Annotated in this window: 113 protein-coding genes, 1 other RNA gene, 2 riboswitches and 1 other annotated feature (1 of these 117 only partly in view); of the genes, 90 read left to right on the top strand and 24 right to left on the bottom strand. The window is 56.0% G+C overall.

All coding sequences use genetic code 11. The features are described 5' to 3' along the window. From sigG to ACTHO6_RS08420, 13 genes are all read left to right on the top strand, one after another. Positions 1-248: the 3' end of an RNA polymerase sporulation sigma factor SigG gene (sigG, locus tag ACTHO6_RS08480; protein ID WP_055746724.1), read on the top strand. The gene continues 532 nt to the left of window position 1, outside the view; 248 of the gene's 780 nt are visible here — the last part of the coding sequence; the start codon falls outside the window, past its left edge; its stop codon occupies positions 246-248. 244 nt (positions 249-492) lie between these two features. Then, complete coding sequence (locus tag ACTHO6_RS08475; protein WP_440241109.1) at positions 493-777, top strand: YlmC/YmxH family sporulation protein; 285 nt, start codon at positions 493-495, stop codon at positions 775-777. A gap of 75 nt (positions 778-852) precedes the next feature. After that, on the top strand, positions 853-1689 hold the full coding sequence (pgeF, locus tag ACTHO6_RS08470) for a peptidoglycan editing factor PgeF (protein ID WP_440241108.1): 837 nt from the start codon (positions 853-855) through the stop codon (positions 1687-1689). 6 nt (positions 1690-1695) lie between these two features. Then, positions 1696-2397 carry a YggS family pyridoxal phosphate-dependent enzyme gene (locus tag ACTHO6_RS08465; RefSeq protein ID WP_440241107.1) on the top strand — a complete coding sequence of 234 codons (702 nt, stop codon included), beginning with the start codon at positions 1696-1698 and terminating at the stop codon, positions 2395-2397. Positions 2398-2445: 48 nt separating this feature from the next. Beyond that, complete coding sequence (locus ACTHO6_RS08460; RefSeq protein WP_440241106.1) at positions 2446-2871, top strand: cell division protein SepF; 426 nt, start codon at positions 2446-2448, stop codon at positions 2869-2871. Positions 2872-2897: 26 nt separating this feature from the next. Further along, positions 2898-3161 carry a YggT family protein gene (locus ACTHO6_RS08455; protein WP_440241105.1) on the top strand — a complete coding sequence of 88 codons (264 nt, stop codon included), beginning with the start codon at positions 2898-2900 and terminating at the stop codon, positions 3159-3161. Between the two features lie 16 nt (positions 3162-3177). Beyond that, entirely contained in the window at positions 3178-3951 is a 774-nt protein-coding gene (locus ACTHO6_RS08450) for an RNA-binding protein (protein ID WP_440241104.1), read from the top strand. Between the two features lie 100 nt (positions 3952-4051). Next, positions 4052-4537 (top strand): DivIVA domain-containing protein, encoded by a 486-nt coding sequence (locus tag ACTHO6_RS08445; protein ID WP_440241103.1) that lies wholly within the window; start codon positions 4052-4054, stop codon positions 4535-4537. 67 nt (positions 4538-4604) lie between these two features. Beyond that, positions 4605-4870: a binding site (T-box leader), on the top strand. A gap of 49 nt (positions 4871-4919) precedes the next feature. Next, entirely contained in the window at positions 4920-7703 is a 2784-nt protein-coding gene (gene ileS, locus ACTHO6_RS08440; RefSeq protein WP_440241102.1) for an isoleucine--tRNA ligase, read from the top strand. Between the two features lie 205 nt (positions 7704-7908). Then, positions 7909-8967 (top strand): YncE family protein, encoded by a 1059-nt coding sequence (locus tag ACTHO6_RS08435; protein ID WP_440241101.1) that lies wholly within the window; start codon positions 7909-7911, stop codon positions 8965-8967. 144 nt (positions 8968-9111) lie between these two features. Continuing rightward, a complete protein-coding gene (locus ACTHO6_RS08430; RefSeq protein ID WP_440241100.1) occupies positions 9112-9873 on the top strand; it encodes a TraR/DksA C4-type zinc finger protein in 762 nt (253 codons plus the stop codon). Then, positions 9860-10999 (top strand): mandelate racemase/muconate lactonizing enzyme family protein, encoded by a 1140-nt coding sequence (locus ACTHO6_RS08425; RefSeq protein WP_440241099.1) that lies wholly within the window; start codon positions 9860-9862, stop codon positions 10997-10999. Before ACTHO6_RS08430 ends, ACTHO6_RS08425 begins: the two co-directional genes overlap by 14 nt. 15 nt (positions 11000-11014) lie before the next feature. Beyond that, entirely contained in the window at positions 11015-12403 is a 1389-nt protein-coding gene (locus tag ACTHO6_RS08420; protein WP_440241098.1) for an MFS transporter, read from the top strand. 78 nt (positions 12404-12481) lie between these two features. Here ACTHO6_RS08420 and ACTHO6_RS08415 read toward each other — a convergent pair whose 3' ends face one another. Then, positions 12482-12973, bottom strand: a complete 492-nt coding sequence (locus ACTHO6_RS08415) for an NUDIX domain-containing protein (protein ID WP_440241097.1) — start codon at positions 12971-12973, stop codon at positions 12482-12484. A 15-nt stretch (positions 12974-12988) separates the two neighbouring features. Then, positions 12989-13918, bottom strand: coding sequence for an NAD(P)/FAD-dependent oxidoreductase (locus tag ACTHO6_RS08410; protein WP_440241096.1), 930 nt, complete (start codon positions 13916-13918; stop codon positions 12989-12991). A 227-nt stretch (positions 13919-14145) separates the two neighbouring features. Between ACTHO6_RS08410 and ACTHO6_RS08405 the strand changes: the two genes are divergently transcribed. Then, the gene (locus ACTHO6_RS08405; RefSeq protein ID WP_440241095.1) at positions 14146-15507 is read left to right on the top strand and encodes an LCP family glycopolymer transferase; all 1362 of its coding nucleotides are present in this window, start codon (positions 14146-14148) and stop codon (positions 15505-15507) included. Positions 15508-15595: 88 nt separating this feature from the next. After that, positions 15596-16192, top strand: a complete 597-nt coding sequence (locus ACTHO6_RS08400) for an Hsp20/alpha crystallin family protein (protein WP_440241094.1) — start codon at positions 15596-15598, stop codon at positions 16190-16192. A gap of 116 nt (positions 16193-16308) precedes the next feature. Here ACTHO6_RS08400 and ACTHO6_RS08395 read toward each other — a convergent pair whose 3' ends face one another. The 6 genes from ACTHO6_RS08395 to ACTHO6_RS08370 form a co-directional block, all read right to left on the bottom strand. Beyond that, the gene (locus tag ACTHO6_RS08395) at positions 16309-16524 is read right to left on the bottom strand and encodes a spore germination protein (RefSeq protein WP_440241093.1); all 216 of its coding nucleotides are present in this window, start codon (positions 16522-16524) and stop codon (positions 16309-16311) included. A gap of 2 nt (positions 16525-16526) precedes the next feature. Then, a complete protein-coding gene (locus ACTHO6_RS08390) occupies positions 16527-16919 on the bottom strand; it encodes a spore germination protein GerPE (RefSeq protein WP_440241092.1) in 393 nt (130 codons plus the stop codon). Positions 16920-16932: 13 nt separating this feature from the next. Continuing rightward, positions 16933-17118, bottom strand: a complete 186-nt coding sequence (locus ACTHO6_RS08385) for a spore gernimation protein (protein ID WP_440241091.1) — start codon at positions 17116-17118, stop codon at positions 16933-16935. Further along, on the bottom strand, positions 17093-17653 hold the full coding sequence (locus ACTHO6_RS08380; protein WP_440241090.1) for a spore germination protein GerPC: 561 nt from the start codon (positions 17651-17653) through the stop codon (positions 17093-17095). Before ACTHO6_RS08380 ends, ACTHO6_RS08385 begins: the two co-directional genes overlap by 26 nt. A 115-nt stretch (positions 17654-17768) precedes the next feature. Continuing rightward, on the bottom strand, positions 17769-17993 hold the full coding sequence (locus tag ACTHO6_RS08375) for a spore germination protein GerPB (protein ID WP_440241089.1): 225 nt from the start codon (positions 17991-17993) through the stop codon (positions 17769-17771). Beyond that, positions 17990-18214, bottom strand: a complete 225-nt coding sequence (locus ACTHO6_RS08370) for a spore germination protein (protein WP_440241088.1) — start codon at positions 18212-18214, stop codon at positions 17990-17992. The genes ACTHO6_RS08375 and ACTHO6_RS08370 overlap by 4 nt, the downstream gene beginning before the upstream one ends. 197 nt (positions 18215-18411) lie before the next feature. Here ACTHO6_RS08370 and ACTHO6_RS08365 point away from each other — a divergent pair, with 197 nt between their 5' ends. After that, on the top strand, positions 18412-18609 hold the full coding sequence (locus tag ACTHO6_RS08365) for a hypothetical protein (RefSeq protein ID WP_440241087.1): 198 nt from the start codon (positions 18412-18414) through the stop codon (positions 18607-18609). A 9-nt stretch (positions 18610-18618) separates the two neighbouring features. Here ACTHO6_RS08365 and shc read toward each other — a convergent pair whose 3' ends face one another. Next, complete coding sequence (gene shc, locus ACTHO6_RS08360; protein ID WP_440241086.1) at positions 18619-20520, bottom strand: squalene--hopene cyclase; 1902 nt, start codon at positions 20518-20520, stop codon at positions 18619-18621. A 105-nt stretch (positions 20521-20625) separates the two neighbouring features. Between shc and ACTHO6_RS08355 the strand changes: the two genes are divergently transcribed. The 24 genes from ACTHO6_RS08355 to pyrE all read left to right on the top strand — a co-directional run bounded on the left by ACTHO6_RS08355 (position 20626) and on the right by pyrE (position 51144). Continuing rightward, the gene (locus tag ACTHO6_RS08355; RefSeq protein WP_440241085.1) at positions 20626-21768 is read left to right on the top strand and encodes a DUF2515 domain-containing protein; all 1143 of its coding nucleotides are present in this window, start codon (positions 20626-20628) and stop codon (positions 21766-21768) included. A 94-nt stretch (positions 21769-21862) separates the two neighbouring features. Further along, positions 21863-24043, top strand: coding sequence for a DNA topoisomerase III (locus tag ACTHO6_RS08350; RefSeq protein ID WP_440241084.1), 2181 nt, complete (start codon positions 21863-21865; stop codon positions 24041-24043). Positions 24044-24159: 116 nt separating this feature from the next. Continuing rightward, on the top strand, positions 24160-24825 hold the full coding sequence (locus ACTHO6_RS08345) for a PspA/IM30 family protein (RefSeq protein WP_440241083.1): 666 nt from the start codon (positions 24160-24162) through the stop codon (positions 24823-24825). A 120-nt stretch (positions 24826-24945) separates the two neighbouring features. Then, entirely contained in the window at positions 24946-25350 is a 405-nt protein-coding gene (locus ACTHO6_RS08340) for a DUF350 domain-containing protein (RefSeq protein ID WP_440241082.1), read from the top strand. A 27-nt stretch (positions 25351-25377) separates the two neighbouring features. Beyond that, on the top strand, positions 25378-25884 hold the full coding sequence (locus ACTHO6_RS08335) for a DUF4178 domain-containing protein (protein WP_440241081.1): 507 nt from the start codon (positions 25378-25380) through the stop codon (positions 25882-25884). Between the two features lie 12 nt (positions 25885-25896). Beyond that, positions 25897-26676, top strand: coding sequence for a DUF4247 domain-containing protein (locus ACTHO6_RS08330; protein ID WP_440241080.1), 780 nt, complete (start codon positions 25897-25899; stop codon positions 26674-26676). Between the two features lie 415 nt (positions 26677-27091). Continuing rightward, positions 27092-27736, top strand: a complete 645-nt coding sequence (locus ACTHO6_RS08325) for a DUF4912 domain-containing protein (protein WP_440241079.1) — start codon at positions 27092-27094, stop codon at positions 27734-27736. 14 nt (positions 27737-27750) lie between these two features. Beyond that, positions 27751-30603: a 1,4-alpha-glucan branching protein domain-containing protein gene (locus tag ACTHO6_RS08320; RefSeq protein WP_440241078.1), complete on the top strand. Its 2853-nt coding sequence runs from the start codon at positions 27751-27753 to the stop codon at positions 30601-30603. 48 nt (positions 30604-30651) lie between these two features. Next, the gene (locus ACTHO6_RS08315; RefSeq protein ID WP_440241077.1) at positions 30652-33027 is read left to right on the top strand and encodes a sugar phosphate nucleotidyltransferase; all 2376 of its coding nucleotides are present in this window, start codon (positions 30652-30654) and stop codon (positions 33025-33027) included. Between the two features lie 49 nt (positions 33028-33076). Further along, entirely contained in the window at positions 33077-35038 is a 1962-nt protein-coding gene (locus ACTHO6_RS08310; protein ID WP_440241076.1) for a glycoside hydrolase family 15 protein, read from the top strand. A 17-nt stretch (positions 35039-35055) separates the two neighbouring features. Further along, positions 35056-36480 carry a phosphoglucomutase/phosphomannomutase family protein gene (locus tag ACTHO6_RS08305; RefSeq protein WP_440241075.1) on the top strand — a complete coding sequence of 475 codons (1425 nt, stop codon included), beginning with the start codon at positions 35056-35058 and terminating at the stop codon, positions 36478-36480. A gap of 155 nt (positions 36481-36635) precedes the next feature. Next, positions 36636-37304 carry a serine/threonine protein kinase gene (locus ACTHO6_RS08300; RefSeq protein WP_440241074.1) on the top strand — a complete coding sequence of 223 codons (669 nt, stop codon included), beginning with the start codon at positions 36636-36638 and terminating at the stop codon, positions 37302-37304. A gap of 47 nt (positions 37305-37351) precedes the next feature. Continuing rightward, the gene (gene lspA, locus ACTHO6_RS08295; RefSeq protein WP_440241073.1) at positions 37352-37804 is read left to right on the top strand and encodes a signal peptidase II; all 453 of its coding nucleotides are present in this window, start codon (positions 37352-37354) and stop codon (positions 37802-37804) included. 58 nt (positions 37805-37862) lie between these two features. After that, a complete protein-coding gene (locus ACTHO6_RS08290; RefSeq protein WP_440241072.1) occupies positions 37863-38792 on the top strand; it encodes an RluA family pseudouridine synthase in 930 nt (309 codons plus the stop codon). Positions 38793-38810: 18 nt separating this feature from the next. Next, positions 38811-39212, top strand: coding sequence for a VOC family protein (locus tag ACTHO6_RS08285; RefSeq protein ID WP_440241071.1), 402 nt, complete (start codon positions 38811-38813; stop codon positions 39210-39212). Positions 39213-39317: 105 nt separating this feature from the next. Beyond that, the gene (locus ACTHO6_RS08280; RefSeq protein ID WP_440241070.1) at positions 39318-40661 is read left to right on the top strand and encodes a hypothetical protein; all 1344 of its coding nucleotides are present in this window, start codon (positions 39318-39320) and stop codon (positions 40659-40661) included. 214 nt (positions 40662-40875) lie between these two features. Continuing rightward, entirely contained in the window at positions 40876-41412 is a 537-nt protein-coding gene (gene pyrR, locus ACTHO6_RS08275; protein WP_440241231.1) for a bifunctional pyr operon transcriptional regulator/uracil phosphoribosyltransferase PyrR, read from the top strand. A 178-nt stretch (positions 41413-41590) separates the two neighbouring features. Next, positions 41591-42925: a solute carrier family 23 protein gene (locus ACTHO6_RS08270; RefSeq protein WP_440241069.1), complete on the top strand. Its 1335-nt coding sequence runs from the start codon at positions 41591-41593 to the stop codon at positions 42923-42925. A gap of 174 nt (positions 42926-43099) precedes the next feature. Continuing rightward, positions 43100-44041 (top strand): aspartate carbamoyltransferase catalytic subunit, encoded by a 942-nt coding sequence (locus ACTHO6_RS08265; RefSeq protein ID WP_440241068.1) that lies wholly within the window; start codon positions 43100-43102, stop codon positions 44039-44041. Further along, the gene (locus tag ACTHO6_RS08260; protein ID WP_440241067.1) at positions 44008-45288 is read left to right on the top strand and encodes a dihydroorotase; all 1281 of its coding nucleotides are present in this window, start codon (positions 44008-44010) and stop codon (positions 45286-45288) included. The genes ACTHO6_RS08265 and ACTHO6_RS08260 overlap by 34 nt, the downstream gene beginning before the upstream one ends. 65 nt (positions 45289-45353) lie before the next feature. After that, positions 45354-46451, top strand: coding sequence for a carbamoyl phosphate synthase small subunit (locus tag ACTHO6_RS08255; RefSeq protein ID WP_440241066.1), 1098 nt, complete (start codon positions 45354-45356; stop codon positions 46449-46451). Beyond that, positions 46435-49650, top strand: a complete 3216-nt coding sequence (gene carB / locus ACTHO6_RS08250; RefSeq protein WP_440241065.1) for a carbamoyl-phosphate synthase large subunit — start codon at positions 46435-46437, stop codon at positions 49648-49650. The genes ACTHO6_RS08255 and carB overlap by 17 nt, the downstream gene beginning before the upstream one ends. Positions 49651-49700: 50 nt before the next feature. After that, on the top strand, positions 49701-50492 hold the full coding sequence (pyrF, locus tag ACTHO6_RS08245; RefSeq protein ID WP_440241064.1) for an orotidine-5'-phosphate decarboxylase: 792 nt from the start codon (positions 49701-49703) through the stop codon (positions 50490-50492). Next, positions 50470-51144 (top strand): orotate phosphoribosyltransferase, encoded by a 675-nt coding sequence (gene pyrE, locus ACTHO6_RS08240; RefSeq protein ID WP_440241063.1) that lies wholly within the window; start codon positions 50470-50472, stop codon positions 51142-51144. Before pyrF ends, pyrE begins: the two co-directional genes overlap by 23 nt. A gap of 34 nt (positions 51145-51178) precedes the next feature. On the opposite strand, the gene ACTHO6_RS08235 is transcribed toward pyrE, so the two are convergent. Then, positions 51179-51367 (bottom strand): hypothetical protein, encoded by a 189-nt coding sequence (locus tag ACTHO6_RS08235; RefSeq protein WP_440241062.1) that lies wholly within the window; start codon positions 51365-51367, stop codon positions 51179-51181. A 129-nt stretch (positions 51368-51496) separates the two neighbouring features. Between ACTHO6_RS08235 and ACTHO6_RS08230 the strand changes: the two genes are divergently transcribed. From ACTHO6_RS08230 to kynB, 3 genes are all read left to right on the top strand, one after another. Beyond that, complete coding sequence (locus ACTHO6_RS08230) at positions 51497-52258, top strand: peptidoglycan-binding domain-containing protein (protein ID WP_440241061.1); 762 nt, start codon at positions 51497-51499, stop codon at positions 52256-52258. A 290-nt stretch (positions 52259-52548) separates the two neighbouring features. After that, positions 52549-53736 carry an AAA family ATPase gene (locus ACTHO6_RS08225; RefSeq protein WP_440241060.1) on the top strand — a complete coding sequence of 396 codons (1188 nt, stop codon included), beginning with the start codon at positions 52549-52551 and terminating at the stop codon, positions 53734-53736. Positions 53737-53872: 136 nt separating this feature from the next. Then, positions 53873-54490 carry an arylformamidase gene (gene kynB / locus ACTHO6_RS08220; protein WP_440241059.1) on the top strand — a complete coding sequence of 206 codons (618 nt, stop codon included), beginning with the start codon at positions 53873-53875 and terminating at the stop codon, positions 54488-54490. A 79-nt stretch (positions 54491-54569) separates the two neighbouring features. Here the strand turns inward: kynB and ACTHO6_RS08215 are convergent, their stop codons facing one another. Continuing rightward, positions 54570-55772, bottom strand: a complete 1203-nt coding sequence (locus ACTHO6_RS08215; RefSeq protein ID WP_440241058.1) for a saccharopine dehydrogenase family protein — start codon at positions 55770-55772, stop codon at positions 54570-54572. Positions 55773-56141: 369 nt separating this feature from the next. On the opposite strand from ACTHO6_RS08215, the gene zwf reads away from it, so the two are divergent. From zwf to ACTHO6_RS08195, 4 genes are all read left to right on the top strand, one after another. After that, on the top strand, positions 56142-57641 hold the full coding sequence (gene zwf / locus ACTHO6_RS08210) for a glucose-6-phosphate dehydrogenase (RefSeq protein ID WP_440241057.1): 1500 nt from the start codon (positions 56142-56144) through the stop codon (positions 57639-57641). 169 nt (positions 57642-57810) lie between these two features. Beyond that, the gene (locus tag ACTHO6_RS08205; protein WP_440241056.1) at positions 57811-58863 is read left to right on the top strand and encodes a Gfo/Idh/MocA family protein; all 1053 of its coding nucleotides are present in this window, start codon (positions 57811-57813) and stop codon (positions 58861-58863) included. Next, positions 58850-59473 (top strand): cyclase family protein, encoded by a 624-nt coding sequence (locus ACTHO6_RS08200; protein WP_440241055.1) that lies wholly within the window; start codon positions 58850-58852, stop codon positions 59471-59473. The genes ACTHO6_RS08205 and ACTHO6_RS08200 overlap by 14 nt, the downstream gene beginning before the upstream one ends. Before the next feature lie 98 nt (positions 59474-59571). Further along, a riboswitch (SAM riboswitch) is annotated at positions 59572-59678 on the top strand. A gap of 263 nt (positions 59679-59941) precedes the next feature. Beyond that, positions 59942-60049, top strand: a riboswitch (SAM riboswitch). A 79-nt stretch (positions 60050-60128) separates the two neighbouring features. After that, entirely contained in the window at positions 60129-61391 is a 1263-nt protein-coding gene (locus ACTHO6_RS08195; RefSeq protein ID WP_440241054.1) for a homoserine dehydrogenase, read from the top strand. A gap of 32 nt (positions 61392-61423) precedes the next feature. Here the strand turns inward: ACTHO6_RS08195 and ACTHO6_RS08190 are convergent, their stop codons facing one another. Continuing rightward, complete coding sequence (locus ACTHO6_RS08190) at positions 61424-62566, bottom strand: CapA family protein (protein ID WP_440241053.1); 1143 nt, start codon at positions 62564-62566, stop codon at positions 61424-61426. Positions 62567-62644: 78 nt separating this feature from the next. On the opposite strand from ACTHO6_RS08190, the gene ACTHO6_RS08185 reads away from it, so the two are divergent. The 3 genes from ACTHO6_RS08185 (at position 62645) to ACTHO6_RS08175 (ending at position 64577) form a co-directional block, all read left to right on the top strand. Beyond that, entirely contained in the window at positions 62645-63451 is an 807-nt protein-coding gene (locus ACTHO6_RS08185; protein ID WP_440241052.1) for a VOC family protein, read from the top strand. A gap of 42 nt (positions 63452-63493) precedes the next feature. Further along, a complete protein-coding gene (locus ACTHO6_RS08180; RefSeq protein WP_440241051.1) occupies positions 63494-63901 on the top strand; it encodes an NUDIX hydrolase in 408 nt (135 codons plus the stop codon). Positions 63902-64061: 160 nt separating this feature from the next. Beyond that, positions 64062-64577, top strand: coding sequence for an alpha/beta hydrolase (locus tag ACTHO6_RS08175; RefSeq protein WP_440241050.1), 516 nt, complete (start codon positions 64062-64064; stop codon positions 64575-64577). A 150-nt stretch (positions 64578-64727) separates the two neighbouring features. Here the strand turns inward: ACTHO6_RS08175 and ACTHO6_RS08170 are convergent, their stop codons facing one another. Continuing rightward, positions 64728-65210, bottom strand: coding sequence for a CcdC family protein (locus ACTHO6_RS08170; RefSeq protein WP_440241049.1), 483 nt, complete (start codon positions 65208-65210; stop codon positions 64728-64730). 108 nt (positions 65211-65318) lie between these two features. After that, entirely contained in the window at positions 65319-66515 is a 1197-nt protein-coding gene (locus tag ACTHO6_RS08165) for an MFS transporter (RefSeq protein WP_440241048.1), read from the bottom strand. A 199-nt stretch (positions 66516-66714) separates the two neighbouring features. On the opposite strand from ACTHO6_RS08165, the gene ACTHO6_RS08160 reads away from it, so the two are divergent. Both ACTHO6_RS08160 and ACTHO6_RS08155 read left to right on the top strand, forming a co-directional pair. Continuing rightward, the gene (locus ACTHO6_RS08160) at positions 66715-67395 is read left to right on the top strand and encodes a CPBP family intramembrane glutamic endopeptidase (RefSeq protein WP_440241047.1); all 681 of its coding nucleotides are present in this window, start codon (positions 66715-66717) and stop codon (positions 67393-67395) included. Positions 67396-67423: 28 nt separating this feature from the next. Then, positions 67424-67966, top strand: coding sequence for an RNA 2'-phosphotransferase (locus ACTHO6_RS08155; RefSeq protein ID WP_440241046.1), 543 nt, complete (start codon positions 67424-67426; stop codon positions 67964-67966). A gap of 5 nt (positions 67967-67971) precedes the next feature. Here the strand turns inward: ACTHO6_RS08155 and ACTHO6_RS08150 are convergent, their stop codons facing one another. Continuing rightward, positions 67972-68520, bottom strand: coding sequence for a DUF309 domain-containing protein (locus ACTHO6_RS08150; protein ID WP_440241045.1), 549 nt, complete (start codon positions 68518-68520; stop codon positions 67972-67974). Positions 68521-68689: 169 nt separating this feature from the next. Here ACTHO6_RS08150 and ACTHO6_RS08145 point away from each other — a divergent pair, with 169 nt between their 5' ends. Beyond that, positions 68690-68938, top strand: coding sequence for a hypothetical protein (locus ACTHO6_RS08145; protein WP_440241044.1), 249 nt, complete (start codon positions 68690-68692; stop codon positions 68936-68938). Positions 68939-68992: 54 nt separating this feature from the next. Here ACTHO6_RS08145 and ACTHO6_RS08140 read toward each other — a convergent pair whose 3' ends face one another. Continuing rightward, entirely contained in the window at positions 68993-69163 is a 171-nt protein-coding gene (locus ACTHO6_RS08140) for a YjzC family protein (protein WP_005829753.1), read from the bottom strand. Between the two features lie 137 nt (positions 69164-69300). Between ACTHO6_RS08140 and ACTHO6_RS08135 the strand changes: the two genes are divergently transcribed. The 4 genes from ACTHO6_RS08135 (at position 69301) to ssrS (ending at position 72397) form a co-directional block, all read left to right on the top strand. Continuing rightward, positions 69301-70245: a GntR family transcriptional regulator gene (locus ACTHO6_RS08135; RefSeq protein WP_440241043.1), complete on the top strand. Its 945-nt coding sequence runs from the start codon at positions 69301-69303 to the stop codon at positions 70243-70245. A 536-nt stretch (positions 70246-70781) separates the two neighbouring features. After that, the gene (locus ACTHO6_RS08130) at positions 70782-71132 is read left to right on the top strand and encodes a DUF4870 domain-containing protein (RefSeq protein WP_440241042.1); all 351 of its coding nucleotides are present in this window, start codon (positions 70782-70784) and stop codon (positions 71130-71132) included. A gap of 160 nt (positions 71133-71292) precedes the next feature. After that, positions 71293-72066, top strand: a complete 774-nt coding sequence (locus ACTHO6_RS08125; RefSeq protein ID WP_440241041.1) for an enoyl-CoA hydratase/isomerase family protein — start codon at positions 71293-71295, stop codon at positions 72064-72066. Positions 72067-72203: 137 nt separating this feature from the next. Next, positions 72204-72397, top strand: a non-coding RNA gene (gene ssrS / locus ACTHO6_RS08120) — 6S RNA. A 117-nt stretch (positions 72398-72514) separates the two neighbouring features. On the opposite strand, the gene ACTHO6_RS08115 is transcribed toward ssrS, so the two are convergent. Both ACTHO6_RS08115 and ACTHO6_RS08110 read right to left on the bottom strand, forming a co-directional pair. After that, the gene (locus ACTHO6_RS08115; protein WP_440241040.1) at positions 72515-72982 is read right to left on the bottom strand and encodes a hypothetical protein; all 468 of its coding nucleotides are present in this window, start codon (positions 72980-72982) and stop codon (positions 72515-72517) included. A gap of 278 nt (positions 72983-73260) precedes the next feature. Further along, on the bottom strand, positions 73261-75006 hold the full coding sequence (locus ACTHO6_RS08110; RefSeq protein ID WP_440241039.1) for an Rqc2 family fibronectin-binding protein: 1746 nt from the start codon (positions 75004-75006) through the stop codon (positions 73261-73263). 177 nt (positions 75007-75183) lie between these two features. Between ACTHO6_RS08110 and ACTHO6_RS08105 the strand changes: the two genes are divergently transcribed. From ACTHO6_RS08105 to rpe, 14 genes are all read left to right on the top strand, one after another. Continuing rightward, on the top strand, positions 75184-76068 hold the full coding sequence (locus tag ACTHO6_RS08105; protein ID WP_440241038.1) for a YicC/YloC family endoribonuclease: 885 nt from the start codon (positions 75184-75186) through the stop codon (positions 76066-76068). 24 nt (positions 76069-76092) lie between these two features. Then, positions 76093-76353: an extracellular matrix/biofilm regulator RemA gene (gene remA, locus ACTHO6_RS08100; RefSeq protein ID WP_005831055.1), complete on the top strand. Its 261-nt coding sequence runs from the start codon at positions 76093-76095 to the stop codon at positions 76351-76353. Between the two features lie 16 nt (positions 76354-76369). Further along, on the top strand, positions 76370-76990 hold the full coding sequence (gene gmk, locus ACTHO6_RS08095) for a guanylate kinase (RefSeq protein WP_440241037.1): 621 nt from the start codon (positions 76370-76372) through the stop codon (positions 76988-76990). Positions 76991-76994: 4 nt separating this feature from the next. Further along, positions 76995-77201: a DNA-directed RNA polymerase subunit omega gene (gene rpoZ / locus ACTHO6_RS08090; protein ID WP_440241036.1), complete on the top strand. Its 207-nt coding sequence runs from the start codon at positions 76995-76997 to the stop codon at positions 77199-77201. An 88-nt stretch (positions 77202-77289) separates the two neighbouring features. After that, a complete protein-coding gene (gene coaBC / locus ACTHO6_RS08085; RefSeq protein ID WP_440241035.1) occupies positions 77290-78552 on the top strand; it encodes a bifunctional phosphopantothenoylcysteine decarboxylase/phosphopantothenate--cysteine ligase CoaBC in 1263 nt (420 codons plus the stop codon). Continuing rightward, positions 78549-80984, top strand: a complete 2436-nt coding sequence (gene priA, locus ACTHO6_RS08080) for a primosomal protein N' (protein WP_440241034.1) — start codon at positions 78549-78551, stop codon at positions 80982-80984. Before coaBC ends, priA begins: the two co-directional genes overlap by 4 nt. A gap of 16 nt (positions 80985-81000) precedes the next feature. Next, positions 81001-81477 carry a peptide deformylase gene (gene def, locus ACTHO6_RS08075; protein WP_440241033.1) on the top strand — a complete coding sequence of 159 codons (477 nt, stop codon included), beginning with the start codon at positions 81001-81003 and terminating at the stop codon, positions 81475-81477. 5 nt (positions 81478-81482) lie between these two features. Further along, complete coding sequence (gene fmt / locus ACTHO6_RS08070) at positions 81483-82433, top strand: methionyl-tRNA formyltransferase (RefSeq protein WP_440241032.1); 951 nt, start codon at positions 81483-81485, stop codon at positions 82431-82433. A 3-nt stretch (positions 82434-82436) separates the two neighbouring features. Beyond that, positions 82437-83783, top strand: coding sequence for a 16S rRNA (cytosine(967)-C(5))-methyltransferase RsmB (gene rsmB / locus ACTHO6_RS08065; RefSeq protein ID WP_440241031.1), 1347 nt, complete (start codon positions 82437-82439; stop codon positions 83781-83783). Between the two features lie 197 nt (positions 83784-83980). After that, positions 83981-85051, top strand: a complete 1071-nt coding sequence (rlmN, locus tag ACTHO6_RS08060; protein ID WP_440241030.1) for a 23S rRNA (adenine(2503)-C(2))-methyltransferase RlmN — start codon at positions 83981-83983, stop codon at positions 85049-85051. Between the two features lie 4 nt (positions 85052-85055). Then, positions 85056-85811, top strand: a complete 756-nt coding sequence (locus ACTHO6_RS08055) for a Stp1/IreP family PP2C-type Ser/Thr phosphatase (RefSeq protein ID WP_440241029.1) — start codon at positions 85056-85058, stop codon at positions 85809-85811. 5 nt (positions 85812-85816) lie between these two features. Beyond that, positions 85817-87799: a Stk1 family PASTA domain-containing Ser/Thr kinase gene (gene pknB, locus ACTHO6_RS08050; protein ID WP_440241028.1), complete on the top strand. Its 1983-nt coding sequence runs from the start codon at positions 85817-85819 to the stop codon at positions 87797-87799. Between the two features lie 18 nt (positions 87800-87817). Then, entirely contained in the window at positions 87818-88708 is an 891-nt protein-coding gene (gene rsgA, locus ACTHO6_RS08045) for a ribosome small subunit-dependent GTPase A (protein WP_440241027.1), read from the top strand. After that, entirely contained in the window at positions 88702-89349 is a 648-nt protein-coding gene (rpe, locus tag ACTHO6_RS08040; protein WP_440241026.1) for a ribulose-phosphate 3-epimerase, read from the top strand. The genes rsgA and rpe overlap by 7 nt, the downstream gene beginning before the upstream one ends. Before the next feature lie 81 nt (positions 89350-89430). Here the strand turns inward: rpe and ACTHO6_RS08035 are convergent, their stop codons facing one another. After that, the gene (locus tag ACTHO6_RS08035) at positions 89431-89877 is read right to left on the bottom strand and encodes an RDD family protein (protein ID WP_440241025.1); all 447 of its coding nucleotides are present in this window, start codon (positions 89875-89877) and stop codon (positions 89431-89433) included. Positions 89878-90269: 392 nt separating this feature from the next. Between ACTHO6_RS08035 and ACTHO6_RS08030 the strand changes: the two genes are divergently transcribed. From ACTHO6_RS08030 to spoVM, 6 genes are all read left to right on the top strand, one after another. Beyond that, complete coding sequence (locus ACTHO6_RS08030; protein ID WP_440241024.1) at positions 90270-91091, top strand: transporter substrate-binding domain-containing protein; 822 nt, start codon at positions 90270-90272, stop codon at positions 91089-91091. A 56-nt stretch (positions 91092-91147) separates the two neighbouring features. Then, entirely contained in the window at positions 91148-91807 is a 660-nt protein-coding gene (locus ACTHO6_RS08025; protein WP_440241023.1) for an amino acid ABC transporter permease, read from the top strand. Next, on the top strand, positions 91800-92522 hold the full coding sequence (locus ACTHO6_RS08020) for an amino acid ABC transporter ATP-binding protein (protein ID WP_440241022.1): 723 nt from the start codon (positions 91800-91802) through the stop codon (positions 92520-92522). The genes ACTHO6_RS08025 and ACTHO6_RS08020 overlap by 8 nt, the downstream gene beginning before the upstream one ends. A 143-nt stretch (positions 92523-92665) precedes the next feature. Next, on the top strand, positions 92666-93226 hold the full coding sequence (gene thiT / locus ACTHO6_RS08015) for an energy-coupled thiamine transporter ThiT (RefSeq protein WP_440241021.1): 561 nt from the start codon (positions 92666-92668) through the stop codon (positions 93224-93226). Positions 93227-93433: 207 nt separating this feature from the next. Further along, positions 93434-93610, top strand: a complete 177-nt coding sequence (locus tag ACTHO6_RS08010) for a hypothetical protein (RefSeq protein WP_440241020.1) — start codon at positions 93434-93436, stop codon at positions 93608-93610. A 20-nt stretch (positions 93611-93630) separates the two neighbouring features. Continuing rightward, complete coding sequence (gene spoVM, locus ACTHO6_RS08005) at positions 93631-93714, top strand: stage V sporulation protein SpoVM (protein ID WP_005831022.1); 84 nt, start codon at positions 93631-93633, stop codon at positions 93712-93714. Between the two features lie 95 nt (positions 93715-93809). Here spoVM and rpmB read toward each other — a convergent pair whose 3' ends face one another. Continuing rightward, entirely contained in the window at positions 93810-93998 is a 189-nt protein-coding gene (gene rpmB, locus ACTHO6_RS08000; protein ID WP_005831020.1) for a 50S ribosomal protein L28, read from the bottom strand. Positions 93999-94245: 247 nt separating this feature from the next. Here rpmB and ACTHO6_RS07995 point away from each other — a divergent pair, with 247 nt between their 5' ends. From ACTHO6_RS07995 to recG, 6 genes are all read left to right on the top strand, one after another. Then, entirely contained in the window at positions 94246-94611 is a 366-nt protein-coding gene (locus ACTHO6_RS07995; RefSeq protein WP_440241019.1) for an Asp23/Gls24 family envelope stress response protein, read from the top strand. A 13-nt stretch (positions 94612-94624) separates the two neighbouring features. Continuing rightward, on the top strand, positions 94625-96331 hold the full coding sequence (locus ACTHO6_RS07990; RefSeq protein WP_440241018.1) for a DAK2 domain-containing protein: 1707 nt from the start codon (positions 94625-94627) through the stop codon (positions 96329-96331). Positions 96332-96352: 21 nt separating this feature from the next. After that, entirely contained in the window at positions 96353-97207 is an 855-nt protein-coding gene (locus ACTHO6_RS07985) for a DegV family protein (protein WP_440241017.1), read from the top strand. Positions 97208-97551: 344 nt separating this feature from the next. Next, complete coding sequence (gene sdaAB / locus ACTHO6_RS07980) at positions 97552-98214, top strand: L-serine ammonia-lyase, iron-sulfur-dependent subunit beta (RefSeq protein WP_440241016.1); 663 nt, start codon at positions 97552-97554, stop codon at positions 98212-98214. A 56-nt stretch (positions 98215-98270) separates the two neighbouring features. After that, a complete protein-coding gene (sdaAA, locus tag ACTHO6_RS07975; protein ID WP_440241015.1) occupies positions 98271-99155 on the top strand; it encodes an L-serine ammonia-lyase, iron-sulfur-dependent, subunit alpha in 885 nt (294 codons plus the stop codon). Further along, positions 99156-101210, top strand: coding sequence for an ATP-dependent DNA helicase RecG (gene recG / locus ACTHO6_RS07970; protein WP_440241014.1), 2055 nt, complete (start codon positions 99156-99158; stop codon positions 101208-101210). It begins immediately after the preceding gene. Between the two features lie 942 nt (positions 101211-102152). Here the strand turns inward: recG and ACTHO6_RS07965 are convergent. Beyond that, positions 102153-102320, bottom strand: a complete 168-nt coding sequence (locus ACTHO6_RS07965) for an aspartyl-phosphate phosphatase Spo0E family protein (RefSeq protein ID WP_440241013.1) — start codon at positions 102318-102320, stop codon at positions 102153-102155. 380 nt (positions 102321-102700) lie between these two features. After that, on the bottom strand, positions 102701-104050 hold the full coding sequence (locus tag ACTHO6_RS07960; RefSeq protein ID WP_440241012.1) for a helix-turn-helix domain-containing protein: 1350 nt from the start codon (positions 104048-104050) through the stop codon (positions 102701-102703). A 939-nt stretch (positions 104051-104989) separates the two neighbouring features. Here ACTHO6_RS07960 and ACTHO6_RS07955 point away from each other — a divergent pair. The 5 genes from ACTHO6_RS07955 (at position 104990) to ACTHO6_RS07935 (ending at position 108554) form a co-directional block, all read left to right on the top strand. Then, positions 104990-105859 carry an AraC family transcriptional regulator gene (locus ACTHO6_RS07955; protein ID WP_440241011.1) on the top strand — a complete coding sequence of 290 codons (870 nt, stop codon included), beginning with the start codon at positions 104990-104992 and terminating at the stop codon, positions 105857-105859. A gap of 180 nt (positions 105860-106039) precedes the next feature. Then, positions 106040-107284, top strand: a complete 1245-nt coding sequence (locus ACTHO6_RS07950; RefSeq protein WP_440241230.1) for a DNA polymerase IV — start codon at positions 106040-106042, stop codon at positions 107282-107284. Then, positions 107281-107661, top strand: a complete 381-nt coding sequence (locus ACTHO6_RS07945) for a hypothetical protein (RefSeq protein WP_440241010.1) — start codon at positions 107281-107283, stop codon at positions 107659-107661. Before ACTHO6_RS07950 ends, ACTHO6_RS07945 begins: the two co-directional genes overlap by 4 nt. Beyond that, entirely contained in the window at positions 107658-108008 is a 351-nt protein-coding gene (locus ACTHO6_RS07940) for a YolD-like family protein (protein WP_440241009.1), read from the top strand. Before ACTHO6_RS07945 ends, ACTHO6_RS07940 begins: the two co-directional genes overlap by 4 nt. A 264-nt stretch (positions 108009-108272) precedes the next feature. Next, a complete protein-coding gene (locus tag ACTHO6_RS07935) occupies positions 108273-108554 on the top strand; it encodes a hypothetical protein (protein ID WP_440241008.1) in 282 nt (93 codons plus the stop codon). A 173-nt stretch (positions 108555-108727) separates the two neighbouring features. Here ACTHO6_RS07935 and ACTHO6_RS07930 read toward each other — a convergent pair whose 3' ends face one another. Continuing rightward, positions 108728-110035: an MFS transporter gene (locus ACTHO6_RS07930; protein WP_440241007.1), complete on the bottom strand. Its 1308-nt coding sequence runs from the start codon at positions 110033-110035 to the stop codon at positions 108728-108730. Positions 110036-110270: 235 nt separating this feature from the next. Between ACTHO6_RS07930 and ACTHO6_RS07925 the strand changes: the two genes are divergently transcribed. Beyond that, complete coding sequence (locus ACTHO6_RS07925; RefSeq protein WP_440241006.1) at positions 110271-111866, top strand: amidohydrolase; 1596 nt, start codon at positions 110271-110273, stop codon at positions 111864-111866. Positions 111867-111946: 80 nt separating this feature from the next. Here ACTHO6_RS07925 and ACTHO6_RS07920 read toward each other — a convergent pair whose 3' ends face one another. After that, positions 111947-112834: a DMT family transporter gene (locus ACTHO6_RS07920; protein ID WP_440241005.1), complete on the bottom strand. Its 888-nt coding sequence runs from the start codon at positions 112832-112834 to the stop codon at positions 111947-111949. Positions 112835-112986: 152 nt separating this feature from the next. On the opposite strand from ACTHO6_RS07920, the gene ACTHO6_RS07915 reads away from it, so the two are divergent. Next, entirely contained in the window at positions 112987-113862 is an 876-nt protein-coding gene (locus ACTHO6_RS07915) for a LysR family transcriptional regulator (RefSeq protein ID WP_440241004.1), read from the top strand. The last annotated feature ends 519 nt before the right edge of the window (positions 113863-114381 follow it).

Here is a 114381-nt window from a genome sequence, read left to right as displayed (position 1 = left end):
GAGATCCCATCTACGTCATGGATCAAATCAGCGATGAAAAGAACAAGGATGTTACATGGGTCGAAGAAATCGCCCTCCGCGAAGGGATGCAACGTCTGGGGGATCGGGAAAAAATGATTTTATCCATGCGCTTTTACGAGGGAAAAACCCAGATGGAAGTAGCAGAGGAAATCGGAATTTCGCAGGCACAAGTTTCCCGGCTGGAGAAGGCAGCCATCGCCCATATGCAAAAGCACGTTCAATCGTAAGGAGAAACGACATAGGTCCCGACGGTCTTGTACCGTTGGGTTTTTTTATCGAGAGAAGAGTGGACAGGCGCCTTACCCCGGATGCGTGCCATACAGGCGGCAGCGAGGGTGGGACAAGCGTTCGTTTTTTTAAGGCGTGCGGGCGTTCGCGCCAAAGCGCTGCCTTCGTTTTTTCAGGCGGAAGAGGACATATTCACCCGCTGATTCATATACTGAAAGTAACGGAGAAAAGTGGGTGAGGAGAATGGTAAAAATCTCTGACTTCCAGACCAAAGAAGTGGTGAACATCCTGGATGGGAAACGGCTGGGGACGATCTCCGATTTGGAGATCGATCTGCGCCATGGCCGCGTGGAAGCGATTGTCGTGCCGGGGCCAGGCAAGTTCCTTGGATTTTTTTCCTCCGGGAATGATTATGTCATTCCGTGGCGCAATATCGTGAAGATCGGAAAAGATGTGGTGCTGGTCCGGATGGAGGAAGCACTCAAGGTAGAAGCCAGAATGTCTGGCGGCGATGAATACAGAGAGTAGAGGGAGAAAGGCGTCCGTCAGCCTTTCTTTTCTTTTCGGCTATGGTATGATAAGCCATATGAGGAAGGTGACAGGATGAGAGAACCGTTTGTTTGGGAAGAGGAAGCATCCATCATGACGCTGACGGACTGGGAAGCGCATTTCCCCGGTCTGGTAGCGGGGTTTACCGTTCGCCTTGGCGGGGAAAGCGAAGAACCGTACGGCTCGTTTAATCTGGGACTGCATGTGGGGGACGATCCAGAGCATGTGGTCGCGAACCGCAAAAAGCTGGCCGAGCAGGTCGGGATGCCGTTTGAAGCATGGACGTGTGCTGACCAGGTTCACGGCAACCGCGTCTGCCAGGTGACGGCGAAAGGAGCGGGCAAAGACAGCCTCGAAGATGTCATTGCTGGCACAGACGGTCTGTTTACACGGGAAAAAGGAGTCTTGCTGACTTCATTTTACGCCGATTGCGTTCCGCTTTATTTTCTCGACCCGGCATCGGAGGCGATCGGGCTTGCACACGCCGGCTGGAAAGGAACGGTCGGGCGTATTGCCGAGGAAATGGTGAAGGCGCTGCAAACGCATTATCAGGCGCAGCCGGGGGACATCCGCGTGGCGATCGGACCATCCATCGGTGGCTGCTGCTACGAGGTGGATGAGCGAATCATGGCGCAGGTGCGGACAAGTACGCCAAACTGGGAACCAGCCGTCTCTCCCTCCGCAGCGGGTACATACATGCTCGATCTGCGGCGGCTGAACAGGGAGATTTTGCTGGAAGCGGGCATTTCCCGGGCAAATATGCTGGTGACGGACTGGTGTACAAGCTGCCGGACAGACTTGTTTTTCTCGCATCGCAAAGAGGCCGGGCCGGGCAAAATGACAGGGCGAATGGCTTCGTATATCGGCTGGAAGGAAACAGAAGGGAGATAATGCATCGTGGGAATCAAGGAGCAAGCATGGTTGAAAGAGAGACTGGCAGCGATCGAGGCGCGCATCCAGGCGGCCTGCCAGAGAGCGAATCGTCGGCGCGAGGACGTGAAAATCATCGCCGTGACCAAATACGTCGACGAACAGACCATCGGCGATCTGCTGGATATCGGGATCGAGCATATCGGGGAAAACCGGGTACAGGATGCCTTGCCCAAATACGAACGGCACAAAGACAGAGGCACCTGGCACTTTATCGGGCATTTGCAGACGAACAAAGTGAAAGAAGTGGTCGGACGCTTCCCGTACATCCATTCGCTGGACCGCCTCTCGCTCGCGCAGGAGCTGAACCGCCGAGCCGAGGCAATCGATCAGGTCGTCAACTGCTTTTTGCAGGTCAATATTTCCGGGGAAGAGACAAAATTTGGGCTTAGTCCCAATGATGTATTGGCTTTTTTGCGCGAAACCAGTAATATGAAACATATAAAGATCGTCGGATTAATGACGATGGCGCCTGCTGTCGAAGATCAGGAGGAGGCGCGACAAGTCTTTCGCGGTCTCTACGAGTGGAAGGCGCGGATTAATGAAGGCGCGTTTCCGCATGCTCACATCGAAGAATTGTCCATGGGCATGTCCAATGATTTTGAAGTGGCGATTGAAGAGGGAGCTACATATATTCGTCTCGGTTCTGTTTTGGTCAAGCCGGAATAGGGAAAAGAATCGACAGACTCTGGTTACGAGCGGGAGAGGAGGCAGCGTATGGGTGTTATGAACAAATTGATGGGGTTTCTGGGGCTGGATAACGAGGAATACATCGAAGAAACCACAGTGGAAGAGGAACGCGACGAGTACGATCCGACAAACAAGAAGCAGCAGTCTGTCAGCCGGGCCAGTAACGTAGTGCCGTTCCAGGCGCGGGAAAAGGAGGGAATCCGGTTGATTCTCTGTGAACCCCGTCACTATAGCGATGCGCAGGACATTGCCGACAACCTTCGTCATCGCAGGCCCGTAGTCGTCAATCTGCATCGGGTGGAAAAGGATCAAGCCAAACGAATTATCGACTTTTTGAGTGGAACGGTCTATGCGTTGAATGGAGATATCCAAAAGGTCGGCGATACGATTTTCGTGTGCACGCCAGACCATGTAGACATTCAGGGGACGATCTCCAGCGTTATGGAAGAGTAACGGATTAAGATAAAAAGGGTGAGCTAATGGCGTACTTGTTTACCATTTTAAATTTTGCGTTTACCGTGTATCAGTACATGATTATTGCCTACATCCTGATGTCCTGGGTGCCGCAGATGCGGGCAACGGGCATCGGACAGTTGCTGGAGAGGCTCGTAGAGCCGTATCTGGCGCCGTTTCGCCGGGTAATTCCCACGCTCGGATTCATTGATATTTCGCCGATCGTCGCTTTGATTGCCCTCCGTTTTGCCCAGTACGGCCTGTTTAGCATCCTGGAAAAACTGATGTAGGACGCGTGGAGTAACGATGAGCGTATTCGATCATTTTGCCAAAGAAGAACGTCCTTTTGCGGAACGGGCGCTGGAAATGCTGACGCTGGTAGAGCGTAAGCAGGCCATGCGCCTTACTGATTTTGTGGATCCACGGCAGTGGCAAATCATGAAAAGCCTTACCTCGCAAGTGCGCGATGTGAACATTTCCGCCAGTGGAGGCTATGAAGGCGCCGAGCGGGTGCGCGTCCTCATTCACCCGGATTACCTGGAAGTGGAGCCGGAGGACTTCCGTCTTGCCCTTTTGGCGATTCGGGCGGACCAGCGCTTCCACACCCTGGAACATCGCGATGTCATGGGGGCGCTCCTGCACGCCGGAATCAAACGGGAAAAGTTCGGCGACATGCTGACGGACGTCGGGATGTGCTATGCGATTGTGGCCGAGGAAGTCGCGGATTTCGTTTGTACGCAGGTGACACAGATTCACCGGACTCCGGTGCAGTTTGAACGAATGGCGTGGGAGGCCTTTACCCCGCCTGCCGTCCGCTTTGCCGAAAAGACGATTACCGTGCCGTCGCCGCGCATGGATGCCGTGATCGGGGAAGTACACCATCTGTCCCGGGCCAAGGCGCTGATCCCCATTCGGGCGGGGAAAGTCAAGGTCAATTGGAAGGTCACGGAGGACCCGTCCACCCAACTACAGCAAGGCGACATGGTGTCGATTGCCGGATACGGGCGGTTTAAAATTTTGGAAATAGCAGGACCTACGCGCAGCGGCAGATTGCGCATGATTGTCGGACTGGTTACATAAGATGAATCGAGAACGCAAAAAAATGTAAAATAAGGCAGGAAACCATGCTGATCCTGTCGAAACCATACGTACGAATTATGGGGAAAAGTGGGGGGTTCATGTGCCATTAACGCCATTGGATATACACAATAAAGAATTCAGCACAGGCTTTCGCGGCTACAACATTGACGAAGTGAACGAATTTCTCGATCAGGTCATCAAAGACTTCGAGCTGCTGATTAAAGAGAAAAAGGAAATGGAAGAACGGATTGCCATTCTCAATGAGCGTGTGGACCATTACAAGAGCCTGGAAGAAAACTTGAGCAAATCCATTCTCGTCGCCCAGGAAACAGCCGAAGACGTCAAGTCCAATGCCCGCAAGGAAGCGCAACTGATCTTGAAGGAAGCGGAGAAAAACGCGGATCGGATCGTCAATGAAGCGCTGGCCAAATCTCGGAAAATTGCCATTGAAATCGAAGAATTGAAAAAACGCGCGTCCGTCTACCGCATGCGTTTCCGCACGCTTTTGGAAGCACAACTGGAGATGCTGGAGCAGGGAGCTTGGGACGATATCGAGCAGGCGGATTCTGCGGTAGCTGTTGAATAAAACGTTGACGTTGTGCCGATGATGGTACTATAATGAATGATAACTTTGTCGAAAAATCAACCGATATCAGGACACGATGATCGGGAAGAGTACGCGGAAACTGCACTGCCAAAGAGAGTTGGGACCAGGTGAAAGCCCGACCAGTGCCGCCGCCGAAAATCACCCGGGAGTGCAACATCCGAAAGCTTGGTCGCACGTTGCTGCGCCCAGGCAAGTAAGTGAGCGCGTCATTCCCGTTACGAATGAACGAGTGGAACAAAATCCCGCAGCATGTTTTGCCGACGGGTTTGTTCAAACAGGGTGGTACCACGGGAGCCTTCTCTCGTCCCTTTTTCAGGGGATGGGAGAAGGCTTTTATTTATTTTTAGGAGTGAAGCAGGCTATGGACTATAGCAAAACCTTATCGCTACCCAAAACCGATTTCCCGATGCGCGGCAATTTGCCGACACGCGAACCGCAAATCCAGGAGAAATGGGAAGAGCTGAACATTTATCAGCAAGTGCTTGCGCGCACAGAAGGACGTCCTGCTTTTGTATTGCATGACGGTCCTCCTTACGCCAACGGCGACATCCATATCGGGCACGCGCTGAACAAAATCCTCAAGGACTTCATCGTGCGTTACAAGTCCATGGCAGGCTTCTACGCGCCGTACATCCCGGGCTGGGATACGCACGGCTTGCCGATTGAGCAGGCGATCGTCAACGCCCAAGGACTGGATCGCCGCAGCATCGAGGTCAACGACTTCCGCAAACGCTGCGAGGAGTACGCCTGGTCCTACATCGACAAGCAGCGCGATCAGTTCAAGCGACTGGGCGTTCGCGGCGACTGGGAAAATCCGTATGTGACGCTGTTGCCTGAGTATGAAGCCAACCAAATTCGCGTATTCGGCGAGATGGCGAAAAAAGGCTACATCTATAAAGGACTTCGCTGTGTCTACTGGTCTCCGTCTTCCGAGACCGCATTGGCTGATGCGGAAATCGAATACAAAGACAAGCGTTCTCCTTCCATCTACGTCAGCTTCCAGGTCGCAGACGGCAAAGGCAAGCTGGACACCGAAACAGGCGTCGTCATCTGGACGACTACGCCGTGGACGATCCCGGCGAACCTGGCGATCTCGCTCCACCCTGAGCTGGAGTACAGCGTCGTTAAAGCCGATGGACGCAAATTCCTGCTCGCCAGCGGGCTGATCGAAGCAGCCAGCAAGGAAATCGGCTGGGAAGGCGTAGAGATTCTCGCCAGCTTCAAAGGACAGGAGCTGGAGGGCGTAGTGACCAAACATCCGATCTACGACCGTCCATCGCCGCTGATTTTGGGCGAGCACGTGACACTGGATGCCGGTACGGGCTGCGTGCATACCGCTCCTGGACACGGGGAAGATGACTTTGCTGTGGGACAAAAATACAACCTCGGGGTGCTGTGCCCGGTTGACCACGAAGGAAAAATGACCAGTGAAGCTCCCGGTTTTGAAGGTTTGTTCTACGAGGATGCCAACAAAGCAGTTACCGAGAAGCTGCAAGAAAACGGAGCGCTCTTGAAGCTCAGTTTCTTCACGCACTCCTACCCGCACGACTGGCGGACGAAAAAGCCGGTGATCTACCGAGCGACCGAGCAATGGTTCGCTTCCATCGACGGCTTCCGCGAGCAGATGCTCGAAGCGATCAAAAACGTCAAATGGATTCCGCATTGGGGCGAAACCCGTCTGGCGAACATGATCGCCGACCGCGGCGACTGGTGCATTTCCCGTCAGCGCGTCTGGGGCGTTCCGATCCCGATTTTTTATTGCAAATCGTGCAACGAGCCGATCATCAACGACACGACGATCGACCATATCGCGGAGCTGTTCCGCAAAGAAGGCTCTTCTGTCTGGTTTGCCCGCGAAGCAAACGAGCTGGTTCCAGAGGGACTTGCTTGCAAGTGCGGTTGCAAAGACTTCCGTAAAGAAACAGATATCATGGACGTCTGGTTCGACTCCGGCTCTTCCCACCAGGCCGTTCTGCGCGAGCGCGGCATTGCTTGGCCGGCTGACTTGTACCTGGAAGGCTCCGACCAATATCGCGGCTGGTTCAACTCATCGCTGTCCACAGGCGTTGCCGTCTACGGCACAGCGCCGTACAAGGCGGTACTGAGCCACGGCTTCGCGCTCGACGGAGAAGGCCGCAAAATGTCCAAGTCGCTCGGCAACGTCGTTGTGCCGCAGCAAGTGATCGACAAGCTGGGCGCCGACATCCTGCGCCTGTGGGTAGCTTCTGTCGACTACCAGGCAGATGTGCGCATTTCCGATGCGATTCTGAATCAGATCGCGGAGGTGTATCGCAAAATCCGCAACACCTTCCGCTTCCTGCTGGGCAACCTCGATGGATTTGACCCGGCAAAAGACCGCGTCGCGTATGAGCAGCTGGGCGAGCTGGACCGTTATGTCTTGGCAAAAGCAGCGAAGGTCGTCAAGCGCTCCCGCAAAGCGTATGACGAATACCAGTTCCATACCGTTTTCCATGCGGTGCACAACTTCTGCGTGATCGACCTGTCTGCTTTTTACCTGGACATTTGCAAAGACCGTCTGTACGTAGAAGCGCCTGACAGCGTAAAACGCCGCGCAGCGCAAACGGTCATGTACGATTGCCTGCTCAGCCTGGTGAAGCTGGTAGCGCCGATTCTGCCGCATACCGCCGACGAGGTATGGTCCTTCATCCCAGGTGTGACCGAACCGAGCGTGCAGCTGACCGACATGCCGGAAGGCGACGAGCAGCACCTGAGCTTCGCTGCCGAAGCGGAAAGCAAATGGGACGCGTTCCTCGCTGTCCGCGACGAAGTGCTCAAAGCGATGGAAGAAGCGCGCCGCAACAAAGTGTTCGGCAACTCTGTCGACGCGAAGCTGGCGCTCTATCCGCAAACAGAGGAAGCAGCCCAAGCGTTGGCGGCCATGGACGATCTGGCCGACCTGTTCATCGTCGCTCACGTCGATCTGCACACTCTCGGCGAAGCCGTTCCGACCGAAGCGGTACAGCTCGAAGGCATTGCAGTCGTCGTTTCCGCGGCGGACGGCCAAAAATGCGAACGCTGCCGCGTCGTGAAGCAGGACGTAGGCGCCCGCGAAGCGCATCCGTCGATCTGCGTACGCTGCGCCGATATCGTGGAGCAGCATTATGCGCATGTAACGGAATCGTAATCACCGAGTTTTTTTCGACCTGTCATCCCGAAGAGGGTGGCAGGTTTTTTTACAGATAAGAATGGATAAGATTCTTATCCAGTATAAGTGCAACTAAGGCTGCGCCAATAGCTTGGCGCAGCCAAGTTTTCTAATCCATCCTGCGCAGTAAGAGATGCTATAATGGGATGGGCTGATACATAGGGATGATTCGGGGGTTTTTCGAATGAGAAAATACCTGTTGCTGGTTCTCGTACTCCTCCTGGGGGGAACGGCTTGTCAGCATGAACAGGAAGTCCCTTTGAAAAAAGAAACACCGCATGTGGCCGTTATCAAACAGACGGGGAAAGCCAATGTGGTCATCTTGAATAAAGACTACAAGGTCGTAGGGGAAAAGAAAATCGGCGAATTTCTCATTGATGGGCAGGTGGATGGGCAGACCTTGTATGCGATTGATCCTGGAATTGAGCCAGCGTTGAAAAACTTGTATGCCATAAACGTCCATGATCTCTCGTATCAAACGCTACCCTTGCCCTACATTCCCCAGAAAATATTTATTCATGATCGGGTGGCCTATATCGCTTCCTCTTCGGTCCAACCATCTGGCTTTCCGCTTATGCTTGTCGATTTGGAGTCTTTCTCGCTCATTGACACGTTTACGGTTCCCGGCGCTGCCCGTCCCTTCCTCCCCGAAGCGAATGGAGTCACGTTGTATGTCAATGCGGGAGGACCGCACAATTATGGTCCGTATGCCAAAAAAGTTCGCGTGGGGAAAGGGACAGCCGGAAAATACGAAATACTGGAAACAAAAGACATGTCGCAAGAGCTTCCGCCTACCGATGTCATTTCGGATCCGGAAAAAAATATCGCGGTCTACGCGGGATTCGCCAAAGGGCCAAAGCCGAGATGGGTAAAGCAGCCGGAAGCCTATACCAGTAAAATGAAAGTGCTGGACAAAAAGAATGATTCCGTTTTACAGGAAATCGATCTGGACGAGTCGTTCCCGCAGCAGATTGTGCGCAAGGGCGACCTGGCTTTTATCAATCATTATACGGATTTGGATATGACCGGGGAGATGATTTCCGTCTACGACTTGCAAACAATGAAGCTGATCACCAAAATTCGCTCGGAAACCCCGTCTTCCATTGCCTTGGATGGCTCCCATCTGCTTGTCGCGAATGTTGTACCGGGAACGGTGAGCGTGATTGATACGCAGGAGCTAAAGCAAATCCAGCAAGTGGACGTTGGCGAGTGGCCGACAAAAGTGCTGGTTATTCCCGAATGAAACGGCCCTTCCCTAACAGGGCTGTTTTTTGCTGCGCGGTTTTTCGTTGCCCAAGCAAGGCCCAGGAAGCAACGACGAACGGTTATTTCCCGCCTGCAAAGCCATACTACCAGGTGAGGAAATCAAACAAAGGCGGTGGCTGACGTGGACCCGAACATACTGGCCAGCTTCAGGGAGAAGCTGCTTGCGCAGAAAAAAGAACTGGAAGACCGCGTACAGGATCATTACGGCATGCGCGAGCCGATGACGACCTCCTTGCAGGAATTTTCCATGTACGATAACCATCCGGCCGACATCGGCAGCGAGCTGTTTGAACGGGAAAAAGACCTCGCCCTCGACAGCCTCGACCGCGAGACGTTAAAAGAAATCGAACAGGCGCTGACTCGCATGGACGAAGGGACGTACGGGCTGTGCACCGTCTGCGGCGAGCCGATTCCTGTCGAGCGACTGGAAGCCTTGCCCCAGGCGCAGACGTGCAAGGAACACGCGCCTGCGCCCCATGTGAACGAATCCCGGCCGATCGAGGAAGCGTTTTTGCAGCCGCCGTTTGGCCGCACATCGCTCGACGAAAAAGAAGGGCAAAACGGCTTTGACGGGGAAGACGCCTGGCAAATCGTCGAGTCGTGGGGAACATCCAGCACGCCGTTTTCCTTCCAGGACAGCGACAAAGCCGACTACGGCGAAATGTACATCGAAAGCGATGAGCCGGAAGGGTATGTCGAAGCTGTCGAAGAAATCGGCTATACGGATATCGACGGGTACCACGGTTCCGACAGCGTGCACTTCATGCGCAGCGAAACCTACGAAGACTACATGCACAAAGGCGAAGGAAAAGGCAACTTCCTCTCCTACGACGAGTTTGCCGCGCTACACGAACAACGCGAGGGGCGCGATGACGTCAAATGACCGCAGTCTGCTGATCGAACGCATCGAAACGTATCCGTTGCTGCACCGCCTGACGCAAGCCTACGGGGACGCCAACGGGTACAAGCGCTACCGCAGCACGTATCTCATCCGCATCATCACGCAAGCCGGGATCGACGGCTGGGGAGAAATCGTCGACTGGCTGCCCACTCTGGATCGCGGGTTTCGCGAGCGAATCGTTCCTTTTTTGCTGGGCAGGGACGCTTCCGCCCGAAACGAGCTTGCCGCGATCATCAGCAAGTGGCATCAGCGCTCGGCAGCGGGCGTCAGCATGGCGTTGACCGAGATCGTGGCCAAGGCGGCAGGGATGTCGGTCTGCCAGCTATGGGGCGGTGCGCTCCGCCGGACCATTCCCGTCTACGCGTCGTTTCAATCGTATGCCGAGCGCGAGGACTGGATCACGCACGCGCTCAACCAGGTCGCAGCGGCGATCGCCGTGGGATTTTCCCAGCTCAAGGTAAAAATCGGCGGCCGATCCGTTCAGGAAGATCAGACGCACATCGCCCAGCTGATGGACATGCTTTCGCCGGACGTACAGGTAGCGCTCGATGCCAATCAAAGCTACGATCTGGCAACCGCCAGACAGTGGACGCGCCTGATCGAGCGCTATTCGAACTGGATGTGGCTGGAAGAGCCGATGCCGATGGAGCGCACGGACGAGTACGTCAAGCTGCGTGCCGCATTGCCGATCCCGCTTGCGGGCGGGGAGAATCTGGTCCGCTGTGCGCAATTTTTGCCGCTGTTCAAAGCGGGGGCGCTCGATATCGCGCAACCGGACTTGCTGCATACAGAAGGAATCGAGAGCTATCGGACGAATCTGCAAGTGGCTCGCGAATACGGCTATCGCGTATCGCCGCATTCGTTTGATGGCGGGCTGGCCCGTCTGTACACGCTGTTCGCGCAAGCATGCTTGCCTGCCTGGAGCAAAATGGACAGCGAACCGATCGAGCCGGTCGAGTGGGATGTCATGGAAAATCCGTTTACGCACCTTTTTCCGTTATGCCCGGTCCATGGTGAAGTGACGATCCCGTCTGGAGTGGGGATCGGCGTGGAGCCGGATTGGGAGATTATCAACGCCACGCGCTGGGATGGCAGCGCATATGCGTGAGATGAGGAGTTTCGTATGGCGCAAAATGCGAAAAACCTGATTGGGCTGACAGGGATTCCGTTGGTCATGGTGCTTGGCAACTCGATGCTCATTCCCGTCCTGCCCACGATGAAAAACAAGATGGAGCTGACGTCGCTGCAAACGAGCCTGCTGATTACGGCGTTTTCCGTTGCCGCCGGACTCGTGATTCCGCTGGCGGGCTATTTGTCCGACCGTTTTGGCCGCAAAATCGTCATCCTGATCTCGCTTGCCCTCTACGGAACGGGTGGGCTGTTGGCCGGGCTTGCGGCACTCTGGCTCGATCAGCCGTATATGCTCATCATGGGCGGGCGCGTCCTCCAGGGGATTGGCGCAGCCGGAACAGCGCCGATTGCGATGGCTCTGGTCGGCGATCTGTTTGAGGGAGCGTCCGAGAGCAAGGCGCTTGGCTTGATGGAGACGTCGAACGGCATGGGCAAGGTACTCAGCCCCATTTTCGGGGCGCTGCTCGCGCTCATTTCCTGGTACATGGTCTTTCTCGCTTTTCCGATCATTTGCGGCGTCGTCCTGGTCTTGTTCCTGTTTTTGACCAAGGAAAAGAAGCAGGAGCGAAAGCCGCTTCCGGTCAAGCAGTATTTGCACAGAATCGCACAGGTGTTCAAGCAGCACGGCAAATGGCTCATCCCCGCGTTTTTTATCGGCAGCATCTGCCTGTTCACGCTGTTTGGCGTCCTGTTCTACTTGTCGGACCTGCTGGAGGAAACCTACAAGATCGACGGCGTCATCAAAGGCGGATTTTTGGCGATTCCGCTGCTCGTCATGAGCATCGCTGCCTATGTGACGGGGCTGGTTATCAAAAAGAAGCTCGGCCTGATGCGCCTGTTTGTGATCGTCGGGATGTTTCTGCTCGCGGCGTCGTACATTCTCGCCAGCTTTGTAAAAGGGGCCTATGCGCTGATCGGCATTCTCATCATTGGCAGCATCGGTACAGGCATGATTTTGCCTTGCCTGAACTCGATGATTGTCGGAGCGGTGCAAAAAGCGGAGCGGGGCATGATTACCTCTTTGTACAGCGGCGTCCGGTTTATCGGGGTGGCTGTCGGGCCGCCGATCTTCACCTGGTTGCTCGGCATTTCGCGGACGGTTATGTTTTTCTCCATTGCCGGCTTGTCGCTTGTCTTCGCTATTTTGGCGATTTTCTTCCTGAAGCCGAAGCAGGCCGAACAAGGCGGACAGAGCCGGGAGCAGGATGCAGCCAAAGAGAGCGAAACGAAGGTGTGGCGGCAAGTATCGGAGGTGCTCGGGATCGAGCCGGAGACGGAAGAGGAAAAACGGCGGGCGCAGGCGATGGAGAAATACGGCTTCGATGTCAACGACCTGTTTGCACGGATTCTGTCGGGGAAAAAGGAAAAGGAAAAAAACTAAACCGAAAAACAGGCAGCCCTGCCGCAGCTCCTCATCAGGAAGGGGGAAGGGACATGCCTGTTTGTTTGCGTCAGCCGGTCATCGGCTGGAACGGACGGGCGGAGCGGCAAACGGATGCAAAAGCGCTCGTTCCAGCGTCAGCGGGTAGACATCGTCGCGCAAAATCCGGCTGAACTGCCCATCGCCCTTGATATCGCGGGGAATGGTGTCGAAGAGGACGGTTTGCGTCACGTCAGGTCCGGAAGGCGTCTTGGCGTACGTGAGCACTTTTGCAATGTAGATGTCTTTTCGCTGTCCCCCGGCAAGCGTGTACTGGCCGATTCGCTCGATGCCTTCCAGCACCGCACCCGTCTCTTCGTACACTTCCCGGACGGCCGCCGCCAGACTGCTCTCGCCAGGCTCGATTTTTCCTCCGGGCAGCTCCACGCCCCGGCTGCGGTGGCGGGTAAACAGCAGCTTTCCTTGATAAAAGGGCAGAATGAGCACGTGGCCTGCCGGATGAAGGCGATATTCTTCAGGGTCGAAGGTCAGCTGCACAGGCAAACCGAAGTCATCTGAAAAAGCGTACAAGAACAGCCCTCCTTTCTACGGGCAGAACGGGGTAGAAGCCCGATTTTGCATGGATATATGCTTGACGGCTTTCATCGCCTGCCCGACAGCCAAAGACAGGCTGGCATAGGCGGCTCCGTTGGTGGCGTCACCCGTGACGTAGATCCACGAATCGTCGGCGCGCTGGAATTCATCCGTTTTCACATATCCGTCTCCGAACGTGGCAAGGCCGTCCAGCCCGGCACAGTTGCCATGGACGCCGATGCGCGGCAATATCCAGTCGACGGTAAGCGTTTGCGGGTTTTCAGGGCGCCGCGAAGCCAGCGTCAACAGCAACCGTTCTCCCGCGTGCCGGTAACCTTGTACCTCCGTCTCCCACAGAACGGACAAATTGGGCAGGGCCTTGATTTGTTGCAGCCAGTCGGGGCGACCGCGCAGATGGTTGCCGCGGATCAGCAAGTAGACATGGCGCGCATGCCTGGTGAGATTGACCGCGCTTTCCAGCGCGCGATCTCCTCCGCCGATGACCGCAAGCACTTGACCTGCTACCGATGTGGCTTCCGCTGTCGTGGAAAAACCGGGAGGCAGGACGCGCTTGCACCCGTCGAGGGCGGGAATTTCATTGGGGGTAACGCCGGTGGCGATGAGCAGATAGTCGACGCGATAGGTCGCCTTGGAGGTCGTCACGATATGCGCATCCCGGTCGACGGCCAACAGCTCTTCTTCCAGCCGGACATTCAGTTTTTGGATCGCAGGATGCTGGTACAATTCATCCAGGAGCAACGCGCCCCGGGGATAGACCCGCGGAGGAAAATCCCAGATTTCATTGTGAATCTGGTGCAATTGTCCCCCCAGCCGATCCGACTTTTCCACCAGTAAGCAAGACAACCCCAATCGTTGGCACCAAATAGCGGCAGACAAACCCGCGATGCCGCCGCCTGCGATCAGCACCTGTACGTGTTCCACTCTCCAGTCCCCCGATCTTTTCTGTTTCCGATTTCCCAATAGTTTTAGACTACCTGTTTCGTTTCCGGAGTGCAAGGACTCACTGTCAAAACGACAAAACCGGTGCATGGTCCTGACCGTCACCTACAAATCGACAGCAAAATATGGTAAAATGGGACATGCTTTTCCAGAATGATAGAAAAATTGAAACGGAAATATTGGCACCATGGGAAAAGGAGTGAACCTACGTGCAGGCCAAGAAGGAAAAACAAGGGGCCTCTGTGAAGACGCCGCGGAAACAAAAAAAACGCGGACAGCGATCCAAGCGGATGTATCTGCTTCTGGCTATCTGCCTGTTCCTCTGTTTGCTTGCGGTCGGGGCAGGGTATGCCTTGAACCAGGTGGACAAAACATTGGGGGACGTGACAGAAGACCCGTACAAGCTTCCCGATCAGCCTGTCGTGGAGCAGCCGTATGAGGAACAAAAATCCATTTCCTTTGTCATTGTCGGATTGGACACGCGCGCCAACATCGGGATGCTGAACACCGATGTGCTGGTCGTCGCTGTCGCTAACCCTGTCACGAAAAAGGTAACGATGGTGTCGCTGCCCCGTGACACGCGGGTCCAGATACCAGGCTATCCAGGCTATCACAAAATCAACGAAGTTTTTGCGCTGGGAGAAGGACAAAAGAAGCTGGCGGAAAGCAAAGGACAGCCTGTCACGGAAAATGGCATGACGATGCTGAAAAAGACGCTGGAGCACATGCTCGGTGTCTCGGTCGATCACTACATCCAGCTCGACTTTGAAGGCTTTACCGCTGTGGTCGACAAGCTCGGCGGGGTCCAGGTAGACGTGGACCGCGACCTGGTGTACGAATTGCCCAGGCAGGGCGTCTACCGCAGCTTGAAGAAAGGCAGGCAAGTATTGAACGGCGAGCAGGCGCTTGGCTTCGTCAGACACCGGATCGACAGGCGCGGCAGCGCCTACAACTCCAGCGACTTCGACCGCAACCGCCGCCAGCAGCAGGTCATTCGCGCTGTCGCGGACAAAATGGTTTCGATAGACGGAATTACCCGTTTGACGGAGGTGATGGCGACCGTCGGCAAGCATATCAAAACCGATCTGTCCAAAGACCAGATCAAAGGGCTGGCCATGGACTTCGGCAGCCTCTCTTCCGACCATATCATCTCGTTGGAAAACGGCGCGATCTGGAGCTCTCCGTACTCGCTGTGGCCGAAGGAGAACATGCAGGCGGTCCGCAGCACGCTGCAGAAGGAGCTGGGAGTGGCGGAAGTCAGCGACAAGCTCAGCAATGCGGCGATAGCGGAGGTAGCCAAGGCAGAGATGAAAACAGAGGTCAGACCGTCACTCCCGAAGCCGTCGAGCTCTACGCAAGCCGGAGCGGAAAAACCCCAGACCCGGCCCGAGAAGCCGGCAGCTTCGGCCCCGAAGCCGAAGCCCGAGACGCCGGCGCAGCCAGCGCCAACGCCTGTCCCGCATGGAGGCGCAGGACAAGACGGCGAGACGTATCCGAGCGACCAGCCGCCTCCCGATATCCTCGCACCGCCTGCGTCTGTGACAGAGGGCGCGGACAGTGGGCAAACGTAACGATTTTTGTGCACCCTTCCCACAGCCGGGCACATATACTGCCAGAGAGCAAAAGCGCTGCCTGCTTTCGGGAAGGGAGACGATGTTCTTGAAAAATTGGCAGGAGACGATGCAGCAGCTGCAAAAAGCATCGCAAAGCTTGGCAAAATTAAACCTGGACAAAGACCATCCATGGGGAGCCTTGCGCCAGATGAATCAGATCATGGATGTGAACTTTTGGGAAAACATTGCGGCGCTCAGCAAGAAAGCTCCCGATCAGTCGGCGGCCTCTGCCGCGAAAATCGTGCCGACCGTCGGAAAGAAAGGGAAGAAGGCAAAGGATAGGCCGCTGCGCGTGGTGCAGGTCGAAGAGTCAGAAGAGTTTCCGCTGACGGACGTGTTCTTGTCGGAGCAGTCCGTGATCGTATGCTGCGAGTTGCCGGGCTTTGTGCGCGACAGCCTGGAGATTGCGCTTGTCGAACAAAAAGTGCTGGAAATCAAAGGGGAGATCAAGCAGCCGGATGACAAAGGCTCATGCGTGAAGGCGGAGAGAAGCTACGGCCCTTTTTACCGGAAAATCGAGCTGCCTGCCCCGGTGATCGCCAAAGGGATGAGAGCACAGTACCAGGATGGCTTGCTGGACATTTGTTTGCAGCGTGATGCCGATTACCGCGAACGAAAAACAACGTTCAAGGCGAAGCTGTAGAGGAGGAACTTTTCGCCCCTCCTCTTTTTCTGTTTTTGCATCGGGCAGGGGCGAAGAGAAAGCATGTCCGCGTCCAGACAGAGACAGTGCTAATGGAAGCCATTAACACCGTCCGTTCATATATTTCCGACCAGCGGCTGATCCACGAGGTTCGGATCAAACGTATTTGTGGCATTGGCGCCGTTGATCGTGTTCACGACGTTGCCCGTATTGCTGCCGCCCGAGCCGGAAAAGGTCTTGGAGGCGGATTTGGGCGAAATGTTCAAGGTGTCCCCGAAGTTTACGGTTCCCGAGTTGCTGTTGATATTGACAGCTCCCACTACGGAAGGCACGGCTAGCTCCTCCTTTCTCGTTTGGGCTCGTCGCGAAGCAGGTGCCGGATGTTTTTCACGCGCGTTTCCAGGGTCAGATGGTCGGTTGAGCCGATATGGATCAGCGAAGAGGCCGCCGCAAACGGAACATGGACCGTCCTAACGTGAATATGGGAACAGTCGTGAAACGTATCGAGACACATCGGCTCGACCGGACAAGGAGGAGAGAGCGGCACAGAAAACATCGCGTAATCTTCAAATTCAAATTCGTGCGCATAAAAGATGGCTTTTTCCCGTTGTACAGCCAATACGTTGGCCTGGGCGTTGATTTCCTTCGAGTCCCCGATCTGCAAGACGGAGGAATCGTCGATGGAGAGGCTGTTCAGCTTTTTGACATGGCTCGTTCTTCGATGCATCCAGGGAACCTCCTCAAGGTGGAGTGAGTGCCGTATCAACCGGGATCGCTCCGAGAATCATGGACTCGGGTGGCGTTTCGTAGAACGAGAGCAGCGTGACCGTCGTCATGTCGCCGATAAACAGGGAGGCCGAAGACGACAGGGCTTCGATTGAGACGCTGCGCACGCATAGGTCACCGTTTATCACTTGGTAGATCATGTCCGGTTTCGTTCACCTCGCGCGGGAGATTTTTGATAAAGCTTTCACACGTTTTTTCGATATCGCGCTTGACCTTCTGCACGGTTTTCTCCACCCAGGCGTCGAGCTGCTCAGGCTCCCACTCATCGGTCTGTAGCTGATTGACATAGTGACGGATGCGCTGGTCGATCTGCTTTTTGATATCTCCCAAAATGAAGTCCCGGTAATCGTCGTTCAGCGGATAACCGCACTCTTCCTCGATTCGTTCCAGCACCTGGTAGGCGTCAGATGTCAAGTAACGGTAAATTTCTTTTTGCACGCGGTCAAACAAAGGCGCGGTTTGTTTCTCCCCGTTCGGCACATCCATGCTTTGGTTAATGGAAAAATCGCCGATGCCGGAATCGTTGCTCTTCGGGTTGAGACCGATGTTGAGCGTTCCTTCCAGCCGTTCGACTTTCAGCAGATCGAATTTGTATTCGTTTTTGATGACGGAAGGAACCTGCTTTTCCTTCAAGTCCTGGACGTCCTGTTGCAGTTCTTCTATCATTTGCTTCATTTTCTCCAATTTTTTGTTCTGCGCTTGTATATAGTCATGTAACTGTTGCAAATACTGCCTCATTTCGGGACCCATGTACATGACGATCATCCTTCTTCATCAAACGTAAAGCCGGTTAGCGCGAAGGCGCAACCAAGGGCACAAGCGGAATGAACTCCTCGGACGAAGTCTCGGGCAGTGGCCCCGCAGGGGGAGCCGGCTCCGTGAACCCGCCTGTGTTGTACATCTGCGATAACGGTTTAATCATACCTGCGCTGCCAATTTGGCAAACCGACGAGTTGGTGATGCCATCAATTTTCAAACTGTGGATGACAATGTTTTGATGAACGAAAAAGTTCATGAAACATCCCGTCCCTTTGCCGCCGAGTCGCTTGTGTCCTCCACAAAAATCGGCAGTTCGTTGCCCGCTGTCTCATTTATATAGACAACGCTGCGGGGAATTTTGAACGAAAGATTGGTGCCTGAGTTGAACGATCCGCCGCCGGCAAACGTTTTGGTATAGCTGACAGGCGAGATTCTGCGGACGTCTCCGACATTGAAGACGCCGCTTATGCTGTTCACGTTGATGACTCCAACAATGGCTGGCAGCTTCGACACATCCTCTCGGGAGACTCCTTTTTGTATTGTATGTGTGACGGCACTGGGTGTTCATACCTGTTTTTCGTGCGGATGCGGTCCGCACCGGGCCACGTGGGCATACGATACAGCAGCGACAGGCAGGAGAGTTTGGCGAGGATAGAAAAAGGAGAGGAAGCGCGATGAACATGAAGGTCACCAACAAAAAAATCGCCGTGGGCGAAATCAAGATGGGGGGCGTGCAGCAGTCGTCGCTCGTGCTGATCGGGGATGCGGATGTCATCAGCTGTTCGTCGGTTTTTGACACGGCGGACGACTCGCTCATTTTCAGCAAAGAAGTTCCGATCCGGCCGACCACACCGACGAGACGAGGCGACTGAGCGCCTCGTCTAGCTAGTGGACACGTATTTGTTCCGGTAGTGGCTCAGGGCGAGCAACGGCCAAATCCAGCGGTAGCTGTGATAGGCAAAATAAGTGCCGCCGGGGCGTCCGCCGCCTGTCGGATAAGCGGTGGTCCAGTCTGTTGCCTGGCTTTGTCTGGATAAATAGTCGATGCCTCGCTCCATGGCCGGAGTCGGCCGGGGATGTACGGCGATCAGGGCATCGAGCGCCCAGGCGGTTTGCGATGGCGTGCTGGCTCCGAGGGGGACGTACGTTTTTTTCTCGTCGCTGTGGCACGATTCGCCCCAGCCGCCGTCGGCATTTTGCTGCCGCGTCAGCCAGTCGACCGCTTTCTGGACCGCCGGGTGAGCAGGAGAGACACCGACGGCCATCAGTCCGGTGAGCGCCGCCCACGTCCCGTACAAATAGGCGATTCCCCATCTGCCGTACCAGGAGCCGTCCGCTTCCTGGCGGGCGAGCAGCCAGCGAACCGCTTTTTGCACAGGAGCGTCGCTCTCTTTGTACCCGGCGTAGCGCCCGAGAAACTCCAATGTTCTCCCGGTCAAATCAGCCGAGGACGGATCGGTGCTGACGGTATCTGCGCCTTCGATCGGCAGGCTGGAAATGAGTGGGGAATCCGTATTTTTTTCAAAGGCAGGCCAGCCGCCATCGTCGTTTTGCATGGACAACAGCCAATCCAGTCCGCGCTTCCAGGCGGCAGCGGTTGTTTTGTCCAGGCGGGACTGGCTGCGCAGAGCGCGCAGGGCCGCTGTCGTGTCGTCGATGTCCGGATTCATCGTATTGTGGTCGGAAAAGCCCCAACCGCCAGGAATTCCTGCCGGATTGCGAATTTTCCAGTCTCCGTACGTATGCTGCTGTTTTTGCAGCAAATAGCGGTTCGCCCGCTGGATGGCAGGGTGGCTTGCGGGCAGGCCGCTTTGCTGCAAGGCATGCGACAGTAGCGCCGTGTCCCAGACGGCAGAGGTCGCCAGCTGCACATGCGCGCCTTCCGCCGTTTGGCAAACAGACTCGCGCAGCCCTGACATCGCTCTTGCAATCAGCGGATCCCGCACAGAGTAGCCGCGGGCAAGCAGGGCAAAGATCATGAAGAACGTCGAGGTCGAGTAGTTGTACAGCGTCCCGTCTGCCTCCACACGCGCCAGGATGAACTGCTCCAATCGGCGCAAGGACAGTTCGTGCAACAGGCCGGGCAAAAACGGCAAGCGCAGCACGTACTCGTGGATGGAGGCCAAAAAGTGCTGGCCGCCCTGCGTGAAGCGCTCCAGCAATCGATGGGGATAGAGGCCGGGGGCGAGGGAAGGGTTCACATACAGATCGGACAGATCGGGTGTATCCGCCGTCACGTGGGCGTATTTGCGGTCGGCGACAATCATCATCGGGGCCAGATGCACACGGGCGTACCCGACAAAATCGTAAAAGCTGATCGGAGAACTTGGGGGCAAGAGTGCTATTTCCACAGGGACAAGAAAATGAGCGGGCCACTGGTACTGTCCTGTCAGCGCGGCGGCAAACTTCGTCAGCAGGTTGGCCTCGCTCAGGCCGCCTTTGGCGCGAATGAACGCGCGGGCGCGAGCCATTCGCGGCTCCTTTTTTTCATAGCGGCGCGAAAGCAACAGCGCATAGTAGCAATCGACAGTCGTCGAGAGATTTCCCTCGGCCTCGTCCGGGTACAGCTTCCAGGCGCCATTTTCTTGCTGAAGGGCGGCGATCCGCGCCGTCAGCCCGTCCATGAGCCGCTCATCATCCATCCCGAGCGTCCGCAAGAGGATCATCATGTGGGCGTCTGTCGTCGGAGAGCTTTCCAGACAGAAGCGCCAGGAGCCGTCCTGCTTTTGGCTGTGCAGGACAACGGACTGAATCCGGCTGATTTCCTGGTGTACGTCGCGCAACGAAAACACCTCGATTTCGCAAACTTGATTGGGCTGCGCCAAGCCTTTGGCCAGTCTTAGCTGCCCGTATACAAAAAATGCGTTTGCCAGGCAGGAGGGAACGGTATGGGATGGTCATGGCCTGCGAATCCGGCTTTATGGCCGCTCGCACGCGAGCTTGTGAAAGCGACGGAAACGAGACAGGCGGCCAAGTCGCCCCTCCCCCACGAGCGGGAGACCGTCGCAGAAATCAGGCACAAAACAGAAGCGAGCAACGGCGACAACGTAGACCGGACGAGCGCCTATTTGACGTTTTTTCGCAAGCATCCGGAGGTTCACTGGGCACTTTTGGCGCACCTCGTCTCGCGCAACGCCGGCTGGAGCATGACCGATCTGCGCGGGGAGCTATTGCCGCGGCTGCTTCCGGCAAACGTGCAGCAGGACTATTTTTCGTTTTTGGAGCGGGGCAACTGGCTGATTTTTCACGATGCATACCCTCAATTATTACTGTATGAGGAAAGCGTGAAGCGACAGACCACTCTTTTTCACCTGCTTCCCGAACTGCACGTCTCCGTGTTCATGCAGGCCGTCTGGAACCATTTCTGGAAAACGGGCGACAGCAAGCTGCTTACGGTCGGCCTGATTATGAACGAACAGCATTATTTGGAGACGCACATGATGAGCGACGAAACCTACCAGACGACGGTGGTCAAGACGCTGCCGTTTGCCTTGCAGGAGGTGCTGCGGCTCAATCTGATCCTGTTTCCGTACAGGGCAGAGGGGCAGGAGGACGGAGCGTTGCGGCTTGCAGGCGCACCTGTTTTTCACTTTGCCTCCTTGGCAGAGCGCATCGAGCTGGGCAAAAGATTGTACAGCCTGTTGTTCACTTCCCTCCGGCTCAGGGAAGGCGCCATACAGTGGGCCAGCGACAAGCCGCACACCGGTTCGCGAAAAGATTTTTGGCCGCACCTGTTCCATGATTTGCGCGAGACGGCGCCAGGCAAGGCCCACCAGAAAAAGCTAGGCGGCTGCCAGCTGTTACCTGGCGCCAATCGGCTGTACTCCCCTGCGCTGCGGCACGTCTGGAAGCAAGTTCGGCACGAGGCGCCCAAGGCGGCGGACTGGTACCCCGCGACCAAAGGCGTCATGCGCCAGCTGCTCTTGTCTCGGGAGCAACCCGCTTCTTTCTGCGCTGAGGAGGCGTACTGCCAGGCGCTGGAAAAAATCGAGCGGGCCGTGCTGGCAAAAGGGAAGCTGTTCGGTTCGTAAGAGGCCGCGACGCTTTTCTGTCTATTTTTTCAGCTTCGCCTGCCGGATGTAGTAGAATAGAAGGAGAGATTACACATGTAGGAGAAGAGCAGGCATGAAAGTCGTCATAGCAGAGAAACCGGACCAGGCCATGAAGCTTGCCAGTCCGTTTCCCCATAAAAAACAGCAAGGCTTTATCGAAGTGCACCCCAACCGGATTTTTCCCAAGGGGGCTTTTTTTACCTGGGCGGTCGGACACATCTGTGAGCTGGTGCCGCCAGAGGCGTATAACCCGGCGTGGAAAAAGTGGTCGCTCTCCACACTGCCGCTCATCCCCGAGTCGTTTCACTACCAGGTGATGAAGTCCAAAGCAAAGCAGTTTGGCATCATCAAACAATTGCTGAAACGCACAGACGTTACGGAAATCATCCATGCAGGCGACGCGGGCCGGGAAGGAGAGCTGATCGTCCGCACCATCGTCGAAATGTGCAAAGTGAAGAAGCCGATGAAGCGGCTGTGGATTTCTTCGCTGACGGAGCGCGCCGTGACCGCAGGGTTTTCCGCGTTGCTCGACGAGACAGAGACGCGCAATCTGTACCACGAGGCGTACAGCCGCTCTTGCGCGGACTGGCTGGTCGGAATGAACGCTTCGCGCGTGTACACGCTCCTGCTGAAGCAAAAAGGGATCAACGACGTGTTTTCCGCAGGTCGGGTGCAGACGCCGACGCTCGCGCTGGTCGTCAAGCGGGAAAAGGAAATCGCCGCGTTCAAGCCCGAGCCGTTCTGGGAGGTCAAGGCGACCTTTGCGATCGGCAAGAAGCGCTACGAAGGCGTCTGGCACAAGGACGACGGAGAATCGCGCATTCTCGACCCGCAGCTCGCGGAGCGAATCGCCGCGTTTTGCCGGGACAAGCCGGCAGAAGTGAGCGAAGTGGAGACGGAGCGCAAAGAATTTTTGCCGCCGTACTTGTTCAACCTCTCCTCGCTGCAAGCGACCGCGAACAAAATGTTCAAGTACTCGCCGCAGAAGACGCTGGAAATCGCGCAAAAGCTGTACGTGAAAGGAATTTTGTCGTACCCGCGCTCCGACTCGTCGTTTGTGACGCAAGAAGAGGCGAAGACGTTTCCCGACATTTTGGCGAAGCTGTCCAGGCAGCCGGAGTACCAGTCGCACTTTCCCCTGTCCAAAGCGTCCATCGCCCAGGACAAGCGGTATGTGAACCAGAAAAAGGTGACCGATCACTATGCGATCATTCCTACCGAGCAGGTACCAACCGTCGCGAGGTTAAGTGGCGAGGAGCGGAACATATACGACCTGGTTGCGAGACGTCTCATCGCCGCGCACCAGGAAAGCGCGCTGTTCGATTACACGACGGTGAAGACGCTCGTCGATGGCCGCGCCGTGTTCATCAGCAAAGGAAAGGTGCAAATTCGCGCAGGCTGGCGCGAGGTTTTGTTCGACGAGGAAAAAGAAGATAAGGAAGCGGTGCTGCCGCCGCTCGCCAAAGGCGAGACGGGGAAGGTACACAAGGTAGAGGCCAAGGAGAGCAAGACCCAGCCCCCCAAGCGCTACACGGAGGGCCAGTTGATTACGTTGATGAAGACAGCGGGCAAGCACCTCGACAACCAGGAGCTGGAGCAGGTGTTGATGAAAACGGAAGGGTTGGGCACGGAAGCGACCCGGGCGGGAATCATCAACATGCTCAAGGAGCGCAAATACATCGAGGTGCGCAAAAACCAGGTATTCGCGACGCAAAAAGGCATGCTGCTCATCGAGGTAATCGGCGACAAAATTCTCGCCTCCCCGGAAATGACGGCGAGATGGGAGCAGCGCCTTCAGGAAATCGGACAAGGGGAGGCTTCCCCGCAAGCTTTTATGGAACAGGTGCGCAAGCTCTCGCACAAGATCGTCGAGGATGCCGTCCAGCAGTCGCGCGAGTGGAAGCTGGACGGATACGACGTCGAAGCGCTGCCCAAGTCGAAGCAGACGACGAAGTTCTCGCTCGGCTCCAAAGTGGCGGTGTGCCGGGCATGCGGCGGGGATCTCGTGGACAAGGGCGATTTTTACGGATGCGCCAACTATAAAAAATCGCAGTGCGCCGTGACCGTGTCGAAGACGATCCTGGGGAAAAAGATCACGCCCGCTGCCGTCAAAAAACTGATGGAGACGGGCAAGACGAATCTCATCAAAGGCTTTGTCAAAGGAAAAGAACGCTTCGACGCCTACTTGCACTGGGAGGAAGCAGAGAAAAAGGCCAAAATCAGCCTGCCGCCGCTCAAGGAAAAAAGCTCCTGAGGCAGAAAAAGGCCATTTGATTTTGAAACTTGCTTGCGTAAGGAACGTAGATACAGGTATACAGAGTGCGGAAAAGCTGGGCGAATGACCCAGATCGTACTGAAGGAGGAATGAACATGTCCATTTTCAAACGGCTTCGCGATTTGACCATGTCCAACCTGTATGCCTTGATCGAAAAAGCGGAAGATCCGATCAAAATGACGGATCAATACTTGCGCGATATGCAAGAAGACCTGAGCGAAGCAGAAAAAGCGGTCGCTGCCCAAATCGCCCTGGAGAAAAAATTCAAGCTGCTGTATGAAGAGCAGGAAGCGCTGGTGAAAAAGCGCGATGAGCAGGCACACGTAGCTGCGCAAGCGAAAAATATCGACCTGGCCCGCCGCGCACTGGAAGAGAAGAAAGCGGCTGAACAAAAAAGGGCTGAATACAAGGAAGCGTACGAGAAAAACAAGCTGGCGGCGGACGGACTGCGCGACAAGCTGACGGAGATGAAGAAACAGATTACCGAGCTGAAAAACAAGCGCGAGACGCTCGTTGCCCGCGTGAATGCGGCCAAAGCCCAGAAGACGATCAACCAGACGATGGCCGGATTCGACAGCAACTCGGCGATGGCGGGCCTAAAGCGCATGGAAGAAAAAGCGCTGCAAATGGAGGCGGAGGCCGAGGCAAGCGGGGAGCTGTACAAACAGCAAAGCTCGCTTGACGACGAGATCGCCAAGCTCTCCAAAGACCAGGAGGTCGAAGACGAGCTGGCCGCACTGTTGAAAAAATACGAGGGGTAAACCGCTAGGGCGGTGCCCCTTTTTCTTTGCGGGATCAATTGGACCCCATACAGGCTTCGCCGCCCCAAACGGTTGGCGAAGTCGAGCTTTCTCATCTTTTTTGACTACGGAGGGATCGATGTGGAGTTGCGGCAAATACTGGCCATGCTGGTCTGGACAGGAGCTGGCGGCATTCTCTTGTTCTTGTTGATGTGGATTGACACGCTGTTCACCAAATACAAGGACATCGCGGAAATCAAAAAAGGCAACGTGGCTGTCACCACACGTTTTGTCATGAAGCTGTTTGCCCAAGGATACATTTTGTCGCAGTCGATTTTGAATGCAAACGATCTGTGGATCGCGCTGTTGGTATCTGTGGTCTCCTTTATCATCTTGCTGTTGCTGGAGAAAATCGCCGAGCTGTTGTTGAAGACCTTTACCGGACTTGACCTGGAGCGCGGAACGCAGCAAGGCATGGTAGGACACGCCATGGTGGCGGGATCGCTGCACGTGGTCGGCGCCCTTATTCTGGGCGCATTGGTCTAGGGAAGGCTTAGGAAGGAGTAGGACCAGATGAGTTTGTTCAAACGCATGCAAAACTTGTTTGCCAGGCATGAGCCGCCTGCGCCGGAAAAGAGCATCCTGACTGTCGGCCCCGGCGATGTGGTGGAAGTCTCGCTTGTCACCTACCAGGTAACGGGAAAGTCGACCTATATGAGCCGCAACGCGACGATGCTGACTTTGCAGGATGGAACGACCATCCGCTATTTTTACATGGAAGAACGCGAAAAAACGATTTTTCAGTTGTACAGCCTGATCGACGGCCGCCTGGATTCCGTCGACGAAGTGCCGACCACGATTGAAATGGACGGTGTGACGTACCATCTGGAGGAGCAGTACAACGGCAGAATCCAGGTGGTTGGCAAAGCGCCGTTCCAGACGTCCGGCGAACAGTACACGTGGCAGTTCCAATCCGATGGACGCGAGCTGTTGCGGATCGAATGGCAGGACGGACGGTTCATGCTGTATGAGGGAGAGGCGGTATTGCCGGCGGATGTGCAGGTACTTCGCGGAACGTAAGGAGAGATGAGTATGCCGAATGGTTGGATGAAAACGATCAAGCTCCTGCTGATCCCGGCGGTGTTCCTGCTTCTGCTGGCTGGCTGCGGCAGTCCCGCGATCGGCGAAAGCTACCCGCTGGAATCCGTCTCCACCAAGGACAAAGGGCAGACGTCGCGCATTTATCGCGCCGAAAACAAGACGGTGCCCGAGGTAGCGAAGGAGCTTGCGGACCAGAAGCAGCCGGACGAGATTTCCAAAGAAGATGCCGAGCACATGTTCCTGATCTACCCTGACGAGCTGTACCATTTGCAGCAGGATCAGGCGAAGCCGTCCGATACGCTGATTGAGGTCGATACGAAGGAGTACGTCCGGGAAAACTACGATTCGTCCTTTTTGCAGGGCTACATCCTGGCCAGCGTCCTCGATGACCTGTTCGATGGACAGAAAAAAAGTTCGAAGGGCAGCTATCGCGGCTATGCGAGCAAGGACGTTTACAAGCCGGCAGGCAGCTACCACGTGCCGTCCGAGGCGGAGAAAAAGGCTGCGCCGCCGATCACGAAGGAAGGCACAGGCAGCATCTTCAAGCGCAGTGACAGCAAAAAGAAGGGCAGCGGTACGGTCGGCCAGGACGGCAACCTGTTCCAAAAGCAGGACACGTCGTCTAGCGGAAGCACAGGCAAAATCATTCGCTCGTCCGACAGCAGCCCGTCTGTTTCTTCCCAAAAGTCGTCCGTGTTTTCCAAGCCCAAAAGCAAGTCGCCCCCGCGCACGAAGGCAGGGAGTGCGGGCAGAATTACGAAACGCAGATAAGCGCAAGACCAACCCGCTGACAAGGCGGGTTTTTTTGCGTGCCTGAACAAGCGGTGGCCCTGCCTTTTAAAAAAATTCGCTTGTTCCAATGATGTTTGGCGATCAATTTTTCATAAAGTAATGCATGGAAGTTCTTGGGTCTTTATAAGATGGAAAGGTCAGGAAAAAACCGGGGAAAGAAAGCGAGGAAAGCGAGGCAGCATTCGACTTGTGAAAACGATTTCCCGGACCGCTTTCTCGACTTTTGTTTGGCAATGACGAAAACATGGTCGTTTATCGACAAAAGAAGAAGGGATGCGCGTCCAACATTCGACAGTCTTTGTTCGCAGCTTTCGCTATGATGACATTGTGAATAGACAAAGACGACACGCAAGCGGATCGTGGAGGGAAACTTGGCGGAAAGGAGCGCATCACGATGCTGGAAAAAATTCTCGAATTACGTGCACAATCCAAATCCATCGCACAAATTGCCAAAGAATGCGGGTTAACCATAGGCCAGGTAAAATATCGTCTGCAAAAAGACAGAGCGAAGGTGGAGAGTGTGTCGGCGGAGAATCGACAGACGCCTTCGCGGCCATCCCGCCGAAATGAGGATTGGCAGCTGCCGGCCTTTTACGGACGAGATATCGTCAAGGTGATGGCGCAAAGTCCGACCGTACTGTTCGTCTACTGGGAAATCACCTGGCCCCGAATGAGGATGGTGGCATCGTATTTACGAGCCGATTTTCGCCATATTCAAAAGGGCCTGCGTCTGTACGACGTGACGGAACGCCTGTTTGACGGGCAGAATGCCCATTCCGTCCGGGATATCCTGGTAGGCGAGGAAGCGCACTCCTGGTACGTGTACGATGTATTGCCAGGGCGAACGTATATCATGGACTTCGGATTATTTGAGCATGGTCGTTTTTGTCCGATTTTGCGCTCGGACGTGGTCGTGACTCCTCGAAATACAAAAGCTGTCTGGGGAGAGCCGTTGGTGGAGCCTGCATCTGATCCTTCAACACCTGCCTGGTTTGAGAACTTTTCCTCGTATTCCCTCTATTCCAAAACATCCAAATAAGTGAGGTGTCCACTGTGCACAACGGTTATCTCTCCCTCGTGCTGCATGCCCACATGCCTTACGTACGGCACGGGGACCGGGACGATCGCCTCGAAGAGCGCTGGATGTACGAGGCCATGCTGGAATGCTACATCCCGCTGCTCATGGTATTCGACAAGCTTCTCTCGGACAAGATCGCTTTTCGCATGACCCTTGCCCTGTCTCCTACCTTGCTGTCCATGCTGGACGACGAGCTTATCGTGTCGCGGTTTCGCACTCATCTCGCCAAAACGGTGGAGCTGGCAGGCAAAGAAGTAAAGCGCGCGGCGAACAACCCGCCTGAACAGCGCATCGCCAAAATGTATCTGGAACGGTTTCGTGCGATCGCGTCGTTTTGCAGCAAGCTGGATTACCGGCTGGTCGAAGGCTTCAAGCGCGTGGCGGACAGCGGTTGCCTGGAGTTGATTACCTGCGCGGCGACACATGCGTTTCTGCCTTTTGTGGAAACCGAGGAAGCGATTCTGGCGCAGCTTCGGGTCGGGATCGACACGCACGAACGAATCCTCGGCAGGCGCCCGCGCGGAATCTGGCTTCCCGAGTGCGGCTATACGCCAGGGCTGGATCGGCTGCTGAAAGAGGTAGGGCTGCACTACTTTTTCGTCGACTCCCACACGATCGAGCACGCCACACCGCAACCGAGAAGAGGCGTACTCGCTCCGCTCGCCACTCCGCATGACGTAGCGGCGTTTGCCCGAGATCAAATCGCTTCCAGTCAGGTGTGGAGTTCTGTCGACGGCTATCCGGGCGATTACGACTACCGGGAATATTATCGGGATATCGGATTCGACAGGGAGATGAGCTATATCGAGCCGTACATTCATCCGGCCGGCATCCGCGTCCACACCGGATTGAAGTACCACCGGATTACAGGACCTCACGGGGAAAAGCAGCTGTACGAGCCGGACTGGGCACGGGAAAAGGCCGCCTTGCATGCAGGCCACTTCCTGTATCACCGGGAGCGCCAGGTCGAAGAAGCGGCAGCCTGGATGGACCGCAAGCCATTGGTCGTCGCCACGTACGACGCCGAGCTGTTCGGGCATTGGTGGTACGAGGGTCCGCAGTTTCTGGACTATTTGCTGCGCAAGACCGCGTGCGACTCCCAGACGGTCAAGCTGATTACCCCGTCCGAGTACCTCGCGGAGTACCCCGAGCAAGATCGCGGATTTTTGCCGATGTCGACCTGGGGGCGCAACGGCTACGGGGAAGTGTGGCTGAACGAAAAAAACGGGTGGGTGTATCGGCATCTGCACCAGGCAGAGCGCGACTTGATTGAGGCGGTGACCGCATTTTACGAGAACAAGGGACAGGATCCGGAGCGCGACGAGCTGGCCAGCCGCGCCTTGCGACAAGCGGCCAGAGAGCTGATGCTGGCGCAAAGCAGCGACTGGGCGTTCATTCTGGATGGGCAAACGGTCGTCGAATATGCGGTGCGCCGCACGCATGACCATCTGGTCGGCATGCGCGAGTTGCTCGCCATGCTTCGCGAAAACCGGTTGGATAGAGAGAAAATCGCACAGATGGAAACGGCTTTCCCGATCTTTCCCCACATGGATGAGACGTACTATTTGCCCAAACAAGCGCATAAAGTGAACGTATCGCGTCAGTTGGTAGCGGCAAGCAAAGGGCCGGAGCCAGCGGGAGTCGTTCTGATGCTGGCCTGGGAATTTCCGCCGCATGTGGTAGGCGGACTCGGCCGCGCCGTCTACGATCTCGCCCGGCATCTGGTGCGTCAGGGCCTCGCGGTGCATGTGCTGACCCGGGCCTCGGATGGGAGCGTGGCGGAGGAAGTCATGGATGGTGTCCACGTACACCGTTTGCCCACGTACATTCCCGCCGAACAAGAAGATTTTCTGTCATGGGTGTTCCAGCTTAATCTCGCCATGGCAGATGCCGCCGAACGGTTGTGGAAAAGCGGCGTGCGTCCCGATATCATTCACGCCCATGATTGGCTGGTCGGCTGGGCGGCCATGGAAATCAGGGAACGCTACGCGCTTCCGCTCATCAGTACGATTCACGCCCTGGAGCACGGACGGCACCAAGGGATTCACACGCCGTTTCAGCAGCGGATTCACGAGAGCGAGAGAACGCTGGCCCACACCTCGGATCGGGTGATTGTGTGCAGTCACTATATGGCAGAAGAAGTGCGGCGGCTGTTCGGCATTTCCGAGTCGAAGCTGCGCGTCATATACAACGGTGTCGATCTCTCGCCGCCGCCCGCATTCGACAAAGCCAAGCTGCGGGAAGAGTTGTCGATTGGCGATGGCCCCATTCTCTTTTTTGTCGGCCGTCTGGTGCAGGAAAAAGGAGTCCACCTTCTGCTCGAAGCAATGGCGAGACTGCGCTATGAGTTTGGTCATGCCACATTGCTCATTGCGGGCAAAGGACCGATGCAAGGAGAGTGGCAACGGCGTGCAGAGGAGATGGGCATTGCGGATCGCGTGAGGTTCCTCGGCTTTGTCGACGACACACGGCGAGACCAGTTGTTCGTCCTAGCAGATCTGGCCGTTTTCCCCAGTCTGTATGAGCCGTTTGGCATCGTGGCGCTGGAAGCGATGGCGTTGGGCGTGCCGATTGTGGCGGCAGACACGGGCGGGCTTCGCGAAATCGTCCGGCACGGAGAAAACGGGGCGACGATGTACGCGGGCAATCCGGATTCGCTCACCGATCAGCTCCGCTGGCTTTTGCAGGACCCGGAAAAACGGCGTCAGCTGGCGCAGACAGCCCGAAATGACGTATTGCATCAGTACAACTGGACGGCTTTGGCGACCCAGACCATGGAGGAGTACCGATCGCTTGGCGTACACCGCCTGACGTTATCGGAGAAATAAGCACAAACCCGCATGCTCGCAACGATGATGAAGGAGGAAGGAAAAAAGATGAAGGCAGTTATTATGGCTGGTGGTAAAGGTACACGTCTACGTCCGTTAACGTCCCATACTCCAAAACCAATGGTGCCCCTCTTGAACCGGCCGTGCATGGAGTACACGATCGATTTGCTGAAAAAGCACGGAATTACAGAGATTGCAGTCACGCTCCAGTACCTGCCTGATGTCATCCGCGATACGTTTGGCGATGGTTCGCGCTATGGTGTTTCCCTCGTGTACTTTGAAGAGACAACGCCACTCGGAACAGCGGGAAGCGTGAAAAACTGCGCCGATTTTCTCGACGAACGCTTTCTCGTCATCAGCGGCGATACGCTCACCGATATGGATTTGTCGGCGGCGATTCGCTTTCACGAACAAAACGACGCCTTGGCGACGCTGATTCTTACCCGTGTGGAGACGCCGCTGGAGTTTGGCGTCGTCATGACGGATGAGCGCGGTCGAATTACCCGTTTCCTGGAAAAGCCAAGCTGGGCGGAAGTGTTCAGCGATACGGTCAACACCGGGATGTACGTCTGCGAGCCGGAAGTGCTGTCGTATATCGAGGAAGATAAAGAAGTCGATTTCAGCAAAGACATTTTTCCGTACTTTTTACAACAGCAAAAACCGCTCTACGGCTACGAAGCGAGCGGGTACTGGTCGGATATCGGCTCTCTGGAGGTATATCGGCAGGCACAATTTGATCTGTTGGACGGTCGGGTCAATCTGGAGATTAAAGCCCAGGAAATCGCACCGCGCATTTTCCTGGAAAATCACGTCCGTGTCGATTCTTCCGTGCGCCTGGAAGGGCCGGTTTATATCAGCAAAAACGTACACTTGCAGGCGGGAGTGGCAGTCGGTCCGTATACGGTGCTGGGAGACAACACCGTCGTCTCCTCGGGAAGCAAGCTTGCACGAGCGATTTTCTGGGAGAACAATCTGATCGGGAAAAAGACAGAAATCACCGGAACCACGCTCTGCCGCAATGTCCGCATTGCCGATTGCGTGCAAACGGGAGACGGCGCGGTCATCGGCGACAATTGCCTGATCGGCGCGAAGTCGGTCGTGAAGGCGGGCGTCAAGATTTGGCCGGACAAGGAAGTGGGGGAAAGTGCGATGGTGACGACTTCTCTCATCTACGGCGCGAAGCAAACGAAAAATTTGTTCGGCCATAGCGGCATCAAGGGCTTGGGCAATGTAGACATTACGCCGGAGTTCGTGACCCGACTCGCTGCTGCGTACGCCTATCTGCAAAAGCCTGGCAGCAAAATTGCGCTCTCTGCGTGCTCGCACCCGTTTGCCCAGTTGCTCAAGCACAGCATCATGACGAGCTTGTGCTCCTCGGGAATTGATACGGTGGATCTCGGCGTCGGCAATTCTCCACTCATCCGGTACGGCGTCCGCTCGCTTGCGTGCGTCGGCGGCATCCACGTGTTCATGAATGAAAACGGAGATGAAAAAGAGGTGGTTCTCCAGTTCATCGACCAGGCAGGGCTGCCGATCTCCCGCGATATGGAGCGAAAAATCGAAAATGCCTACTGGCAGGAGACGTACGTGCGCAATCTGCACCATTTGGGCGAGTTGCACGTCGAACACCAGGTCCAGGAGGCGTACTTGCTGGCTTTGGCCGAACACCTGGATGTGCCCGCGATCCAGCGCCAGCGTTTTCACCTTCTGATCGACAGCGAGACGCGGTTTTTCCCGACTTTTCTCGCTCCGCTGTTTCACGATCTGGGCGTGACCGTCACGTATGGATCGATTCAGGAAGGCATCAGCAAAAAGAAAGCCGACCTCGGCATTCGCCTGGATAAAAACGGAGAAGCGTTCGCCTTGTTCACAGAGGAAGGCGCGAAGCTTTCGACGGAGCAACTGCTCGCCTTGCAGCTTTTGGCATGCAGCGGCCGCCACAAAAAAATCGGGTTGCCTGTCAGCGCGCCAGCCGAGTTGGAACACCTCGCCCAGCTTTTGCAAATCGAGGTGGTGCGGACGAAGGTAGCGCCGCGCGCGATGATGGAGGTAGCGGCTGACGAGCGTTTCCACCCGATGTTCGATGCGGTGTACAGCCTGATGAGCATTCTGTCCTACTTGGCGCAGGAGGAAAAGCCGCTCAGCGTGCTGTTGGAGCTTCTGCCTGCGTGCCACATGGAGCGCAAAACGGTCTTTTGCCCATGGGGAGCGAAAGGCAAAGTGATGCGCAAGGTGCTGGAGGAAAACAAAGGCAAGCTGCTTGAACTCGTGGACGGAATCAAGGTGTACGATACGAACGGCTGGGTGCTGATTTTGCCTGACTCGGAAGATTCGCACGTCAAAGTCATTTCGCAGGGAGCGACGGCAGAAACAGCGGCAACGCTTGCTTCCTCCTACGCCAGACGGATTGCGGAGTATCAATGAGAGAGAAGCGAATCGACAGCCTGAGTACGGGAAGGAAGGATGTGAAGGCATGCCGAGACCGCTCGTCGTCGGGAACGGAAAACTTTTGATTAATTTTGACGACAGGCTGCACATGCGCGATCTTTACTATCCGTATGTAGGCCAACTCAATCATGTCGGCGGACATTTCAGCAAGCTGGGCATCTGGGTCCAGGGGCGGTTCTCCTGGCTGGATGAAGACGGCTGGACGCGGAAGCTTGGCTATGATCGGGAGTCGCTGGTGACAGATGTGTTTGCCCATCACGAGCAGCTGGCCGTTTCCTTGCAGATAGCAGATGGCGTGCACCAGCGCGATCCGATTTATTTGAAAAAAGTGAGCGTCCGCAATCATGCCCATGAGGCCCGCGAGATCAGGCTGTTTTTCAATCACGACTTCAGCCTGAACGAGACGGAGGTCGGGGACACCGCCGTGTTCGACCCGATTCTACGCACCGTTTATCACTACAAACGCAATGTGTACATGATGGCCAACGGCAAAACGCCGGAGGGCGGGATCGACCAGTTCAGCGTCGGCATCAAGCGGTTCAATCATGCGGAGGGAACGTGGCGCGATGCGGAGGATGGCTCGCTCGCCGGCAATCCGATCGCGCAAGGCTCCGTGGACAGCACGATTTCCTTTCGTCTGGTTTTGCAGCCGCACGAGGAAAAAACGATGTACTACTGGTTGTGCGTCGGAGATTCGTACGACGCCGTGAAAACGTTGAACCAGTACGTGCTGGACAACGACCCGGATCGGCTGCTGGGCCGGGTGGCCGTGTATTGGCGGCGCTGGGTGAACAAGGAAGAGCGGGATTTTGCCGACCTTCCCCCGGAGGTTGTCCACCTGTACAAGACCAGCTTGCTTCTGGTGCGGACGCAGATCGATCAGAACGGCGCGATTCTGGCGGCGAACGACTCCGACATTCTCCAGTTTAACCGCGATCACTACAGCTACATGTGGCCGCGGGACGGGGCGCTGATCGCAAGCGCCATGGCCAAGGCCGGATACACGGGAACGGTCGCTCCGTTTTTTACCTTTTGCGCGAAAGCCTTGAACCAAGACGGCTATTTGCAGCATAAGTACAACCCGGATGGTTCTGTCGGCTCCAGCTGGCATCCGTACGTCGTGGACGGCGAAGTCCAGCTTCCGATTCAGGAGGATGAGACGGCCCTGGTTCTGTACGCCCTCTGGGAGCAGTACAAGAGCGGCAAGCAGATTGAAGACTGCCAGGCACTGTATCCGACGCTGGTTCGTCCGGCTGCCCGCTTTTTGCTGGAATACGTTCACCCCACCCTGGAGCTGCCGAAGCCGAGCTATGATTTGTGGGAGGAGCGGCGCGGCATCTTCACGTTCACGAGCGCCACGGTGTACGCAGGCTTGATGGCAGCGGCGCGGTTCGCGCAGCTGTTCGGCGACGATCGCCGTCACAAGCGCTACGAGGACGGGGCGAAAAGCATTCGCGCTGCCATGGAGAAGCATTTGTACGATCCGGGAATCGGCCGGTTTTTGCGCGGCATTTACTTGCGCCCGGATGGGAGCGTGGAAAAGGACTTTACGGTAGAGAGCAGCTTGTACGCGCTGTTTGCCCTGGATGTTTTCCCGGTGGACGATCCGCGTGTGCAGCGCACGATGGAGGCTGTGAAAAAAAGCTTGCGGGTCGACACGGAAGTAGGCGGCTTTGCCCGCTACCAGGGCGACTACTATTTCAAAAAATCACACGATATTGCCAGAGTGCCGGGAAACCCGTGGATCATTTGCACGCTATGGGTGGCGGATTGGGAGATTGCCAAGGCAAAATCGCTCGAAGAATTGCAAGAGCCAAAAGACAGGCTCGTCTGGGTCGTGCGTCACGCGCTGCAAAGCGGCGTGCTGTCCGAGCAGCTTGACCCGTATTCGGGCGCTCCCGTATCCGTTGCGCCGTTGACCTGGTCGCATGCGACGTTCGTAGCCACAGTGCTGCGTTATGTAGAAAAAGTAAAAGAATTGCGCTAACGAGGGGAGAGAGGGAAATGACCGCCATTCGTTTTGGTACGGACGGTTGGCGCGACATCGTGGCGGACGGCTTTACAATGGAAAATGTCCGCATTGTCGCGCAAGCGATCGCCAGCTATACAAAAGAAACCGGCCAACAGGAGCAACCGATTTTGGTCGGGCATGACACGCGTTTTCTCGGCCGACGATTCGCCGAAGAGATTGTCAGCGTGCTTGCGGCCAACCAAATCCGCTCGTATCTGGTCAACGAGGCGGCTCCGACGCCTGCCGTCGCCTTCGGAGTCAAGCACTTTGCCGCAAGCGGAGCGATCATGGTCACCGCCAGCCACAATCCGCCTGAGTACAACGGGATCAAATACATCCCCGAGTACGCAGGCCCGGCGACCCCCGAAATTACCGCCAGACTGGAAGCGTGGATCAATCAGATCGCTTCCGCCAAAGAAGTGCCGACGGTTTCTTTGGCTGCCGCTGCCCGCGACAGGCTGCTGCAAGTGATCGTGCTGCGGCCCCATTACGAGGCGCATCTGCGGCGCATGGTCAACCTGGACATGTTGCGTGAGTCGTCGCTGTCTGTCGTGGTGGATGCGATGCACGGCGCAGGCATGGGATATGTCAGCTCGCTTTTGGCAGAAGCCGGAGTGAAGACGGTCGGCATCCGGGAGACGCCTGACGCGGCTTTCGGCGGGGATTTGCCCGAGCCTAATGACCGACACCTTGGCCTGCTGAAAAAAGAAGTGCTGGAGCGCAAGGCGACGCTCGGGCTTGCCAATGACGGCGACGCCGATCGGTTCGGAGTCGTGGATCGGTTCGGACAGTACATACCGCCAAATGATGTGCTCGTCCTGTTGACCCATCATCTGGTGAAAAATCGCAAGCTGACCGGACGCATCGTGCGTACGGTAGCGACCACGCATTTGCTCGACCGCATGGCAGAGCATTACGACCTGGAGCTGGTAGAGACGCCGGTCGGCTTCAAATACATCGGAGAACAAATGCGCAAGGGGGACGTCCTGATCGGGGGCGAGGAGAGCGGCGGAGCGAGTATTCTCGGCCATATTCCGGAAAAGGACGGAGTGCTCATCAATCTGTTGCTCGCGGAACTGGTCGCCTATGAAAACAAGGAGCTGGACCAGATCCTGCGCGAGGTGTACGATCAATTCGGCGAGCTGTTCCATACGCGCCTTGATATGCGTCTGGCGGAAAAAGACCAGTGGATTTCGCAGATGGTGACTACGCCGCCGCAGCGGATCGGCCCGTATGCAGTGAAAGCGATCAACCGGATGGACGGGATCAAGCTGCTTTTGGAAGAAGGGCACTGGGTGCTCATTCGTCCTTCGGGCACGGAGCCGCTGGTGCGCATCTACTGCGAGGCGACGAATGCGACTGCGCTTTCCAAGCTGCAAGAAGCGATTCGGGACTGGTTTTCGGAAATCAATGTATGAGGCAATAGCAAGGGAGAACGGGCACATAGCTGCCGCGTTCTTCTTTTTGCGTTTTCGGCCGCTTGGGAGTTTTTTTGCCTACGGGGTTTTTAAAAAAAATTCATTTTGCTAGAATCAACATAAAGAAGCCGGTATGGAATGAAAGATGGGGACCTATGCGCATTGACCGAGAAGTGCTGCAAGCTTTTTTGAAAGAAGTGAAGGTAGAAAGCCAGTCGCCCGGCGACCCCGTCGTCGTCTTGCACACGCCCTATCCGTGGGAGCTGGTCGGTACCGGCAATTACGCTGCCGTCTTTGCCCATCCCGATTATCCGCGTGTAGTCGTCAAGCTGTACGCTCCTGGCAGACCAGGCTGGGAGCAGGAAATCGAGGTGTACAAGAAGCTGGGGGAGACGCGGTCGTTTCCGGTGATGTACGACTATGGCGAAGGCTATCTGGTCATCCAGCGAATCAACGGGATATCCCTGTTTGACTGCGTTCGCTTCGGTATCCCCATACCGCCCCGGGTGATCGAGGATGTGGAGCGGGCGCTGAAGGAAGCGCGCGAAAAAGGACTGTTCCCGCACGACGTCCACGGCAAAAACGTGCTGATGGACCAGGGAAGAGGGTACCTCATCGACGTCTCGGACTACGGCAAGAATGTGCCGGACAGCAAATGGCGCGATTTGCGCAAGGCGTACTACAAGATCTACCTTCCTTTTTTGAAGGACCGGGGCTGGAAAATTCCGTTGTGGGTGCTCAATGGGGTGCGCAAAGGGTATCGGCTGTACAAAAAAGCAAGGCGCTTGTTCCTGCGAGCGCACTCTGGTAAAATGAGCATTTGACATTGTGTTTGCATGGCTGGCCGAAGCAGATGAAGGAGGACGTTCCCTTGTTGTATTTTCTTATTGCCGCTGTGATTATTGGACTGGATCAGTGGACCAAGTACCTTGTCGTGAAGCATATGGAGCGGGGAGAATCCATCCCGTTGATCGCGGATGTGTTTCATCTCACCTCCCACCGCAACATGGGGGCCGCGTTTGGCATTTTGCAAAATCAGCGCTGGCTCTTTCTTGTCATTACGGTGGCTGTCGTCATCGGTATTGTGGTTTCGTTGATCCGTCTGGGGAAAAACCAGCCGCGCGCTTCGGTGGCATTGTCCCTCGTGTTGGGCGGAGCCATCGGGAATTTTATCGACCGGGCATCGACCGGACAAGTCGTGGACTTTCTGGATTTCACCCTGATTAACTTCCCGATTTTCAACGTCGCGGACATGGCGATTACGATTGGCGTCGGCATTTTGCTGTTGGATGTCTTCCTGGAAGGCAGGAAAAGCGGACGGTAATGCCTGCTTCGGGTGAGACGAAACGGGGTACGGACAGTAACTTTGTGAGGAGACAAACATGAACGACACGCAATTATTCGAACGTTATGATTGGAACGTGGAGCCTGAGGACGCAAACGAGCGGATCGACAAGTTCATCACGCTGCAAAACGAAGACTGGTCGCGCTCGCAGGTACAGGCGTGGATCAAGGAAGGCCGCGTCACGGTAAACGGAGAGCCGATCAAGAGCAACTACAAGCTGCAGGCGGAAGACGAGGTTACCTTGCGCGTGCCGCCGCCAAAAGAACTGGCGATCAAGCCGGAGCCGATGCCGCTTGAGATCGTCTACGAGGACAGCGATATCGTCGTCGTCAACAAGCCGCGCGGACTGGTGGTTCATCCGGCTCCGGGGCATTACAGCGGGACGCTCGTCAACGGACTTTTGGCGCACTGCAAAGATTTGTCCGGCATTAACGGCGTCCTTCGTCCGGGAATCGTGCATCGCATCGACAAGGACACGTCGGGGCTGCTCATGGTAGCGAAAAACGATAAGGCGCATGTCGGCCTGGCTGAACAGTTGAAGGAACACTCGGTGACGCGTACATACGTCGCGATCGTCCACGGGGTCATTCCGCACGAGATGGGTACGATTGACGCGCCGATCGGACGCGATCCGAAAAATCGCCAGCAGATGGCGGTTGTCTTTGAGAACAGCAAGCCAGCCGTGACGCATTTTATCGTGCTGGAGCGCTTCAAGGAATTTACGCTGGTGGAACTCAAACTGGAAACGGGCCGAACGCACCAGATTCGCGTTCATATGAAATACATCGGCTATCCGCTGGCAGGCGATCCGAAATACGGGCCGAAAAACACGCTGGAGATTGACGGACAGGCCCTGCATGCGAAGACGCTCGGCTTCACGCATCCGCGCACGCAGGAGCGGCTGGAGTTCGAGGCGCCCATGCCGAAGGATTTGGCCGATCTCGTAAACTTTCTCAGACAAGCGTAAAGGACAGGAGGAAGGCACGTGCTGAAAAGGCTGGCGCATGTGACGCTGTACGTTCGCGACTGCGAGGAGGCTTTGCAGTTTTACACGGAAAAGCTCGGCTTTGAAAAACGGATGGATACGCGCATGGACGACGGCTCGCGCTGGCTGACGGTCGGCCTTCCCGGCCAGGAGCTGGAAATCGTGCTGCATGATCCTACCCACTGGCACCGGGAGGAGATCGCACGGGAGATGCTTGCTGTGGTCGGCAAAAACCCGATGTGGGTATGGCAGACGGACGATTTTTGGCAGACGTACGAAGCGCTGCGCCAGCGCGGCGTGAAGTTTGTCAGCGAGCCAGTCGAGGTCGTCTACGGCATGGAAGCGATGTTTGAGGATTTGTACGGCAATCGCTTTTTGCTGCTTGCGCCTGCGAGCTTGTGAGCGGACATAAAAGCATAAAGGTTTGGGGATTCGAAAACGCTAGAAGAGGGCAGCCGCTTTTTTCTGGCGTTTTTTTCAATCGAGTTTGGCGAGGAGGAAATACGCATGAACGGAATATGGCGCAAAGCGGTCGCTGTGGCGGCGATGCTCGGCATGCTGACGCTTGCGGGCGGGCAGTCCATGGCAGCGGAACAGGGACAGCTTCCGGTCAGAAGCAACAAGGAAGTGACCGTTCCGGCACAGATCGCGTTTACCAGCAACCAGCAGTTGTTTTTGCTGAACCTCCAGAACAAAAACGAAGCGCCAAAGCGGATTACGAAAGACGGACTGGCGGAGATCGTCGGCTGGTCGCCGGATGGCCAATGGCTTTTGTTCGTGAAGTACCAAGGAGCCGACCGCTATTCCGTCCCCGGCTTCTTGTGGCTGGTTCGCGCGGATGGCAGCGGAGCGGTTCAGCTCGACGACAGGCCCGTCACGGGAAGGCCGAAATGGTCGCCGACAAGAAACCAGGTGGCTTATACCGTCCAGGCGGGCAGCAGCGAGCAGCCAAAAACGTTGCTCGTGTTAAAAGAAGTCCGCGCCAACGGAGAAGTGGTCGCAGGAGCCGTGACGCCTGCCGCTTTCTTCGACTTCACCTGGATGCCGGACGGAGAAGCGATTCTGGCTTCCACGGAAGCGGGGAAAAACCGTCCGATGACGTTCGTCCTGCAAAATCTGGCCGGACAGCCATTGGCTACGTATCCGCTCGCAGAACCGCCCCGTGTCGAAGACGGCATCTACGCCCTGGCGGCCACAGGGATGAACGTCTCGCCCGACGGCCAGCTCGTCGCCTACTATGTACGCGATAACGCGGCTTCCCTGTCTGCGGACGGCGTGCCGATTCAGTTGTTCAACCTGAAGCAGCCAATGAAAAAGCCGATCGTGCTGGGAAGCGGGCTGCCGTACCCGGAGTGGCTCTCCTGGACGGCGAACAGCCAGCAGCTTGCCTTCATCGACGGTACGGATCGGGTGGCGACACACAACAAACATCTGAAGCTGGCGAATCGGGAGGGAAAAGTCGTCTCGGCGAGCCCGGCTGACAGCGTGGACACGTATCCGGTCTGGACGGCAAAGCCGCCGTACACGCTGTTTTTCGCCAGAGGAAAAGCGACAGACTATGCGTTTGATCCGAAAAAGGTGATGGTTCCCGGCCAGCGCATCTGGACGAGGGATGCGAACGGTGCGGAACAGCCATGGACAAAAGGCGCGGAGCAAACGGCCGATTATTACCCGTCCCCGTCACCGGATGGCAGCAAGCTTTTGTTTCTGCGACTCGATCGGGCCGAGCGCGGTTCGCTCTTCTATCAGGCAGACGGCAAAGAAAGCGAGCTGGTCAAAGGCATCACAGGCGATATCGGCTACTACGCCAACTACTTGCCGGAATGGATCGCTGTTTATTGGAATCGTTAAATTTCTTTCCATTGCGTTGACACCGGGCTTGTTTCATGACATAATCGTTTTTGACGAATGGAACCTTTAAATCCAGTCCCGTGAGGCTGGCAAGGGCACGGAAATGACAAGCAGGCATAGCGCGAGCTGGCCTGTTTGTCCCCTGGCTTCTTGTCTCCTGACAAGGAGCCTTTTTTCGTACAGCCACTGTTCCCGTCGAGGAGGGATCGAGATGATGAACAAAAGTGTCATAATGGATGAGGCGGCCATCCGCCGCGCGCTGACTCGCATTGCCCACGAGATTATCGAGCGAAACAAGGGTGTCGAGGATTGTATCATCGTCGGCATCAAGACCAGGGGAATTTACCTCGCGCAGCGTCTGGTCGAGAGAATCGAGATGATCGAGAACGTCAAAGTACCGGTCGGAGAGCTGGACATTACGTTTTACCGCGATGATCTCCAGCACAAATCGGAGGATGCGGTGCTGCAAGGCTCGAAGCTTCCGGAGCAAATCACAGGAAAAACCGTCATTCTGGTGGATGACGTCCTCTATACCGGACGGACGGTACGCGCCGCTTTGGACGCGTTGATCGACAGCGGCCGCCCGCGGATGATTCAACTGGCGGTGCTGGTGGATCGCGGCCATCGCGAGCTGCCGATTCGCCCGGATTTCGTCGGAAAAAATGTACCGACGGCACGCACGGAAATCGTCGACGTGCAGCTGTCGGAAGTAGACGTGATGGATATCGTGTCCATCCGTCAGTTGATCTAATGGAATACATCCTCTTTAATAGCGATCCCGTGAGGTCGAGAAGAGGCAGGAACCTTCCCATGCGCCTATGGGGAAGCTGGCCTCTTTGTGTCCGCACAAAGAGGCTTTTTGTTTGCCGGCAGCGGGAAAGCACAAAGCAAGAGGGAAGAACAACGAACCACAGGGGGAAGAAAAGCGCATGAGTCAAAAAAACTATGTAGACGTCGATGAAACACCAGCGATTTCCAAATTGCTGCCACTGTCCATTCAGCACTTGTTCGCGATGTTCGGGTCAACCGTACTGGTGCCGATCCTGACCGGACTGGATGCTGCCACCGCCCTTTTGACAAGCGGGATCGGAACGCTCTTGTTCCTGTGGATCACCAAAGGAAAAATTCCGAACTACCTCGGCTCGTCCTTCGCCTTTATCGGACCGATTATCGCGGTGACGGCGTCGCACGGAACAGGGACCGCCTTGCTTGGCTGCTTCCTCTCGGGGATCGTGTACATCATCGTCGCAGGCATTGTGCAAAAGGCAGGGGTCAAATGGCTGGACAAAGTGCTGCCACCGGTCGTCATCGCCTCCGTCATCGTCGTCATCGGGCTTAGCCTGGCTGGCGTAGCGGTAGATATGGCAACGAAAGTGACCGTAGACGGACAGTCGCAAATGTCGCTGACCTCGATTGAGATTTCGCTGGTGACCTTGCTGGTAACCATCCTGGCGGCGGTGCTGCTACGCGGTTTTCTTGGACTGATTCCCATTCTGATCGGCATGATCGCCGGTTATGTGTACGCGCTGGTGCGTCACCCTGAACTGATTGATTTTCAAAAGGTTTTGGAAGCCAAATGGTTTGCCGCTCCGCCATTCAAGGCAGGCGAAGTCCTCCATGTCATCGGTGACGGTTCGGCCTGGATCGCAGCGCTCGTCATCGCGCCAGTCGCGTTCGTCACCCTGGCCGAGCACCTGGGACACCTCCTGGTCACAAGCAAGGTCATGGATCGCGATCTGATGAAAAATCCGGGTCTGCACCGCAGCCTGCTCGGGGACGGGATCGCCACCTCGCTGGCGGCTTTCCTCGGCGGACCGCCTGCCACCACCTACGGCGAAAACATCGGGGTTCTGGCGATCACCCGTGTCTACAGCCGAATGGTGATCGGCCTGGCTGCGGTATTCGCCATCCTGTTCGCCTTCATCGGCAAGATCAGCGCTCTCTTGATGACGATTCCGACTCCAGTGCTCGGCGGCGTGTCCATCGTCCTGTTCGGGATTATCGCGGCACAGGGCCTGCGGATGTACGTAGAAAACAAAGTGGATTTTGCCAACAAGCGCAACATGATTATCGCGGCTGCCATCCTGGTAACGGGAATTGGCGGATACAAAATCAGCTTCGCGGGTGTCGGGCTGCCAAGCGACCTGACGATTGACAACATCGCGTTCTCCACCTTCCTGGGCATTTTCCTGCACCTGATCCTGCCGGGCAAAGAGTCCGCGATGGGGGAAGCGTCCCGCGAAGAGAAAAAACAAATTGCCTGATACGTTTCTATCCTTTAAATCCAGTCCCGAGAGGCTGGCAAGGCATAGGACGCTGTTTTCGCTGCCCTAAAAATGGCGTCGGATCGGCTTCTTGTCTCGCTTACCTCCCGATAGGTAGCAGGAGTCAAGAAGCCTTTTCTTTTGCGAGAAACCAGATGAACCGGAGGGATTTCGATGAACAACCTAGCGCACCTGATTGGCTTGAAAGACTTGTCCAAGCAGCAGATCGTCCAGCTCCTGGACCGCGCCTATTACTGGGCCGAGAGACCGGGCGAGCAGGCAGACATTCTGCACGGCCGCTTCGTGGCGAATCTGTTCTTTGAAGCCAGCACCAGAACCCGCTTCTCGTTCGAGGTGGCCCAAAAAAGACTCGGCGCCCATGTGTTGAACTTCATTCCGGAAACCTCCTCAACCGTAAAAGGCGAAACTGTGTACGATACGATCCGCACGCTGGAAGCGATGGGCGTGGAAGCAGCGGTGATCCGCACGAAAAAAGAAGGACTGCTGCAAGAGCTCGCCCAAAGCGTCGACCTGAAGCTGGTCAACGCAGGGGACGGCACCAACGAACACCCGACCCAATGCCTGCTTGACCTGCTGACCATGAAGCAGCAGTTTGGGATGCTGGAGGGCTTGACGGTAGCGATCATCGGCGATTTGCGCCACAGCCGCGTACTCGGATCGCACCTGCACGCCATGCCGAAGCTCGGGATGAATCTGCTGCTCGCAGGCCCGCCTTCCATGATGCCAACACCAATCCCGGCAGGCGTCCAGGTCGTCGGTATGGAGGAAGCGGTTCAGACAGCGGACGTCGTCATGATGCTCCGCGTGCAGCTGGAGCGCCATACCGAATCGCTCTACGTCTCCAAGGAAGAGTATCACAAGGCGTACGGCCTCACGCTTGCGCGGGCCAAAATGATGAAGCCAGGCGCGGTCATCATGCATCCGGCCCCGGTCAATCGCGGAGTCGAAATTCACACCGATCTCGTTGAATGCGAAACATCCTTGATCCAAAAACAAGTAACCAACGGAGTCGCAGCGAGAATGGCTGTGCTGGAAACTCTGCTGAAAGGGAGCGAAACAAAATGGGAATCATCCTTGGCAACGGCAACGTACTAAATCAGGCGGGGGAACTCACTCCCGTAGAAATAGGGATAGAAGACGGACGAATCGCGGCGATGGGCGAAACCCTCCCCCGCGACGGCCATGAATGGATAGATTGCAGAGGCGGGATGATCTGCGCGGGACTGATCGACGTCCACGTCCATCTGCGCGAGCCGGGCTTCGCGCATAAAGAAACGATCGCGACCGGAGCCAAAGCGGCCGTGCGCGGCGGCTTTACCACGATTGCCTGCATGCCGAACACGCGCCCGTCCATCGACAGCGTCGACACGGTGACGTACATCTTGGACAAAGCGCGCGAAGCGGGACTGGCCCGCGTGATTCCGTATGGCGCAATCACGGTGCGCCAGCTGGGCAAAGAGCTGACGGACTTCGCCGCCTTGAAAGAAGCGGGAATTTTTGCCCTGACCGATGACGGCGTCGGCGTGCAGTCGAGCGCGATGATGAAAAAAGCGATGAAAAAAGCAGCCGAGCTGGGGCTGTCCATCGTGGCTCACTGCGAAGACGATGATCTGCTGCTCCCGGGAGCCGCCCTGCACGACGGCGTGGTCGCAGCGCGCCACGGACTGCCTGGCATTCCGTCCGAGTCGGAGTCCATCCACGTCGGACGCGACATTTTGCTCGCGGAGCAGACAGGGGTGCACTACCACGTGTGCCACATCAGCGCCAAAGAGTCCGTGCGCCTGGTGCGCGACGGAAAACGCGCGGGCGTCAACGTGACGTGCGAAGTGACGCCGCACCACCTGCTTTTGTGCGACCAGGACATCCCGGACAGCCTCGACACCAACTGGAAAATGAATCCGCCGCTTCGCTCCCGCGAGGACCGCGCGGCGCTGATCGCCGGGCTCAAAGACGGCACGATCGACATGATCGCCACCGATCACGCGCCACACACCCGGGAAGAAAAAGCGAACGGCATAGCGCGCGCGCCATTTGGCATCGTCGGACTGGAGACAGCTTTTCCGCTGCTCTACACGCACCTCGTACAAACAGGCGAGCTGACTTTGCAAAGACTGGTTGAACTACTGACGGTGCAGCCAGCGAAAGCTTTCGGGCTGCCGTACGGACGCCTGGAAGTCGGGGCGGTTGCAGACGTGACGGTCATCGACCTTGCGACGGAAAAAACGATTGATCCGACCACCTTTGCGAGCAAAGGGACCAATACACCGTTTGCCGGATGGGCGTGCAAAGGCTGGCCGATCCTGACGCTCGTAGACGGCAAGATCGTACATCAAGAGGCGTAGAGAGACGGAAAGCCGGTGCCCACGGGCGCAAGCGGCTTTTTCACGAAAACGAAGGAGGAGCATAGATGCGTGCAAGATTGATTTTGGAAGACGGAACGGAATTGATCGGAACGGCGTTCGGAGCGACGAAGGAATCCTGCGGGGAAGTGGTATTCAACACAGGACTGACAGGCTATCAGGAGGTTTTGTCTGACCCGTCCTACTGCGGACAGATCGTGACCATGACGTACCCGCTGATCGGTAACTACGGGATCAACCGCGACGACTTCGAAGCCGTTCGTCCCTACATTCACGGCTTCGTCGTCCGCGAGCATTGCGATAGTCCGAGCAACTGGCGGAATACGAACACGCTGGATGAGCTGCTCCACACATACGACATCCCGGGGATTGCAGGCGTTGACACGCGGATGCTGACGCGAAAAATCCGCTACCACGGCACGATGAAGGGCATGATTACGACGAGCGAAGCCCCGCTGGCCGAACTGCTCGCCGCTTTGAACAACACTACCCTGATGACCGATCAAGTATCGCGCGTCTCTACCAAAAATGTCTTCAACTGCCCAGGTACAGGCCATCGCGTCGTGCTGGTAGACTTCGGCGCCAAGCACGGCATCTTGCGCGAGCTGACCAAGCGCAACTGTGATGTGGTGGTCGTACCGCACAGCGTGACGGCAGAGGAAATTCGCCGCCTCCAGCCAGACGGCATCCTGTTGTCCAACGGCCCCGGCGACCCGAAGAACGTGCCGCACGCCATCGAAATGATTCGCGGCATCCTCGGGGAATATCCGCTGTTCGGCATCTGCCTCGGCCATCAGCTGTTCGCGCTGGCCTCTGGCGCGGAAACGACGAAAATGAAATTTGGCCACCGCGGCGGCAACCATCCGGTCAAAGAGCTTGCAACCGGGCGCACATACATTACATCCCAGAACCACAGCTATACGGTAAAAGAAGATTCCCTGGCAGGAACCGAGCTGGAAATGACCCATATCGCCCTCAATGACGGGACAGTTGAAGGGCTGCGCAACAGAGCGAAGAACGCCTTCTCCGTCCAGTACCACCCGGAAGCGGCTCCAGGCCCGTACGACTCCGGCTACCTGTTCGACCAGTTTCTCGCGATGCTGGAAACCGCTAAGGAGGAAAAAACGTATGCCAAAACACGCTAATCTGAAAAAAATCCTCGTGATCGGGTCTGGTCCTATCGTCATCGGGCAGGCTGCCGAGTTTGACTACGCAGGCACACAGGCTTGCGAAGCGCTGAAAGAAGAGGGGATGGAGGTCGTCCTGATTAACTCCAACCCGGCGACGATCATGACCGACACCAACATGGCGGACAAAGTGTACATCGAACCGATCACGCCTGAGTTCGTAGCGCGCGTCATCCGCCAGGAAAAGCCGGACGGACTTTTGCCTACGCTCGGCGGCCAAACGGGCTTGAACATGGCTGTCGCACTCGCTGAAGCGGGCATTTTGGAGCAGGAAAACGTGAAGCTGCTCGGCACGAAGCTGGACTCGATCAAGCAAGCGGAAGACCGCGAGCTGTTCCGCGCGCTGATGAACGAGCTGGGCGAGCCTGTGCCGGAATCGGTCATCGTCAGCACCGTAGAGGAAGCCGTCGATTTTGCCAACGAGATCGGCTACCCGATCATCGTGCGGCCAGCCTACACCTTGGGCGGAACGGGCGGCGGCATTTGTGAAGACGAAGAAAGCCTCCGCGAAATTGTCGCGAGCGGCCTGAAATACTCGCCGATTACGCAATGCCTGATCGAGAGAAGCATTGCCGGCATGAAGGAAATCGAGTACGAAGTCATGCGCGATGCCAACGACAACTGCATCGTCGTCTGCAATATGGAAAACATCGACCCGGTCGGCGTGCACACGGGGGACTCCATCGTCGTCGCGCCGAGCCAGACGCTTGCTGATCGCGAGTATCAAATGTTGCGCTCCTCTGCCTTGAACATCATCCGCGCCCTCGGCATCGAAGGCGGCTGCAACGTGCAGTACGCGCTCGACCCGCACAGCTTCCAATACTACGTCATCGAGGTGAACCCGCGCGTAAGCCGTTCCTCTGCGCTCGCTTCCAAGGCGACCGGCTATCCGATTGCGAAAATGGCGGCGAAAATCGCCATCGGCTACACGCTCGACGAACTGAAAAATCCGGTAACGGGACAAACGTATGCCTGCTTCGAGCCGACACTCGACTACATCGTGAGCAAAATTCCGCGCTGGCCGTTTGACAAGTTCCAGTCCGCCAACCGCAAGCTCGGTACGCAAATGAAGGCGACAGGCGAAGTCATGGCGATCGGACGCACGTTTGAAGAATCGATCATGAAGGCGATCCGTTCCCTGGAAATCGGCACGTACCACATCGAGATCAAAGGAGCAGAGGAACTCAGCGAAGAGGAACTGAAGACCCGTCTGGTGCATGCGGACGACGAGCGACTGTTCCTCGTGGCAGAAGCGCTGCGCCGCGGCTGGACCATCGAGCAGCTGCACAGCCTGACGAAGATCGACCTGTTCTTTCTGCATAAGTTCCAAAAAATGGTTTCCTTTGAACGAGAGCTGGCAAACGGCTTGACGGCGGAGAAGCTGTTCGAAGCAAAACGGATGGGCTTCACAGACCGCAAAATCGCCGAACTGTGCGGCGAAACGGAAGAAGCAGTCCGCGCGCTGCGCAAGGAAAAGGGCTACGTCCCTGTGTACAAAATGGTCGATACGTGCGCAGCCGAATTCGAGGCGCAAACGCCGTACTACTACTCCAGCTACGAGGTCGAGGACGAGCGCATTGAGACGGGCAAAAAGCGCGTGGTCGTGCTCGGCTCCGGCCCGATTCGCATCGGCCAAGGGATCGAATTTGACTATGCGACGGTGCATGCGGTCTGGGCTTTGCGCGAAGCAGGCTACGAAGCCGTCATTATCAACAACAACCCGGAAACGGTATCGACAGACTTCAACACCTCCGACCGTCTGTACTTCGAGCCGCTGTACATCGAAGACGTGATGAACATTCTCGATGTGGAAAAACCGGAAGGCGTCATCGTCCAGTTCGGCGGCCAAACGGCCATCAACCTGGCTGACAAGCTGGCGGAGCGCGGCGTCAACATTCTCGGAACGAGCCTGGAAAACATCGACGCAGCGGAAAACCGCGAGAAGTTCGAAGCGCTCCTGCGCAGCCTCGACATCGCACAGCCGCCAGGCAAGACGGTAACCTCCGTGGAGCAAGCAGTGGTGGCAGCGGAAGCGCTCGGCTTCCCGGTACTCGTGCGCCCATCCTACGTGCTCGGCGGACGGGCAATGGAGATCGTCTACAACCAGTCGGAGCTTTTGGAGTACATGGAAAAAGCAGTGAAGGTCAACCCGGATCATCCGGTACTGGTCGACCGCTACCTGGTCGGGGTCGAGGCCGAAGTCGATGCGATCTGCGACGGGGAAAACGTCCTGATCCCGGGCATCATGGAGCACATCGAACGCGCAGGGGTGCATTCCGGCGACTCCATCGCGGTCTATCCGCCGCAATCGCTGTCCCAGGCGATCAAAGACGAGCTGATCGAGATGACGACGAAGCTGGCGCGGGCGCTGCAAATCAAAGGGCTGCTCAACATCCAGTTTGTCATCTACAAAGATCGTCCGTATGTGATCGAGGTCAACCCGCGCTCGTCCCGTACCGTGCCATTCCTGTCCAAAGTGACAGGGATCCCGATGGCGAACATCGCGACCAAAGCGATTCTCGGCTACTCCATCGTCGACCAGGGCTTCACGCCTGGCTACCATCCGGAAGAGTCTGTCGTATCGGTAAAAGTGCCGGTGTTCTCGTTCGCGAAGCTGCGCCGCGTGGATATTACGCTCGGACCGGAAATGAAGTCCACCGGGGAAGTAATGGGACGCGAAAGCACGCTGGCCAAAGCGCTGTACAAAGGCTTGGTCGCAGCAGGCATGAACATCCCGACGCAAGGCACCTTGCTCGTAACGGTCGCCGACAAAGACAAGGAAGAGGCGCTCGCCATCGTAAAACGCTTCCGCCACCTCGGCTTCAAGCTGATGGCGACAGCGGGCACGGCGGATTATCTGGAACAGGCTGGTCTGCCTGTGACGCGTGTCAACAAACTGTCCGAGGGCACGCCGAATCTGCTCGATGTGATCCATACCGGAGAGGCCAACATCGTGCTCAACACGCTGACCAAAGGCAAATTACCACAGCGCGACGGCTTCCGCATTCGCCGCGAAGCAGTGGAGAACGGAGCGGTTTGCCTGACGTCGCTGGATACGGCTGCGGCCCTGCTGCACGTACTGGAAACGATCACCTTCTCGACAGAAGCGATGCCCGCCCAACGAGCAGGTGCCAAAGTCGCAGCGGTGACTGTATAAGCTAAACGGACCCAAGCCAGGGCGGCAGAGAAGAAAAAGGGGAGAGCAGTGTGCAACAACAACTGACAGATGTGCGGGAGCGTATGATTGTTGCGCTCGACTTTTCCAGCATGGATGACGTGAAACAATGCCTGGATCGATTGCAAGGGCACATCCGCTACGTAAAAGTGGGGATGGAGCTGGCCTATGCAGAGGGACCTGCCATTGTAGCGTTTGTAAAAGAAAAAGGGTTGAAAGTCTTCGTCGACTTGAAAGTCCACGATATTCCGAACACAGCCAAAGGCGCGATGAAAAGCCTGGCCCGTCTCGGAGCCGACATGGTCAACGTCCATGCGGCTGGCGGGGTGGCGATGATGGCAGCGGCGCGGGAAGGGCTGGAGCAGGGGACAGCGGCTGGCGCTGCTCGTCCTCTCCTGATCGGGGTGACGATGCTGACCTCTACAGGCTTGCAGACGATGAACCAGGAGCTGGCGATTCCAGGCGCAGTGGAAGATGTCGTGCTACACTACGCGATGATGACCAAGCGGGCTGGGCTGGACGGGGTGGTCGCCTCGCCGCTGGAAGTGCCGATGATAAAAAAGGCGGCAGGGGATTCCTTTGTCACCGTGACGCCCGGCATTCGCCCTCGTGGGACCGACCAGGGCGACCAGACGCGGATTACGACGCCGGAACAGGCTTTCCGTCTGGGCAGCGACTATCTCGTGATCGGTCGCGCGATCACCGGGGCAAGTGATCCGGCAGGCGTCTGGCAAAGCATCGTGGCCGCGATCGAGGCAGACCGTTCGCAACAAGCATTCACGCGGGAAGGGATGGAGAGAAATGACGACGAACACAACGGCTAAACAGATGGCAGCGCACCTTTTGGCAATCGGAGCGGTTCACCTGCGCCCGGAACAGCCCTTTACCTGGACTTCCGGGATCCAATCCCCGATTTATTGCGACAACCGCATTACCATGTCCTACCCGCATGTGCGCCGGGCGATTGCGGCAGCGTTTGCCGCGCTTATCAAGGAGCGCTATCCGGACGCGCAGGTGGTGGCGGGTACTGCTACGGCGGGCATTCCGCACGCGGCCTGGGTCGCTGAGTTGCTCGACCTGCCGATGATTTACGTGCGCGACAAGGCCAAAGGCCACGGCAGACAAAACCAGATCGAGGGTGCGCTGTCTGCGGGGCAAAAAGTAGTGGTCATTGAAGACTTGATTTCCACAGGCGGCAGTTCCCTGAAAGCAGCGCAAGCGGTTCAGGCAGAGGGCGGGGAGGTGCTGGGAGTCGTGGCGATTTTCAGCTACCAGTTCCCCGATGCGGAAGCGTTGTTTGCGGAAGCTGGCATTCCTTGCACGACGCTTTCCCACTACACGGCACTGCTGGAGGTAGCGAGAGAGCAAGGCGTGATTACGGCCGAGCAGGAAAGCTTGTTGGGAGCATGGCGCCAGTCGCCACGGACGTTTTTTGAATCATCTGCGGCAAAATCTGGCGCAGGGAAAGACAGCTGAAACCGCTGCTTCTCGCTTTTTTTTCAGAAACGATCTACGGATTGTTCGTAACGGCTGGAGCGACTCCGCCCGGCCCCAGGCGGCAGCAAAACCGGCTGCTGTCATCGGGGCGAAAAGTCCAGCCTGCCGTCTGAAAGGGAAGCGCTCCGCGATACAGCGGACGTTCCGGCTCTCTTTGTCCTTCCTGCGAGCGGGAATTTTGCTGACAAACAAGTACCTTCATTCCTTTCCATTTTTTTCATCATAAAAAATGATAAATCAATGGCGTTCCTCGCAGCCACGCATGTAATTGAAAACAAAAACAGGGAATAGTAAGGGGGGTTAAAAAAAGCAGAAGGAAGGTGCATATGTCATGAAGCAATGGTTGGGGAGCGCGGTCTCCCGGAATGCAGCAGGGAAAATCAGAAAGGGATTCGGTTCTTGCGTTTTGGCGCTGGCGCTGCTCTTCTTCATCCCGAGCACGGGGCAGGCAATCGGAAAAGGAGCCCAAGGGCCAGACGTCTATGTCATTCAAGGGATGTTGAAATCATTAGGTAGCTATTCGGGTCAAATGAATGGATACTACGATGACGTTACGGTGAGTGGCGTCAAATATTTCCAGAAAAAGCATGGGTTGCCCGCAACAGGTTCTGTGGATAAGCGCACCTTGCAGCGCATGGTCCACGCCTATGACCGTGTAGTGTCTAACCCGCATCGCGGAAGCGGCGGAGCAGGCCAGGGCGGCGGCAAAGGCATCGGTGGCGGAGCAGGCCAAGGCGGCGGAGCAGGCCAAGGCGGCGGAGCAGGCCAAGGTGAAGGTGGCGGCAAAGGTATCGGTGGCGAAGCCGGAGAAGGCGGCAAAGGAAACGGCTACGGCGGTGGCACCGGAGAAGGCGGCAAAGGAAACGGCTACGGCGGTGGCACCGGAGAAGGCGGCAAAGGAAATGGCTACGGCGGCGGAGCCGGAGAAGGCGGCAAAGGAAACGGCAATGGCGGCGGAGCCGGAGAAGGCGGCAAAGGAAACGGCAACGGTAGCGGAGCCGGGGATGGCGGCAATGGCAACGGCTCCGGTCAGGGAACTGGTAAAGACGATGGCCAAAATGCCGGGGACAAGGAAGAAAACGGGAAAGACTAAGCCGCGCTTTCAGCCAAAAAAGCTTCGTTTCTCTTGAAGAGACGAAGCTTTTTTCTCTCCCAACAAGCAAGCTTTCCCATGCCTCAGAAAGGGAGCGAAGAGACAACGGCCGGTTCGGTAGACTTTCTGCTGATTTCCTACTTTCCATATTTTTCTTGCAGGTTGTTTGTCTTATAATAAGGACGAATCAGACATCCCTGCTCCTTTTTCTTGAAGGGAAGGGAAGTCATCCCAACACACAGCCTGCACATACATACATGCGAAGAAAATGACGGCAGAGGATGAAGCACATGGCGAAAATAGAGATCATCAAAAGCATGCTGAGCGACGATGAGGAAAATGCCCATGCATGGTTTCTGTTGGGACTGGAGCATGCGGAACTGGGGGATCGCGCGGAAGCATTGCAAGCTTTTACGAAAGCTCTTGCATATGGAAACGAGAAGATAAAAGAAAAAATTGTAGCGGAACTGAACAAACTGCAGCAAGAGACCGCGTTTTTTCCCGTGAGAAAAGGAAGCGAATGGTGGGACATCTCTCCGTATAGCTCGATGCCTGCTGCGCGGATTCACGTAATTGAGGGAGGCAAGGGGAAAACAGCCGAAACCCGGGCGAAACGATTCGCTGCCACGAACCGTTCCCACTCGGTGAGCGGCTTGCAGCCGATACAAGCGGCGATTCACGACGCGTTTTTCGCTCCCAGACGGCAACCGGAGGGGCAGGCTGATCGTGTCCGGCCAAGGGGAGTGCTGCTTTACGGGCCGCCAGGATGCGGAAAGTCGTTGCTTGCGAAAGCGACGGCAGAAGAATACGGCGCTCATTTCTGGCCATGGCCTGTGGCGGCCAGAGGAGACGCTTTTGAAAGGATGGGGGCTTCTGTCTCCCCCGCCTTATGGCATGCTGCTTCCAAAGAATCGAAGCTTCTCGTTTTTTTGGACGAACTGGACGGGACGGTTTGCCAGCGAGGCCCCTTCTCAATCGCAAGTAGCCTCCTGTCTGCGGGAAAGGGACTTCCCCAGCCAAGCGGGCGGGAAAAAGCCAGGGACAGGCTGCTCGTGCTGGGGGCGACAAACGCGCCATGGGAAATCAGCCCTGTGTGGATGGAGGAGAGCGGCTTCGAGCATCTGCTGTTTGTCGGCCCGCCCGATCGGACTGCACGCGAGGATATTTTCCGCCGGAAGCTGAAAGGACGTCCCGCGGAGCCGATTGATTGCGCCCAACTGGCGGGATGGACCGAGTTTTATTCCGGCGCGGATATTGAGTACGTGGTCGAGCTGGCGACCGAGCAGGTTTTGCATGACATGTGGATCAAAGGAATCGAAAGGCCCATCCAGATGAGCGATTTGCGCGAATCGATAGCGGCTACCCGGCCGACGACAATCGAATGGCTTCGGACAATCAAGGAGTATTTGCCGGAGATCAACACGGATGGCCGCTATGCGGACGTGGAACAATATGTGGCCAGGCATCGGCGAATTTAGAGACGGGCCGCATTCACAGGAAGCGAGTGAAGCGGCTCTCTATTTTTGTGGAATAGAAAGAATATTGACGCAACGACTGTCTTTCTATAATCTGAGGGTAATCGAGCTTATCCAACAAATCGTGGGAGGAATCGACATGAAGCTGTACGACATATCCCGTCCGCTAACGGCAGCTACGCCGACCTGGCCAGGCGATACCGCCTATCAATATACCGTAAACTGGCTGAAGTCGGAGAGCGGCTCTGTCAATGTTGGAAAGCTCGTGATGAGCATCCATACAGGAACCCATGTAGATGCTCCTTTCCATTTTGATGATGACGGCAAAAAGACGCTTGCCTTGCCGCTCGATCTGTATGTGGGGACAGCGAGAGTAGTCGATGTGTCGGGACGCGCGAGCATTGGCGCTGCCGATTTGGCGGAAGTCGATTTGACAGGCGTGACGCGTTTGCTGCTGAAAACATTGTCGTGGTCTGACCCTGACCAGTTTCCCGCAGAGATATGCTACCTCCGTCCTGATTTGCCGCCGTATCTGGCCGAGAGAGGCATCAGGCTGCTCGGGGTGGATGTACCTTCTGTCGACCCGCTGGACAGCAAGGAACTGCTTGCCCACCACGGCTTGCACCAGCATGACATCTACATTTTGGAAGGACTTGTGCTGGACGCGATCGAGCCTGGCGATTACGAGCTGATTGCGCTGCCGCTCGCCTTGGCCGATGCCGATGGAAGTCCTGTCCGCGCCGTGCTTCGACGCTAACAGAAAGACTGCGGAAAAACCGTCCATACCGGGGAAGCGGCATGCACGGTTTTTCTGTGGTTTTATCTCAACTTACGCGCTACGTGATTTGCAAAAGAGGGGAAGTTTTCTCGATGACATCCCAATTCATGCCGCGCGCCTTCAGCCGTTCGAGAAACGGAATCGGGTCGATCAGCTCGGGCGGGATGCAGCCTGTCATGGTAAGCAGCCCCTCTGCCATCATGTCAACGGCAACGACAGGCGGAATGCCGGTTTGCCAGATCGTTGCCTGGAACTCGGTTTTTTGGAAAACCTCGTCATGATTGGCGATCGTGTAGACGTAAACTTCTTTTCGCTTGTTATCCTTTCTGCCTTTGACGAGCGCGCCGACACTCGAATAGCCGTGAATTTTTCCGGCGAGATCAACGGGCTTCGGCATGGTCGTCACCACGACGTCGCGCGGGGCGACGCGTACGCCTTTCACTTCAATTTCCTCGTCGCTGTCCAGCCCCAGATAGCGCAATACTTTCAACGTATTGACAAACTCCGGGTGCAGGGCGTACTTGAAGTCGACGTATTGGCAGCCTTTTGCCCGCCCAATCGTTTCCCCGAGCGTCGTTGCTTCTTCATGCTCCACATTGTAGCAGTCCAGCCAGCCGATCGGCTCGGGGAATTCAAATTCCTCCTTGTTGGCAAAAGGGGTAGGGTAATACTGCTCGCCTTTGGAAGCGGTCCAGTAGTTGGGCTTCGCGAGGCACTCCTGAATGGCCGTCTGCGGGCTGAAATAAGAGCAGAAACCGTCGTAATCGACGACGGAATTATCGCCGTCCCGAATCAGGATGGCGTCCACTTCATCGAGCGCATCGACGGCGTAACGCGCAGCGATGTTGGAAAACCCGGGGTCACAGCCAAGGCCCATAATCCCCAAAATTCCCGCTTCCCGAAAGCGGTCGTTCCAGGACAGCTGCTTTTGCAGCCATTGCGGACCGCAGGAAGCGGTGTCGATATAATGCGTTCTTGTATGCAGACAAGCCTCCATGACAGCGAGGTTGTTTTCCGGCAAACCGATATGAAGCAAAAGGTCGATGTCGCCTAAAATGGATCGCACGCTGGACACGTCGCGAGCATCCACGCGTTTTACCTGAATATCCACATCCGTCTCCCGGCGCAGCTCCAGAGCCAGCTCTGCCGCAGGGCCGATGGATATATCGGCCAGGACCAGTTTGGTCACAAAACGGGATTTGATAAGCTCACACGCGCTTACTTGTCCGACTCCGCCTACTCCTAAGATCGCGACTCGCATAGAGTCCCCCTCCCTGGTGACAATTCTGCTATCTTCGCATTCGAAACAGCCATTTTTGCCCGGATAACGAAACAGACGAGCGGTGATAGACGCCCGCCAGCTCATCATCAATGGGCTCGCGGGGACAAAACGAAAGCATCATGGAAACCTCCTTTTCGGGTTCTGGCAGCGTCAACTGCATGCAGGGAAGCAAGGTGAATAGTACATGTATATGACCTGTTCCTCGCGTCCCATGCCGTGACAGCGTGAGATCGAAAAAACAATTCTTTCTCGTGTTTTACTTGATAAAGGGAACGTTTTCTCTAATAATAACGGTGTGTACCACCCATGTATTCCGCATGGCAAGCGTACGGAAGGAAGGAAACGCATATGGAACCGATGAGCTTTGTCCTTTTTGGTGCAACAGGAGATTTGGCGAAACGCAAAATCTTTCCTGCCTTGTTCAATTTGTATGTCGATCAAAAGCTGCCTGCCGCCTTTTCCGTTGTCGGAGTGGGCAGGAGGGCTTGGTCTGATTCAGCGTTTAGACAAAGCGTGGAGCAGTCCATCCGGGATTTTTCCCGCCGTCGCGAGATCGACGGGGAGCTGCTGGAGCGATTTTTGTCGGCGTTTTCGTATGTAGCAGCCGATGTGACGGATGAAGCGGCATACGCGACGTTGCGTGAACGGATCGAGCAACGGGAACAGGAGTTCAACCTCCCGCAAAATCGCATGTTTTATCTGTCGGTGGCGCCCGAGTTTTTCGAGGTCATTGCGGCCAACATCCGCCAAAGCGGCTTGGGCTCCCCAAAAGGCTGGAAGCGCCTGATTATCGAAAAGCCGTTTGGACGGGACCTGAAATCGGCTGAAGACCTGAATCAAAAGCTGACAAAAGCGTTTTCCGAAGAAGAGATTTACCGGATCGATCATTACTTGGGGAAGGCCATGGTCCAGAATCTGGAGGCACTGGAGTTTGCCAACCCTGTTTTTGCCGCGCTGTGGAACAATCGGCACATCGCAAACGTGCAGATCACAGCCAGCGAAACGGTTGGCGTGGAGGAGCGGGCCGCCTATTACGAGCAGGCCGGGGCACTCCGCGACATGGTGCAAAACCACATGCTGCAAATGCTGATGATGGTCGCCATGCACATTCCCAAGCGGATCACGGCAACAGATATTCGAGCGCAAAAGCGCAAGGTGATGGAGGCTGTGCGGCCGCTGGCCATAGAAGACGTGGCGAAAAACGTCGTTCGCGCCCAGTATAGCGCGGGGCGAATCGGAGAGACTCCGGTTGTCGGCTACCGGGACGAGCCTGGAGTATCGCCTGCATCCATGACGGAAACGTATATAGCCGCACGGGTCTGGATTGACGATCCGTTTTGGAGCGGGGTGCCTTTTTACATTCGCACAGGAAAGCGGTTGAAGGAAAAAGCAACCCGTATCGTCATCGAATTCAAAAACCCTTTGGAGCGGCTTTACCGGGAGAAGCAGGAAAAGACAGCGCCCAACTTGCTCATCATCAACGTGCACCCCGAAGAAGGAATCGCCTTGCAGTTGAATAGTAAAAATCCGGTCCACAGCGACAAGCTTGAGCCGGTCACGGTTGATTTCAGCTCAGGCCACAAGGACGTTCCGGAAGCGTACGAGCGGCTATTGTTCGATGCGCTGCGCGGAGATTCCACCTACTTCGCCCATTGGAACGAAGTGCGCCTGGCGTGGCAATGGGTGGAGCCGATTCTTGCGGCCTTCGAGCGCAATCTCGTCCCGCTTGTGTCGTATGAGGCTGGTTCGTACGGGCCTGAGGCAGCGCGCGATTTGCTTCGGGAAGAAGGGTTTTCCTGGTGGCTGGATCACGTAGCCGAACGGGAGCTGGAGCCAGCGCATCGGTAAAGTCTGACGGGAGTGCGGCCTGTGCCATCCGCCAGAGCTTCGCGCTTTGGTGGAAGCAGCGAAAAAGCGTCCGCCAGTCTGCCGATTGCGGCGAACCAGGGAAAAAGCTGTCTGGTCAAGTCCGTCAGCTTCGGCGAACCAGCGAAAAAGAGAAGGGGGAAAGCGATTCATGCGATTTGGCGTAATCGGCACCAACTGGATTACAGAGGAATTCATCCAGGCAGGTCTTACGGTAGAAGGCTTTTCCCTGCAAGCGGTTTGTTCGCGAACGATTGAGCGCGCCAAGGAATTCGCCGACAAGTTCGCGGCTCCTTTTTGCTATACCGATCCGATACAGATGGCAGCGAGCGGACAGATCGACGCTGTCTATATTGCCAGCCCCAATTGCTTTCATGCCGAGCAGGCTATCCAGTGCATGAGCTTGGGGCTGCACGTGCTGTGTGAAAAGCCGCTCGCCTCGAACGCGGATGAGGTAGCGGCGATGCTCGCGGCGGCAAAAAAGCATGATGTGCTGCTCATGGAAGCAGTCAAATCTACGCTTTTGCCCAACTTTGTGACGATTCAGCACCATTTGCCCAAGCTGGGCAAGATTCGCCGCTTGGTCGCCAGCCTTTGTCAGTATTCCTCCCGTTACGATGCCTACCGTGCGGGTGAGGTTCAGCGGGCTTTTGACCCAGCTTATTCCAACGGGGCCTTGATGGATATCGGGATCTACTGCCTGTATCCTGCGATCGTGCTGTTTGGCAAGCCCAAGCAGGTCAAGGCGGAAGGCGTCGTGTTGGCGTCAGGGGTAGACGGGGCGGGCAGCATGCTGTTGAAGTACGAAGAGATGGATGCCATCCTCGGCTTTTCCAAGATTACGACTTCTTATCAGCCGGCAGAGATTCAGGGGGAGGATGCCACGATGGTGATTGATAAAATCAACCACCTGACACGCATCGAGATTCGCTACCGGGACGGCAGGAGCGAGGATGTGACCAGGCCCCAGACGTTGCCACCCATGCATTACGAAATCAGGGAGTTCATCCGGCTGGCTGCGGTGGGCGCCAGAGAGTCGACAACGAATTCTCATGCAGCCTCCAGATGGACGATGGAAGTCATGGACGAGGCGAGAAGACAAATCGGCGTCGTCTTTCCGGCCGATCTGCGAGGAAGAAGCAGGCCGACGGAGACAGGAAAAAACGAGCGAAACGGGGAGGCGAAGGGCAATGAAAATGTATGATGTGACCGCGCCTATTTTTGAAGGGATGACGGTGTACAAAAACAAGCCGGAGAAGCAGCCGAGGATTTTGTCCGCAACCAACGGCTATGTAACCGAATCGAGAATCGATATGGATGTGCATGCTGGCACGCACGTGGACGCACCGCTGCACATGGTGCAGGGTGGCGAGACGCTGGAAAGCATTCCGCTGGAAAAGCTGGTAGGAAACTGCCGCGTGCTCGACCTGACGCATGTGCAGGACAAGATCGGGCGGGCGGAGCTGGAAGGCTGCGACATTGCCCCCGGAGAGTTTGTCCTGTTTCAAACGAAAAATTCGTGGGAGGATGCCTTTTCGTTCGAGTTCGTCTATTTGGCCCGAGACGGCGCGGAGTATTTGGCGGAAAAGGGCGTGCGCGGCGTCGGCACAGATGCACTGGGGATTGAGCGCAGCCAGGAAGGACACCCGACCCATAAGACATTGTTTGGCGCAGGCGTCATTGTGATCGAGGGATTGCGGCTTCGCGAAGTGCCTGCCGGAAACTACTTTATGGTCGCGGCCCCGTTGAAGCTGATTGGTACAGATGCGGCTCCGGCAAGGGTGCTGCTGTTTGAAGGCTGGCAGGGAACATAGGCGGACGATTTGCAGACGCCTTTTTACGGCGGGCACAGAAAGAATTTTGTTGACGAATCCGATGGAATTTCTTAGAATAGGCTCAACAACAAACACAGTTCTTATCCAGAGAGGTGGAGGGTCTGGCCCGATGAAGCCCGGCAACCGTTGCATGTGCGACAAGGTGCCAATTCCTGCGGGGCGTTTTCGCCTCGAAAGATAAGAAGCGGGTCCATCGTAGCAGTCAAGGCGAACCTTCTTCTTAGCGAAGAAGGTTTTTTTGATGTTCGACTATGCGGCAGGTCTGCAAATGCCCAAGCGGAAACGTAAACGGAGGAGGAAGCGTCCAGTCCGGGCGGCAATCATTTCGGAGCGTTCCTGTACAGGGATGGACAAAAAGCGGGGAAGCAGCCTGCTGGACGTTTTGCTTGGCAACAGGCAATGGCTACGCCGCTTCCTTAGAGAAGAAAGAGCAAAAATTCAACATGTTCTTTATCCAGAGAGGTGGAGGGACTGGCCCGATGAAGCCCGGCAACCGTTGCATGCTGCAACAAGGTGCCAATTCCTGCAGGGCGGAAGCGTCCTGGGAGATAAGGAGAGGGATTCGTCGATGCAAGCCTTCTTCTTAGCGGGAAGGTTTTTTCTTTTTACGAAAATGGGCGATGAGGTGGTAGACATGAGCGCAGGCGTAGTCAAGGTAGGGTTGCTAGGTTTGGGAACAGTAGGGGGCGGCGTCATCAAAACGATTCGGTCGCAGCAGGAAAAGCTGGCCGCTCGATTGGGCAAACGAATCGAGATTGTCAAAGCGTTGGTCCGCGATTCGGAAAAAGAACGGGCCGTTCAGGTAGATCCCGCGCTGTTGACTACAGATTTTGAGGAGGTGCTGAAAAGTGACGTGGACATTGTTGTCGAGGTCATGGGGGGCGTCGAGCCGACGTACGACTACGTGCGCGCCCTGATCGAAAAAGGCTGCCATGTGGTGACCGCGAACAAGGAGTTGCTTGCCAAACGCGGCACAGAGCTGGTCGATTTGGCCAACCGGCATCAGGTTCATTTGGCCTACGAGGCGAGTGTGGCGGGCGGCATTCCGATTTTGAGCGTGCTGCGGCAGTTTCTGCGCACGAACGATATACACGGAGTGCGCGGCATTCTCAACGGCACGACGAACTTCATCCTGACGAAAATGGAAGCGGAGCAGCTGCCCTATCAGGAAGTGCTGAAGCAGGCCCAGGAGCTGGGGTATGCGGAAGCCGACCCGCGTTCTGACGTGGAAGGATACGACGCGATGTACAAACTGTACATTCTTGCGCAGCTTGTGTACGGCGAATCGCTGCCGCTTACCCATGTCGTGCGCAAAGGAATCTCGGATTTGTCTCCCGGCCACATCCGCATCGCAAGCGAGCTGGGCTACCGGATCAAGCTGATTGCCCAGGCGCAGAAAACGGAGCAGGGAATCCGGCTTTCCGTTCAGCCGACCATGCTGCCTGTCGCCCATCCGCTGGCGCAAATCCAGGATGCCTTCAACGCTGTACAGCTTTCCGGAAACATCGTTGGCGATCTGCTGTTTACGGGCAGAGGCGCAGGGGAACTGCCAACCGCAAGCGCCGTTGTGGAAGACTTGGCGTATTTGTTGACGCAGCCATTTACTCCGCATCCGGCCTGGAAGGAACAAACGGCGGTAGCGCAGCCGAATCAGGCGCAGGACGAACGCGTGCTGTGTTATCTCGAAGGCTCGTGTCCCGCCGCGACCCCTGATCGCGTCCTGCATTTCTTGCGCGAGTCGGGCGTGAATGTGACGAAGCTGAAAGTGCAATTCGACCTGGGCGGTGTGCTGCGGGCAGGACTGATCGTAACGGGGATTTGCGAAGAGCACGAGGAAATGCTGACACGCGATTTCGGTCTGGCTGTGCGCTGCTTCCCGCTGCTTGAATCAGCGTAAAAGGAAAACCGGCAATCGGTCGCGCCCGCTTTTCATGAGCGGGCCTGCACGCGACCGTCTGGGTCAATCTGGACATTTTCCGAGAGCGATTCGATTCGCTTGCGCAAGGCGGCTCCCTCTGTGACGTCCATTGGTACGGCTTGTCCCAGTTCGGCGTGGAAGGGAAGCATCGTCAGGTCGCAGACGGCGTCTTTCGTACAGCTTGCTTGCAGCACCATCGTTTCCCATGTTTTCGGCTCGGTCGAGCGCGTGAAAATGAAGTTGCCCAGACTGTAGGCGATCCATTTGCCACGATACTGCTCAAAGCCTTGCAGCACGTGCGGATGACCGCCGACGATCAGGTCCGCGCCTGCGTCGATGTACGCTTTGGCGAGTTCTTTTTGGTGCGCGACGGGAAAATCTTCGCGCTCTTTGCCCCAGTGGGCGATCACCACGACGAGATCAGCCTGTGCTTTTGCCTGCTGGATGGCTGTTACCGCCAGAGCGGGATCGTAGGTTCCCGCCAGTCCCGGCGCGTTTTTTTGCGCAAACCAGCCCACTTCCGGTATGACCCGGCTGAAGCCGAGCAGGGCGAGCTTGATACCGTTTTTCTCCACAAACACTGGCGCGTAGGCGCGAGCGGCATCGACCCCGCCCCCGACATAGGCGATCCGGTGTTCCTCCAGCGCGGCGAACGTATCGAGCAAGCCGTCTACGCCCTGGTCCATCGAGTGGTTGTTCGCCAGATTGACCGCGTCGATTCCGGCGGCCTGCATGGCAGGCGCAGCCAAAGGGGAGGACTTGTAGACGTACGCTTTGTTGTCGGCGGGAGTTCCTCTGGTCGTAAGCGGCGTCTCCAGGTTGGCGATGGTGTAGTCATCCTGCAAAAACAGCTCGCGCACATGCGTGAACGGGTAGGCGTAGCCTTTTTCTCCTACTACTTTTTCCACATTTCCGGACATCATCACGTCCCCGACAAAGCTGAGCCGGACAGTCGGCTCTGGAGTAGCGACCGGCGCTGGTGCCGGATTGTCTGCGGGAGCCTCATGTTTGCCGAGCGCCGTGAAGCCGAGATAAGCGCCTGCCCCGAGGACGGCGAGCAAGCTGAAAAGCAGCGTGTTTTTCCCTGCCCGAAGCCACTTCGGTTTTGTCTGCCTTCGCCGGGAGCGCCTCCGGCTGAGATTCGTTTCGTTCATGTGTCTCCTTTCTTTGCTAACGAAAAGCTGGTATTTTTTATCCAGGATACAAGGTACTACGAAAAGAGGCGAAAAAAGATGCCATTGTCGTTTGACCATCTGGTTCATTTTGTCCATCGTCCGCCCGCAGAAGCAGCGCGGCTGTTTCGCGAGGCCGGGTTTCACGCTGTACCGGGAGGCAGGCACACCCAGTGGGGGACGTGGAACAGTCTCAGCTATTTTGGCTTGTCGTATGTGGAGTTTTTGGCCGTTGAGGATGCCGTCGTTGCCGAGCAATCCGACAATCCGCTCATCGCGCAGCTGGTCGCGGAGCACGAGCTTGGGGAAGGGCTTGGACAAATCGCCTTGCGCACCAGCGAAATGGATCGGTGGGTGGAGCGATTTCGCGCGCGTGGGCTGAAGCTGACAGGGCCAGTAGACGGCAGCCGCATAAGAGACGACGGCAAAACCTTGCGCTGGCGCATGCTGTTTGCCGAAGACCCGCAGACTGCGCGAAAGCTGCCGTTTTTGATTGAGTGGCAGGAGACAGACGAGGAGCGCCAGGCAGATTTGACGCAGCGCGGGATCATCGCTCCCCATCCGAACGGAGCCGCCGAGCTTCTGGCTGTCGGCTTCGCGGTCGCGGATGTGGACGCGGCTGCCGCGGACTGGACGCGGTGGTTCGGCTTGCCGGGCGGGGAAGTTTTCACGGATGAGCGACTGGGTGCGCGTTGCCTGTCGCTTGCGCTGCCCGGCGGAAGCATCGTCCTGTGTGAACCGACGCAGCCTGGGGTGGCCAAGCAGGCGTTAGCGGCTCGCGGCGAGCGTCCTTTTTTCGCGAAAATCGGCGCGGCGAATGCATGGCCGCTTTCGCTCGACATGTGCGGCGGAATGTATCTCACTTGACGGACAGCAAAAGCAAGAAATCGAAAACAAGGAGGCAAGCCTTTGCCTGTACCTAAGCATTCACTGTCTACCGCAGCGATCATTGTCAATGAGCGCAAGGAAGTGCTGCTGATAAAAGGCCCGAGGCGCGGCTGGGAGATGCCTGGCGGACAGGTGGAGGAAGGCGAGTCCATCCGGGCGGCAGCCATCCGGGAGACGAAGGAAGAGTGCGGCTTGGACATCGAAATTACGAAGTTTTGCGGCGTGTTTCAAAACGTGAGCAAGTCGATCTGCAATGTGCTGTTTTTAGCGAGGCCGATTGGCGGGAAGCTGATCGCGACGCCCGAGTGTCTGGAAGCCGGGTTTTTCCCGATTGAAGAGGCGCTAACAAAGGTTACGTGGAGCAACTTCCGGCAGCGAATCGAGTTGTGCTTGCAGGAAGAAAAGCACCCGTTTTACGTGGAGTTTTGAAGGAACACGCAGCTTGGGAAAGCGGCGTGGGCGTGCAGAGACGAAAATCCACGATTTGGCGCAGGAACGAGTGAAAGAAGCTGTCCGAAGGAGGACAGCTTTTTTGTGTGCGCAATATACGTGCAACATAACAACGTAGTCAGAGTTAGTGGAGGACGCTTTGACGTACATTCGCAAGAGCGGAGAGCAGCTTGGCATCGCGCGCGAGCGACTCGGGGTCTGGGTGTGCTCCGCCGGTGGCCCTGTCGGACTTCCGACTGCGCTGCGGAATAAGGCGGGTGACATTCGCTGTGTCGCCGCCTTGTACGCGATTATGGATTTGGGTAGCGCGCGAGCTGTGCTTCCTGATCTGGATGAGCAAACTTTGCGGGCTGCATCCGCACGGGTTGCGCTGGAGGAAGCGCCTGCAAACCTTCCGCCGCTTTTGGTAGCGAAAGCAGGGGCAGATCGGGCCGACTTGAACGCGACGATTGATGAATTCGTTTTGACCGCCTCCAAGCAAAATGTTTCTCTCGACTATTACCTTTATCCCGCCGGTCGCCACGCTTTCGATCTCTGGGATGACGATTTGCGGAGCAAGCAGATCATTACCCACACGGTAGCTTTTTTCCAACATCATTTGCTGGAAGCAAACAACGGTAACGAAAAACAACGGTTCGCTCACACCCGTGCGTAACGTTCCCCATCGATCATGACCAGCGTGTAGCGCGCTAACGGTGTCATCTCTTTCATCACGCACGGCGTCCAACCCATTTTCCGGAACAAAAAAGCAACCGGCCCCTCACCCAAAAGAGGAAGCCCGTTGCTTTTTCGTTTTCCCCACGCCTCATTGCGCGCCAAACGTCTTTTTCGTCAATTGCTTGTACATGTACAGCATCGCGATTCGCCAGGGGACGAGCATGCCAAAAGCGAGCAGGAAAAACAGTCCGCCCGTCTGAATCGGGGTAAAGCTGTCGTTGATGACCAGCTTGATAATCACCCGGATGAGCAACAGACCAGCCAGGATGAAGAAAAACGCCCGGGAGCGCTTGAGGTAGACGTCTTGGCCGATCACTTCAAAACGCGAAGTCATAATCAATGGAATCGAGAAAATCAGTCCCGTGACAAAGGCGGCCACATCGTACATCGGCGGGAGCGCCGCCTCCGGAAACAAAAACATGGCAAAGCCCGTCGCCATGAAGAAAGGCGGCAGAATGATGCTCTTCGCGGACACAGGCTTTTTTTGCCTGCGCATACGCACAAAGATGACCGCAGTCGCCATCAGGAGCGGAACCAGGATGCCGAATGCAGGGGAAGATAATAGCTGCATGGAAAAAACGCCTCCAGAGACTTGCCACATAGTTTCAACGTTGTTGTTTCTAGTGTACACCAAATGGCGGCATATGGAAAAGCCGTAGACAGGCGAACGGCGTTTTTGCTAGGCGGCTGCCTCGTCGCTTTGACGGACATCCAGCCTGTGCTTTTTGCTGTAGAGAAACGTCAACAGGCCGGACAAGAGCGTCAGCAAGCCGATAAACAGCAAGTAGCCGTTGATCCCGAGCAAATCCAGGCCGATTCCGGTGATCCCGAGCGCGAGCAGGAAACAGGCGCGATCCAGCATGCTTTTGAAAGAGAAAAACCGTCCGTGCTGGTGGGCGGGCAGCCGCTTCTGAAAGATCGTCGCGATCACCGGGAAAAAGAAGGCGACGACAAAGCCGAACAGGGAAAAAGAGGACAGCACCATCACTTTGTGATCGGCAAACGACATCCCGAATTGCGAGAGGGCAAAGAAAAACAGCATGAGTGTCGAGGCTGCGACCAGGTTTTTGCCGCCGATCCACCGCTTGGCAAGCAGACCGCCGATGAGGATGCTCGTTCCTTCTACGGCGTAAATCCAGCCCATGAGCTGAGGCGCCTGCTGGAGTTCGCTGAGGTTGAGAATCAACAAATTGATGCCGCCCAAAAACAGCGTAATCAACCCGTTGTTGATAAGCCCGACAAACAGCGCCGGGTCTTTGCGGGCCATCGTCAGCACTTCGCGAAACTCCACTTTTTCCTTCCGGTTGCGCGAGGCGACAGGAGGAATGCGCAGGAACAGCGTGACGACGGCGAGAATCGCGTACGCAAGCATCGAACAGACGTACAGCATGGACAGCTCCATGGAGGCGACGAGAATTCCCCCGAGGGCCGTTCCGCCGATGCGCGACAGCGTGGAAATGTTCAAGTAGGCGCTGTTCGCTTTCAGCAGTTCATCCTGGGTCAAGATGGCAGGCAGGGAGGCTTGCACGGTCGGAAAGTAAAACGCCGCCGACACTTGCATGACGATCAGCGAGACGATCATCCACACCATCGAATCGTAGGCGAGCGCGGGAAACATGCACACAGGGCTTAAAATTCGCGCCAGGCTGGCACAGAGCATGATTTTTCCTTTGTCGTACATGTCGATGACGACGCCTGCTTTCGGAGCAAGCAGGATGCTTGCGATCAGGCCGGTCATCAAAATCAGCCCCTTCACGGTTTCGGAAGGGATCAGGCTCTGCATGAACGACAAATTGGCAATAATGGAAATCCACATGCCTGCCCCAGCGACGATCTCGCCTGTCATCAGCAAGAGAAAGGTTCGGTTGCGCCACAAGAGGAGACCACTCCCTCTCTTTGATAAAGTTGTAACAAAAAAATTGAACCGATCGATTTTTTTCAAAACGGTATCACTCAGTATAGCATCTGCCCAAATATTTGTATATTGATTGTCAATCGATGTATGCTTCCTGGTAATAACGGGCACATTACAGGAAAAATGGGCGGCGATGATGCAGCAAAGGAGCTTATCGAACATGGCGCGAAAACGTACACTGCTTCTTTTGATCGGGTATGGGTTTGCTGCCACGCTCGCCATTTTTTACGGGCTGGTAGAGCGACACAGCTTGTTTGTCACGTTTGTTTCGTTTCATTTGGTGGTTTGTGTAGGAATCCCGCTTTTGCACGGCTGGTGGGAAAAAAGCTTGCAGGAGCACTGGCGCCTGGCATGGGGGCGCTTCGAAAAACGGGGGGCGCTTTTCGGGATCGGGCTGGGACTGCTGTTTTTCACAGGTATCCAGGCGGGGCTGTGGCTGGTTTTGCAGGCGGAGGGAAGGCCGGACATCGTGCGGGCCGGGCTGGAGTCGTGGGGGCTGAACCGCAACTGGGTCGGCTTGTTTGCGCTGTATCTGGTGGTCGTCAATTCGCTTCTGGAGGAGTTGTTCTGGCGAGGCTTTGTTTTGCAGCGAATGCTGCGTTCGCTCTCTCGTGTCGCCTCCGTCCTGCTCACGAGCTTTTTTTACACGTTGTACCACCTGATTATCACGACAGCCTTGTTCGGTTTTTGGCAAGGCTTGCTGCTTACGACCGCCGTGTACGGCGCCGGAGTGATCTGGGGCTGGATGAAGGGCGTGTTTCCGTCCATCTACCCGACCTGGTTCAGCCATTTGCTGGCGGATTTGGGCTTGGCATTGGCTGTTGTTTTCTGGATCTATTAGCGGGTCAAGAGAGGAAGGGGGAGGAATCTTGCTGGCGCAACAAGCGGAAATCACGCTGCGCAAACGGCTGCTCAGTATCCTGCGGCAAAAAAACGAGCACGTCCAGCTTTACTTCGATACATACGGTTTTACGCCGACAGGACCCTTGCTCGCTTCGTTGCGCGCGATCACGGGCTGGGCGAATCTCAGTCGCTCCGATCTGTGGCAGGTGGTGGAAAAGGACCCGGAGCGGCAGATCGAGTGGGACGGGGGCGAATGGATTCGCGCCACGTACGGCTTTGCGCCGACCAGGACGGCCGCTCGGCTCACAGAGGCAGAGCCGCCAGAGCGCCTGTATTACGGCACGCACGCCAAGCTGGTGTCGCAAGCGCTCAGCGAGGGACTTTTGCCGATCGCAAGCGAGCTTGTCCAGCTTGCTGGCAAGGTCGAAGACATCGGGTTGCCGGAGGACACACTCGCTTTGCTGACCGTGCAGGCGGCTCGGGCGCGGGATGCCGGCGTCCGCTTTTTCAAAGGGAGCGGAGCATTTTGGTTCAGTGAGGCGATTCCGGCCGTTTTTGTCGCAGAGTGATCGCATCAAGTCACGGAATCGGAATCGGAATCGTTCTGTTTTCCCTGGCGGAGCTGTAGCTGCCGCTCTCGTTCCGCGAGGACGTCGCTGCGGTCGCGCAAGGTGTGTTTGTGCAGCAAAAACGGATCGCTCATGTCGCTGTCGCGATACTCGGGTTGGTTTTGCTTGGCACAAGCGGCTTTGTAGGCGGCAATCAGTTCGGCTGCTTGCATCGGCAAGGCGATGCTGCGGTAGGGCAGACCGTTGTTGATCTCCTCCAGGCGCTCGGTCAGCAAGCGCTCCAGGGCGGTACTGTCCAAGCCCAGTCGTTCCACATCCTCGTGGTGCCGCTTCACGAGGGTGCAGGCGCTGGCAAGCATTTTGCGGGCGCCGGTTACGTTGCCGCGCCTATGGTGGTACAGCCCGACAGCAATTTGAATCAAGCCGACCCAGACAGACTGCCGCTCCTTTGGCGGGGCGCTTTTCCAATACTCTTCCAAAATTTCGTGGCACTCGAAATAGTCGCGTTCGACATGAAACTGAACCAGGTAGTCCAGATACGGCTCAGGATACATGATGGACTTCACCTCGCTCTTTTTGTAGAAAAAACGCCTCGACGCTTTCGGGCAAGCGGCTGCGCTTTTTGCCGTTACCCACAAGGTCGTGACCGCTCTGTTTTCAACGGTTTGTTTCTGTACTATATTATAAAGCATAGCGTAGAGAAATCGAGGTGGGAAACACGAGATGACAAGAGATGAACTGATGGCTGTCCTGGAGAAAAAGCGAATGACCGAGGTCATCGAGCTGATTGAGGATGCCGAGCGCGGCGATCTGGAGGAGCTTGAGCTGGTGGAGAGCCTGGGACTGCTCATGGATCAGGAGCTGAACAGGGAAGTCCTGGCCCTTCTGGAGAGCCTTGGCGTTACCATCGTCTATGTGAGTGGTGACGATGAGGACGAGGAAGACAGCGAAGACGAAGAAGACAAGGATTAAGAAGAAACCAACCTAGCTGTTTGCGGCCAGGTTGGTTTTCTTGCTGATGTGCCCCTACTTTTGGGTCCAGACCCGGTTTTTGTTGCGGGTCGCGGGAAACTTTTCGCCTTTGTCCAGTTCGATAATCATCGGGTCCTGCACGCTCGCGCCCGTTTCCCCGATTTCCATGTACACTGCGTTTTTGGGCGATTTGTCGCCTTCTCGAAAACGGCTTTGTTCTCCCATCAAGACACCTTCTTTCTCGCCATGTGTGATCTGCCTTAGTATGGCCGTCGCGGCGAGCTTCATGCTGCCAGCTTCTATTGACGTTCGATTCAAAATTCATATACGATGGTTTCAACGATGGATGAAGAGGTGAATTCATGCTACGCCTGACCCTGCAAAAGGATTCGAATGTTTCCTACCACGAACAGCTCTATCAACAAATTGCCTCCTCGATTCGCAGCGGAGAGCTTGCGCCCAATGAGCAGTTGCCGACGGTCAGAGAGCTGGCGGCGCAGCTGAAAATCAATTACAACACGGTCCGCAGCGTGTATCTACGCTTGCAGCAGGAAGGAATGGTCGATTCGCGCCAGGGGCGAGGGACCATCGTCAGCAACATTATCAACGATCCTCAACTGACCCGCAATCCCGCCCATCTCGCCTTGCTGGCGAAAGAGACGCTGCACAAAGTCAAGGCCATGGGGTATTCCATGGATGAATTTTCCCGCGTTCTCTCTTCCGTCATGCAGGAAATCAACCAGTTTCCCGTCCTGTTTTTACGGTTCACCGAGTTGGAGCTTGCCGAATATTTGCGTCTGGTGCAGTACCATCTCCCCAGCGTCATGCTGGAGGGGCGGACCTTCGATGATTTTTCCCAGCGAGTCGAACAGGACCCGAGCTTTTTGCAGCAATACAAGGCGATCGTTACTCATCCTTCCGTTAATTTGCGCATGAAGCACCGCTTGCCCCCCGAGGCTCCGCCTGTGGTCAGCCTCGATTTTATTCCCGATCCGACTACCGTCATCCCGGCCATGGAGGCGTATCCCCGCCATACCAAAGTCGGACTGGTTTGCGCAACGATCCGCGGCGCGGCTGGCATGATCCATGACTTGTACAATGCAGGCATCACGCATCTGGATATCCGGACGATCGAAGCGAATCATCCCGACGTGTTCGATCTGATCACGAATTGCGATGTCGTCTATATCTCGAAGCCAGGCTATATGGTCAGACCTCATTTGCTGACGTTGCCAAAAGTAAAAGAATATCAGGAAATTCCCGATCATCACGGGATCAATGCCCTGCGAAAAATTGTGACGCAATAAGGTTTTACGCCTACACGCCCTTATTTTCTGGTTCGTTGCCAGAGCTTTTTTAGGTTTTCCCCATCACCAAAATCGACCGGCAGCTGTCCTGCCGGTTTTGTTGTGTTTCAGACAGGACATCCGCTCATTTTGACCAAAGAATAGACAAGTGTACCATGCCGATGCACCTTCACCTACATACGTTGTAGATGTAACGAACAGGAGGGGGTGAGGTTCATGGGTTGCGGATGCAGAAAGTCTCATTGCAATTGCTACTACAAGAAGTGCTGCAAGAAGAAATACTACAAAAAACATTGCTACTACAAGCCTTACTACAGAACGGAATGTAAAACCGGCCGCAGCAGTTGCGGTCATCATCACCAATACGGAGAAAGCTGCGGACAAGGCGGTTACGGGTCCTCTTGGGGTGGACACGGTCACGACAGCAAATACTAATTCATCGAAAAAAGCGCCTTTTGCGGCGCTTTTTTCGTTTTTCCGCAAGTTTGCCCAGATGGCATCGTAGACTACAGTAACGAAGGAATGGGGGAATGCAAATGAACCATCTGGTCGGAAAAGAGGAGCGAATGTGGGCCATGATCGTGCATCTGTCCGCTCTGCTCGGCCTTCTTATCCCATTTGGCAATGTGCTGGGACCGCTGTTGCTCTGGCTGTTCAAACAAGACGAAGGCGTCTTTTTTCAGGAGCATGGAAAGGAAGCGCTCAATTTCGGTATCTCGGTCACGATTTACGCCGTCATTTCCAGCGTCCTCGTCCTTGTCTTGATCGGTGTGATCTTATGGGTGGCCCTGTTCTTGTTCTGGATCGTCTTTGTCGTGATCGCCGCTGTCCGGGCAAACGAAGGGAAAACCTATCGCTACCCGCTTACGTTTCGGTTCGTGAAATGAATCGGTGGGGCCAGGGAAGAGCCGTTCGCCCAGGACGGCTTTTTTCGTAATTTTCCTGCAAAAAGCAGGGTGAATGGTCATTCATCACGAAAATCTAGCAAGACAGCTTTGTTTAGGCGAGAGCGGAACATCGTCCCCATGGGAAGGAGAAGAGGCAAAAATGGAGCAAGAGGTCCAAACAAACCCGCTGTTGGTGAAAAAGGAAGAGGGAATTTGCACGATCACGCTCAATCGGCCCCGCGTGCTGAATGCGATGACGGTCGAGATGTTTTCGCTGTTGCAAAAGGCGCTGGCAGAGGCGGCGGATGATCCGGAGGTGGAAGTGCTCCTTCTGAGGGGAGCAGGCGGCAATTTTTGCTCCGGCGCTGATTTGACCGTACTGACCGCTTTGCGCGAGAAAAGCGAGGCGGATGAGGCGCTTGCGGTCATCAATGATTTTATTTGGCGGCTGCATCAGATGCCGAAGCCGGTGATTGCCGTCGTCGAAGGGGTTGCGGTCGGAGCGGGGCTCAACCTGGCGCTGCACGCCGATTTTGTCATTGCTGCGACCGATGCTGTGCTGCAGGAGCCGTTCGTCCAGATCGGACTCACTACCGATTTTGGCGGCACGTATTTGTTGCCGCAGCTGGTAGGAACCGCATGGGCCAAACGGCTGGCTCTGCTCGGGGAGAAGATTTCAGGGCAAACGGCCGAGAGAATCGGCTTGATCTATCGGGCGGTGGAGCCGGCGCTCATCGAGCAGGAGGTGGAAGCGCTGGTGGCTGCCGTGCGGCGTTTGCCGAGACAGGCCTATGCCGTCACGAAGGAGGGGTTGGGACGATGCCATTTTAATGGCCTGGAGTATGCGCTCGCCTGGGAAAAGCAGCAGCAGCCCGCTCTGGTCGCCGATCCCGCGTTTCAATCGCTCGTTCGCGCCAAAATGAAACGGACGTAAGCGCGACGGAGGCGTAAGGATGCTCGGCTCAGCTCGTGAATGCGCCGGCCTGGTTCTTCGCTGCATGCAGAATGGGAAAGAAGCAGGGAAGAATATACGTTGAGCGAGCATGAATTGTGTGGTAAAGTAGGGATAGCAAGATCCTGCGATGTACGTAAGGCCATAAATGTTTCTAACCTTATACGTGTTTTTCGGGAGACGGAAATTTGCGATGGATGTCAGGCCCACCTCCCTTTTGGGGATGCATGGGAAGGCTGAAGGGCAGAGGGGTCACCCACCTGTGCGAGCGCAGGTTACAGAAACATGAGGTCAACGGCAGAGCGGGGACTTGGCAGTACGCCACAAGCAAAGAATGACGGATAACGTGAAAAAACCACTTGGAGACTTTCCAGGTGGTTTTTTTATGCCTGAGGCTCGGATCGAGGCGAGGCCCAAGGCGTTGGTTGTCTCAATGGGTCGTTTTGTTTTGCTTGCCGGAGCCGTGTCCCTGGCCTTGGCTTTGTCTGCGACTCGCATCCTGACCGTCCTGTTGGTCAGTGTTCACGATCGTCAGGCTTTGCTCCAGCGCTTGGGAATCCTGCGCGTCCTGCAGGATTTGATACATCTGCAAAAAGTTTGCTTTTTGGCCTTCCGGTATCCCTTTGATGCGGACGGTCAATTCCTGTGGGCCGCCTTGCTGTCCTTGGCCCTGGTTTGCCTGACGGCTTTGCCCGCTTCCTTCGCCGGAGCTTGGCTGCTCGTCGAGAAAACTGAGGAACATGGAGTCGCTGTCCTGAAAATCTTGCCCGCCGCCACTCGATTGCTGCCCGCCGCCGTTCTGTCCACCGCCGTCGGTTCCGCCTTGCCCGCCGTTTTGCGGCTCAAACAATACGCTGAATTCGTTTAAATCCGTCTGGATGATGCCGATGACGTTCATCCTGATCCTCCTTCCTAAATTGAAAATGAGCTGGAATCTTGGTTGGTTGCAAAAGGAAGCGTGCAACAAGCTCTTGACCACTGCGATGGCAAAATGCCGTAAACACCACGCTCGATCATCCGTAGGGCTGGCCAGGCAGGAAGCGGCGAGACCGACAAGGCAAACACGAACCAATCCCGTCAGTCCCGCAAGCAAACGTATGGCTGCAAAGGCGAAGCCGGACAAAAGCAGCAAGCAGCACGAAAGGCAAGCAAGCGGGTCATGCTCTTAGTATGAGCTTAGGAAGTCTCGCTATGCGTGGAGGAAGCGTTCGCTTTCAGACGGCGGACGAGCGCTTCATCCGGGGTGACGTACAAGGTGCGCTGCTGTTCGTAAATGACGAAGCCCGGCTTTGCGCCGCTCGGTTTTTTGACATGCCGGATCAGGGTGTAGTCGACAGGAATCTGACTGCCTTCTTTGGCGCGGCTGAAATAGGCTGCGAGATTGGCGGCCTCCAGCAAGGTCTGATCGGAAAACGCGCGGGCGCGGATGACGACGTGGGAGCCGGGAATGTCTTTCGTATGCAGCCACGTTTCATGCGCGGCCGCCAGCTTGTTCGTCAGAAACTCATTTTGCTTGTTGTTTTTTCCTACCAGAATCTCGGTGCCGTCTGACGAGACGTACCGCTCCAGCTCCGGTCGCGCGTCCTTTTTCTTGCGCGGTCCGCGCTTTTTCCGGTCGCGCATGTAGCCTTGCTCGATCAGCTCGTCGCGGATTTCTTCCGCTTCCTTCAGACTGGCGTGACTGAGCTGAACCAACAGACCGTCCAGGTAGAGGATTTCGGCTTTGGCCTGCTCGATCTGCTCGCTGACGATTTGCAGACTGTTTTTTGCTTTGTTGTACCGCTTGTAATAGGCTTGCAAATTTTCCGAAGGGGTCTTCAACGGGTCGAGCGGGATGGTGACGGTGGCCCCGGCTTCATCGTACCAGTTGACGGTGACCAGCTCCGTGTCGCCGCGCTTCAACCGATGCATGTTGGCGGTAATCAGCTCGCCGTACAGGCGGAACAGTTCCGCGTCGCGCGCCTCCTGCAAGGTTTGCTCCAGCTTTTCGATCTTTTTTTCATTTTTGTTGCGCTCGGCCGTAACGAAGCGAATCAGGTCGTGGGCGCGCTGCTTGACCGTGTCGCGCAGCGCTTTGCCCTCGTAGTAGGCCTGCAGGCAGGCTTGCACGGAAGGATACGGCGTGACAGTGCCGTCGCCATCGGTCAGATGGGTCAACTCGACGACGTGAAAATACGCTTTGTCGGCGCGTTCCACGATCGCAGGCGCGTAGCTGTGATCCTTGACTGCCGCCATGACGGAGGAAAAGGCTTGCCACAACGTCTCGCGGTTGGCCAGCTTCGCCCGGAAGACAATCTCCTTCGCCAAAAGCGGGCTGATGCCCGTGTAGCCGTCGACGATCTGCTTGTCCAGCCGCCCGCTGTTCCAGTCGAGGGAGGCCAGGAACTCTTGCTCGGTCACGGCGAGCGGGTCGCGCTTGTCCTGGCTCGGCGGGGAGACGTACTGACGTCCGGGCGTGACTTGCCGGTATTGGCTGATCGCCAGCGTCACGTGCATGGCACTGTCGAGAATCGTTCCCGTTGCCGGATCGACGAGAATGATATTGCTGTGCTTGCCCATGATTTCCATAATCAGACGGCGTGTCGCCGTGTCTCCCAGTTCGTCGCGGGTGCGAATATCGATGTGGATAATCCGCTCCATGCCGATTTGTTCGATGGATTCGATCAGCCCGCCCTCGCAATGCTTGCGCAGCAGCATGCAGAACATCGGGGCTTCCAGCGGGTTGGTAAACTCTTCCGTCGTGATGTGCATGCGGGGATACGTCGGATTGGCAGACAAGAGAAGCTTGACGGTTTCTCCCGGCGTTCGGACTTGCATGACAATATCGCTATGGTGCGGCTGGTGGATTTTGGAGATGCGACCGCCGACACATTTATGTAACTCCCGCACGACAGCACGGGTTACTACGCCATCAAATGCCACAATCAATTCACCTCAATGGTTAAAAATGCCCGGAACGAAAAAAATGGTTGCCAGTCACAGTGTAGCATAAAGCAGGGAAGGGAGGAATCTCGTTGTCGCTCTGCGGCTTCGGTTGACACTGCCAAGAGTTGTCTCCTATAATAAATTAACGATTTTGCGTCTGTGGAAGTGAAAACGATGGTTCGAAGCATGACAGGTTATGGACGGAAAGAGGAGAGCAAGGGCACTGTGCGGTTGACGGTGGAGATTCGCGCTGTCAATCATCGGTATACCGAGATACAGGTACGCCTGCCAAAAGCCTGGAGCATGCTGGAGGATCAGGTGCGCAAGCTGGTAAGCCAGTACGTCCGCAGAGGTCGTGTCGACGTGACCATCGCGATGGACGGGAACAGCCAGGCGGCTTCTGCTGTCGCGATCGATTGGCAGCTGGCCGAGCAGCTCGTCTCGCTGTCGCGCACGATGGCTGAGCGCTTTTCTCTGGAGGGGCCGCTTGGCGTGAAGGAGCTTTTGCTCTTCCCTGGCGTGTTACATACAAACGAAATGGCAGAAGACAGTGACGACGTGGCCGAATGGCTGCTGGACCAGGTCAAGGCAGCAGCGGTCGATTTGCTCTCCATGAAAGAAGCGGAGGGCAGACAACTGTACGCTGATTTATCCGCTCGGCTCGCACAGATTCGAGCGTGGGTCAAAGAGCTTCAGCAGTTGGCTCCTCTGGGAATCGAGGAGTACCAGACCCGCCTGCGCCAGCGACTCAGCGAATGGGCCAGCCAGGCGCCTTTTGAGTTGGATCTTGCCCGCGTGGCCCAGGAGGTTGCTTTTTTCGCTGACAAGAGCGATATCAGCGAGGAGATTACCCGCCTGGAAAGCCATTGTCTCCAGTTTGCCACACAGTTGGAAGCAAGCGAAGCGGTCGGGCGAAAGCTGGATTTTTTGCTCCAGGAAATGAACCGGGAAGCCAATACGATTGCTTCCAAGGCGAATGGTTTGCCCATCTCCCACCTCGCTGTCGAAATCAAGACGGAACTGGAGAAAATGAGAGAGCAAGTACAGAACGTCGAGTAGCATGAAAGGATGGGCTGGGCCGTTATGGCAATCAAGCTAATCAATATCGGATTTGGCAATATCGTCAATGCCAACCGCATTATTTCCATTGTAAGTCCGGAATCCGCTCCGATCAAACGGATTATCCAGGAAGCGCGCGATCGCAACATGCTCGTGGACGCAACCTACGGACGCCGGACGCGTGCTGTGATTATTACAGATAGCGATCATGTCATTTTGTCAGCGGTACAGCCGGAAACAGTGGCACAGCGCCTCTCGACGAAGGATGACGAATCGGACGAATAAAGTAGGAGTGTAAACAATGAGCATGGTTGATCGCGGTCTCCTTTTGATTCTCTCCGGACCTGCGGGAGTGGGGAAAGGTACGGTATGCAAGGCGCTTCGGGAAAGAATGCCCGAGCTGGTGTACTCCGTATCGGCTACCACCCGTTCTCCGCGCCCGGGCGAGGTGGAAGGAGTGAATTACTTTTTCAAGACGAAGCAAGAGTTTCAGCAAATGATTGAGCAGGACGATCTGCTGGAGTGGGCCGAGTACGTAGGAAACTTCTACGGAACCCCCCGCAAGTTTGTGGAGGAGATGCTCAACGAAGGGCGCGACGTCATTCTGGAGATCGAAGTCCAGGGCGCGTTGCAGGTGAAGCAGCGCTTTCCGCAAGGGACGTTCCTGTTCCTGGCCCCGCCTGATCTGAACGAGCTGGAAAACCGGATCGTGGGCCGAGGGACGGAGACGGAAGAGGTGATTCGCAAGCGGATGGAAGTCGCCCGTGCTGAAATCGAGCTGATGGATCATTACGACTACGTCGTGGTCAACGACGTGATCGAATTGGCCTGCGATCGCATTCAGGCGATTATCACCGCCGAGCACCTGAAAAAAGAGCGCCAGGTTCACAAATATCGCAAATGGTTGAAGGAGGTTGAGTAGTTTTATGCTGTATCCATCTATCGACGAGTTGACTGCAAAAGCGGAAAGCAAGTACATCCTGGTGACCGTGGCGTCCAAGCGCGCCCGCCAATTGCGTGAAAACAGCGAAGTGCAGGTAGCCAAGCCCAAATCGAAAAAGTTTGTCGGCGTGGCGCTGGAAGAGTTTATTTCCGACGAACTGGTACACGAGTTTTTGGACGGACGTAAATAGTCGTAAATAAGAGCATGCCTTGAAAAAAACAACCTGTATGCAGGTTGTTTTTTTCCGATTTCGGATAGGGAAGAAAGGGGAGGTACAGATGAATTCGCTCGCAGAAAAACGCATTGTGCTGGGAGTCTGTGGCGGGATCGCGGCTTACAAGGCGGCAGCGCTCACCAGCAAGCTGACGCAGGCCGGCGCACAGGTGCATGTCATCCTGACGGAAAATGCGATGAAATTCGTTCAGCCAGCGACGTTTCAGGCGCTGTCTCATCAGCCTGTCTATACCGATACTTTTTCGGAGCCGGACCCGCATGTCATCAGCCACATCGAGCTGGCGGACAAGGCCGACCTCGTGCTGATCGCTCCTGCGACGGCCAATTTGATCGGCAAACTGGCCAATGGGATTGCCGACGACATGCTGACGACGACCTTGCTGGCGACGAAAGCTCCGGTGATGATCGCACCTGCCATGAACGTGAACATGTACGAGCATCCGGCAGTGGTAGCCAATCGGGAAAAGCTGGCGTCGTTTGGCTACCAGTTTGTGGAGCCGGGCGTAGGGCTGCTCGCATGTGGCTGGGTGGGCAAAGGGCGTCTGGCCGAGCCGGAGGAAATCGTTGAAGCGGTGCAACGCTGGTTTGCGCAACAAGCAGGGCGAGAGGCGAACGGAAAAGCAAAAGCCGCCAAGCAAGATCTTCGGGACAAGCACGTCTTGGTCACGGCCGGACCGACCCGGGAAAAGATCGACCCGGTTCGCTACATCACCAACCACGCGTCAGGCAAAATGGGCTACGCCATTGCGGAGGCTGCCCGCGACAGAGGAGCGAAGGTGACGCTGATTAGCGGCCCGACCGCATTGCCGCGGCCAGACGGTGTCGAGTTCGTTGCCGTAGAATCGGTCCAGGAGATGTTCGATGCCGTCATGGCGCATTTGCCAGAGAGCGATATCATCGTGAAGTCGGCTGCCGTGTCCGACTATCGGCCGAAAACGGTGCAGGCGCATAAAATGAAAAAAGGCGACGGCCCCTTCGTGCTGGAGCTGGACAAAGCGCCGGATATTTTACAGACGATTGGCGAGCGCAAAACGAAGCAGTTTGTCGTCGGGTTTGCTGCCGAGACCCAGGATGTGCTGCGTCATGCGCAGTCGAAGCTGGAACGGAAAAACCTCGATATGATCGTCGCCAACAACGTCCTCCTGGAAGGGGCGGGAATGGGGAGCGATACGAACATCGTCACCTTTTTGACGCGGGACGGCGAGCAAGTGGCGCTGGATAAACAGAGCAAGCGGGCTGTGGCCGACAAGCTGTTTGATGCCGTGTTGTTGAAGCTACAGCACAAGCCGCTGTCTCAGCTGTCATGATCGCCCAGGTGTTTGTGGACGTACCGGTCAATCGAACGAACCGCCCTTTTGACTACAAGGTACCGTCCTGGCTAAGCCCGTTGATCCAGGTAGGCAGCAGGGTCATTGTCCCGTTTGGCCCGCGCAAGCTGCAAGGCTACGTGATCGGGATTGTGGAGCAGGCGGAGGGGGAAATCGCCTCCTCGCGCCTGAAGGATATCGAACAGGTGCTGGACGATACCCCTCCGCTCACGCCAGAGCTGCTGGAGCTTGGCGAGTGGATGTCCAGACAATACGTATGCCCGTGGGTGACAGCCGTGCAGGCGATGATCCCGGCTGTCTTGAAGGGCAAGTCGGAGAAATGGCTGATCGCCACCGAAGCGCTGGAGGCAGACGTGTGCGGCAACTCGGGGCTGTTGTGGGAGTTGGCGCGCAAACGGCAGCTTCCGCTCGCAGAGGTGGAAAAGCGGTTCCCCGACGAGTATATGCTCGTGCCGGGCTGGATTGCGAGCGGACTTCTGGCGACCGAATACCAGGTTACGGACCGGATTACGCGCAAGCAGCAATCGTTTGTGCGCAGCCTGTTGAGTAGCGCTGAGCTGGCGGAAGCGATCCGTTCCTTGCCGGCGCGCGCGGAGCAGATGAGAAGAGCGCTTGAGCTTTTCCAGGTGCATGCAGGCCAGTCTTTGTCTACCCAGATGCTGCAAGCGGAGTACGGAATCAGCCGTGCATCGCTGAAAAGTCTGGAAAAAAAGGGGTTCGTCGCCATTGAGCAGGTGGAAGTATACCGCGATCCGTATGCCCATCGCCGTTTTTCCGACAAGCCGAAGCCGGCGTTTACCCTCCTACAGCAAAAGGTTTTGGCACCGATTTTGCAATCGATAAAAACGGGCACGTACGCCTCGTACTTGCTGCATGGCGTAACAGGCAGCGGCAAGACGGAAGTGTATCTGGAAGCGATCGAACAGACGCTGGCAAAGGGACGCGAGGCGATTTTTCTCGTCCCGGAAATTTCCTTGACGCCGCAAATGGTGGAGCGGTTCAAGGCGCGGTTTGGTGCCGATGTCGCCGTTCTGCACAGCGCCTTGTCGCAGGGAGAGCGCTACGACGAGTGGCGCAAAATTATTCGCAACCAGGTCAAAGTCGTCGTCGGGGCGCGCTCGGCTATTTTCGCTCCGTTTCGCCATGTCGGCCTGATCGTGATTGACGAGGAGCATGAAAGCTCCTACAAGCAGGAAGAGACGCCGCGCTATCACGCGCGGGAAGTCGCCCTCTGGCGCGCGAAACGAAACGACGCTGTCCTGCTCATGGGGAGCGCGACCCCTGCTTTGGAGACGTACGCTCTGGCCACGCGTGGCCGATACGAGTTGCTGGAGATGCCGGAGCGGGTGGGCAACCGCCCGATGCCGCAGGTACACGTCGTCGACATGCGCGAGGAGCTGCATGCAGAAAATCGCTCCATGTTCAGCCGCAAGCTGCATGAAATGATTGACGATCGGCTGCAAAAAGGCGAGCAGATGGTCATTTTCCTCAATCGCCGCGGCTTTTCCACGTTTGTCATGTGCCGTTCCTGCGGCTATACGATGCGCTGCATTCACTGCGACATCTCCTTGACCTACCATAAAACGAACCATACGGCGCGCTGCCATTACTGCGGGTACACAATCGCCCAGCCGGCGCACTGTCCGGAATGCCAGAGCGAGCATATCCGCTTTTTCGGCACAGGGACGCAAAAAGTCGAGGCGGAACTGGCGAAGCTGTTCCCCGGCATCCGTGTCATTCGCATGGATGTGGATACGACGTCGCGCAAAGGGGCGCATGAGGAGCTATTGAACAAATTCCGCAACGGGCAGGGCGATGTGCTGCTCGGAACGCAAATGATTGCCAAAGGACTCGATTTTCCGCGCGTGACTTTGGCAGGCATTATCGCGGCGGACAGCTCGCTGCATTTGCCTGATTTTCGCGCGGCGGAAAAGACGTTTCAGCTGCTCACGCAGGTCGGGGGGCGCGCGGGTCGGCACGAGTTGGCGGGAGATGTCGTGATTCAGACGTATACGCCTGAGCATTACAGCATCGTTCACGCCACGCGGCATGACTATCCGGCGTTCTACCAGGCGGAAATGATGCAGCGCAGGCGTACAGGGTATCCGCCCTATTTCCGGCTGGTGCTGATTACGTTCAGCCATGAGGAAGTGCCTGTCGTCATTCGTGGCGCGCATACGATGGCGGATTTTTTGCGGCCGCGGCTCGCGCAGACGACGATCGTGCTCGGTCCGGTCGCATCGCCCATTGCGCGCGTGAAGGATAGATTTCGTTTTCAGATCATGCTAAAATATCGGGATGAACCGCAACTGTTCGACCTGCTTGCCCAGGCGACGGCGGCATTTGAAGAGTGGAACAAACAGCAGAAGGTATGGATGACGATTGACGTTGATCCGTACGTACTGCTTTAGGGAGGATACGATTCACATGGCGATTCGCACAATTGTCAAACATCCAGATCCGATTTTGCGCGAAAAGGCAATGAAGGTGACCAAGTTCAATTCCAACCTGCACAAGCTGTTGGACGACATGGCGGACACGATGTACGATGCAGATGGCGTAGGCTTGGCTGCTCCGCAGGTAGGCATCTCCAAACGCGTGATTGTCATGGATTGCGGCGACGGGCTGATTGAGATGGTCAACCCGGAAATCGTCGACTACAAAGGCGAGCAGTTCGACTATCCGGAAGGCTGCCTGAGCATCCCGGGCTTGCGCGGTGATGTTCTCCGCCACCAATGGATCAAGCTGCGCGGCCAGGACCGCTTCGGCAACGAAATCGAGCTGGAGGCCGAAGACTTGTTGTCCCGCTGCGCCCAGCATGAGATCGATCACCTGAATGGCGTGCTGTTCATCGACGTAGCCGACAAGGTCTATCAGGTAAACCCGGAAGAGGAAGGGGAATAACCGATTTGAGAGATGCTCGCATCCTGTTTATGGGGACGCCTGACTTCGCGGTTTCGAGCCTCAATGCGCTCATCGAAGCAGGCTATCACGTGATTGGAGTCGTGACACAACCGGATCGTCCCGTAGGACGCAAGCAAGTGCTGACGCCGCCCCCCGTCAAGGAGGCGGCTTTGCGTCATGGACTGGCCGTTTTGCAGCCGGAAAAAATCAAGGCAGAGGAAGCGCTGGAGGAAGTGCTGGCGCTGTCCCCCGACCTGATCGTAACCGCCGCCTACGGACAAATTTTGCCCAAGCGATTGTTGGAGGCGCCAAAGTATGGCTGCATCAATGTGCACGCTTCGCTTTTGCCGAAATATCGCGGAGGGGCGCCGATCCACAAAGCGATTATCGACGGCGAGACCGAGTCGGGCGTGACGATCATGTACATGGTGGAGGCGCTGGACGCAGGGGACATGCTGTCCAAGGTCGTCGTGCCCATCGAGGAACGCGATACGGTCGGACTTTTGCATGACAAGCTGGCGGCGGCTGGCTACCGGCTTTTGCTTGAGACGGTGCCCAGACTTCTGGCAGGGGAGATTCAGCCGGAAGCCCAGGACCACTCCGCTGCGACGTTCGCGCCGAATATCAAGCGGACCGACGAAAAGATTGACTGGACGAAATCCGCCGCGCAAATCTACAACCAGGTGCGCGGCCTGAACCCATGGCCTGTCGCTTTCACGACCTATGCGGGAAAAGTGTGGAAGCTGTGGTGGGTGGAAAAAATGCCCGAAGCTGGCCATGGCGAAGCACCGGGAACGATTATCGCCCGCGAGGAAGATGGCCTGGTTGTGGCATGCGGCAGCGGGGCGGTCAAAATAACCGAATTGCAGCCGGAAGGCAAAAAGCGGATGAGCGCTCACGACTTTTTGCGCGGGGCGGGCAGCAGCATCGAAATCGGCACGAAGGTAGGAGAATAGCCCGTGGCAAAAAAGGGAGCGCGTGATATTGCGCTAGATGTATTGAACCGAGTCGAGGAACACAAGTCCTACAGCAATCTGGAGCTGAAAGGCGTTCTGGATCGCGCGCAGCTCAGCGCGGCAGATACCGGACTCGTGACGGAGCTGGTGTACGGCACGATCCAGCGGAAGCTCACGCTCGATCACGTCCTGTCCTACTTTGTCGGGAACAAAAAGGTGCAGACGTGGGTGCGCAACCTGCTGCGGCTCAGCCTGTACCAAATCCGCTATCTGGACCGTATCCCTGAGCGGGCAGCCGTTCACGAGGCGGTGGAAATGGCGAAGCGCCGGGGGCATCAAGGAATCGCCTCGATGGTGAACGGCGTTTTGCGCAACGTGCTGCGCCAGCCGGATGTGTGGGAGCGCCTGCCCGAAGGCGACCGCGCCCGGCAGATTGCCGTCGCGCATTCCCATCCGGAATGGCTCGTTCGGCAATGGCTTGCGGTGTACGGCGAAGCGACGACGATCGCGATCTGCGAAGCCAATAACCGCCATCCTCACAGCTCCATTCGCGTCAACTCGCTGAAAACAAGCGCGCGCGAATTGCTGGACAAGCTGGCCGCCGAAGAAACAGCAGCAAGACTGTCGGCGCTCAGCCCGCACGCGATTTTGGTAGAGGGGGGGCACGCAGCCGGCTCGCGGCTGTTTCATGAAGGCTACTTCACCATCCAGGACGAAAGCTCCATGCTGGTAGCGCCTGCGCTTGCGGTCAAGCCAGGCATGCGCGTCCTCGACGCCTGCGCGGCTCCGGGCGGGAAAACGACGCATATCGCCGAGCTGATGGAAAATCGCGGGCAGATCGTGGCGTGCGACCTGCACCCGCACAAGCGCGACCTGATTGCGCAGACGGCCAAGCGGCTCGGTATCTCCATCATCGAGCCGATCACGAGCGATGCGCTCGATTTGCCCGACAAAGGTCTGGGGACGTTCGACCGGATTTTGCTCGACGCGCCTTGCTCGGGCTTCGGCGTCATCCGGCGCAAGCCAGACCTGAAGTGGAACAAAACGCCAGCGGATGTTCGGGCGATTGCCCAGTTGCAGTACGAACTGCTCAAGGCACTGGCGCCAATGCTTGCAGCAGATGGCGTTCTCGTGTACAGCACGTGCACGATTGAGCCGGAGGAAAACCAGAAGATCGTTCAGCGCTTCGTCAAGGAGCACCCGGAGTTTGTCCTGGACGAGACGCTTGCGCACGACTTGCCAGAGGCCGCTCGGGCGCATGTGGACGAGACAGGGGCATGCGTGCAGATTTTGCCGCACCATTTTGAGAGTGATGGTTTCTTTATCGCGCGTCTGAAACGAAAAAGATAGCAGGAGAGGGGTGGCGCGCCACATGCGAAAATGCCACTCCTTTGCCTTTGTTTGCGCGTCTAAAGATTGGTTTACACTAGGAAAAGGGATGCATTTCTGAAATGGATGCCAAAACCGTTTGAAGCGGGACGCGAGGCGAGGTACAATGATAGAATGACGATTTGTGCAAGCAATGATTTTGAGGATGTGGAAACGAAATGCCATTCACGACATTTACAGGCGAAAAGCCGCTTATTTACAGTTTGACGCAAGACGAATTGAAAGAATGGCTCATCAGCGCAGGTGACAAAGCTTTTCGCGCCCAGCAAATTTTTGACTGGCTGTACGTAAAGCGTGTGACTTCCTTTGATGAGATGAGCAATCTTTCCAAGGGCCTGCGGCAAAAGCTCGCCGAGACGTTCCGCCTGGATTCGTTGAAAGAAATTACGCACCAGGTGTCCGCAGACGGCACGATCAAGTTTTTGTTCCAGCTCGTGGATGGGCACGCCATCGAAACGGTCATCATGCGCCACAATTATGGAAACAGCATCTGTGTGACGACGCAGGTCGGCTGCCGGATCGGCTGCACCTTCTGCGCCTCCACCCTCGGCGGACTGAAGCGAAACCTCGACGCGGGCGAGATCGTTTCCCAGGTGCTGATGGCGCAGCGCAAGCTCGATGCGGAGGGCGAGCGCGTCAGCCACGTCGTCGTGATGGGGATTGGCGAGCCGTTTGAAAACTTCGAGAGTCTGATGGCCTTTCTGGCGATCATCAACGACAACCGGGGCCTGAACATCGGCGCCCGCCATATCACCGTCTCGACCAGCGGAATTGTGCCGAAAATTTACGAGTTTGCCGAGCGCGGCGGACAAGTGAACCTGGCGATCTCCCTGCACGCGCCCAATACGGAGCTGCGCAGCAAGCTGATGCCGATCAACCGGGGCTTTCCGCTTGACAAGCTGATGGAGGCGTGCCGTCATTACATCAACAAGACAGGTCGCCGGATCAGCTTCGAGTACGGGCTGTTCGGCGGGAAAAACGATCAGCCCGAGCACGCCGAAGAGCTGGCGGATCTGGTCAAAGACATGCTCTGTCACGTCAACCTGATTCCGGTCAACTACGTGCCCGAGCGCGATTATGTGCGTACGCCGCGCAACGAAATTTTTCAGTTCAAACGCATTTTGGAGGAAAAGGGAATCAATGTGACCATCAGACGGGAACAAGGCAGCGATATCGCCGCTGCCTGCGGTCAGCTGAGGGCACAACACGCTAAAGAAACCGTGGGGTGAAGCCATGGAAATCGCGATGAAATCCCATGTTGGCCGCGTCCGTCAGGTAAATGAGGACTACTATGCCTGTGTTGCCGATCTGAACGGACGCGTGCTGGCTATTGTTGCAGACGGGATGGGCGGCCATCAGGCCGGGGACATAGCCAGTCGCCTTGCTGTGGAACGAATCGTAAAAGAACTGCGTCATCTGGATGGACAGCTCGACGCGGAAGACGCGCGCGAGCAGCTGATGAATGCCGTCCTGCTCGCCAACAAGGAAGTCTACGAGTACGCGGTCAGCCATCCGGAGTGCAGCGGAATGGGGACGACTGTGGTGGCGGCGCTGTTGGGAGAATCTTCCGTGATTACCGCCCACATTGGCGACAGCCGCCTGTACGTTTACAATGCAGACGGTCTTGTGATGAAAACAGAGGACCATTCGCTCGTGAACGAGCTGTTGAAAAGCGGACAAATCACCGAGGAAGAAGCATCGGTCCATCCGCATCGAAACGTGATTATGCGTTCGCTCGGCACGGAGCCGGATGTGTTGATTGATTTGGGACAGTTCGAGTGGTCGGAGGGCGATGTCGTCCTCATCTGCTCGGATGGTCTCACGAACAAGGTAGGCCATGCCTCTCTGGAAAATTGGTTACAGAAACAGATATCGCTGCAAGCAAAAGTGGACGGTCTGGTGCAGGAAGCGCTGGATGCCGGTGGGGAAGACAACATTACGCTGGTGGCTGTCCAAAAAAAGCTTGATGTCGGTCAGAAAGAGGGGTGAGAGAGATGGAAGGTCAACGACTGGGAGGACGGTATCAGTTGGAATCCCGCGTCGGCGGAGGCGGTATGGCGATCGTATACAAGGCCAGGGATTTGATCCTGAATCGTCCGGTGGCCGTCAAAGTGCTGCGCTCGCAGTTTGGTACGGACGAAGACTTTGTCAATCGGTTTCGGCGTGAAGCGCAGGCGGTGGCAAGCTTGTCTCACCCCAATGTGGTTGGGGTGTACGATGTAGGCCAGGAAGGCGACACGCACTACATGGTGATGGAGTACATAGAAGGCTGCACGCTCAAGGAAGTCATTATCCAGCGTGGGGCATTGCCCGTAGAGGAGGCAGTGCGCATCGCCCAGCAAATTTGCGATGCACTCGATCACGCGCATCAAAACCAGATCATTCACAGAGACATCAAGCCGCACAATATCATGATCGGAAAAAATGGCAGAGTGAAGGTGACGGACTTCGGCATCGCGCGCGCCGTTACTTCTGCTACGATCACCCATACGAACGCCATGCTTGGCTCTGTCCATTACTTTTCTCCGGAGCAGGCGCGCGGCGGGATTACGGGAGAAAAATCCGATATTTACTCGCTCGGGATCGTGCTGTATGAGATGGTGACCGGGGAGCTGCCGTTTTCCGGGGATTCGCCGATATCGGTGGCGCTCAAGCATTTGCAGGAGCCGCTGCCCGAGCCGCGCCAGGTAAACCCGAACATTCCGCAAAGCGTGGAAAACGTCATCCTGAAGGCGCTGGTCAAAGATCCGTTTCTCAGATACGCCTCCGCGCGGGAAATGCTTGAAGATTTGGAGACGTGCCTGTTTCCGGAACGATTGAACGAAGAAAAGCTGACCTTCCCGGTGGATGAGGAAATGACCCGCGTCGTTCCGATTATCACACCGGAGATGCTGGAAGGGCACGCCAACGGCCGAACGGGAGTCGGACAGCGCAGCCGGCATGAGTTGTCTGAAGAAAACGAGGATGCGAAGCCAGAGAAAAAATGGTGGGTCAGGGCGCTGGTCTGGGCAGGCGGCATTGGACTGTTTTTCGTGCTCGCGTTCTTTGGCTTCAACTTTCTTTTGAATGTGGTTCCGTCCGTTCCGGAGGTGCCGGTTCCGTATGTGGAAGGAATCGAGGTATCCCTGGCGGAGAAAAAACTCCAGGAAGCGAACCTCGTCGCGCAAATCGTCGAGGAAGCCGACGATACGATCGAAAAAGGCATGGTCATCCGTCAGGACCCGGCCCCGCCGATGAGGCTGAAGGAAAAGGCCGTCGTCACCTTGTACGTCAGCAAAGGCCAGGAGCTGATCGACATGCCGAATCTGGTCACGCTGCCGCGGGCAACGGCAGAGGAAACGTTGAAAAAGAACGGCTTCAAGCTGGAAATGGTCACGTTCGTCGAAGAAGAGGACGACAAGGCCGAAGTGGGAACGGTCATCAGGCAGTCGCCGGAAGCCAATGAAAAGGTGTATCCGGGCAAGACGAGTGTGAAGGTGACGATCAGCAAAGGCAAAGCGTTTGTCCCCATGCCGGATGTGCGGGGAAAATCGGTGGAAGCGGCCCAAGTGGAACTGTTCAAAAAAGGACTGAGTGTCGGGGAAATCAAGGAAGTGCCAACGTACACCACCGACAAGGCGGGCGAAGTGCTGAGTACGCATCCGTACGACCCGGGCATGCAGGTGCAAAAAGGCGTAGCCGTACCACTGACCGTCAGCAACGGACAGTATCCGCAGGATGCCAAGTCTGCTGTAGCGACGGTGTACGTGGAAGTCGTACCGGGCGAGACCGTGGAAGTCAAGATCGAAGTGACAGACGCGCGCGGCGAGGCAAAGGTTGTCCAGCAGGAAACCATCGCGGAAAACAAGGAATACGATGTGCCGGTCGTCCTTTCGCCGCAAAAAGACGCGCTCGTCCGGGCAACCATCAAGCGGCAGAACGACACCGCATTCCGGGATTATCAAACCATTCCGATCTCGTATAACAGCTTGCCGTAGGATAGTGGAGGGACATGAATGCCAGAAGGACGGATTGTGAAAGCGCTGAGCGGCTTTTACTATGTAGCCGATGGGGAGCGTATCTACAGTTGCCGTGCAAGAGGGCTGTTCAAGAAAAAAGACGCCAAGGTGAACCCGCTCGTAGGCGACTGGGTCGTCTACGATGCGATCAATGAAGAAGAAGGCTATATCATGGAGGTGGGCGAAAGGACCAATGAGCTGGTCCGCCCGCCCATTTCCAATGTAGACCAGGCGGTTCTCGTCTTTTCCATGTACAAGCCGATGTTTAGCTCGCTGCTTTTGGACAAGTTTTTGGCCCATACCGAGCACGTTGGGATCGATTCCGTCATTGTGCTGTCCAAAGCCGATCAGGTGTCGCAGGAAGAAGTGGACGCCATCGTGCGCCAATACGAAGCCATCGGCTATCAGGTGATTCCGACTTCGACAGTAGACGAACGCGGCCTGGAGGAAGTGCGCTCGATTTTGCACGACCGGATTACCGTTTTCGCCGGGCAGTCAGGAGTGGGAAAATCATCGCTGATTAACACGTTGTTCCCCGGCGTTAGCTTGCAGACAGGCGATGTCAGCCAAAAGCTGGGGCGCGGCAAGCATACAACCCGTCACGTCGAGCTGATCCCGCTTCCGGGCGGCGGCTATGTGGCCGACACGCCAGGCTTCAGCTCGCTGGAGTTCATCGATTTTACCGAGCTGGATCTGGCTGAGTCGTTCCGCGACTTTGCCGTCCTCAGCCCGGATTGCAAATTCCGCGGCTGTCTGCACGTAAGCGAGCCGTCATGTGCCGTCCGGGCGGCACTGGCCGCTGGCGAGCTGAGTGAGGAGCGCTACGAACACTACAAACAGTTCCGCGAAGAGCTGAAAGAATATCAACGGAGGAACAAACCATGGTAAAAATCGCACCTTCTATCCTGTCGGCGGATTTTGCCCGTCTGGGCGAGGAGATTCTCGATGTCGAGCGCGGGGGAGCAGACTGGATTCACGTCGATGTGATGGATGGACATTTTGTGCCGAACATCACGATCGGACCCTTGATCGTCGAGGCGATTCGTCCCGTGACCAAGCTGCCGCTGGACGTGCATCTGATGATTGAGGAGCCGGACCGCTACATCCCGCAGTTTGCCAAAAGCGGGGCGGACTGGATTACGGTTCATCAGGAAGCGTGCCGCCACCTGCACAGAACGCTCTACCTGATTAAAGAACAAGGCGTGAAGGCCGGCGTTGTGCTGAATCCGGCTACTCCGATTTCCACCATCGAGCCTGTGCTGCCGGATCTGGACATGGTGCTTTTGATGACCGTCAATCCCGGATTTGGCGGGCAAACCTTCATCCGCACCGTCGTGCCGAAAATCAAGGAGCTGCGTCAGCTGCTGGACGAGCGCGGACTGGGGCATGTCGAGATCGAGATCGACGGCGGCGTCAATGCCGAAACAGCGCGCTTGTGCGAAGAGGCGGGGGCGACTGTCCTCGTCGCGGGCAGTGCGGTGTTCAACCAGCCTGATCGCGCAAAAGCAATCGCAGCGATTCGCGGATAAAAGGAAAAGCCATCTGCTACGAAGCGGCAGATGGCTTTTTGTATGATACAAGACTTCGCCCATACAGCTCGTGTGTTTCGGTTATCCAGCAACCGCTTCCTGCGGCGGCCGATCCGAAGTGACATACGTACCTGCGATCAGATCGTGAATGGCGCGCTTGTCTTTGCGCACGATGACCATGATGAGACTCGCGATGGCCGCCAAACCAAACGTCACGCCATAGACGAGCATCATGCCGACCAGCACGCGCAAAAGCATCGTGCCGATCCCGACTGACTCGCCGTCCACTCTGGCGATGCGCACGCCGACGATTCTTTTGCCGACCGTATAGCCGTACCAGAAAACGGGAACGAGCAGACTGTACAGCGTGGAGAGCAGATTGGTCCCGAGATTTCCGTCTGTATGGCCTGTTACCCAATAACTGACGATAGCCAAAGGTACACCGATAATCAGTCCGTCCAGCAGGGACGCTCCGAGACGCCGCCAAAACCCGACGGGATTTCTTGGCAATGGTGCAGCGTTTTCCATCCGTACCCTTCCTTTCTTTTGCAAGGCTAGGGAATATATATGTTTGGCCCGTTGAAAGTATTTCAGGAAAAACGACCTCCCTTTTGCCACGATGGCGCTTGCGCCGCGGTTTTTTCAAGCTTTCGCCGCTGATGTTGGAGAAAAATCCGCGAAGCCGGGCATACTAGGCGTAAGCGGGAAGCGCGGCAAACGAAAGAGAAAGTGAATTGTAAATAGAATTCTGTATTTTTCGTCATTGGCCGATGGTGAAAAAATGATTGAAATTGTGCCGTTATGGATTAAAATAGTCATTGTTGTGCATAAATATAAGTTTTTGTGCAAAATATTCAAAGGCAAGCAAGGCTGCTATGGCAGTCCATTCTTTCAACCAATCATTCAACCGGGGGTACACAATGAAAAAACGGTCATCGATTCTTTCCCTTGCATTCTCTTCTCTGCTGGCTGCGGCAATGATCGCAGGCTGCGGCACAGGCAGTCAGCCGCAAGCGGGCGCAGGCCAGGAGCAGCCGGCTGGCCAAGGACAAGCTGGCGAGAAAAAGACGCTCGTCATGGCGACGTCTGCGGACTACAAGCCGTATGAATTCCACGACCTGACCAGTGGCAAGGACGAAATTGTCGGATTTGACATCGACATCGCGAACTACATCGCCAAAGAACTGGGTTATGAAATCCAGATTACCGACATGAACTTCGACGGACTGGTTCCGGCGCTGCAAGCCAATCGCGCCGATTTCGTCATGGCGGGCATGACGCCAACGCCTGAGCGCGAAAAAAACGTCGATTTCTCCGCTATCTACTATGATGCGAAAAATACGATTGTCTCCAGGAAGGAAAGCAATCTCACCAAGCCGGAGCAACTGGCTGGCAAAAAGATCGCGGTGCAGCTCGGCTCTATCCAGGAAGAGGCGGCGCAAGAGCTGGCCAAAACGGTACAAGGCTTGCAAGTGACTTCCTTGAACAAGCTGGGCGAGATCGTGGAGGAAGTAAAAACCGGCCGTGTCGATGCAGCGATCATCGAGGACACGGTAGCCAAAGGCTTCGTTCAGAGCAATCCTGGCCTGCAATTCACCACGATTGAAACGAATGAAACAAACGGCGCTGCCATCGCTTTCCCCAAAGGCTCTCCCCATGTAGAGAAGTTTAACGAAGTCATCAAGAAAATGCAGGAAAACGGTGAAATGGACAAGCTGATCCAAAAATGGTTCGCTCAATAATCTCTGATCGACAGGCTTTTGACAACTACGTAACGTAGCAAGAGGTGGGAACGGGCATGAATTTGGATTTTGCGCAAATCGTGCCCTACATCCCTTTCATTTTGCAGGGGATAAAGGGCACGCTGCTTGTTACATTGATTTCCGTCGTGTTAGGCTTCATCTGGGGTTCGATCCTCGCACTCATCAAAATTTCTAAATTCGGGCCGCTGAATTGGCTGGCTGTCGCGTATACGTCCGTCTTTCGCGGAACGCCGCTGATTTTGCAGCTCACGTTTGTCTACTTCGCGACCCCGCAGCTCACCGGCTACAACATTTCGCAGCTGGAAGCCGCCGTTCTGACGTTTACGCTGAACTCGGGTGCGTACATCTCGGAGACGATTCGCGGCGGCATTCTCGCTGTGGACAAAGGGCAGTGGGAAGCGGCCAAGGCGCTCGGCGTTCCGTACCGCCGCATGATGCTTGACATCATTTTGCCGCAGGGTGTGAAAAACATTTTGCCTGCGCTCGTGAATGAGACGATTGCGCTGTTGAAGGAATCCGCGCTCGTTTCCACGATCGGTCTGTCCGACATCATGCAAAATGCGAACGTGGTAAAAGGAGCCATCTTCCGCTACTTTGAACCCTATCTGATCGCCGGCTTCCTGTACTATGTCATGGTCATGATCCTGACCTGGGTAGCGCGCGTCGTGGAACGGAGGATGAGACGCAGTGATTAAAATCGACAACATTACCAAGTCATTCGGGCAACTGAACGTACTGAAAGGCATCTCGACGGAAATCGGCAAAGGCGAGGTCGTGGCGATTATCGGGCCGTCCGGTTCGGGGAAATCCACGCTTTTGCGCTGCATGAACCTGCTGGAGGTGCCGACCAGCGGCACAATCACGATCAACGGCCAGGAAATTACCGATCCAAAGGCAAACGTCATGGCGATCCGCCAGCAGATCGGGATGGTGTTCCAGCATTTTCACCTGTTTCCGCACATGACCGTGTTGAACAACCTGACCTACGCGCCGATCAAGGTAAAAGGCATGGCGAAAAGCGAGGCGGAAAAAAAAGCGCGGGAGCTGCTTGCGCGCGTCGGCCTGGCTGACAAAGCCGACGTCTTCCCGTCGCGTTTGTCCGGCGGGCAAAAGCAGCGTGTCGCCATCGCCCGCTCGCTGGTCATGGAGCCGCAAATCATGCTGTTTGACGAGCCGACATCCGCGCTTGACCCGGAGATGGTCAAAGAGGTGCTGGAGGTTATGAAGGGGCTGGCCCACACCGGGATGACCATGGCCATCGTGACACACGAGATGCGCTTTGCGGAAGAAGTATCCGACCGCATCCTGTTTCTGGACGACGGCCGACTGTTGGAGGATACGCCGCCAGACGTGTTTTTTCAAAATCCGAAAAGTGAACGGGCCAAGCAGTTTCTGGAAAAGGTTCGGTGAGAAAAGGAAGTCGCGGGAGCGCTTGTGCCCGCGGCTTTTCTCTTTGACAGGCGTAGGGACTTGGGCTAGAATCAGAGACAGCCTGTGTGGCTCATTGGTCTTTTTTCGAACATTCATAAGGGAATATTAAGGAGTGAAGGAGATTGGATCGTCAACGATTGATCGTCTTGCTGGAGATGGCGATGATGGCGGCGCTCGCGGTTGTGTTTAGCCAGATCAAGGTGTTTGAAATGCCGCAGGGCGGCTCCGTGTCGCTGGTCATGGTACCGATCGCCTTGATCGCTGTACGCCGCGGCTTGCTGGCTGGCGTCGTGACGGGGATGGTAGTGGGACTGCTTCAGCTCTTGTTCGGCAGCACCATTGTCAATCCCGTACAGGTACTGCTGGATTATCCGCTTGCTTTTGCCGCATTGGGGCTGACCGGGCTTGTCCGTCTGGCGGGCCGGGAAGGGAAGACACAGCGGATCGTCATGCTGTGGAGCGGCCTGCTCATCGGCGTGCTGGGCCGACTGGTTTGCCATTTTACGTCGGGGGTCATCTGGTTTGGCGAGTACGCGCCAGAAGGCATGCCTGTCGCGCTGTATTCGTTTGTCTACAACATCACCTACCTCTTGCCTGAAATGCTGATCGCAGGCGTGGTCCTGTCGGTGGTGCTGGGCAGCGCGTCGCAGCTTTTGTTTCCTCCGCGCGACCGATTGGCGTAGGGGGACCTGCATAAATCACCGATCGTTTTCATAAGGTATTCAGGCAGCGATGGCGTTGCCTGAATTTTTCTTTTCGCCGTCATCCGTTCCACCTGTCCTTTTCGCGGATGTTGACATTTTCGCGTGGCAGGATACATGTTTATCCGACAGCAGAATATGATGTAATATGCACGTTTGGGAGAACACCTGAAGGAGGTGCAGCATGAAATGGGATTGCGCTCCTATCGCCTGCGACAGGGGGGCGCCTTGCGACGTGTTCTCGGGGTTGCGTTGGCTGTCGGGGGAATCACCATTTTCCTGTACATGGCACCTCTGTGGGTTTGGTATAGCCTGTTGGCGGCGGCACTCATGGGGGCAGGCTGGTTGTTGTATCGTGGGAAGTAATTTCGGTGAGGAGGGGTAGCATGCGGTTTTACACCATCAAGTTGCCGAAGTTCCTGGGTGGCATGATTCGCGGCATCATCGAGGCATTCAACAAGAAAAAATGAAGTCGCGGCCTCCTTCATGAAAAGACGAAAAAGGAACGTCGGAGAAATGCAAAAAAGCACCTCGAGGGTGCTTTTTTTCGCGTAGCGTGTCAGAACTATACGCGAGTGACGAGACCGGATTTCAGTGCTCGAGTGCTTACGTAAACGCGCTTTGGTTTTCCGTTAACGAGAATGCGCACTTTTTGTACGTTGACACCCCACGTGCGGCGAGTTGCGCGCATGGAGTGGGAGCGAGCGTTTCCAGCTTTTGCAGATTTACCTGTTACAAAGCAACGACGTGCCATTACGATCCACCTCCCTTGTTACATCTAAACGGGATTTCCTTGATGGGAAATACAAATACTCGACTATATTAGCACACCATTGCTGTCAATTGCAATACTTGACATGATGATTTGCCCCGTCCTTCTTATCGGGGGGACAGGTTCGACAAAACGCTTCATTTCTCCTATTCGTTAGTGTAGAATGGAGGGAAGCATGGGTACGGGTACCTGTGGAGGCCAAGCTGTTTAACAGAGGAGGAGTCCTTGCATGACAGTCGAAATGAACACATCGCTAGGAAAAATCGATGTTACAGAAGACGTAATCGCACGAATTGCCGGAGGCGCAGCCATGGAAGTATTCGGGCTGGTGGGGATGGCTTCCCGCAAAGCGTTAAAGGATGGAATTGCTGAGCTTCTTGGTCGCGACAATCTGAGCAAAGGTGTCGTCGTGCACAATACGAACGGCGAAGTGGTTTTGGACATGCATATTATCGTCAGCTATGGCGTGAAAATTTCCGAGGTCGCCGGCAATGTACAACGCCGCGTGAGATATACCTTGGAGCAAACGGTGGGCATTGATGTCACGGCCGTCAACATCTTCGTGCAGGGAGTTCGTACAGACAGAGATTCGTAAGGAGGAACAACAGTTGGTACATACGCATCTAGATGGCGTGCTGTTTAGTCGGATGGTTTACCTGGGGGCGAACCGCTTATCCGCCAACGTCAGAGTAGTAGATGGCTTGAACGTCTTTCCTGTGCCGGACGGCGATACGGGGACAAACATGAATTTGACTTTTACATCCGGCGTGGACGAGCTGAGACGCAAGGAATCTTCCCGGGTCGCGGACAGCGCAGCTGCTCTGGCCAAAGGTCTTTTGATGGGGGCGCGGGGAAACTCCGGTGTCATTTTATCCCAGCTGTTCCGCGGCTTTAGCAAAGCAGTCCATGGAAAAGACGCGGTGAATGCCCGTCAGTTCGCCGATGCCTTGAAATCCGGTGTGGACGCTGCCTACCAGGCAGTGATGAAGCCGGTGGAAGGCACGATTTTGACTGTGGCACGCGAAGCGGCGGAGATGGCTGTGCGTGCAGCGCGCACGTCGGATGATCTTGTCTCTGTTATGGAAAAAACGTACGAGCAGGCGCAAGCTACTCTTTTGCGCACGCCAGAAATGCTGCCTGTACTAAAAGAAGTAGGTGTCGTCGATTCAGGCGGACAGGGGCTTCTGTTTATTTATGAAGGTTTCCTGCGCGCCTTGCGCGGCGAGGAACAGATCGAGAGCGAAGAACGCGCCAAGCTGTCCGTGAGCCCGGAGGATCTGGACAAGCTGATTTCCGAGCAGCACAATGCGCAAGTCCACATGAAGACCGAGGACATCAAGTACGGCTACTGCACGGAGTTCATGGTGCATGTGGCGCACAGCACGGAGCCGCACAAAAAGCCGTTTTCCGAGGTGCTGTTCCGCGCCCACCTGGATACGATGGGCGACTCGCTTCTGGTCGTTTCTGACGACGAGATCGTCAAAGTACATATACACGCAGAGCATCCGGGCAGCGTTTTGCAATACGCCCAGCAGTTCGGCAGTCTGCACCGGATCAAAATCGAAAACATGCGCGAGCAGCATGCGAACATACTCCAGGCGGAAGAAGGCAAACGAGAAGCGCAGGTGGCGGCATCTGTCCAGAAGGCAGACGGCCAGAAGCCGTACGGACTGATCGCCGTTGCGGCAGGCGCGGGCATTGCCAACATTTTGCGCAGCATGGGCGTGGACGTCGTGGTCGAGGGCGGCCAGACGATGAACCCGAGCACGGAAGATTTCATGAAGGCGATTGCAGGACTGCATGTGCAGCATGTCATCATCCTGCCCAACAACAGCAATATCATCATGGCGGCACAGCAGGCAGCCGAGCTGGCCGAGGTTCCTGTGTCGGTGGTGCCGACCAAGAGCATCCCGCAAGGCTTGGCCGCTTTGCTCGCCTTCCATGCGGATGCCGAGCCTTCTGTGAACGCTGCGTCGATGGCAAAAGCCGTTTCCCAGGTGAAGACGGGCATGGTGACGCATGCCGTTCGCGATACGCAGATGGGCGACGTCACGATCAAGGAAGGCGATTTTATCGGCATGGCCGAAAAAGAAATCGTCACGGCTGGACCGGAATTGCTGGCGTGCGCCAAGACGCTGCTTCTCGGCATGATGGATGAGGACACCGAGATCATCACCATGTTTTTGGGCGAAGGCGCGACAGAGGAGCAGGCGGAAGCGCTACAGGAAGCTGTGGAAGATGCATACCCGGATGTGGAAGTGGAGATTCAGTTCGGCGGACAGCCGCTGTATCCCTTCATTTTTTCCGTGGAGTAATGAGGAGAGGAGCACGCGAGAATGCCAGTTGTGATTCTTACCGACAGTGCGTCGGATATTGAGGCGTCTGTCAGGCAGTCGCTCGGGATTGTGGCTGTTCCGCTGAAGGTCATGTTTGGGGCGGAGACGTATCTGGACGGAGTGACGATCTCTTCCTCCGCGTTTTTTGACAAGCTGAAGCAGTCGCCTGTCTTGCCGACTACTTCCCAGCCGTCTCCGCTGGAATTTGCGGAGGCATACAAGGCGATCTACGAGCAGTACGGAAGCGATGTGCAGATTATTGCCATCCTGTTGTCGTCCTCTTTGTCCGGCACGTATCAATCGGCGATGATCGCCAAGTCCATGCTTGAGGAGAGCATGGATATTACCGTGATCGATTCGCGCAAAGCCTCCTATGTCCACGGGATGATTTGCGTGGAAGCGGCGAAGGCCGCGCAGGCAGGGAAGAGCAAGGAGCAGATTCTCGATGCGATCGACCGCTATCTGGATGAGGTCCAGGTTTACTTTATTGTGGACACGCTGGAGTTTTTGCAAAAAGGCGGCCGGATCGGCAAAGCTTCGGCTGTCATTGGCTCCCTGCTCAACATCAAGCCGATCCTGACGCTTGACCCGGCGGGATACGTGACTGCTTTTGACAAAGTACGGGGCACCAAGAAAGCGCTCAACCGCGCCCTGGAAGCCTTGCAGGACTACGCGCAGGGCCAGCCTGTAAAAGTCGCCATCCTCCACAGCAGCGCCCACGAGCAGGCGGCGGAGCTGTTGGAGCGGGTGAAAAACGAGTTTCAGGTGGCCGAGTCGCACCTGGAGCAGATCGGCCCGGTGATCGGTACGCATACGGGGCCGGGGCTGCTGGGCGTCGTGATGGTCAAGCAATAGGCATGGAAGCCCATGCAAATCGCAAGCGAAAAAGCCTCCCGAACGACGGGGGGCTTTTTACGCGGCAAAAACAGCAACGCGTACGGACGAAACAGCGGGGAGCGGGATTCGCCGCCTGGCTACAAGCCGCAGCAGAAAACGGGCAAGCGCCCGCGCCTTGTTTATTTCTCATCCCCTATCAGAATAGGTACGAGAGAGGAAGGAAATGGTTTCAAAAAAGGGGGACGACCGCAACAGAGGCGGCCAAACACACGCTATACTTTCCCATGTGGCGCTTTGACAGCCTGTAGGATACAATGAGAGTGAATCTTGTTGAACCCCTTGTCATTCAGGAGGAGAACCGGTTGAAATACAAAAGCGTATTTGATATCATCGGCCCGATCATGGTTGGACCATCCAGCTCCCACACGGCCGGCGCTGCCCGGATTGGCCGGGTGGCACGCAAGCTGTTCGGACGGCAGCCTAAGCGGGCAGACATTACTTTTTACGGCTCATTTGCGAAAACGTATCAGGGACATGGCTCCGACGTGGCGACGGTTGCCGGGATTCTCGACTTCGATACGTCCGATTTGCGCCTGAAACATTCGCTCTCGCTTGCGGAACAAGCAGGAATCGAAGTGGTGCTGACGACATCGGACGTGTTGACAGAGCATCCGAACACGGCACGGATCAGGCTGTCCGACGATCAAAAACAGGTGGAACTGGTCGGCGTGTCGATCGGCGGCGGAAAGATCGAGGTGCTGGAGTTAAACGGATTTTCGTTTCAGCTCGGCTTCGATACACCGACGCTCCTCGTTTTGCATGAAGACCGTTTCGGGATGATCGCTGCCGTGGCCAAAGTGCTGACGGAGCATCGGATCAATGTCGGGTTCATGGAAGTGTCCAGGCACGAGCGCGGCTCGCGGGCCTTGATGGCGATTGAGACGGACTCGGCGGTATCCGCAGAAGTGCTGGAGGAAATTCGTCAGATCCCCCATATTTTTGATGTTTCCCTGCTTTCGCTCTAGCTTGTCCTTCAGCCAGATGCGCGAAAAAAGCAGGAGCAGAGGAGTGAATCAACCAGATGTTTCGTAACGTAGCTGAACTGGTCGAGTTGGCCGAATCCCAGGGAAAGAAAATTTCCCAGGTGATGATTGAAGCGGAAATGCAAGTGTCCCAGCGGACGAAAGACGAGATTATGCAAGACATGTACGCCAATCTCGACGTGATGGAAAAAGCGGTGCGGCGCGGGCTTACCGAAGATATTCGCTCCCATAGCGGACTGACGGGCGGCGACGCGAAAAAGCTGCAGGATTATATGAAAAACAAGCCTTTCTTGTCCGGCCCGACCCTGCTCAACGCGGTTTCGATGTCGGTTGCGGTCAACGAGGTCAACGCGGCGATGGGAACGATCGTGGCGACGCCGACGGCAGGTGCCTGTGGGATTGTACCGGGCACGCTGTTTGCTGTCTCGGACAAGCTGAAGCCGACGCGCGAGCAGATGGTCAACTACTTGTTTACCGCAGGGGCGATTGGCTATTGTATTGCCAATAACGCATTCATCTCCGGCGCTGCGGGCGGTTGCCAGGCAGAGGTTGGCTCGGCGACAGCGATGGCCGCAGCTGCCATTGTCGAGATGGCGGGCGGTACCCCGGAGGAATCGGCACAGGCCGTCGCGATTGCGCTGAAAAATATGCTCGGTCTGGTCTGTGACCCCGTAGCCGGACTGGTGGAAGTACCGTGTGTCAAACGAAACGCGATGGGAGCCGCGATTGCGACAGTCGCAGCCGACATGGCGATGGCGGGAATCAAGAGCGTGATCCCGACCGACGAAGTGATCGACGCGATGTACCGGATCGGCTGCTCCATGCCGACTGCGCTCAAGGAAACGGCGCAGGGCGGGCTGGCGGCTACCCAAACGGGCCGTATGATCGAAGCGAAAGTGTTCGGCGTACGGCTGGAGAAGTAAATGACTGGGGCGTACCAGTCACCCGTCTCCCTTTTGCACGGGGTAGGGGAGGAACGGGCAAAGGCATTGGCGGGACTCGGCATTCACAGCATCGGTGATTTGCTGGAGTACTTTCCTTCCCGCTACGAAGATTACCGCGTGCGCGATTTGACAGAAGTAAAAGACGGAGAGAGGGTCACGCTGGCGGGAACGGTGTACGGCGAACCCTCTGTTCGTTTTTATGGAAAACGGAAATCGCGTCTCTCGGTCAAAATGGTCATGGATCGCGTGGTCGTGACGGCTGTCTGGTTCAACCAGACGTTTGTGAAAAGCAAGCTCGCGCCGGGCAAAGAGATTCTCGTGACGGGAAAATGGGACAAGCACAAGCTCCAGATTACGGTGAGCGAGATGACCGAAGTGGATTCCGAGCGGGCGGCCAAGCGGGGCGAGCTGGCTCCGGTCTATCCGCTTCGCGGCGATGTGACGCACACGCTGCTGCGCAAATCGATTCAGCAGGCGCTGCGGCAATACGGCAAGGAAATCCCGGAGGTGTTGCCGCCGGAGATTGTGGAGCGCTATCGGCTGATGCCGCGCGCGGATGCGTTTCATTCGATTCATTTTCCTGAAAATGCCGAGGACGGGCGTCAGGCGCGGCGGCGAATCATGTTCGAGGAACTGTTTTTATTCCAGTTGAAAATCCAGACGCTGCGTCGTATCAACCGGCAGCAGTCGGAAGGGGTGGCCCTGGCCATTCCGATGGACGAGGTGCGGCAGTTTGTCAGAGGGCTGCCGTTTCCGCTGACCGACGCGCAGAAGCGGGTCGTCAAGGAAATACTGGACGACATGCGGGCGCCTCATGCGATGAATCGACTCTTGCAAGGCGACGTCGGTTCCGGGAAAACGGTAGTCGCGGCCATTGCGCTGTTTGCGGCGGTGAAAGCAGGCTATCAGGGGGCGTTGATGGTGCCGACCGAGATCCTCGCCGAGCAGCATGTGCAGTCGCTGACGAAGCTGTTGTCTGCTTACGGCATCGAGGTCGCCTTGCTGTCGGGTTCCTTGACGGCCAAACGAAGACGAGAGATCATCGGCTCGCTGCAAATGGGGCTGATCGACGTCGTCGTGGGGACGCATGCGCTCATCCAGGAGGACGTATTCTTTTCGCGGCTGGGCCTGGTGATTACGGACGAGCAGCACCGCTTCGGCGTTGAGCAGCGGCGCATTTTGCGCAACAAGGGACTCACTCCCGACGTCCTGTTCATGACCGCCACGCCGATTCCCCGCACCCTGGCGATTACGGCGTTTGGCGATATGGACGTCTCGACGATCGACCAGATGCCGGCAGGGCGCAAGCCGATTGAGACGACCTGGAAAAAGCACGACCAGTTTCCCGCCGTTCTGGAGGAAATGCGCGGCGAGCTGCGCAAAGGACGGCAGGCGTACGTCATTTGCCCGCTCATCGAAGAATCGGAAAAGCTCGACGTGCAAAACGCGATCGACGTCCATGCGCAGCTTTCCCACGTTTTCCCGGAATTCGGGGTGGGACTGATGCACGGCCGCTTGCCTGCGAAGGAAAAGGATGCGGTGATGCAGGCTTTTCTTGCCGGGGAATACGCGGTTCTCGTCTCGACGACGGTGGTCGAAGTCGGTGTCAACGTGCCGAATGCTACCTACATGGTCATTTACGATGCCGAGCGGTTCGGACTTGCCCAGCTGCATCAGCTGCGCGGGCGGGTCGGACGCGGTTCGGAGCAGTCCTACTGCGTCTTGATCGCCGATCCGAAGTCCGAGATCGGCAAAGAGCGGATGCGCGTCATGTGCGAGACGACGGATGGCTTCGAGCTGTCGCAGCGCGATTTGGAATTACGCGGACCGGGCGACTTTTTCGGCACCAAGCAGAGCGGCTTGCCGGAGTTCAAAGTCGCCGACCTGTTGTCCGACTACAAAGCGCTGGAGGTTGCCAGACAAGAGACGACGCGGCTGGTGGCCGACGACTCCTTTTGGCGGGACCCGGCGTACCAGTGGCTGCGCGATTATTTGCAGCGCGAAGGCGTACTCGATGGCATCGTGTTCGATTGAGGGCGCCAGGCAGGACCTCTTGCACGCACTTGTGTGTGCAGGGGGTTCTTTCGTTTGGGGAGATGTCTTTTTGGGAACAACAGATTTGTAGTGATTTCGGCAGGAAGCAAGGGCGAGGAAGAGGAATTACAAACATGAGGAAAATGATTTATCATAGGCGTGAGAGCACATGACTACACACCTGCGAGTGAATACGAATGATGGGATATACCCGGAAGCCCAAAGGGAGAAACCGTGTTTCCGAGGATAGAGCCTGTTTTTGGACAGAAAGGTAATCCTCGAAAAAAGGGAGGCATGTTGAGGACTTTGCCTGCATGCAAAGCCTTGGCATTACTGGGTTTGTTCATGCCGACCAAGGTCGGTTGCATTGAGGACCCGAGGAACGAGGGGACTGAAACATGAACAAAACACCGTCTTCGCAGATCGCTGACCTGGTTACATTGAGGACCCGCGGAGCAAAGAGACCAAACCCCTATCGTTGTTTAACAGGGGTACTCGTGCTGGCCGTCGGCTTTTAAGCATGGATGCCATGCGCGTCTGCTCGTAGGTGAATGCCCACGGTCTGTTGCCAATCAGAAAAATGACCAACAAAGGGTTTCTTCAACAGCATGCTGCATCGATCATTGGGTTGACAAATAGCGGCATACTGCTTGACAGTGCATCTCTGGACCAATGGTTAGCTTTATCGGTTTTGCTTACAGCTGGAAGTTTCATGTATCGCAATTTCTTCCTGGAACGATTCACCAGCACAGGCATGCTGTTCGCGCGCAAGCTTGTGCTGTTCATGTCGGCTGCTTGTATTGGCTTTCATTACGACAACAGATGGTATCCATCACGAAAATGTGGGAGTGAGGAGTGAAGGGCTTAGGAAAATCGTATACTTTTCTCCTATCCTTCCCTTTAGAGTACGAGATGCAAAAGGAGGAAATAGGACAAGCGTTATCATGTAGAGTTCTTGTGAAACTGGACAAGATATTCATCGAGACGCTGACTCAAAATGACAACGTCTATATGGCCTACCCCTTTTTCTTGAACGAGTTTAACAAGGTGCCTTCGCAACTCTTCAATATTCTTCAAAAGGTTTTCCTGATTTTTTCTCTTTTTGTTCATTGGAATGATACACCTGTCTTTATGAGAGAGTAAAATCACGGTTTTTGGCGATAGTAGATGTTATGTAAATAAGGACAATTCCACTATACTAGACTCTCCCAAAAAAACGTGCTTGAAAAAATAAGGAAATATGTAAAGCCAGTACCCGGCGGTAAACTGCACTCCACACCCAGCAGGTGGAGGTGAAGTTTTTTGTTTCGGTTACCACAAATGATGAAACATCAGTCGTTCCTTGGTATGACCATGGCATTATACCTGCGAGTGAATCAAGTCAAAAGGAAACGGCCAGAAGTCCAGTAAAATACCGGGCTCAGGCCGTTTAGATTACCGACGCATAGACTAAAAACTAGGACAAGCGACATTGACAACAGTTTCAAGGTTCACTTTGAGAACCTTCTCATGATTTGTTGATAAACTTGTTTATGCTGCTCACTTGCATAGTGAAGGTACTCCCAAAACAACGCTGCACTTTGCTTACATGTCAAGTGATCCGCCAAATCCAGACAGCATAAAATTTCGTCAAGTGCTCGGCTGATACGATTATTCCTCAAATCATATATTGCTTTATAATATCGGAAGCTATAATGTCTGCCCATATTCACCTGATCCTGATAGTCATAGAATTGTTTTATTTCTGATGAATACCGCTCTAATACAGGATCAATACAAAGGTCGTACTTGCTGGCGGCTTCCATGATCGTTAAAAGTCCGGCTGGTATTTCCGCAGGGTTTTGGTCTAAAAAATCCAAATACTCGGGCAGGATTCGGGTATCCCCCATCAGTAAATCATAGGTGTACCGATTCGCTTTTGCCCATGTCTTGAACTTTTCTACCTCCCTCCGGCCTGTCTCATCAAGGAGTTCAAACCAGTCAAGGTCTGCATAGCCCTGCACATACTTTTTCGCTTCTTCATATAGCCCCTGCATCTGCAAGGCAACTCCTTTCAGCAGAAAGCCTTGCCCGTAGTACACAACCAGATGACGTTCGGTCTTGAGCAGCAGCTCACACGTCTTGTTGCCTTTTCGTTTGCGCACTTCATGCTCGTACACTTTCGAGGCCAGTAGGCGAAGCTCGTCGGCATACTTTTCCATTTCGCTCCACCTTTGCAAAACAAAAGACACATTGGCCAACTGAAGCAGCCCGTCCAACTGATAATGTTCCGGGAGACGATTTCGATAGGGTTCAAATCGGATGACGGCTTTCCAGTTTTCTTCGGCATTCGTTCCTAGCGTTGCTCGAAACAATCTGTACTGACTGAGCGAAAAACGTTCCGAATGGCTATCTTTTTCATTTTCAATCACGAGCTTGTAAAAAGGAATGGACTCCTTGCGCTTCCCGGCTTCAAAAAGTCGCTCTCCCACTGAAAAGAGGATATCCACATTTTTTCGCTCTTCCAGCAGTCTGGAAACGATTTGTTGCATACAATCCTGCCGTCCGATCTCAGCGCACCGGATTAAATACGGGATGACTCTTGGTCGTGAAACTCTCTCTTTTGCAAAGCACTCTTCGGGATACAATTCATACAGCCATCCGGGAGGCTGTTCAAATGCATGAGCCAAGGCATCCAGCTGTCTGATCGTCATTGGGCGATTGCCCCGTAAAATATCACTGAGATGCCCGTGATTGATGCCTGTCAGCGCACTGAGTTTGCTGAGGGTGAAGCCGAATTGTTTTTGGATTGTTTCTATCTCTGACCGCAACGAACGTTGCAACGGTTCTTGCAGCCGCATAGAATACCTCCTAATCGTAAAAATGGTTTTGCTTGGCCGAATTTTATTGCCCGTAAAAACTGAAAAATCCAAATTCCACTTTAGTGTACGAGATAAGGTGTAGTCAAGGGAAACAGGAATATACAGATCTAGGATGGAGGATGGGCATGGGGCCGACAGGAGGATGAGAAGTGAAGTACGTTTTGTTGTGAACAAAAGATTTGTAGTAATTTCGGCAGGATGCAAGGAAGGGGTATTATAAAAAGGAGGCAAATGATTTATGATAGTCGTAAGCGTACATGATTCTACTCTTGCAAGTGAATCCTAATGATCGGACACAGTTTTCGAGGATAGGGCCTGTTTTTAGACAGAAAGGGAATCCTCGAAAAAAGTACCGAATGTTGGAGGCCTTTGCCTGCATGCAAAGCCTTGGCATTACTGGGTTTGTTCATGCCGACTAAGGTCGGTTACATTGAGGACCCGAGGAACGAGGGGACTGAAACTTCGACGTAGGCAACCGCTGCTGGCTCCTCAAAGATCGTTACATTGAGGACCCGAGGAACAGGGGACTGAAACTGGCGATGCGGGTACTCGTGTTTGACGATCAGCTTTGGTTACATTGAGGACTCGAGGAAAACCAAACCCAGGCAGACTACAAGGAAATGACAAAAAAGCCCCGGTTGCATGAACAACCGCCCCCTTGCGCCACTTTTCGCTGGACGTATGGGTAGCCACAATAGAAAGTCGGAACAAATACATACCAATTCGTTTGCTCGGGCATGGAACGGTCCTGTCTTGTCGACAAGGGCCCCCGCCCGGGTTTTTCGTGTCTGTCCTCGCCCAAAGCCGCGCTTATCCTTGCAGAATGACGAGTGCCAGCGGCCTGCATAATCGGGCACGAAATGTCGGAAGGCCTCGGTGGTCGTCTGCTATTCTGTGGGAGAGAGGGAGGTCGTTTTCATGGATGTGCTGGAAAAGCTGAATGAAGTGATGGACTACATCGAGGAGCACCTGGCTGACGAGATCGACTTCAAGGAAGTCGCCCGGGTGGCTTGCTGGTCGGAATACCACTTCAAAAGAATGTTTTCGTCCTTGGCGGGCATTCCGCTCTCGGAGTATATCCGGCGCAGGCGCCTTACCCTTGCTGCTTTCGACCTGAAGGACAGCGGGATGAAGGTGATCGACACGGCCGTCAAGTACGGGTACAGCTCGCCAGACTCGTTTGCCCGCGCTTTTTTCCACATGCACGGGGTGACGCCCAGCGAAGCGAGAGCCAGCGGGCAGTCCCTGAAAGCCTATTCGCGAATGACCTTTCATCTATCCATCAAAGGAGGAAGCGCAATGAATTACCGTATGGAAGAAAAAGAGGCCTTTCGCATCGTCGGCTTGATGAAAAGGGTTCCGCTGATCTACCACGGGGTGAATCCCGAGATTGCCGCCATGTGGGCGTCGCTGGATGCCGAGAAAATCCAGCTGCTCAAGTCTCTTTCCAACGTGGAGCCGCTCGGGATGCTGAGCGCATCCACGAATTTTTCCGAAGGCCGCCTGGACAACGGGGAGCTGGATCATTACATCGGGGTAGCCACCACCTTGGAATGCCCGGAGAGCCTGGCGAAGCTGGAGGTTCCGGCCTCTACCTGGGCGGTGTTTGAAGCCGTGGGGCCTTTCCCGGATACGCTCCAGGATGTGTGGGGACGGATTTACTCGGAGTGGTTTGTGTCTTCCGGCTACGAGCTGGCCGAAGGGCCGGAGATACTATGGAACGCAGACAAGGACACCTCGTCGCCGACATTCCGCAGTGAAATCTGGATTCCGGTTGTCAAAAAATAATCCGTCTGCTCGGACTTGCACACGCTCGGCTGACCATCTGCCAGCGTGTGCTTGTTTTTTTTGCAGAAATCATTACCAGTGATTTTTTCGCAAGGACAGGTATAAAAACGAACATACGTTTGCTATAATAAGAGCGACGTTCCGGTGGGAACACAAGTTCTTATTCGGGGGATGATCGTGATGCCCAATGCGAGCAAACGGATCGTTTTTTTGATCGATATGCAAAGCTTTTATGCCAGCATCGAAAAAGCGGCGAATCCGGCACTGCGGAATCAGCCGATTGTGGTTGCCGGCGATCCGCAGCGGCGCAGCGGAGTGGTGCTGGCCGCGTGTCCGATTGCGAAAGCATACGGAGTGGTGACGGCGGAAGCGCTGTGGCAGGCGCAGCAAAAATGCCGGCAGCTGGTGGTGGTGCGCCCGCGCATGGAGCACTACCTCCGGGTGTCGTTGCAGATCACGCGCATCTTTCAAGCGTTTACCGATCTGGTGGAGCCGTACTCGGTCGACGAACAGTTTCTCGATGTGACTGGCAGCGTTCACCTGTTTGGCGGTGATCCGCTACAGCTGGCTGCCCGGATTCGGGCGCGTGTCTGGCTGGAAACGGGAGTCAACTGCCGGGTGGGAATCGGAGAGAACAAGGTCCTTGCGAAAATGGCCTGCGACAGCTTCGCCAAAAAGCAGGAAGCCGGGGTGTTTTGGCTCAAGCGGGAAGAGCTGGCCGACACGCTGTGGCGCCTGCCCATCGAAAAACTGTTCGGGGTAGGCTCGCGCATGAAGCGCCATTTTCACCGGATGGGCGTCTATCAGATCGGCCAGCTCGCTGCGCTTAACCCCGCCGTGCTCATCCGCCACTGGGGCGTGAACGGCGAGGTGCTGTGGCGCACCGCGCACGGGTTGGACGACTCGCCGGTTTCGTTGAACGAATACGAGACGCAAAAAGGCATCGGCCACCATATGACGCTGCCGCGCGATTACCATACGGCAAAAGAAATCAAGGTCGTGCTGCTGGAGCTGTGCGAGGAGGTGTGCCGACGGGCGCGGCAAAAAGAGCGGATGGGCTCGGTGCTTTCCATCGGCTGCCGCGGCGCGAATCTGGCGGCTGGCGAAGGCTTTGGCCGCCAGATGAAGCTTGCGGAAGCGACGAATGATGCCATGGCGCTGTACGAAGCGGCTTGCCGCCTGTTTGAACGGCACTGGACAGGAGCGCCTGTGCGCAGCATTGGCGTCACGCTGGGGCAGCTTGTTCCCGATCATGTCGTGCAGCTGAATTTGTTCACAGACACGCACAAGCGTCGCTCGCTGGCCCGGGCGATGGACGAGATTCGGGCGCGGTTTGGCCCGGATGCGATTGTGCGGGCGGCCTCGGCCTTGGAGGCGGGGCAGGCCAGGGAGCGTGCGCGCAAGATCGGAGGGCATTACAAGTGACAGAGCCGATGACGTCAGGAGTAGCGAGGGAGCAAGAGCTGGTGCGCCAATGTATTTTGTTTGGCATCCTGTTTCGCGCGGTGATGGCGGATGCGGGGCAACTGGGGGCTGTGCCGTTGAAGCTGTCCTACCAGTCTGTGTTCCTTGCGCTCTCCCGGTGGGCAGAGCGCAAGCACCATCAACTGCGCCGCCATTTGCGGCAGCTCGGATGCACGATTGTCAGCGCCCGCCGCGAGGATTACGCGTACGTGGTTCATTACCGTCAGCGCGGGTACTTGCGGGAAGCGAGCTATACCATGGAGGTGCTGCGCGCCGAGTGCCAGGAGCTGGTCGGCGCATGGATACGAGATCATCAGCAAGGAGAGAGGCGAGCATGAGAGAGAAACGCGTATCCAAAAAAGAAAATGTGTTTGTCTCAAGTCGGTTTGTGTTGCCCGAGCATCGGGAAATGTACGTGCGCATGAAGGAAGAGGAGCGCCGCTACGTACCGCCCGAGCTGGATCAGGATCAGCTGGGAGCGCTAAGCGAGCTGGTGTGGCAGGCGTTTCAGACCAGGCGCGTCTTGACGCTGACGTACTACGACGGCCAGTCGCCGCGCCGCTTGTCGGCACAGGTCGTCCACATTGATCGGGCAGCGCGGCGGTTGAAGCTGCGGGCTGGCTCCGAGGTGCATTGGCTTTCGTTTGCCTGCTTGCTGCATGCCGAGCTGGCCGCGCCTTTCTGAACGAACGCCCCGACGCGATTGGGACGCCGGGGTCGGGAGAAAAAAGGCTCCCTTGCAAAAGGCAAGCCGCAAAAAACAGCGTGCGGCGCTGAAACGGTGTGTGGGAAGAAGAGGCGGGATTCCTGAACCGAAAAGCGGTCAAAAACAACCGTTTTTCGGCCTTTTTTGGCTGAAATGCTTTTTGCCAGAACAGACCGTTTCCCTGTATGGTTAGGATATCTTTTGGAAGCACATATCTGATGGATAGGAAAAAGGAGATTTTACATGCTAGCACAAGAAATGGGTGTCATGTTCACTAAGCACGCCGATCAAATTTCTTCCAAACGTTGGGGGGATTTTATTCAGCAACTGGAGGAAAAAGGCTTGTACGTACTTATCGAGACAGACACGATCGGACGGGTCATGAGCCCGTTTGGCGGATTGATGCCCATGCCCTGTAAGAGCGAAACGCTCCACGTTGTGACAGCGGATGAGCTGAAACAGCGCGGTCTGCCGCTCGGTCACCACATCGTGACCAAGCCAAGAGAAAAAGCGACGACTGCGTAATCGAAAAGCGAATGGACGAAACCTTTTCTGCCGGATGCGTTTTGCGGGCGGGAAAGGTTTTTTTGTGCATGGAATCAAGCGGCCAAGCGACCCTTGGCTCTTCGCCCGTTTTTCCGTCTTCCCTTGCATGAACAGCTGGTGCCCCGTGCTGTTTGGCGAGAACGGGCGGTCGGCTACGGACGGCTTTGCGGAACGCTTGCGGAAGCAAACAGTCTGGTCATGCACAGCCAGGCGATCAGCGGCCCTGTGCCGATGGCGAACACCAGCCAGTTCAGCGTGCGAGTCGAGACACTGATCGAGGTGACCACCAGAAACAGCGCTATTCCCAGCAGCCTGCCGACATCGAGCGCAAACTCGCGAAGGACGACGTACTCGACCCGGTTTCGTACGCTTTGTTCGTTGCTGCCGATCAAGTCAAAGACGACCGAGATCATTGGCATCGAAAACAGCGGGTAGGCGATGGCGACGGCAATCCCGAAAGCAAGCAGCGTCGCATAGCTCACCTGCCAGAAAAACAGGAGCAAGATGCCGCACATCACGACTGCTCCCGCGAGCATGCCCCATTTGCGGTAGCGCGGAGCGTACCATTTGGCCGCCGCATAGTAGCTGAACAGCCCGACTGCCGATGTAATCAGCCAGAAATTGCCGAGCGTCATCTCGCTTTTGGTAGCCATGTACACAAACAGCCCGATGAGGAAGCCGAACACGCCTTCGCGCATCCCTTGCGCTGCCAAAGCCGCGGCAGCCCAGCGCCATTCCGGCTCGTCGCGCAGACAGCGAAAGGAGAAGCCCCAGGCATACATTCCTTCTGATTGGCGCTTTTTCAGAAAAAAGCTGATGATGCCGCCGACGACAAACAGAGCGAGCGAGAGGGCGAAGATCAGTCGGTAACCACTGCTGCCAGGCAGCCGGGAAATCAGCCACCCCGCTAGCCACGGAGCGAGCATGCCGCCGACGGAAGCCAGGAAGCCCGCCCAGCCGTTGAAGCGGTCGCGGTTGTCCGGTCCGGTAATCTCGAAGTAGACGACATTGAAGGCAAGCCAAAAAAAGCCGACTGCCATCCCTTGCACCAGCCCGAGCGGGACAGCGTACGAGACGGCCAAAGGACCTGCCAAAAGGACGAGCATGTAAAAAAGAGCTGAGCCTGCCATCCCTGCCCGCAGGATGTTCATTTTATTGAACCGTTTGACGTAGGCGCCTGCGATCCAAAAGGTCAGGGCGCCAGCCAGATGGGTAGCGAATGTGAACCAGGCGATGGGCGCAAACTGGCTTTTTACCTTCCATAAATAGACGTTCACGAACGTACCGGAGAGCGCGCCGGCGGCGATGAACAATCCGTTGACGAACAGCAGGAGCCGGGCCTGGCTGTCCAGCTCTCCCGGCTTGTGCCGTTCGGGAGAAGCCGAGCCTGCCGCTTTCGCAGAGCGATGGCTCTGCGGCTGGAATAAGGAAGGAAGACGGTTCTTCGTTTTTTGCTGCATACGATCCCCCCGCTTCGATAGTGGGCCATGAACATAACGTGCCCCAGCTGGCAAGCTTTCAACAGGCGGCGAAGCAAGTACCAGATTTTTCTGTTTGCGAAACGAGCGCATGCGCGTTTGGCTCGACGGGAAAGCCACCGCCAAAAGTTTTTTCAGAATCGGAAGGAAAAAGCGGACTGGCAAACAAATAAGGAGAGGGGCAAGCACAGGAGCGCAAGGAGAAAGGGGAACCGATATGGCGACGACCATTTTCAAAAACGGGCGCATCTACACGGGTGATTCACGACATTGGTTTGTGGAGGCCGTTGTCGTCCGGGACGGACTGGTTCATGATCTGGGCAGCAGCGCTGACATGCTGCTGCAATACGGGCAAAGCGATGCGCAGGTGATTGACTTGCATGGCTGCACGGCAACGCCGGGACTGATCGACAGTCACCTGCATCTCGGCTGGCTGGGACTCACCTTTTTACAGCTCGATTTGCGGACAGTGCGATCCAAGGACGAGATGCTGTCCCGCATCAGGCAAAGAGCGGACGAAACCGCGGTAAACGAATGGATACAAGGCTTCGGCTGGGATGAGAACCTGTTTGTCGACGGAGGCATCCCGACGATCGAGGAGCTGGACGCGGCAGCGCCGCATTGCCCGGTATTTTTGCCGCGTATTTGTGGACATGCGAATCTGGTCAATTCCCGGGCATTGGAACTGTGCGGCTACCACCCGGACATCGAGGTTCCGGCAGGAGGCGTGATCGTGCGCGATTCGGCCACAGGCAAACCGACTGGCATGCTGTTAGAGACGGCGTCCACCCTGATTACGAAGCACATCCCCAAGCCGGGCTACGAGACGCTGAAAACAAGCTTGCGCCGCTCGATTCGCTATGCGATGGAGCACGGCCTGACCGGCGCGCATACCGAAGACTTGCGCGAACTGGGCGGGCTTGAACAAACGTATCGGCTGTACGACGAGCTGGTCAATGGCGAGGGGCTGGGGCTTCGCTGCCATCTGCTGGTCTACTACCCGCACATGCACGAGCTGCGCGATTTAGAGATGAGGGCGGGCTACGGCAACAGCCATGTGCAGATCGGCGCGGTGAAAATTTTTGCGGACGGAGCATTGGGACGGAGAACGGCCTACTTGTCGGCTCCGTATGCGGATGATCCGACGACGAGCGGCTATCCCGTGCACGCGCAGGAGGAACTGACCGAGCTGGTGCGGCAAGCGCGCGAGCTGGGGATGCCGATTGCCGTACATACGATTGGCGACAAGGCGCTGGAAATGGTGCTGGACAGTCTCGATCAGTTCCCGGCTGTAGCCTATCGCGACCGACTGATTCACACCCAGATTTTGCGCCCGGATTTGCTGGAACGGCTGAACCATCCAAACCGGATCGCTGACATCCAGCCGCGCTTTCTCGCAGCAGACTTCCCGTGGGTCATCGACCGGGTGGGAGAGGAACGCATCCAGCATTCGTACGTTTGGAAAACGATGATGAAAAAGGGGATTGTCTGTGCGGCAGGCTCTGACACGCCCGTCGAGCCGATCGACCCGCTGCTCGGCATTCATGCCGCAGTGACGCGCAAGGCGCCGGGCGAGACGCACGACGGCTATCTCCCGCAAGAAAAGCTGACGATGGAGGAAGCGCTCCATCTGTTTACGCTGGGAGGAGCGCAAGTCACCAACGAAGCGCACGTAAAAGGAACGCTGGCTCGCGGCAAATACGCGGACATGACAGTCTACTCCCGCGATTTGTTTGCCATCGCCCCGGATGAGCTGCTCACGACAAAGGTCGTCATGACCGTCATCGGCGGAAAGGTCGTCTACAGCAGCTAGAAAAGACAGGTCGCGCCCTACAAGCACGAAGAAAACCGGCTTTCGCATACGAAGCCGGTTTTTTGGATGGCAAGAAGACGTCAGGCCGATACGCCCGTCTGCCGCTTGCCCCGCAGCCATTTCGTCACATCCACTTCTGCAATCAGCACGCTCAACAGGACGATTGCCGCGCCGATATAGCCGCGCACCGTCAGCGTCTCGCCCGCGAACCAAAACGCAAACAGAGCGGCGAAGACAGGCTCCAGCGAGAAAATCAGCCCGGTATGCGTCGGTGATGTATATTTTTGCGCGACAGTCTGGACGACGAAGCCGATCGCGCTGCACAGGACGCTGAGAGCGAGCACAGCGACCCAGCCTTGTGCGGAATGCGGCAGGGCAGGCGACTCGAACAAACAGGAGAACGCCAGGCCGAGCAAGGCAGTAAAGCCGAGCTGGTAAATGCCGAGCTGGATCGTGTCCGAAGACGAAGCCCATCTGCCCGTCACGGTGATGTGGGTCGCGTAGCAGAGCGCTCCGGCGATGCACAGCAAATCGCCCTGGCTGATGCGCAGCTCGGCGTTGAGCGTCAACAGGCCAATCCCGACCATCGCCAGTCCGGCTCCGACAAACACGCGCTTTTCCGGACGATTGCGCATGAGGATGGATAAAAGCGGGACGAAGATCACCGTCAGGCTGACCAGAAATCCGGCCTGGGAAGCGGTCGTCGATTTGACGCCGTTTGTGACCGTGACAAATACCCCGAACAAAATCGTGCCGAGAATAAAAGCATGCCCGAGCGTTTTGCGACTGGTGCCGCGCAGCCGCCTGTGAAAAAGAGCGGCCGCGAGAACGAAGGCAATGCCGAAGCGAATGGCAATCAGGTTGAAGGTCTCCAAATCCTTCAGCCCCATTTGCATGAACAAATAAGACGATCCCCAAAAAAGGGTGACCAGAATCATTGCCAAATCGGCTTTCGCTTGTGTTTTCATGTCCAGCCTCCTCGCCCGCATGAAGCAGGCTAACCATCCAGGAATCGTATTGCGCCATCCTCAGTATACGTGTATTGTTTGGATAAGAAAAATGAATGTTACTCATGCTTTTCATGAACAAATGTCATGAAAAGAAAAGGAGGAAGGGTGGCGTGAGTCTCAGCAAGTACGAGGTGTTTGTCACCGTCATCGAATCAGGGAGTCTGACCAAAGCCGGGGAAATGCTCGGCTTGACGCAATCGGCGATCAGTCACGCCCTGGCCAGCCTGGAGCGGGAGTTCGGCTTCTCGATCCTGACGCGCGGGCGCTCCGGGATCAGCCTGACGAGCAACGGCGAGCGGCTGCTCCCGTACATGCGGGAGATGCTGCGGGTCCAGGAGCGCATGCAGCAGGAGGTCCACGCGATCAATGGCATGGAGGTAGGGACGGTGCGGATCGGAACGTTTACCAGTGTGTCCACCCAATGGCTGCCGGGGATTCTGAAGCGGTTTCAGGACCAGTACCCCGCCATCGAGATCCAACTGCTCGAAGGCTACTACGACGCAATCGAGAGCTGGATTCAGGCGGGCGAGGTGGACATGGGCTTTGTCTCGCTGCCCACGACCGAAGACCTGGAGGCGATTCCGTTGAAAAAAGACCCGCTGTATGTACTCGTCACAGACGAACACCCGCTCTATCAGGAAGAGCGGGTGCATGTGAGCCGCCTCGCCGACGAAACGTTCATCATGCCGAAGGAAGGCTGCGACAACGACATTCAGCGCTTGCTTGGCAAGTACCAGCTACAGCCGCGCGTCAAGTACGAGGTAGGGGACGACCACGCGATTATCGCCATGGTGCAAAACGGGCTGGGCATCAGCATCCTCCCGGAAATGATCCTGTTCCGCCTGCCGCCGAACATCCGCATGATTCCGCTTGTGGGCGAGCATTACCGTTCGCTCGGCGTGGCGGCGACGTCGTTTAGCAAGCAATCTCCTGCGGCCAAGCGCTTTTTGCAGGTTGTGATTGACTGGGTGCGCGAGCAAGGGTAGCGAGGCTCGGGTCACGACGACAAATCCCGCTCGGCAGGGACGGAGGCGGGCGGAAAGGCTTTCGCAAGCTTCTATGCAGGATGAATGGAGCGAAGGAATTCACGAAATGTTAACACGAGCATGCTTTTTCGAAATATCAATGATTGGTTATAATATAACGAGACTAACGTACATCATTGAGAGGAGATATAGTCTTGAACTTGGTGCTTACAGAAAAACAATGCAAATCCTGCCAAGCTCGCTTGACAGATTTCGAACTCGAGAACAATGGTGCCCTTTGCATGGATTGCTACAAGGAAGAACAAAGCGAGCAAAAGTAGCAGCGCGACGCCAATCAAGGTGCTGCCACACACTATAAATAGAAGTCTGACGCATCATATCCCTCTCCAGGCCAGAGGGTTGTGATTTTTCCAAAAGCTTTTGAAAAAACCATTGGAGTCATTGGTCAAGACCCCAATTTGTAGACAGTAAGAAAAACCCCGGCCGTTAGGCCGACAGCTGACGTCTGAATTCAACAGG

The organism is Brevibacillus sp. SAFN-007a (genome assembly GCF_051967035.1).
In the GTDB taxonomy this organism is placed as follows: Bacteria; Bacillota; Bacilli; order Brevibacillales; family Brevibacillaceae; genus Brevibacillus.
Note: the sequence above shows the minus strand (reverse complement) of the source record. Positions and strands in the feature narration are given on the sequence as shown.

What these genes read in the sequence shown, in the direction of transcription:
- ACTHO6_RS08475 (WP_440241109.1), top strand. Translation starts at nt 493, where the DNA reads ATGGTAAAAATCTCTGACTTCCAGACCAAAGAAGTGGTGAACATCCTG.
- pgeF (WP_440241108.1), top strand. Translation starts at nt 853, where the DNA reads ATGAGAGAACCGTTTGTTTGGGAAGAGGAAGCATCCATCATGACGCTG.
- ACTHO6_RS08460 (WP_440241106.1), top strand. Translation starts at nt 2,446, where the DNA reads ATGGGTGTTATGAACAAATTGATGGGGTTTCTGGGGCTGGATAACGAG.
- ACTHO6_RS08455 (WP_440241105.1), top strand. Translation starts at nt 2,898, where the DNA reads ATGGCGTACTTGTTTACCATTTTAAATTTTGCGTTTACCGTGTATCAG.
- ACTHO6_RS08450 (WP_440241104.1), top strand. Translation starts at nt 3,178, where the DNA reads ATGAGCGTATTCGATCATTTTGCCAAAGAAGAACGTCCTTTTGCGGAA.
- ileS (WP_440241102.1), top strand. Translation starts at nt 4,920, where the DNA reads ATGGACTATAGCAAAACCTTATCGCTACCCAAAACCGATTTCCCGATG.
- ACTHO6_RS08435 (WP_440241101.1), top strand. Translation starts at nt 7,909, where the DNA reads ATGAGAAAATACCTGTTGCTGGTTCTCGTACTCCTCCTGGGGGGAACG.
- ACTHO6_RS08425 (WP_440241099.1), top strand. Translation starts at nt 9,860, where the DNA reads ATGACGTCAAATGACCGCAGTCTGCTGATCGAACGCATCGAAACGTAT.
- ACTHO6_RS08420 (WP_440241098.1), top strand. Translation starts at nt 11,015, where the DNA reads ATGGCGCAAAATGCGAAAAACCTGATTGGGCTGACAGGGATTCCGTTG.
- ACTHO6_RS08390 (WP_440241092.1), bottom strand. Translation starts at nt 16,919, where the DNA reads ATGCATCGAAGAACGAGCCATGTCAAAAAGCTGAACAGCCTCTCCATC.
- ACTHO6_RS08385 (WP_440241091.1), bottom strand. Translation starts at nt 17,118, where the DNA reads ATGATCTACCAAGTGATAAACGGTGACCTATGCGTGCGCAGCGTCTCA.
- ACTHO6_RS08380 (WP_440241090.1), bottom strand. Translation starts at nt 17,653, where the DNA reads ATGAAGCAAATGATAGAAGAACTGCAACAGGACGTCCAGGACTTGAAG.
- ACTHO6_RS08375 (WP_440241089.1), bottom strand. Translation starts at nt 17,993, where the DNA reads ATGAACTTTTTCGTTCATCAAAACATTGTCATCCACAGTTTGAAAATT.
- ACTHO6_RS08365 (WP_440241087.1), top strand. Translation starts at nt 18,412, where the DNA reads ATGAACATGAAGGTCACCAACAAAAAAATCGCCGTGGGCGAAATCAAG.
- ACTHO6_RS08355 (WP_440241085.1), top strand. Translation starts at nt 20,626, where the DNA reads ATGGGATGGTCATGGCCTGCGAATCCGGCTTTATGGCCGCTCGCACGC.
- ACTHO6_RS08350 (WP_440241084.1), top strand. Translation starts at nt 21,863, where the DNA reads ATGAAAGTCGTCATAGCAGAGAAACCGGACCAGGCCATGAAGCTTGCC.
- ACTHO6_RS08345 (WP_440241083.1), top strand. Translation starts at nt 24,160, where the DNA reads ATGTCCATTTTCAAACGGCTTCGCGATTTGACCATGTCCAACCTGTAT.
- ACTHO6_RS08335 (WP_440241081.1), top strand. Translation starts at nt 25,378, where the DNA reads ATGAGTTTGTTCAAACGCATGCAAAACTTGTTTGCCAGGCATGAGCCG.
- ACTHO6_RS08330 (WP_440241080.1), top strand. Translation starts at nt 25,897, where the DNA reads ATGCCGAATGGTTGGATGAAAACGATCAAGCTCCTGCTGATCCCGGCG.
- ACTHO6_RS08325 (WP_440241079.1), top strand. Translation starts at nt 27,092, where the DNA reads ATGCTGGAAAAAATTCTCGAATTACGTGCACAATCCAAATCCATCGCA.
- ACTHO6_RS08315 (WP_440241077.1), top strand. Translation starts at nt 30,652, where the DNA reads ATGAAGGCAGTTATTATGGCTGGTGGTAAAGGTACACGTCTACGTCCG.
- ACTHO6_RS08310 (WP_440241076.1), top strand. Translation starts at nt 33,077, where the DNA reads ATGCCGAGACCGCTCGTCGTCGGGAACGGAAAACTTTTGATTAATTTT.
- ACTHO6_RS08305 (WP_440241075.1), top strand. Translation starts at nt 35,056, where the DNA reads ATGACCGCCATTCGTTTTGGTACGGACGGTTGGCGCGACATCGTGGCG.
- ACTHO6_RS08300 (WP_440241074.1), top strand. Translation starts at nt 36,636, where the DNA reads ATGCGCATTGACCGAGAAGTGCTGCAAGCTTTTTTGAAAGAAGTGAAG.
- ACTHO6_RS08290 (WP_440241072.1), top strand. Translation starts at nt 37,863, where the DNA reads ATGAACGACACGCAATTATTCGAACGTTATGATTGGAACGTGGAGCCT.
- ACTHO6_RS08280 (WP_440241070.1), top strand. Translation starts at nt 39,318, where the DNA reads ATGAACGGAATATGGCGCAAAGCGGTCGCTGTGGCGGCGATGCTCGGC.
- pyrR (WP_440241231.1), top strand. Translation starts at nt 40,876, where the DNA reads ATGAACAAAAGTGTCATAATGGATGAGGCGGCCATCCGCCGCGCGCTG.
- ACTHO6_RS08270 (WP_440241069.1), top strand. Translation starts at nt 41,591, where the DNA reads ATGAGTCAAAAAAACTATGTAGACGTCGATGAAACACCAGCGATTTCC.
- ACTHO6_RS08265 (WP_440241068.1), top strand. Translation starts at nt 43,100, where the DNA reads ATGAACAACCTAGCGCACCTGATTGGCTTGAAAGACTTGTCCAAGCAG.
- ACTHO6_RS08260 (WP_440241067.1), top strand. Translation starts at nt 44,008, where the DNA reads ATGGGAATCATCCTTGGCAACGGCAACGTACTAAATCAGGCGGGGGAA.
- ACTHO6_RS08255 (WP_440241066.1), top strand. Translation starts at nt 45,354, where the DNA reads ATGCGTGCAAGATTGATTTTGGAAGACGGAACGGAATTGATCGGAACG.
- carB (WP_440241065.1), top strand. Translation starts at nt 46,435, where the DNA reads ATGCCAAAACACGCTAATCTGAAAAAAATCCTCGTGATCGGGTCTGGT.
- pyrE (WP_440241063.1), top strand. Translation starts at nt 50,470, where the DNA reads ATGACGACGAACACAACGGCTAAACAGATGGCAGCGCACCTTTTGGCA.
- ACTHO6_RS08235 (WP_440241062.1), bottom strand. Translation starts at nt 51,367, where the DNA reads ATGAAGGTACTTGTTTGTCAGCAAAATTCCCGCTCGCAGGAAGGACAA.
- ACTHO6_RS08230 (WP_440241061.1), top strand. Translation starts at nt 51,497, where the DNA reads ATGAAGCAATGGTTGGGGAGCGCGGTCTCCCGGAATGCAGCAGGGAAA.
- ACTHO6_RS08225 (WP_440241060.1), top strand. Translation starts at nt 52,549, where the DNA reads ATGGCGAAAATAGAGATCATCAAAAGCATGCTGAGCGACGATGAGGAA.
- kynB (WP_440241059.1), top strand. Translation starts at nt 53,873, where the DNA reads ATGAAGCTGTACGACATATCCCGTCCGCTAACGGCAGCTACGCCGACC.
- ACTHO6_RS08215 (WP_440241058.1), bottom strand. Translation starts at nt 55,772, where the DNA reads ATGCGAGTCGCGATCTTAGGAGTAGGCGGAGTCGGACAAGTAAGCGCG.
- zwf (WP_440241057.1), top strand. Translation starts at nt 56,142, where the DNA reads ATGGAACCGATGAGCTTTGTCCTTTTTGGTGCAACAGGAGATTTGGCG.
- ACTHO6_RS08205 (WP_440241056.1), top strand. Translation starts at nt 57,811, where the DNA reads ATGCGATTTGGCGTAATCGGCACCAACTGGATTACAGAGGAATTCATC.
- ACTHO6_RS08200 (WP_440241055.1), top strand. Translation starts at nt 58,850, where the DNA reads ATGAAAATGTATGATGTGACCGCGCCTATTTTTGAAGGGATGACGGTG.
- ACTHO6_RS08195 (WP_440241054.1), top strand. Translation starts at nt 60,129, where the DNA reads ATGAGCGCAGGCGTAGTCAAGGTAGGGTTGCTAGGTTTGGGAACAGTA.
- ACTHO6_RS08190 (WP_440241053.1), bottom strand. Translation starts at nt 62,566, where the DNA reads ATGAACGAAACGAATCTCAGCCGGAGGCGCTCCCGGCGAAGGCAGACA.
- ACTHO6_RS08185 (WP_440241052.1), top strand. Translation starts at nt 62,645, where the DNA reads ATGCCATTGTCGTTTGACCATCTGGTTCATTTTGTCCATCGTCCGCCC.
- ACTHO6_RS08170 (WP_440241049.1), bottom strand. Translation starts at nt 65,210, where the DNA reads ATGCAGCTATTATCTTCCCCTGCATTCGGCATCCTGGTTCCGCTCCTG.
- ACTHO6_RS08160 (WP_440241047.1), top strand. Translation starts at nt 66,715, where the DNA reads ATGGCGCGAAAACGTACACTGCTTCTTTTGATCGGGTATGGGTTTGCT.
- ACTHO6_RS08150 (WP_440241045.1), bottom strand. Translation starts at nt 68,520, where the DNA reads ATGTATCCTGAGCCGTATCTGGACTACCTGGTTCAGTTTCATGTCGAA.
- ACTHO6_RS08145 (WP_440241044.1), top strand. Translation starts at nt 68,690, where the DNA reads ATGACAAGAGATGAACTGATGGCTGTCCTGGAGAAAAAGCGAATGACC.
- ACTHO6_RS08140 (WP_005829753.1), bottom strand. Translation starts at nt 69,163, where the DNA reads ATGGGAGAACAAAGCCGTTTTCGAGAAGGCGACAAATCGCCCAAAAAC.
- ACTHO6_RS08135 (WP_440241043.1), top strand. Translation starts at nt 69,301, where the DNA reads ATGCTACGCCTGACCCTGCAAAAGGATTCGAATGTTTCCTACCACGAA.
- ACTHO6_RS08130 (WP_440241042.1), top strand. Translation starts at nt 70,782, where the DNA reads ATGAACCATCTGGTCGGAAAAGAGGAGCGAATGTGGGCCATGATCGTG.
- ACTHO6_RS08125 (WP_440241041.1), top strand. Translation starts at nt 71,293, where the DNA reads ATGGAGCAAGAGGTCCAAACAAACCCGCTGTTGGTGAAAAAGGAAGAG.
- ACTHO6_RS08115 (WP_440241040.1), bottom strand. Translation starts at nt 72,982, where the DNA reads ATGAACGTCATCGGCATCATCCAGACGGATTTAAACGAATTCAGCGTA.
- ACTHO6_RS08105 (WP_440241038.1), top strand. Translation starts at nt 75,184, where the DNA reads ATGGTTCGAAGCATGACAGGTTATGGACGGAAAGAGGAGAGCAAGGGC.
- remA (WP_005831055.1), top strand. Translation starts at nt 76,093, where the DNA reads ATGGCAATCAAGCTAATCAATATCGGATTTGGCAATATCGTCAATGCC.
- gmk (WP_440241037.1), top strand. Translation starts at nt 76,370, where the DNA reads ATGAGCATGGTTGATCGCGGTCTCCTTTTGATTCTCTCCGGACCTGCG.
- rpoZ (WP_440241036.1), top strand. Translation starts at nt 76,995, where the DNA reads ATGCTGTATCCATCTATCGACGAGTTGACTGCAAAAGCGGAAAGCAAG.
- coaBC (WP_440241035.1), top strand. Translation starts at nt 77,290, where the DNA reads ATGAATTCGCTCGCAGAAAAACGCATTGTGCTGGGAGTCTGTGGCGGG.
- priA (WP_440241034.1), top strand. Translation starts at nt 78,549, where the DNA reads ATGATCGCCCAGGTGTTTGTGGACGTACCGGTCAATCGAACGAACCGC.
- def (WP_440241033.1), top strand. Translation starts at nt 81,001, where the DNA reads ATGGCGATTCGCACAATTGTCAAACATCCAGATCCGATTTTGCGCGAA.
- rlmN (WP_440241030.1), top strand. Translation starts at nt 83,981, where the DNA reads ATGCCATTCACGACATTTACAGGCGAAAAGCCGCTTATTTACAGTTTG.
- ACTHO6_RS08055 (WP_440241029.1), top strand. Translation starts at nt 85,056, where the DNA reads ATGGAAATCGCGATGAAATCCCATGTTGGCCGCGTCCGTCAGGTAAAT.
- pknB (WP_440241028.1), top strand. Translation starts at nt 85,817, where the DNA reads ATGGAAGGTCAACGACTGGGAGGACGGTATCAGTTGGAATCCCGCGTC.
- rsgA (WP_440241027.1), top strand. Translation starts at nt 87,818, where the DNA reads ATGCCAGAAGGACGGATTGTGAAAGCGCTGAGCGGCTTTTACTATGTA.
- rpe (WP_440241026.1), top strand. Translation starts at nt 88,702, where the DNA reads ATGGTAAAAATCGCACCTTCTATCCTGTCGGCGGATTTTGCCCGTCTG.
- ACTHO6_RS08035 (WP_440241025.1), bottom strand. Translation starts at nt 89,877, where the DNA reads ATGGAAAACGCTGCACCATTGCCAAGAAATCCCGTCGGGTTTTGGCGG.
- ACTHO6_RS08030 (WP_440241024.1), top strand. Translation starts at nt 90,270, where the DNA reads ATGAAAAAACGGTCATCGATTCTTTCCCTTGCATTCTCTTCTCTGCTG.
- ACTHO6_RS08025 (WP_440241023.1), top strand. Translation starts at nt 91,148, where the DNA reads ATGAATTTGGATTTTGCGCAAATCGTGCCCTACATCCCTTTCATTTTG.
- ACTHO6_RS08010 (WP_440241020.1), top strand. Translation starts at nt 93,434, where the DNA reads ATGGGATTGCGCTCCTATCGCCTGCGACAGGGGGGCGCCTTGCGACGT.
- spoVM (WP_005831022.1), top strand. Translation starts at nt 93,631, where the DNA reads ATGCGGTTTTACACCATCAAGTTGCCGAAGTTCCTGGGTGGCATGATT.
- rpmB (WP_005831020.1), bottom strand. Translation starts at nt 93,998, where the DNA reads ATGGCACGTCGTTGCTTTGTAACAGGTAAATCTGCAAAAGCTGGAAAC.
- ACTHO6_RS07995 (WP_440241019.1), top strand. Translation starts at nt 94,246, where the DNA reads ATGACAGTCGAAATGAACACATCGCTAGGAAAAATCGATGTTACAGAA.
- ACTHO6_RS07985 (WP_440241017.1), top strand. Translation starts at nt 96,353, where the DNA reads ATGCCAGTTGTGATTCTTACCGACAGTGCGTCGGATATTGAGGCGTCT.
- sdaAA (WP_440241015.1), top strand. Translation starts at nt 98,271, where the DNA reads ATGTTTCGTAACGTAGCTGAACTGGTCGAGTTGGCCGAATCCCAGGGA.
- recG (WP_440241014.1), top strand. Translation starts at nt 99,156, where the DNA reads ATGACTGGGGCGTACCAGTCACCCGTCTCCCTTTTGCACGGGGTAGGG.
- ACTHO6_RS07965 (WP_440241013.1), bottom strand. Translation starts at nt 102,320, where the DNA reads ATGAACAAAAAGAGAAAAAATCAGGAAAACCTTTTGAAGAATATTGAA.
- ACTHO6_RS07960 (WP_440241012.1), bottom strand. Translation starts at nt 104,050, where the DNA reads ATGCGGCTGCAAGAACCGTTGCAACGTTCGTTGCGGTCAGAGATAGAA.
- ACTHO6_RS07955 (WP_440241011.1), top strand. Translation starts at nt 104,990, where the DNA reads ATGGATGTGCTGGAAAAGCTGAATGAAGTGATGGACTACATCGAGGAG.
- ACTHO6_RS07950 (WP_440241230.1), top strand. Translation starts at nt 106,040, where the DNA reads ATGCCCAATGCGAGCAAACGGATCGTTTTTTTGATCGATATGCAAAGC.
- ACTHO6_RS07940 (WP_440241009.1), top strand. Translation starts at nt 107,658, where the DNA reads ATGAGAGAGAAACGCGTATCCAAAAAAGAAAATGTGTTTGTCTCAAGT.
- ACTHO6_RS07935 (WP_440241008.1), top strand. Translation starts at nt 108,273, where the DNA reads ATGCTAGCACAAGAAATGGGTGTCATGTTCACTAAGCACGCCGATCAA.
- ACTHO6_RS07930 (WP_440241007.1), bottom strand. Translation starts at nt 110,035, where the DNA reads ATGCAGCAAAAAACGAAGAACCGTCTTCCTTCCTTATTCCAGCCGCAG.
- ACTHO6_RS07925 (WP_440241006.1), top strand. Translation starts at nt 110,271, where the DNA reads ATGGCGACGACCATTTTCAAAAACGGGCGCATCTACACGGGTGATTCA.
- ACTHO6_RS07920 (WP_440241005.1), bottom strand. Translation starts at nt 112,834, where the DNA reads ATGAAAACACAAGCGAAAGCCGATTTGGCAATGATTCTGGTCACCCTT.